Here is an 85,732-nt window from a genome sequence, read left to right as displayed (position 1 = left end):
AACGCTCGGCTGGGAAACCCCAGCCGAGCGCCTGCATAAACTCATCGCGGCCTGATCAAACCGACCACGTGTTGCAACGACCCCTAGAAACCGCCGTGTCGGTCTCCGGGGGCCTGCGTCCGTGCCGGTCCGTCAGGGGCCGTACACCTGGAACTCGGAGAGCTGGCCGGCCGGCCAGCCGGTGTTGCCGGTGAAGGTGAGCCGCAGGTGGCGGGCGGTCGTCCCGGGCACCTGGACGGTGACGGTGTTCCCGGTGGCCGGGTCGAAGCGGTACCCGGCCGAGGGCTTGACCGTGCTCCAGGAGCCGCCGTCGGTGGAGGCCTGGACGGTCAGGGTCTGGGTCCGCGCCTCCCAGCCGGGCGGCAGGGTGAGCACCAGTCGGCCGACCGCGACGGGGCTGCCGAGGTCACCCGTGATCCACTGCGGGAAGGCGTTGTTGGCGCTCTCCCAGTAGCTGGCCCGGTCGCCGTCGTCGGCCCGCTGCGGGGGGTAGACGTCGGTGTAGCTGCTCGCCGCGATCGCCCTGCCGTGCAGCAGGTCCACCGTGCCGGGCGGCGTGGTCGGGGTGGGCGTGGTCGACGGGGTGGTCGACGGGGTGGGCGTGGGGGTGGGCGTGGTCGAGGGGCTCGGGGTGCCGGACGGGCTCGGGGTGCCCGGGCCGCCGCCGCCCGGCCGGCCGCCGTAGGTGAACTGCGGGGCCGGCCAGGTGCCGCCGCAGGTGGAGCCCGCCCAGCCGGAGTTGCCGCCGCCGTCGGTGATCCGGAAGCCGGCGCCGACGCAGTTGTGGGTCGGGGTGGCGGACTGGGCGATGTTGCGGGCCTTCACACCGGTGAACCGCATCGTCGACTCGGCCTGCGCCTGGATGGCGTAGGTACCCGCGCCGTCGATGGTCACGCCGGTGAAGGCGATCCCGCTGGACGAGCCCTCGATGGTCTGGATCGCCTCGTAGGAGCTGTCCAGGATGTCGGTGTCGCCGATGGTGATCGCGGCGCCGCTGATCGGCTCGTTGAGGCCGCTGAACCAGACCGCCCCGACGCCGAAGTTCCAGTTGTAGTCGCTGTTCCCGGTCCGGATCAGGGTGTTCCGGAGCGCGTTGACGGTGCCCGCGACGGCGGTCCCCCAGCCCGAGCCGACCCCCGGGTACCGGTTGGCGATGTGCAGGCCGCCGCCGTTGCTGACGGTGTCCGCCATCACGTTGTCGGAGATCGTGAAGTCCCGGCCCCCGTACGTCACGATGTTGTTGGCCAGCACGGGGACGACCACGGTGTTGTGGGTGAAGCTGTCGCCCACGTTGGGGACGCGCTCCGGCCAGGAGGCGAGGCCGTCGTCACCGGTGTTGCGGACGAAGGTGTTGGTCACCGTCGAGTTCGTCACCCCGGTGTGGAAGTTCACGCCGTCCGCGGTCTGGTCCAGGATGCGGCTGTTCCGGATGGTGAACCGGTCCATCGGCCCGTCCATCCAGGCGCCGACCTTGGTGTGCTGAATCCACAGGTTGTCCACGGTGGAGTCGCTCATCGCCCCGCCGAGCGCGTTCACCTGGTCGTCGTCGACCCGCTCGCGGATGTCGCCGATGACGGCGAAGTCCCGGAGGGTGACGTTCCGGCTCGGTCCGTTGGCCTCCTGCGGCCGGACCGCCCCGCCGTAGCCGCCGCCCGCCACGTACTTGCCGTAGATCCCGGCGGCCCGGTTGCGGTTGACCGGGTCGCGGCCGCCGAGCACGCTGTACCAGGGCCCGGCCCCGGCCAGGGTGACGCCGTCCACCACCACGTGGTCGTACAGCGTGTAGCTGCCCGGCGGGATGTAGACCGTCCGGCCCTGGGCCCGGCCGGCGTCGACCGCGCTCTGGAACCGCGCGGTGTTGTCGCCGGCCCCGGTCGGGTCGGCGCCGAAGTCCGCCACCACGTCGATCGCCCCGGCGGGCTTGCCGATCGGCGCGCCGACCTGCTCGAAGTCGGCCAGGTCGACGGTGAAGGCGGGGGACTGCGCGGTCGAGGACACCTGCAGCCGGATCTTCGTGCCGGCGGGCAGCGAGGAGCCGAACATGGTCCGGGTCTCGTCGTAGAAGTGGTGCGGGTCGGTGTCCCCGGGGTTGTTGTTGAAGGGGTAACCCCCGTAGTACCAGCCGTACTTCGAGGTGACCGGGACGGACTTCAGCTTCGACCCGTTGACCAGGAGGTCGATCGAGGCGTCCCGGCCCCGGCCGTCCGCGTTGTCCGGCAGGCTGTAGCGGAAGCTCATCGCGTCGGCCGGGGCGGTCAGCGTGAACTCGACGTACTGGCCGGTCGCGGACAGCGTGACGGCCTGGCGGCCGGAGGCCTCCGAGGGGAGTGTGCCGTAGCGGCGCTCGGGGCCGATCACCGTGCCGTTGGTGGCCGCGAACTCGGCCTCCTGCTCCTTGAACTTCACGGCGGCGCCCCGGCCGGGGACGTCCAGCGGCGAGAGGGTCGGCACGGCCGCCGCGTGCGCGGGCTGGGTGGTGACGGTGAGCAGGGCGGCCGCGGAGAGGGCGGCGGCGGTCAGCGCGGCGAGCGGTGCGCGCAGCCGGCGGAAGGCGGGAGGTGGCATGGGCGACGTCCTCACTGGCGTGGGTGGGAGGCCGAGCGAGGGGAACACTAGGGGCGCCTCTGCATGAAGTCCATGGATATGCGCAAAATATTGACAGTCGCTCCGCAAGAAGGGAGGGGTTGGGGACCGAGCATGCCGCGGGGAGCGCCCGACCGACGATCCGGCAGGCACGCCCGGAGCAGGTCATCACCACCGCGTCGCCGGCCCCGGCCCGACGCACTCCCGCGCCGCGCCGACCAGGACGAGGTGGAGCGCCAGCAGCGCGAGCGTCACGGGGTGTCCCGCTCCTTCACCTGCTCCAGGGCCGCCAGCAGGGCCGAGGCCTCGTCCCCGCTCATCCGGTCGACGAAGTGCAGCAGGGCCCCGGCCCGGTCGGAGGTGGTCTCCAGTGCCTGGTGCATCAGTTGGGCGGTGTACGCCTCGCGGGTGCAGGTCGGCTCGTACACCCACGCCCGGCCGACCTTCTCCCGGCGCAGCCACCCCTTGGTGTGCAGGATGTCGGCCACGGTGGTGTAGGCGAGCGGCCGCCGCAGCAGCAGGTCGTCGACGATCTCGCGGGCGGTGGCCGCCCGGCCCCAGGACCAGAGCCGGTCCATGATCTCGGCCTCCAGATCGCCGAACCCGCGCAGCACCGCCCGAACGCCCCTTCCATCCGCACCCGGCCGCCCTGCCCGGCCGCCCACCGGCCCATCGTACGGGCGGCGGCCGAGGTGCCCGTCCGGCGCTCTCCCGGTGGGCGCGGTGGAGCCGTTCGGGCACCGGCGGGGGTCCGGCGTGCCCCGGGCGGGCGGACGGGCGTAGAACGGACGGAGCGCCGGAGCCGACCGGAGCGCGCGAACCGGAGGAGGTACAGCTGTGTGGAGCGACCCCCGGCACGGCCCGCTGGTGCCGATGCTGCTGTTGCTCACCGTCGTCACCGGGCTGGTGGACGCGGTGAGTTACCTCGCCCTCGGGCATGTCTTCGTCGCCAACATGACGGGCAACGTGGTCTTCCTGGGCTTCGCCCTGGCGGGCGCGGCCGGGTTCTCCGCCACCGCCTCGCTCACCGCGCTGGGCGCGTTCCTGGCGGGCGCGCTCGCCGGTGGCCGGCTCAGCGAACGCCTGCCCGGCCACCGGGGCCGGCTGCTGGTCGTCTCCGCCGCCGTCCAGGCGGTGCTGCTGGCCCTCGGCACGGCCCTGGCGGCGCTGGCCGGTCACACCGGCGAGCCCGCGCGCTACGCGCTGACCGGTCTGCTCGGGTTCGCGATGGGGCTGCAGAACGCCGTCGTCCGCTCCCTCAAGGTGCCCGACCTCACCACCACCGTGCTCACCATGACCCTGACCGGCCTGGCCGCCGACCTGGCCGGGATCCGCCGCTTCGCCTCGGCGGTCTGGATGTTCGGCGGCGCCGTCCTGGGCGCCGCGCTGGTCCTGAACGCCGATGTGCCGATCGCCCTCGCCCTGGCGCTGGCCCTCCTGGTGGCCGTCGCCGTGCTCACCCACCGGGCGTCCGCCGGCCTCCCCGCCCCGGCCTGGACCGGGTGGGATGGCGGGTCCTGAGGCGCCGACGGGCGGGCGGAGCACCCGGACCCGGACCCGGAGCCGGTCCGGGCGGCGGACTTCGGGGGCCGCCGGGCCGGCCCGGCGACCCCCGGCCGGGGTCAGTCGCCCTGCGCCCCGTCGGGGCTGTGGCTCGCGCGGCCGCTCCAGAGCGGTTCGAGCCTGCTCCAGGACCGCTGCCAGGCGAGGTCGGCCCGCCGGTCGAGGGTCCGCAGGCGCAGGGCGAGGGCGGCCACGACGCCCGCGCCGACGACGGTGAAGCCCGCGAGGCCCACGCAGACCGCCTCGATCGCCACGCCCGCCCGGGTGGTCGGGGGATCGGTCACCAGACCGGCCTCGTCCACCCAGACGGGGACGGTGGTTCCGACCACGGCGGTCCGGTGCACCTCGATGGTGCCGGTGCGCCACTGCCCGTTCGGCGCGGTCCAGGTGGCCTCGGCGGCCACCCTGCCCTGGTAGCCGCCCGCCGAGCGGCTTCCCACGGCGGCTCCGTGCCGGTCGGTGGAGAGCACGATGGCGTCGACCCGGCGCAGCCGTGCCAGGTCCGCGTCGGCGTCCCGCCCGACGGTCCGGTAGCCGAGCAGCGCGCCGACGACGGCGGCGGTCAGGGCGAGCAGGATCGCCAGCGCGGCCGTGCACCAGGCCCGGCCGCGGGACCGGTCCAGCGGTCGGACCAGGGGGGAGCGGTGGCTGCCGAGGGCCTGCCGCAGCTGCCGTCCGGCCCGCCGCGGGAGCGACGCGGGCCGGACCGGGCCGGAGGTGCTGGACACGATGCGTGCTCCTCGGGTGGTAGGTCGCAGCGGCGCTCGGGCGCCCGGCCGGGATCGTCCGCCGGGCTCCGGCTCTCAATCTGCCTCCGCTCCGGCCGCGGCACAAGAGTCGTGCGCCCTCGTACCGCGGCGCCCGCCCGCCGACCGGCCGTCAGGACCGGGGCCCGCCGCGCGACCGGGACGTTCGGCCCTCGGCGCCGGAGGGGTGCCCGGGGCAGGCTGGTGGGTGCCGCGTCCGAGAGGTGTCGGGACGCGGTCGGCCCGGCCCGCTGTGGGGGGCAGGTCGGGCCGCCGGTGTGGCGCGGGAGGCGGTGTGGGGCCGCCTCCCGCTCACCGCCCCGCCGGTTCCCGGGAGGCCGATTCCCTCCGACGGATCAGCTTCTTCGCAGCTCGGAGCCGTATTCTCGCCAGCTATACACTCGGGGTATACGTCGGGTGTATGGTCCTCTCATGAGTGTTCCCCTAACCCTTCTCGGGCTGCTGGAGCGAGAGCCGAGCCATGGCTACGACCTCAAGCGCGACTACGACACCTTCTTCGGCCGCGGCAAGCCCCTGCCCTACGGCCAGGTCTACGCCACGCTCGGCCGACTGGCCCGGGACGGCAAGGTGGTGCCCGGCGAGGCCGAGCCCGGCGACGGCCCCGAGCGCAAGCGCTACGTGATCACCGAGGCCGGTGTGACGGAGTTCGAGCACTGGCTCACCGAGCCCGTCGCGCCCGAGCCCAGCCTGCAGACGGTGCTCTTCACCAAGGTGGTGCTGGCCCTGATGCTCGGCCGCGACGCCGAGGTGTACCTCGACACCCAGCGCGCCGCCCACCTGCGGCGGATGCGCGAACTCACCGAGCTGCGCCGGGGCGGCGAGCTGGTCGACGCCCTGCTCGCCGACCACGGGCTGTTCCACCTGGAGGCCGATCTGCGCTGGATCGACCTGACCACCGCCCGCCTGGACGCGCTCGCCGAGGCGGTGCGGTCATGACGCCGCTGATCGAGGCCCGCGACATCACGCTCGCCTACGGCGAGACCCCGGCCCTGCGCGGCGCGAGCCTGGCCGTCGCCGCCGGTGAGGTGCTCGCGATCATGGGCCCCAGCGGCTCCGGCAAGTCGACGCTGCTGCACTGCCTGGCCGGCATCCTCACCCCGTCCTCCGGCGAGGTCCTGTTCGACGGGCAGCGGATCGACACCATGAACGAGGCCGGGCGCAGCGCCCTGCGGCGCGACCGGTTCGGCTTCGTCTTCCAGTTCGGCCAGCTCGTCCCCGAGTTGACCGCCGAGGAGAACGTCGCGCTGCCGCTGCTGCTGAGCGGCACCCGGCGGGCGGCGGCGCTGGCCGAGGCCCGGCCCTGGTTCGCCCGGCTGGGGCTGGACGGCCTGGGGAAGCGCCGCTCCGGTGAGCTGTCGGGCGGTCAGGCGCAGCGCGTCGCGCTCGCCCGCGGCCTGGTGGCGCGCCCCCGGGTGCTGTTCGCCGACGAGCCGACCGGCGCGCTGGACTCGCTGACCGGTGAGCAGGTGATGGAGCTGATGGTCGGCGCGGCCCGCGACCAGGGCACCACCGTCATCCTGGTCACCCACGAGCCCCGGGTCGCCGCCTACGCCGACCGCGAGGCGATCGTGCGCGACGGCCGGGCCACCTCGCTCTCGGCGGACCCGGTGGGCCGATGATCGCCTTCGCGCTGCGCCTCGCCGTCAGCGGCGGGCGGGAGGCCCTGGCCCGGCTGGCCGTCATCGCCGCCGCCGTGGCGATCGGCGTCGGTCTGCTGCTCTCCACGCTGGCGAGCATCAACGCCGTCGGCGAGGCCAACGACCGGGCCGTGTGGACCAACACCGGCGCGGCGAGCCGGACCGAGACGGCCCCCGTGGACCCGCTCTGGTGGTGGGCCCACGGGGACTACTACGACGGCGAGCAGATCCTGCGGGTCGACGTCGCCGCCACCGGGCCGACGGCGCCCGTCCCGCCGGGGCTCGACGCGGTGCCCGCGCCCGGGGAGTACTACGTCTCGCCCGCGCTGGCCGAACTGCTGCGCAGGACCCCGGCCGGCGAGCTGGGCGACCGACTCCCCGGTCGGCTGGCCGGCATCCTCGGCGACGCGGCGCTGCCCTCCCCGGACTCGCTGTTCGTGGTGGCGGGCCGGACGGCGGCGGAGATCTCGACCGTGCCGGGGGCGCGGGAGGTCACCACCATCGCCACCGCCCTGCCGCCCAGCTGCGACAACGACTGCCCGGGGCCGGGCACGCGCGGCGACGCCATGACGCTGATCCTCTCGGTCGTGGCCGGGGCGCTGATCTTCCCGGTGGTCGTCTTCATCGGCACCGCCACCCGGCTCTCCGCCGCCACCCGCGAGCAGCGCTACGCGGCGATGCGGCTGGTCGGCGCCACCCCGGGGCAGATCTCGCTGATCTCGGCGGTCGAGTCCACGGTGGCCGCCGCCGTCGGCACGGTCCTCGGGTTCGGCCTCCACCTGGCGCTGCGGCCGCTGGTGGCGACCGTCCCGTTCACCGGTGACCGGTTCTTCCTCGACGACCTGACGCTCACCCCGCTCCAGGCGGTGGCGGTGGCCGTCGGCGTTCCGGTGGCGGCGGCGGTCGCGGCCCGGCTGGCGCTGCGCCGGGTCACCGTCTCCCCGCTGGGGGTCACCCGCCGGGTCACCCCCAGGCCGCCGACCCACTGGCGGCTGGTCCCGCTGCTGGCCGGCCTCGCCGAGCTCGGCTTCTTCGTGAACCGCCGCCCGGACACCACCGACCAGCAGACGGCGGCCTATCTGACCGGCTTCCTGCTGATCATGCTCGGGCTGGTGGTCGCCGGGCCCTGGCTCACCATGGTCGCGGCCCGGGCCGTCGCCGCCCGCACCAGCCGCCCGGCCACACTGATCGCGGTGCGGCGGCTCGCGGACGACCCCAGGACCGGGTTCCGCTCGGTCGCCGGGCTCGTCCTCGCCCTCTTCGTCACCACGGCCACGGTCTGCATCATCGGCACCATCAACGAGAACCGCGGTGCGCTCAGCGGGGATCCGCAGACCCGGGTCGTGGTGGAGCACGGCGCGATGGTCGACGAGCCGCCGATGACGGACGCGCTGCCGGAGCGACTGCTGGCGGACCTCCGGGCGGTGCCGGGGTTCCGGGGCCTCACGGTGGGCCACGACAACCCGCGGGCGCTCGGCGCGGAGCCGGGCGAGCGGCCCGGCTTCTCCCCGAGCCTGGTGCTCTGCGACGACCTCGCGCAGACCCCGGTGGCCGGCCACTGCCCGGCCGGTGCGAGCGTCGCGGGTGTCCCGCAGTGGGCCTTCCTGGACCTGAGGTCCAATGCCGCGCACGAGTGGCCGGCCGCGCCGGTCTCCGCCGAGGAGGCGGCCGCGCTCCCGGTGCGCAACGTCTACGTGTCCACCGACGGCTCCGTCGCGGCCATGGAGCGGACCCGCACCCTGCTGACCGAGGCGTACCCGCAGTACCGGGCGCGGACGGTCGGCGACTGGGGCTCCAGCCAGCAGAAGCAGCTGGCCGGCTGGCGGCAACTGGCCAACGTGGTGCTGCTGACCACGCTGCCGATCGCCGGGTGCAGCCTCGCGGTCAGCGTGGTGGCGGGCCTCTCGGACCGCCGGCGCCCGTTCGCGATGCTACGGCTCACCGGGGCGCCGCTCGGCCTGCTGCGACGGGTGGTCGGGCTGGAGAGCGCGCTGCCGCTGCTGGTGGTGTCGGTGATCGCGACCGGCACCGGGTTCGGGGCGGCGGCGATGTTCCTCACGTCGCAGATGCACTACGACCTGGTGTCCCCGGGGGCGGTGTACTTCGCGCTGGTGGCGCTCGGGCTGGCGGCCTCGCTCGGGATCATCGCCTCGACGCTCCCGCTGCTGAGGCGGCTGACCGGCCCGGAGGCGGCCCGCAACGGCTGACCCGCCCTCAGCCGGCCCGCCCACGGCCCGGCCCGCCCATGGCTCGGCCCGCCCACGGCCTGACCCGCCCACCGCCGAACTGCCCACCGCCGAACCCGCCCGCGGAAGGCCCGCCCGGGCCGCGGTACCCCGTCGCCCTACCCGGCGACGGGGTACGCGTGCGTCCCGGCCCGGATCACCGGGGGGAGGTGCGGCAGCCAGCTGCCGAGGACCAGCGCCGACGGGTAGAACATCGGCTCGGGCAGGGCGTCGATCGCGACGCGCTCCCAACCCGCGCAGGCGTGCGGCTCGGTGACCAGGGCCGTGGCCAGGCTCGGCGGGGCGAGTACCGCCGCGGTCAGCCGGGGGCGGCCCAGCTCGTGGTCGAGCAGCACGGCGAGCACCCGCATCGCCGAGGCCGGCAGCACGATGCCGGTCTCCTCGGCGAGTTCGCGCGCCGCGGCCTGCTCGAAGGACTCGCCCGGGTCGTCCACCTTGCCGCCCGGCAGGCTCCAGGTGGGCGGCTCGCCGGCGGTGATCCGGTGGCCGAGCAGCACCCGGCCGTCACCGGTGGGCACGATCACGCCGGCGCCGATCAGCGGTGCGGTGGTCAACTCGGTCCTCCTCGCGGGGTCTACCGGACGGCGGGGTCCACCGGACGGTGGGGCCTACCAGGCGGCGCGGTCGAAGTCCTTCAGGAAGCAGCCGTAGAGGTCCTCGCCCTGCTCGCCGCGGACGATCGGGTCGTACACCCGGGCCGCGCCGTCGACCAGGTCGAGCGGGGCGTGGAAGCCCTCGTCGGCCAGCCGCATCTTGTCCGGGTGCGGGCGCTCGTCGGTGATCCAGCCGGTGTCGACGGCGGTCATCAGGATGCCGTCGGACTCGAACATCTCCTGCGCGCTGGTGCGGGTGAGCATGTTCAGCGCGGCCTTGGCCATGTTGGTGTGCGGGTGGCCGGCGCCCTTGTAGCCGCGGGCGAAGACGCCCTCCATCGCGGAGACGTTGACCACGTACTTGCGGCGGGACGCCGAGGCGGCCATCGCCGGGCGCAGCCGGCTGATCAGGATGAACGGCGCGGTGGAGTTGCAGAGCTGGACCTCCAGCAGCTCCACCGGGCCGACCTCGTTGACGGTCTGCACCCAGCTGTTGGTGGGCGCGAGGTCGGGCACCAGCCCGCCGGCGTCGATCGCGGTGCCGGCCTCGATCCGGGCGGGCGTGGCGGAGCCGGTGACCAGGGCGAGGGAGGTGACGTCCTCGGCGGAGATCCGCTCGCCGCCGCCGGTCGCCTGGGCGGGCAGCGCGGGCAGGTCCACGCTGCCGCTGCCGAAGCGGCCGATGGTGGTGGACTGCGGCAGCTCGCCGGCCGGCAGCGGCGCGGACTCGGCGTTGACCAGCTCGCGGTACGACTCCGGCGGACGGCGCACCGTCTGCGCGGCGTTGTTGATCAGGATGTCCAGCGGGCCGTCGGCGGCGACCTCGTCGGCCAGCGCCAGGACCTGGGCCGGGTCGCGCAGGTCGATGCCGACGATCTTCAGGCGGTGCAGCCAGTCGGCGCTGTCCGGCATCGCGGTGAAGCGGCGGATGGCGTCGTTGGGGAACCGGGTGGTGATGGTGGTGTGCGCGCCGTCGCGGAGCAGCATCAGCGCGATGTACATGCCGATCTTGGCCCGGCCGCCGGTGAGCAGCGCGCGCTTGCCGGTGAGGTCGGCGCGGGCGTCCCGGCGGGCGCGGTTCTTCACCGCGCAGGTCTGGCAGAGGTTGTGGTAGAACGCGTCCACCTCGACGTACCGCTGCTTGCAGGTGTAGCAGGACCGCGGGCGCTCCAGGATGCCGGCGATCTCGGTGGTGGTGACGGTGGTCAGGCCGAACGCGCCGGCCGTCTCGTCGTCGATCCGGCTGGGCGCGCCGGTGGCGGTGCGGGCGGTGACCTCGCGGTCGTTCGCGGTCTTGCGGGCCCGGGTCTCCTGGCGGCGGCGCTGCTTGAGCGTGCGGAATATGCCGCCGACGGCCTGGCGGACGGTGATCGCGTCCGGGTGGTCGACGTGCAGCTGGTCCAGCTCGGCGATCACGTCCAGGCAGAGCCGCAGCCGCTCGGGGTCGAGGCCGGGACCGTAGTCGATCTCCTCCTCGGTGCTGACCTCCGTGCCGCCGCCCTGCTCGATGCCCTGCTCGATGTCCACGCCCGCCGTCATGATGCCCGCTGCCGCTTTCCTGGATTGCCTCGCCGTTACCGCGTGAATGCTACGGGAGCGGCCCTGGCCGGGGCGAAAAGGCGATCACTTGGAGGAAGCTCCAAGAAGGGGCCCGCGCTGCTGATCATGTGTTGTGCACTGTGCCAGCGATCGGGGTCGAACTGGCTTTTGGCCGCCCCGTACCGGAGAATCGAACGTTGGGTGCCGGGCGCCCGAGTGCGCCCGGCGGCCTCGCCGCAACCGCACCCGAGGTGTACCTTCTCCCAGCCAGAGAGCCCTATCTTCATGCGCTTCCTGAACGACCTCAAGCCCTCGTACGACCTCACGTACGACGACGTCTTCATGGTCCCCAGCCGCTCCGCCGTGGGCTCCCGGCAGGGTGTCGACCTCTCCTCGAACGACGGCACCGGCACCACCATCCCGCTGGTGGTGGCCAACATGACCGCCATCGCCGGCCGCCGGATGGCCGAGACCGTGGCCCGCCGCGGCGGTCTGGTCGCCATCCCGCAGGACATCCCGACCGAGGTGATCGCCGACGTCATCGGCTGGGTCAAGCAGCGCCACCTGGTGCACGACACCGCCATCACGCTGGCCCCGGGCGCCACCGTCGCCGAGGCCCTCTCGCTGCTGCACAAGCGCGCCCACGGCGCGCTGGTCGTGGTCGAGGACGGCAAGCCGATCGGCGTGGTCACCGACTCCGACTGCCAGGGCGTCGACCGCTTCACCGGCCTCGCCGACGTGATGTCCCGCGACCTGCTGCTGCTGGAGGAGGGCATCGACCCGCGCGCCGCCTTCGACAAGCTCACCGAGGCGCACCGCAAGCTCGCCCCGGTGGTCGACGCCGACGGCCGCCTGGTCGGCATCCTGACCCGCAAGAACGCGCTGCGCGCCACCCTCTACACCCCGGCCGTCGACGCGCGGGGCCACCTGCGGGTCGCCGCCACCGTCGGCATCAACGGCGACGTGGCCGGCAAGGCCAAGGCGCTGATCGAGGCCGGCGCCGACGTGCTGGTGGTCGACACCGCGCACGGCCACCAGGAGTCCATGATCAGCGCGCTGCGCGCGGTGCGCGGGCTCGACCCGCGGATCCCGATCGTGGCCGGCAACGTGGTCTCCGCCGACGGTGTCCGCGACCTGGTCGAGGCGGGCGCCGACATTCTCAAGGTCGGTGTCGGCCCCGGCGCGATGTGCACCACCCGGATGATGACCGGCGTCGGCCGGCCGCAGTTCTCCGCCGTCCTGGAGTGCGCGGCCGAGGCCCGCCGGCTCGGCAAGCACGTCTGGGCCGACGGCGGCGTCCGCCACCCGCGCGACGTCGCGATGGCGCTGGCCGCCGGCGCGTCCAACGTGATGATCGGCTCCTGGTTCGCCGGGACGTACGAGTCCCCGGGCGACCTGCAGACCACCGCCGACGGCCGCCAGTACAAGGAGAGCTTCGGGATGGCCTCGGCGCGCGCGGTGAGCAACCGCACCTCGCAGGACTCCTCCTACGACCGCGCCCGCAAGGCGCTCTTCGAGGAGGGCATCTCGCACTCCCGGATGTTCGTCGACCCGGCCCGCCCGGGCGTCGAGGACCTCATCGACTCGATCGTCGCCGGGGTGCGCAGCTCCTGCACCTACGCGGGCGCCTCCAGCCTGGAGGAGTTCCACGAGAAGGCCGTGGTCGGCATCCAGAGCGCGGCCGGCTACGCCGAGGGCAAGCCGCTGCACTCCAGCTGGGCCTGATCGCGGCGGTCCGGACCGAGGAGGGACCAGGCGCCCGACGCACGGTCAACCGACGGCCGGCCGGTTCCTCGCCACGGGGAGCCGGCCGGCCGCCGGCCGCTCGGGAGCGGGCGGCCCGTCCGCCGGGGGTGCCGCGCCCCCGGCGCGGGGCCGGTCCGGGCCGAGCGGGGTGAGCAGGGCACGGCCGAGCAGGCCGACCGAGGTGTCCAGCGCGGCGGCGAGCGCCGCGGCGGCCGACGGCACGCCGCGCAGCTGCCAGAGCACGCGGACGGTCGCCCAGGCCGCCTCGCGGGCGGTGTCGACCGACCAGGTGCCCAGCAGGTGCGTCAGCGGCTCGGCCCGCTCCAGGGCGTCCGGCCCGGGCATCAGCTGCTCCCGGACGGCCGTCTCCACCCCGGCCAGCAGGTCGTTGACCCGGTGGTAGTCCCCGGCGAGCCGCTCGGGCCCGCAGCCGAGCCGCCGGCAGGTGTCGAGCACGGCGAGCGGCAGGTCGTGCTGGATGTGGGCGTTCATCCCGGCCAGCGCGAACTGCAGCGGGTGCACGCCCCGGTGCGCCCGCAGGGCGAAGAGCGGCCGCCAGCAGGCCGGTACCGGCCGCCCGGCCGCCTCGGCGTCCAGGGCCAGCAGGTAGCGCCCGGCGAAGACGACGTCCAGCTCGGCCATCCCGGCCGGGTCGGCGAAGTACGGGCGGCCGGGGCGGTCCGGGGCGCCGCGTGAGCGCTCCGGGCGCGCCAGCCGGCGGCGCACCGCGTCCGTGACGGTGAGGTACATCCGGTTGAACACCGCCACGCCGTCGTCCGGGGGCAGTCCGGCCCCGATCGCCCGCAGCCGGCCGAGCACCTCGTCGACCGTCCGCGTTGCCGGTGCCCCTGCTCCTGCTCCTGCCCCCGTCACCGAGGCCGCCGTACCGGGCATGCGTCACCCTCCGATGTCGATCGTGCACTGATCGCATCATCGTGACAGCGGCCCGGGTGAACGGTCGGGCGCCGCGCGGAGGCCGGGCCGGTGCGCGCCCGGTGCCGTCAGCCCAGCTCGTACTCCAGGGCGTAGGTGTGGCCGCCCTCGTCGTCCACCGACAGCTCGAAGGTGCCGGTGATCCCGGCCAGCTCGCCCACCCCGGTGCCCGCCACCACCCGGATGGCGAGCGGCTCGCCCTGGCTGCCCGGCGCCGCGTGCTGGAGCACGAACGAGCCCTTGCGCCCGTCCAGCTCGCCGGTGAACCGCTCCACCGCGACGTACGCGGCCGGTCCGCCCGCGCCGTCCAGCACGGAGAGCATCCGCACCACGCTGCTGCCGGTCAGGCCGCCCGTGAACTCCTTGGTGATCCGGATCCGGCCGAGCGTGGCGCCCGGCTGCTCGTCCGTCTCCTCCGGCTCGAAGGCGGTCAGCTGGAACGATCCGTGCGTGCTCCGGCCCATGGCACTGTCCCCTCGACGCCGCTGCTCGGCCGGCACCGCGCCGGTCGCGTCCACAGCCTGGCACGGGGGACCGACAACGGCCCGGACGGCGGGCGGTCACCGTACCCGGGCCGGGGCTCACCGCTCCCGGGACACCGCTCACTGCTCCCAGCGCAGGGCGAGGAGCGCCGCGTCGTCGGTCGGCCCGGCGGTGCCGACCCAGTCGCCGACCTCGGCGAGCAGCGCGTCCAGGACGTCCCCGGGGCCGGTCGCCGGCAGCGCGGCGAGCCGCTCCGCCAGCGGGTAGAACCGGTCCGCGGTGTCGCGGGCCTCCGAGACGCCGTCGGTGTAGAGGATCAGCAGGTCCCCCGGGAGTGGCTCGAAGCCGCCCGCCCGGTAGTGCCCGCCGATCAGCCCGAGCAGGCCCAGCGGCGGGGCGTGCAGCGGCGGAGCCAGCTCGGTCACCCGGCCGGCGCGGCGCAGCAGCGGGTGCGGATGCCCGCAGTTGACGAAACGGGCCGGCCCGCCGGCCGGGGCCACGTCCAGCAGGAAGGCGGTCGCGAAGCGCTCGTTGACCCGGCGCCCGGACAGCGCGGCGTCCAGCCGCTCCGCCACCCGGACCAGGTCGGGCTCGGTCCGCGCGGCCTCCCGGAACACGCCCAGCACGTCCGTGGCGGTCTCCACCGCCGGGAGCCCGTGGCCCTGGACGTCCCCCAGCAGGATCCGGATCCCGTGCGGGGTGTCCACCACCTCGTAGAGGTCCCCGCCGATCCGCGCCTCGGCCGCCGCGGCGGCGTACCGCACGGCCACCCGCAGTGGTCCGAGCCGTTCCGGCGGCGGGCGCAGCAGGGCCCGCTGCGCCGCCTCGGCCACCGTCCGGACCTGGGTGAGTTCGCGCTCCCGGGCCGCCACCAGGACGACGTTGGCGGCACTGGCCAGGGTGGCGGCCAGGACGGTGATCAGCGCGGCGAGGTGCACGGACAGCGGCAGCCCGCTGTTGCTGAGCTCCAGCAGCACCACGGCGGCGGTGGCGACCGCCCCGGCGAACAGGGGTACCCGGGCCGAGCGGGTGATCGCCCCCGCCAGCATCGGCGCCACCGCGAGCACGGGGGAGAGCGTCGTCCCCGGCCCGGTGATCAGGTCGGCCACCACGGCCGCGACCAGCAGCAGGAACGCGCAGCCGAGTAGCCGCTTGGCCCGCCGGGGCAGGCGCAACGCCGGCAGCGCGTCCTCCGGGCCGTCTCTGGTCACGCGTACACCTCCGGTGGGCGGGGCCCACTGTCCACTCTCCACCGGCCCGGCCGTCCCCGGCACCTCGGGCATCCGGCCGGGCCCCGGGAGCCGCGGCGGCCCCGGTTAGGGTGGCGGTGAGATGAGACGCAAGCGCAAGGCACCGACCGCACCCCTCCCGCAGCGCCGCGGGGTGGACCCGGTGCACCTGCGGCTGCCCGCCGAGGGGCCGTGGCCGACGGTGCGCGCCTACCTGGCCGAGCGGTTGCCGACCGTCGACCCGGCGCGGATCGACGCGCTGCTGCGCGGGCGCGAGATCGTCGGCCTGGACGGCCCGATCGGGCCGGAGGAGCCGTTCCGCCCCGCCGGTCACCTCTGGCTCTACCGGGACCTGCCCGCGGAGGTCCCCGTCCCGTTCGAGCTGGAGGTGCTGTACCGGGACGACCACCTGGTGGTGGTCGACAAGCCGCACTTCCTGGCCACCACCCCGCGCGGCCGGCACGTCGTCGAGACGGCGCTCTCCCGGCTGCGGCACGGGCTCGACCTGCCCGCGCTCAGCCCGGCGCACCGGCTGGACCGGCTGACGGCGGGCCTGGCGATGTTCGTGGTGCGGCCGGAGGACCGGGGCGCCTACCAGACGCTCTTCCGGGACCGGCTGGTGCGCAAGGAGTACCAGGCCGTCGCACCGCACGATCCGGCGCTCGCGCTGCCCCGTACGGTCCGCAGCCACATCGTCAAGGAGCGCGGCGTGATCGCGGCGCGGGAGCTGGACGCCCCGCCCAACAGCGAGAGCCGGATCGACCTGGTCGAGCACCGGGACGGTCTGGGCCGCTACCGGCTGCGGCCGCTCAGCGGGCGCACCCACCAGCTGCGGCTGCACATGAGCGGCCTCGGGGTGCCGATCCTGGGGGATCCGGTGTACCCGGTGGTGCTGCCCGAGCCGGCCCCGGACGACTTCCGCCGGCCGCTGCAACTGCTCGCCTCCGTGGTCGAGTTCACCGACCCGCTGACCGGCCGGCCGCACCGCTTCGAGACCCGCCGCACCCTGGCCGCCTGGGCCGATCCGCAGTCCTGGGAGGCCGCCGACGCGCCGGTCCCCGCACCCCGTCCGGCCCGGGACCCGGACCGGGACTCCGACGAGGACTCCGACCGGGACCACGGCCCGGGCCTCGGTCCGGCGATCTAGGCCGAACGGACCACCGGCCCCCCGGCCTGCGGTCCGATCCGCACCGGACCGCCCCGGAGCGATCGTGGTGCCATGAACGCACCTCAGCACACCGCAGGATCCGCCGCCCCCGTCGCCGTGGTCACCGGTGCCTCGCGCGGCCTCGGCCGGGCGCTGGCCCGGGCGCTCGCCGCCGACGGCTGGCAGCTGGTGATCACCGCCCGCGACGCGGCCGAACTCTCCGCCGTCGAGACCGAACTGGCCGCCGTCACCACGGTGGTCGCGCCGGCCGGCTCGGTCGTCGACGACGGCCACCGGGCCCGCCTCGCCGAGGCGGCCGCCGGTCTCGGCGGAGCACGGCTCCTGGTCAACAACGCCGGCACGCTCAACGGCTCCGACACGACCGACGTCCCGCTGCCCCGCCTCGCCGACGTCCCGCTGCCCGATCTGCTGGAGACCTTCGAGGTCAACGCCCTGGCGCCGATCGCGCTCACCCAGCTCGTGCTGCCCCAGCTGCGCCGGCACGGCGGGGCCGTCCTGAACATCAGCTCGGACGCGGCCGTCGAGGCCTACCCCGGGTGGGGCGGCTACGGCGCCAGCAAGGCGGCACTGGACCAGGCCTCCGCCGTGCTGGCCCGGGAGGAGGAGGCGGTGCGGGTCTGGGCGGTGGACCCGGGCAGCATGCGCACCCGGATGTACCAGGACGCCTGCCCGGGCGAGGACATCTCCGGCGAGCCGCTCCCGGAGACCGTGGTGCCCGCGCTGCTCGCCCTGGTGGGCGGCAGCCGGCCCTCCGGCCGCTACCGTGCCGCGCACCTCCCGGCAGGTGCGCGGGCCGCGCGATGACCGCCGCCGCGGACCCCGGGATCGACGTCACCGTCCCGCCCGAACTCTCCGCCCGGGCCCCGGCGGAGGCGCGCGGCACCGCCCGCGACGGCGTGCGGATGCTGGTCGGCCGCCGGAGCGGGCCGGCCGTCGGGCACCGCCGCTTCACCGAGCTCCCCGAGGTGCTGCGCCCCGGGGACCTCCTGGTGGTGAACAACTCGGCGACCCTGCCCGCCGCGCTGCCCGGCCGGCTGGCCGACGGCACCCCCGTGGCGCTGCACCTCTCCACGGCCCGGCCGGACCGGCGCGGGGCCTTCCTGGTCGAGCTGCGCCGCCCCGCCCCCGGCGCGGCGGCCGCCTTCTGGCCACCGGAGGAGTCCCCGGCCCGGCCGGGGCTGCGGGTGGCGCTGCCGGGCGGCGCCGCGGCCGACCTGGTCGAGGCGTTCACGCCCCGGCTCTGGCACGCCCGACTCGCCCTGCCCGAACCGCTGGTGCCCTACCTGGGCCGCCACGGCAAGGCGATCCGGTACGGCTACGTGGACCGGGACTGGCCGATCGAGGCCTACCAGACGGTCTTCGCCACCGTTCCGGGCAGCAGCGAGATGCCCAGCGCCGCGCGGCCGTTCACCGCCGGGGTGGTGGCCCGGCTGGCCGGGCGGGGCGTGCTGGTCGCGCCGATCACGCTGCACACCGGTGTCGCCTCGCCGGAGGCGCACGAGGCGCCGTACGCCGAGTGGTTCCGGGTACCGGCCGCCACGGCCCGGCTGGTCGGCCACGTCCGGGCCGGTGGCGGGCGGGTGATCGCGGTCGGCACCACCGCCGTCCGGGCCCTGGAGTCGGCGGTCGGGCCGGACGGGAGCGTCCGGGAGGCCGAGGGCTGGACCGAACTGGTGGTCACCCCCGAGCGCGGGGTGCGCGCGGTGGACGGCCTGCTCACCGGCTGGCACGAGCCCCGCGCGTCCCATCTGCTGATGCTCGCCGCGGTGGCCGGCCGGCCGCTGCTCGAACGCTGCTACGCGGCGGCCGTCCACGAGCGCTACCTGTGGCACGAGTTCGGCGACGTCAACCTGCTGCTGCCGGACTAGGCCCGGTCGGGCGGCGGCCGGCCGTCAGCCGGCCGCGGGCGCGAAGAGCGTGCGCGCCGCGTGGTCGGTGTCGAGGTACTCGCGGACGGCGGTGATCAGGCCGTTCTCGACGGAGAAGACGCCCAGGCACCGGTTGTGGTAGGCGGCGCCGTTGGCCGCCGTCCCCCGCGCGGTCCACTCGGCGACCACCTGCGGGCCGTCGGCGAGCAGACCGGTCAGCGTCACCTCCAGCGGGGTGCCGGGCGCGAACAGCGTGCCCACCGAGCCGAGGAAGTCGTCGAGGATGGCGGTCCGGCCGCGCCAGACCCCGGACAGCGGCAGGTCGCCCGGGTAGGACCAGGTGGCGTCCTCGGCGAACGAGGCAGCCGCGGTGGGCAGGTCGCCCTCGGCGACGGCGGTGACGTAGCGCTCCACGACGGTGCGGGGGTCCAGCTGGTTCACGACGGCTCGGTTCACGACGGCTCCTCGGGTTGCGGTCCGGGACGGTCGCCGGGCCCCTCGCCCGGCCGCGCCGTCCTGTGGGACCAAGCCAACCGCCCGGCCGCCGGGCGGGCCAACAACCCGGCGTGGGCGGCGACAAGGACCGGTTGTCGTACCAGGCCGGGGCGGGTGCGCGGCCGGGGAGGAGCTACCAGGGCCGGCTGCCCGGCGGCAGCTCCAGCTCGAACCAGACCACCTTGCCCTCCCGGGTGCGGCGGGTGCCCCAGCGGTGCGCGAGTTCGTTGACCAGGTGCATGCCGCGCCCGCCCTCGTCCTCCTCCTGGGCGCGGCGGATCCGCGGCGACTCGCTGTCCCGGTCGGCGACCTCCACGGTGAGCACCCGGTTGTGGAACAGCCGCAGCTGGACGGGGGATCCGGCGTGCACCAGCGCGTTGGTGATCAGCTCGCTGGTGAGCAGTTCGGTCCAGTCGGCGAGCGCGCCCAGGCCCCAGCCGGTCAGCGTCTCCCGGGTGAAGCGGCGGGAGTGCGCGACCATCGCGTGGTCGTCGCTGAGGGAGAGGGTGGCGATCCGGTCGGTGCCGGTCGGCCGGGCCTGGGCCAGGATGATCGCGATGTCGTCCTCGCTGGTGCGGCCGGTGAGTTGGGCGAGCACGGCGTCGCAGGTCTGCTCCAGCGTGCGGTGCCGGTCGCCGACGGTCCGGCAGAGCAGGTCCAGGCCCTCGTCGAGGTCGCGGCCCCGGCGCTCGACCAGGCCGTCCGTGTAGAGCGCCAGGATGCCGTCCTCCGGGAGCGTGAACTCGATGCTCTCGAAGGGGACCCCGCCGACGCCGAGCGGTGCGCCCGGGGGCAGTTCGACCAGCTGGGCCCGGCCGTCGGCGTCGGCCACCACCGGCGGCAGGTGGCCCGCGCAGGCGGCGGTGCAGCGCCGGTCCACCGGGTCGTAGATCACGCAGACGCAGGTGGCGAACTGGCCCTCGCCGATCTCCGCGGTGGCCTCGTCGAGCCGGTGCATCACCCGTTCCGGGTCGAGGTCGAGGGTAATCAACGTCCGTGCCACGGTGCGCAGCTGGCCCATCGTGGCGGCGGCCCGGATGCCGTGGCCCATCACGTCGCCGACCACCAGCGCGACCCGGCCGGAGGAGAGCGGGACGATGTCGAACCAGTCGCCGCCGACCTCGCTGACCACGCTGCTGGGCAGGTAGCGGTAGGCGATCTCCAGCCCGATCGCGCGGTGGATCTCCTGCGGCAGCAGGCTGCGCTGCAGGGTGAGCGCGGTGTCCCGTTCGCGGCGGTAGAGCCGGGCGTTGTCCATCGCGAGCGCCGTCCGCGCGGCCAGCTCCTCGGCGAGGGCGCGGTCCGCCGGCCCGTACGGCACCGGGTTCCTGGTCCGCAGGAACTCCGCGCCGCCCAGCACCATCCCGCGGGCCAGCAGCGGCACCATCAGATAGGAGTGCACCCCGGCGTCCAGGCCCGGCTGCACCCGGTCCGGCGCGGCCACGATCCCGCGCAGCGCCGTCTCGTCCACCTCCGAGACCAGGATCGACCGGCCGGTGCGCAGGCTCTGCGCGTACACCTGGGCGGACTGCGAGGTGGCGCCCACCTGGTCGGCGGCGGCCGCCATGGTGCCGTCCGGGCCGGCCTCGCCGACGGCGACCGCCCGCATCAGGACGGAACCGTCGTCCGGTACCGGGCTCGGATCCTCGCCGCCGAGCACCGCGTCGCGCAGGTCGACGGTGACGAAGTCGGCGAACCGCGGGATCACCACCTCCACCAACTCCTCGGCGGTGCGGTGCAGATCGAGCGTGGTGCCGATCCGGGTGCTCGCCTCGTTGAGCAGGGAGAGCCGCTGCTGGGCCGCCCAGGCCTCGTCCAGGGCGCGCTGGCGGGCGGCGGCCGCGTCGCGCTCCCGGGTGAACAGCAGCGCGTTGTCGATCGAGACGGCCGCCCGGACCGCCAGCTCCCCGGCGAGCGCCAGGTCGTCGTCCTCGTAGGGTCGTTCGACCACCGTCCGGTAGAAGGCGGCGACGCCGACCGGCGAGCCGCGGGCGATCAGCGGCACCACCATGAACGAGAGGACGTTCTGCTCCCGCGCGGCCGCGGTGCGGACGGGGTCGTCGGCGAACCAGGCCATCCCCTCCTCGTCCATCCGCGGCACCAGCACCGGCTTGCGGTGGGCGAGGCTCCACGCGTACGGCGAGCCGGGCGCGAACCGCTGCACCCCGCCGGAGCGGTCGATCGGCTCCAGCGTCGAGCCGTGCGCCGAGTGGAACGCCATCCGGCGCAGCACGGCTGAGCCGTCCGCCGGGGTGCGGACCTCGCGCTCGCCGCGCACCAGGTCGTCCAGCACCTCCACCACCACGGTGTCGGCCAGCCGGGGCGTCGCGACCTCGGCCAGCTCCTTCGCGGTCTGGGCCAGGTCGAGGGTGGTGCCGATCCGCGCCGAGGCGACGTTGACCAGGGCCAGCCGTTCCTGCGCGGCCTTCGCCTCGCGCAGCGCCTGCTGGCGGGCGAGCACCGTCTGGTGCTGGCGCAGGTAGAGCCGGGCGTTGTCGATGGCGACGGCGGCCCGCGAGGCCAGCTCGTCACCGAGCGTGATGTCCGCCTCGGCGAACGCCTCCCGTTCGCCGCGCCGGGAGTACACCACCATGCCGAGCGTGGTGCCGCGCGCCACCAGCGGGGTGATCCGCACCGAGCGGGGCCGGTCGCCGAGGTAGGCCTGTCGGCGGCTCTCGGTGATCGCCGAACTCAGTGGCGGCAGCTCCCAGGACGGCGTCACCACCGTCCGCCCGGTCGCCAGCGCCCTCCCGTACGGGGAGTCCGGCGACAGCTCGTACACCGAGTCCACCGGCAGCGCCTCGGCGGGGTAGAGCGGGTCGGTGGTGGCGAGCGCCAGCCGGCGGACCAGGTGCGGGACGGACGGGTCGAGCGGCTCCACGGTGCGCCCGGCGACCAGGGCCTCCAGCGCGAACACGCCGCTGATGTCGGCGACCCTGGGCACCATCGCGTCGGCCAGCTCCCGGGCGGTCTGCCGCAGGTCCAGGGTGGTGCCGATGGAGGCGGTGGCGTCGACGAGCAGCGCCAGCCGCTCCTGGGCACGGGCGGCCCGGGCGTCCGCGCGGAACCGTTCGGTGATGTCGATGAGCGTCGAGCTGACCCCGAGGACCTCGCCGCCCGGGTCCTCCAGCCGGAAGTAGGAGGCCGACCAGGCGTGGTCGTGCGTCGGGTCGCCGGGGGTGCGGCCGTGCGAGCGGGCGTCCACGACCGGATCGCCGCTCTCCAGCACCTGCCGCATCACCTCCTCGCTCTCGGTGCCGTTGATGCCGGGCAGCAGTTCGGTGAGGCGGTGGCCCAGGTGCGCCTCGACGGGCAGGCCGTTGACCCGGGCCAGTGCGTCGTTCAGCCGGACGAAGGCCAGCCGGCTGTCGTACACGGCCATGCCGACGGGGGACTGCGTGAAGAACCCGTCCAGGACGGCGAGGTCCGCCTGGATCCGGCGCAGCGTCGTGACGTCGGACGCGACGGCCAGCACCAGCGGACTGCCGCCGGGGCCGGAGATCGGGTGGGTGCGGAACTCCAGGTTCACGTAGTGGCCGTCCCGGTGCCGGACCGGGAAGACGCCCGACCAGCCGCGGCCGTCGACGATCTCCTGGAAGAGCTCCAGGACCTCGGGCCGCTGGTCGTCGGTGGCCAGCAGCTGCGCGGCCAGCGAGCCGATCGCCTCCTCGGCGCTGTAACCGAGCAGCGCCTCGGCGTCATTGCTCCAGTGCAGGATCCGCCCGTCCGCCTCGATCAGGGCGGTCGCGATCGGGACCATCAGCAGGGCGTCCTGACGCGACCCCCCGGCGCCCGGTGGCCCCGGGCGTGGCCCCTCGGAGCCGCCGGTATCACGTTGCTCGTTCACCATGGCCAGAGAACCGCCCGGAGATCGTTTCTGCCAGCCCTGCCATCTTCCCACGACCCCCGCACCCCCGCCCCGCGCACTCCGCCGGGGCACCGCCGCCCGCCCCGAGCCGCCCGCCCCGTGGCCGTCCGCCACCGCGGTCGGTCCAGCGGGTCAGTCCAGTGCCTCCAGGACGGTGGCGTTGGCCAGGCCGCCCGCCTCGCACATGGTCTGCAGGGCGTAGCGCGCGCCGCGCCGGCGCATCGCGTGCACCAGGGTGGTCATCAGCCGGGTGCCGCTCGCCCCGAGCGGGTGGCCGAGCGCGATCGCGCCGCCGTTCACGTTGACCTTGGCCGGGTCGACCCCGGTCTCCTGGAGCCAGGCCAGCACCACCGAGGCGAACGCCTCGTTCACCTCGAACAGGTCGATGTCCGCCGGCGAGAGCCCGGACCGCCGCAGCACCTTCTCGGTGGCGGGGAGCACGCCGGTGAGCATCAGCAGCGGGTCCGAACCGGTCACCGCGAAGGAGTGCAGCCGGGCCAGCGGGCGCAGGCCCAGCCGGGCGGCCGTCTCGCTGCTGGTGATCAGCACCGCCGAGGCGCCGTCGTTGATCGGGCTGCTGTTGCCGGGCGTCACCGACCACTGGATCTGCGGGTACCGCTCGGCCATGGCGGGGTCGGTGAAGGAGGGCCGCAGTCCGGCGAGCACCTCGGGCGTGCTGCCCGGACGCACCGACTCGTCCCTCGTGACGATCCCCGTGGGCGTCGGCACCGGGGCCAGCTCCGCCTCGAACCAGCCGGCGGCGTGGGCGTGCGCGGCCTTGGCGTGCGAGTCGAGGGCGAAGGCGTCCATCGCCTCCCGGGTGACGGACCACTTGGCGGCGATCAGCTCGGCGCTGACGCCCTGGGGGATGAGCCCACCGGGGTAGCGGGCGTTGATCGCGGCGCTGAACGGGTCCGCGCCGGGGGGCACGTTGGACCACATCGGCACCCGGCTCATCGACTCGACGCCGCAGGCCACCACCAGGTCGTACGCGCCCGCGATCACGCCCTGGGCGGCGAAGTGGACGGCCTGCTGGGAGGAGCCGCACTGCCGGTCCACGGTGGTCGCCGGGACGGACTCCGGCAGGCCGGCCGCCAGCCAGGCGTAGCGGGTGGTGTTCATGGCCTGCTCGCCGACCTGGTCGACACAGCCGCCGATCACGTCGTCGACCAGGGCCGGGTCGATCCCGCTGCGTCCGACCAGGGTCCGGAGGGTGTGCGCGAGCAGTTCCACCGGGTGGACGGCGGAGAGCGCGCCCCCCGGTTTGCCCTTGCCGATGGGGGTGCGGACAGCTTCGACGATTACGGCGTCACGCATGACGGCCGCCTTCCTCTGCGAGGGGCTCCGGGCGGTCGGGCCCGGGGCACGAGGGTAGTTGGAAAGTCGAATCCACCATAGGGGATTGGGTTTGGAAATCCAACCATCGAACCTCGTCCGTCCTCGGGTCCGGTCAGGCGGCGGCCTCCGGGTAATGGCTCTGCAGGGTCCGCAGCAGGGCTATGCCGCCCGGATCGACCGAGCGGCGGGTGTTGGCCAGGGCGATCACGCCCACCTGCTTCTCGGGGTCGAAGGCGACGAAGGAGCCGAAGCCGCCCGTCCCGCCGTTGTGCCAGATCTGCAGGTGGCCGCCCTGGCGGGGGTGCAGCCGGTGGCCGAGCCAGCCGAGGTGCACCCAGGCGAACGGGTTGACCCGGTGCTCCACCTCCCGGGTGAGGGCGATCGCCGGCGCCAGGGGCTCGCCGCCGTCCGTGCCGCAGGCCAGCTGGGCCCGGAGCAGTACCGCCAGGTCGGCGGCGGTCGAGCGGAGCCCGCCGGCGCCGGCGAGGTCGGCCAGCTGCCAGCCGGGCACCGGTCGGCGCCCGGGCGTGTGGCCCTGGGCGAGCCGGCCGGCCCGCTCCCCGTCGACGCGGATCACCGTGTCGGTGAGCCCGAGCGGTTCGCAGACCTCCCGGGTCACCAGTTCCTCGTACCCGGTGCCGGCCCGGTGGGCCAGCGCCAGGCCGAGCAGCCCGGCGCCGAGGTTGGAGTAGCGGAAGCCCCGCCCGGGAGCGGCCCGGGGTCTGGTCCGGGCGAGCCCGGTGAGCAGCATGTCGGAGGTGCAGTCGCGGTACGGGTCCGGCTTGTTCGGGCGGAGCAGTGCGGGCAGCAGCATCCCGGCGGGCAGCCGGGGCAGGCCGGAGGTGTGGGTGGCGAGGTGCCGCAGCGCGATCGGCCTGCCGCGCCTGGCCGGCACCCTCACCCCGGCCGGCAGGGCGCCCGCCAGGACGTCCGCCAGCGGTTCGTCGAGCGCCGTCGAGCCGTCGAGCGCCATTCGGGCCAGCGCGAGCGAGGTGAACACCTTGGTCACCGAACCGATTTCGAAGACCGTCCGCGGGCCGGGCACGTCACCGGGCCGGCCGGCGGCGGTGCTCCCGGCGCCCCGGATCTCCACCGCGCCGCCGGCCAGGCCGGCGACCACCACGCCGACCTGCTGGGTCGCGAGCCGGTCGGCGGTCTGTTGGACAAGGCTGCCAAGGTCGTTCATGGCTTCGAGCCTAGGTGTCCGGCGAAGCCCGGTCGTCCGCCCGGACGACGATTCCCGCCCCCGCCGGTCCTCCGTCAGGAGTACGCCCCGCTGCTCCCCCTGACGTGCGGGGGGAGCAGCGGGGCGTAGCGGGGCGGAGTCGCCCCTGGCGCGGCGTCAGCAGCCCAGGTTCGGGCCCGGGACGGTGCCGAGGATCTGGGTGAAGGACTGGTAGGCGTTGATCCGGCTCTGCACCTGCGCCGGGTTGCCGCCGTTGCACTCCAGCGAGCCGTTGATGCTGCGGATCGTCTCGCCGAAGCCGGCCCCGTTGACCATGGCGTTGTGCGGGGTCATGGTGCCCGGGCCGGTCTGGGTGTTCCAGTACCAGAGGGCGGTCTTCCAGGCCACCGCCGGGTCGGTCTGCACCAGGCCGGGGTTGTGCAGCAGGTCGATGCCCAGGGCGTCGCCGGCGGCCTTGTAGTTGAAGTTCCAGCTCAGCTGGATCGGACCGCGCCCGTAGTACGCGGCCTGCCCGGCCGGGCACCCGTACGGCTGCGAGCTGTCGCAGTAGTGGGGGTAGTTGGCCGTGTTCTGCTCGACCACGTAGACCAGCCCGCCGGTCTCGTGGTTCACGTTGGCGAGGAAGGCCGCGGCCTCCTGCTTGCGGACGGTGTCGCCGCCGGTGTTCGCGAAGGCCGGGTAGGCGCTGAGCGCGTCGAGCAGCCCCTGGTAGGTGTAGAAGGAGTTCCGGTTCGGGAACATCTGGTTGAACTGCGCCTGGCTGACCGGGAACCCGCCGGGGTTCGGGGTGGTGGGGGTGGTCGGGCCGCAGCTGTACGGCTCCCAGTACCAGGTGCTGATCACCGGGTCGTAGCCCGGGTTGTCGTGGGTGGCCCGGTAGTACCCGCCGTTGGTGTAGCGGACGACCGCGCCGGTGGTGTACGCGCGTCCGGCGACCCAGTCCGGGTAGACGCAGCCGCCGGGGGTCGGCGTCGGGTCGGTCGAGCCGCCGCAGGAGCCCTGGTCGGCCCAGACGCCGGTGCCGGCGGTGCTCGGGGTCTCGTTCTGGGTCCACCACTTGGCGGACCAGTTGTGCCCGTTGTAGGAGACGGCCGCGCCGCCGGTGTACGCGGTGGACGCGTTCCACGGCGTGGCGCAGGCGGCCGCGTTGGCCGCCGAGGCGGGCAGCAGCAGGAACACGGCCAGCGCCGTGACCAGCGCGGACAGCAGTGCGAGCAGGCGTTTCGTTGACACTTGATCACCCCTTGTGCGGTGGGGGCCGCACGGTCGTGGAGGGAGGTGGGTCGTGACAGGGAGCGCGCGGCCCCGTGGTGTGCGGCGCGTCGTGGGGGACGGGCCGCCCGAGGTGCGGCCGACCGGGATGCGGCCGGGCGAGGTGCGGGCCGGCCGGGGGTACGGGCCGGTGCGGGCCGTGCGGGGTTAACCCCAGACTCAAGCGGAATGGTCTATACCTGTCAAGAGCATGACGGGGGTTCGGGGCGAATTCGGCCGGAACCGGACGGTGCCGCGGAGTCTGCGAGGATGGCGCCATGGAAGAGACTCCCGGGCCGGCCGCCCCGGCCGGTCCCGGCGCGCCGATCAGGTCGGGCATCCCCGACCACGGTCGGGTGCCCAAGTACTACGCCGTCAAGGGCCGGCTGGAGGAGTTGCTGGACGAGCTCGGCGAGGGCGGTGTGCTGCCGACCGAGCGCGATCTCGCGGCCCGCTTCGAGGTGGCCCGGGAGACCCTCCGCCAGGCACTGCGCGATCTGCTGATCCAGGGCCGGGTCCGCCGCCGAGGCCGCAGCACCGTGGTCGCCGGGCCGAAGCTGGAGCAGCCGCTCTCGCTGGCCAGCTACACCGAGGGCGTCCGCCGCCAGGGGCGGCTGCCCGGCCGCAACCTGATCGGGCTGGAGCGGTTCGCCGCCGATCCGCTGCTCGCCGGGCAACTGGCCATCGCGGTGGGCGAGCGGGTCTGGCACCTGGAGCGGGTGCTGCTCGCGGACGGCGAGCGGGTCGGCCTGGAGAGCACCTACCTGGCGGTGGCCCGGGTGCCCGCGCTGGACCGGGAGTTCGACCCCGGGGCGTCCTTCTACGCCTTCCTCCGGGAGAAGGCCGGCATCGAGTTCGGCGGGGCCGACGAGCGGATCGAGACGGTGCTCGCCTCCCCGCGCGAGGCGCTGCTGATCGGCACCCCGCCCGCCCTGCCGATGCTGCTGCTCCACCGGCTCACCAGGGACGCGGACGGCGTGCCGCTGGAGCGGGTCCGCTCGCTCTACCGGGGCGACCGGTTCAGCTTCACCACCCGGCTGGAAGCCGGCTGACGCCCGGTCCGGCGCCGGACACCTCGCACGCGGCCGCGCCGCACCCGGCCGCACCGCGCCGGGGCCCCCGGCCGGCCCGGCGGACCCGACGCCCGGGCCGTCCGGCTACCCGGGCCCGGCGAGCGCGGCCCGCAGCCGCTCGGCGACCGCCGCCGCGGCCGCCTCGTCCGGGTACTTCCCCCGTGGCCAGAAGAAGCCGCGCAACCCGTCCTTCGGATTGCGCGGCACGACGTGCACGTGCAGGTGCGGCACCGACTGGCTGATCCGGTTGTTCGCCGCGACGAAGCTGCCCGCCGCCCCCAGCCCCGCCTCCACGGCGGCGGCCACCCGCCGCACCCGCAGGAAGAACGGCCCCACCTCCGCCGCCGGCAGGTCCGCCAGCGTGCGGTGGTGGGCGCGCGGCACGACCAGGACGTGGCCGGGGAAGAGCGGACGCCGGTCCAGGAAGGCCACCGCCGCCTCGTCGTCCAGCACCCGGTGGGCCGGCTCCTCGCCCGCCACCACCGCACAGAAGACGCAGTCCATCCGTCCATTCAAGCCACCACCCGCCGGCCGGGCACGCCCGCGGACCACGCATCCGCGCCGCTTCACCCGTCCGGCCGCCGACGCGAGCGTGGTGGACGTCGGGGCCGCGGCCTGAGCCCGGCACGAGTGGGCGGGCCGGCGCCGCGCGGTGCGGGCCCGCCCGGCCGGGACCGCCTACTCGTACCGGTAGAGCAGCGACTGCCGCTCGGTCTCCTCGATCATCTCGATGGTCAGGCCGGGATCGCGCAGGTGGGACAGGGTGACCTCGGCGGAGCTGGGCTGCTCGTCCTTGCCGAGCCAGTTGTCCGGCTTCCAGGCCGAGCCGCGCAGGAACGCCTTCGGGCAGTGCGCGTACACCTCCTCGACCGCCACCACGACGGCGCTGCGCGGCGGCTTGCCGACCGCCGTCAGCTGCTCCAGCAGCCGGGGGTCGGTGGAGACGCAGGCGCGCCCGTTGACCCGGAGCGTGGTGTCCCGGCCCGGCACCACGAAGAGCAGCCCGACCCGGCCGGTCTCGATGATGTTGTGCAGGGTGTCCAGCCGCTTGTTCCCGGTGGCGTCGGGGATGGCCAGGGTGTGCTCGTCCAGCACCGACACCAGCCCGGGCGGCCCGCCGCGCGGCGAGACGTCGCACCGTCCGGCCGCGTCCGCGCTCGCCACGAGGACCAGCGAGGAGCAGGCGATCAACTGCCGCGCCGGCTCGTGGATGTGGTCCACCTGCTTGCGCCGCGCGTGGTCGCCGGGCTGCTCGTAGACCTCCCGGAGGTCCGCCGCGGTGCGCAGCGCCTGGGCGCCGAGGGCGGCGAACAGGCTCTCCGGCGCCTCGGGCGGGGTGCTGGACGGAACGGCGGTCTCCGGTGTGGTGGTCATACCGGGAATTTAGCGAAGCTCGTCCGGCGGCCGGCGCCCTGGTCCTGTCCGGGGAGTCGCCGGACCCTCCCCACCAGCGGCTCCGCGCCGATAATGGGGCCAAGGACTTTCGCGGGAGGTGGTGGACGTGATCGTCAGGATCTGGGCCGGGCAGGTCATGGCCGGACACGTCGAGGAGTTCTGCGCGGTGCTCGCCACGCAGGTGATCCCCCAGCTCGGCCGGACCGACGGCTGTCTGGGCGGCGAACTGCTGCGCTCGGTGACGGAGGACGGCCACCGGGTGCTGGTGCTCAGCCGGTGGCGCGACGAGGAGGCGCTGCGCGGGTACGCGGGGCCGATGTGGCGGATCCGGCCGGTCTGGTCGGAGGGCGAGCTGCGCTACCTCGCGCACCCGCCCGAGGTCAGCCACTTCACCCTGGTACCGGCCACCTGAAACGCCGCCCCGCCCCGGAGCGCAGGTGACCGGCCGGGCGAGGGCCGTCAGACCACGAGCGGCACCGGGTGGATCTCGTCCGCCGGGTGGCCGGTGCGCTCGTGGACGCGCTGCACGGCCTCCTTCGACGGCGCCTCGGAGAGGCAGTAGACGGTGCCGGACTCCGGGTCGGCCCAGGCCTGCTCGAACTGCACGCCCTCGTTCTCCTGGACCGCCAGGTCCGCCTGGTGGGCCATCCGCAGTTCCTCGCCGGTGATTCCGGTCATGCCGTGGTGGACGTCCATGAACTTGGCCATCGTCCTCGCACCTCCAGGAGTCCCGGCCGGTCGGCGCCGACCGTGTACCACCAGCCTGCGCCCGTCGCACCCCGGGCCGCCACCGGAGGCGGCCCGGCCGGCCCGGCACCCCTACGCGGGCCGCCCCACCGGGCCCGCGCCGCCCCGCGCATTCCCGCCGCCCGCGTGAAACAGACCACAGCGGAAGCCTCTCCCTGGGCCTGCGCGGGCCATGGCACAATGACGTCAGTAGTAGCAGTGACGTTCAGCGCACTCCGGGGTCGGTGAAAATCCGAACCGGCGGTTACAGTCCGCGACCCGTCCGCAGCCAGCGGCCGGTTGACCAGGTGAAATTCCTGGACCGACGGTTAAAGTCCGGATGGGAGGCGTGCGCGGCGGACGATGAGCAGTACCCGTGGTCCCCCGGTGGACCGCGGGCAGGTGTGCGACGGGAGAGCTCTCTCCCGGCGGTTGCGCGACAGCCCGGCGACGGGTCCTGTCCGGTGGCCCGCGCACCCGTGCCCGTCCGTGTCCTCTCCCATGCCCGCCCCGGAGTCCGCGCCCCCAAGCGCGAGGAGAACCCGGGTGTTCACCGGCATCATCGAAGAGCTCGGCGAGGTCGTGTCGATCGAGGAGATCGGCGACTCCTCGCGAATCCGCCTGCGCGGACCGGTGGTCTGTCAGGACGCGCACCACGGCGACTCCATCGCGGTCAACGGCGTCTGCCTGACCGTCGTCGACACTCCCGAGGAACTGGCCGGCCAGTCCGGTGAGTTCAGCGCCGATGTGATGGCCGAGACGCTCCACCGCTCCAGTCTGGGCGAGCTCGCCCCCGGCTCCCGGGTCAACCTGGAACGCGCGATGGCCCTCGGCGCACGGCTCGGCGGGCACCTCGTCCAGGGCCATGTCGACGCCACCGGCGCCCTGTTGGGCCGCGAGCCCGGCGAGCGCGACGCCGACGGCAAGCTCCGCTGGGAGGTGCTGCGCTTCTCGCTGCCCGCCACCATCTCCCGCTACCTGGTGGAGAAGGGCTCGATCACCGTGGACGGCGTCAGCCTGACCGTGGTCGAGGCCGCCCGCGACAGCTTCACCGTCAGCCTCATCCCGGCCACCCTCGCGCTGACCACGCTCGGCACCAAGGCCGTCGGCGAGAGCGTCAACCTGGAGGTCGACGTCCTCGCCAAGTACGTGGAGCGGCTGCTCGACTCCCGCACCCTGCCCTCGACGATCACCGGAGAAGCCCAGTGAACTGGCTGAGCGGAGAAGCGTTCACCGTATTCGGTGAGCACGTGAAGTGGGCCGACATGATCGGCAACCTGCTCGGCCTGGGCGGCCTCGCGCTCGGCTGGCGCCGCTCGGTGTGGAGCTGGCCGGTGCAGCTGCTCTCCGGCGCCGTGCTGATCACGGCCTACCTGAACGGCCACGTCCCGGGCCTGATCGGCAAGCAGCTGATCGTGGTCGCCACGGCCGCCTGGGGCTGGACGCAGTGGCGGCGCGGCCGCCGCGGGGCGGACGGCATCGCCGTCCGGTTCGCGAGCTGGCCCGAGCGGGCCGCCCTGGTGGCCGGCACCGCGCTCGGCACCGGTGCGCTGGCCTGGCTCTTCCTGGCCAACCCCAGCCTCTCCTGGAGCCCCTGGTCGGACGCCTACATCTTCGTCGGCACGCTGGCGGCGATGGTCGCCCAGGCCCGCGGCTGGGTGGAGTTCTGGTTCGCCTGGATCGCCGTCGACGTGGTCGGCGTCCCGCTCGCCTTCAACAGCGGCTACTCCTTCTCCGGCCTCACCTACTCGATCTACTTCGTCCTGGTACTGCTCGGCCTGCGTTCCTGGTGGCTGAGCACCCGTGAGCCGCGCACCACGTCCGCCACCGTCCCGCAGGGAGCCACGGCATGACCGCCAACCAGACCGCCGACCTCGACCTCGCGCTCGACCCGGTCGAGCGGGCCGTCGCCGACATCGCGCTCGGCCGAGCCGTGATCGTGGTCGACGACGAGGACCGCGAGAACGAGGGCGACATCGTCTTCGCCGCCTCCGCCGCCACCCCCGAGCTGATGGCCTTCACCATCCGCTACAGCTCCGGCGTGATCTGCGTCCCGATGACCGGCCCGGAGCTGGACCGGCTCAAGCTGCCCCCGATGACCCAGGTCAACGAGGACCGCAAGGGCACCGCCTACGCCGTCTCGGTCGACGCCCGCGACGGGGTCGACACCGGCATCTCGGCCGCCGACCGCGCCCGGACCGTCCGGCTGCTCTCCTCCACCGGGACGGAGCCCGGCGACCTCACCCGCCCCGGGCACGTCTTCCCGCTGCGGGCCGTCGAGGGCGGCGTGCTCGTGCGCCCCGGCCACACCGAGGCCGCCGTCGACCTGGCCCGGCTGGCCGGGCTGGCACCGGCCGGCGCCATCGCCGAGGTGGTCAACGACGACGGCACGATGGCCCGGCTGCCCGAGCTGGTCGCCTTCGCCCGCGAGCACGGCCTGGCGATCATCTCCATCGAGGACCTGATCGCCTACCGCCGCCGCACCGAACTCCACGTGGACCGGGCCGCCGTCACCGCGCTGCCCACCGCGTACGGGGAGTTCACCGCCGTCGGCTACCGCGGCACCATCGACGGCGTCGAGCACCTCGCCCTGGTGGCCGGCGGCCTGGACGCCGACGGCCAACTCCCCGACGGCGAGGACGTGCTGGTGCGGGTCCACTCCGAGTGCCTCACCGGTGACGTGTTCGGCTCGCTGCGCTGCGACTGCGGCCCGCAGCTGGAGGCCTCGCTGCGCAGGGTGACCGAGGCCGGCCGGGGCGTCGTCCTCTACCTGCGCGGCCACGAGGGCCGGGGCATCGGCCTCGCCCACAAGCTGCGCGCCTACGAGCTCCAGGAGCAGGGCCGCGACACCGTCGACGCCAACCTGGACCTCGGCCTGCCCGCCGACGCCCGCGACTACAGCATCGGCGCCCAGATGCTCGGCGACCTCGGCGTCCGCTCGCTCACCCTGCTCACCAACAACCCCGAGAAGCTCGCCGCGCTCACCGAGCACGGCCTGAAGGTCAAGGGCCGCGAGCCGGTCGAGACCCCGGCGGGCGAGCACAACCTGCGCTACCTGCGGACCAAGCGCGACCGGCTGGGCCACGACCTGCCCGGTCTCGGCTCCTGAAGCACCCCCGTCACGACCCCCGAAAGAGGAACAGCACATGAGCGGCCACGGAGCCCCCGAGCTGACCATCGACAACGCCGCCGGCCTCAAGGTCGCCGTGATCGCGGCCCAGTGGCACGAGCAGGTGATGAACGGCCTGCTGGACGGCGCCCACCGCGCCCTCAAGGAGCTCGGCATCGACGAGCCGACCGTGCTGCGGGTGCCCGGCACCTTCGAACTGCCGGTCGCCGCCAAGCGCCTCGCCGACCGCGGCTACGACGCGGTGATCGCGCTCGGCGTGGTCATCCGCGGCGGCACCCCGCACTTCGACTACGTCTGCCAGGCCGCCACCGCCGGCCTCACCCAGGTCAGCGTCGACACCGGCGTCCCGATCGGCTTCGGCGTCCTGACCTGCGACAACGAGCAGCAGGCGGTGGACCGCGCGGGCCTGCCCGGCTCCTCCGAGGACAAGGGGCACGAGGCCGTCACGGCGGCCGTCGCCACCGCCGCCGTCCTCAAGTCGCTCGCCTGACGCGCCGCACCGGCCGACGGCACGGTCCCGGACCGTGGACGTCCACCGGACTGTCCACGGTCCGGGACCGTTTACCGCCTGTAAGCCCGCACGCCGTAAGGTGAGTCCATCATGGCTTCGAAGACATTCGAGGAGCTCTTCACCGAGCTCCAGCAGAAGGCCGCCACCGGCGACCCCTCGTCCTCCCGTACCGCGCAGCTCGTCCAGCAGGGCGTCCATGCGATCGGCAAGAAGGTCGTCGAGGAGGCCGCCGAGGTCTGGATGGCCGCCGAGTTCCAGTCGGACGAGCAGACCGCCGAGGAGATCTCCCAGCTCCTGTACCACCTTCAGGTGATGATGGTCGCCCGTGGGCTGACGCTCGACGACGTCTACAAGTACCTCTGAACCGGTCCGAACAGCACACCCCACCCCCCACCAGGTAAGGAACCGACTTCCATGCTGCGCATCGCCGTCCCCAACAAGGGTTCGCTCTCGGGTCCCGCGGCGGAGATGCTCCATGAGGCCGGCTACCGCCAGCGCAAGGACCCCAAGGAGCTCGTGCTCGTCGACCCGAACAACGAGGTCGAGTTCTTCTTCCTGCGCCCGCGCGACATCGCGGTGTACGTCGGCTCCGGCCGGCTGGACGTCGGCATCACCGGCCGCGACCTGCTGCTGGACTCGCACTCCAACGCGGAGGAGGTGCTGGCCCTCGGGTTCGGCGGCTCCACCTTCCGCTTCGCCCGCCCGGAGGGCGTGGACGTGAAGGACGTGCAGGGCCTGGAGGGGCTGCGGATCGCCACCTCGTACACCGGTCTGGTCGAGCAGCACCTGGCCGACCACGGGGTCAAGGCCACCGTGACCAAGCTGGACGGCGCGGTCGAGACCGCGGTGCAGCTGGGCGTGGCCGATGTGATCGCCGACGTGGTGGAGACCGGCACCAGCCTGCGCAACGCCGGGCTGGAGGTCTTCGGCGAGCCGATCCTGGTCTCGGACGCCGTGGTGATCCGCCCGAAGGGCGCGGGGGAGGACGCGGGCGTCGACCAGTTCCTGCGCCGCCTCCAGGGCGTGCTGGTGGCCCGTCGCTACGTGCTGATGGACTACGACATCCGTGCCGAGAACGTGGGCGCCGCCGTCGCGCTGACCCCCGGCCTGGAGTCGCCGACCGTCTCCCCGCTGCACACCGAGGGCTGGGTGGCCGTCCGTTCGATGGTGCTCCGCAAGGAGGCCCAGCGGATCATGGACGACCTCTGGGGCATCGGCGCCCGGGCCATCCTGGTGACCAACATCCACGCCTGCCGCCTCTGACACCCCCGCGCGTGAAGCAGCGGAGTTAAACAGCGGTTCAATGGGGCGGGGGCGCCGGTCGGCGCCCCCGCCCTTTCGTCGACGGCCGGCACCCGGCCGCCGGTGCCGCCCCGCCTGGACCCCCCGGAGACCGCACGTGACCAGCCCCGCCGAGTTCCCCGTCACCTGGGCCCCGCGCCGCACCCGGGCCGTGCTGCTGCCGGTCTGCGTGCTGCTGGTCGTGATGTTCGTCGCGATCGCCCTCGCGCTCCCGGCGAGCTGGCAGTTCAACGACCGGCTCATGATGGTGCTCAGCGGCGTGCTGTTCGCCGGCGTCGGCCTGATGCTGGCCCGGCCCCGGGTGAGCGCCGACACCGAGGGCATCACCGTGGTGAACTTCGTCCGCCGCCGCCGGCTGGCCTGGGCCGAGATCGTCCGGGTCAACTTCCGCCAGGGGGACCCGTGGGCGACCCTCGACCTGGCCGACGGCACCTCGCTGGCCGTGGTCGGCATCCAGTCCGGGCTCGGCAAGGCGCAGGCGATCGCGGACGCCCGGGCGCTGCGCGACCTGGTCGAGCGCCGCGGCCGCTGATCCGCCGCCCCGACCACCCCCGGCTCGCCCGCCCCCTACCCGCCCCCTACGCCGCCCGGGCCGACCCCTGTCCGCCCGGCGCCGCCCCCTGGCGGGTCCGAACGGGGGGCCGACAGTCGCACGGGTATCGTCTACGCTGGTAAAAAGCAGGGCAAAGCCATGCCATTTGACCGGCGCCGCCCGACAGCGGGCCCTGCGCGGAAACGACTTGAGGAGTGACTCCCCCCGTCCATGGACGATCCGTCCGGTAGTACCCGCGCCGCCCGGCTTCCCGGTATCGGAAGGCAGGCGGCACTGTGATCACCGCCTGGCTGCTGCTGTTCGCGGCGTTCCTGCTGATCCTCGCCAACGGCCTGTTCGTGGCCGCCGAGTTCGCCTTCGTGACCGTGGAGCGGGGTGCGGTGGAGCGCTCCGCCGAAGCCGGCGACGCCCGGTCAGCCCGGGTCGTCCGCGCCGTGCGGCACCTCTCGTTCGAACTCTCCGGCGCGCAGCTCGGCATCACCGTCACCTCGCTGGTGGTCGGCATGCTCGCCGAGCCGGCCCTCTCCGTCCTGCTGAAGCCGGTGTTCACCACCGTCGGCCTGCCCGACGGGGCCGCCCGGGGCGTCGCGGTGATCGTCGGCATGCTGCTGGCCACCGTGGTGCAGATGGTGATCGGCGAGCTCGTCCCGAAGAACTGGGCGATCTCCCGGCCGCTCCAGGTGGCCCGCTCGGTGGCCGCCCCCCACATGGCCTTCTCGCACGCCTGCCGCCCGCTGATCAGCTTCCTGAACGGCTCGGCGGACCGCACCGTCCGCGCCCTCGGCGTCGAGCCGCAGGAGGAGCTGGGCCATGCCCGGACCCCCGCCGAGCTGGGCTCACTCGCCCGGCACTCGGCCCGGGCCGGGGTGATGGACGAGGAGTCCGCCACCCTGTTCGTGCGCACCCTCGGCCTCGGCGACCTCACCGCCGAGTCGGTGATGACGCCGCGGATCGACGTCGCCGCCCTCCAGCGCGACGCCAGCGCCGCCGACGTGCTCAACCTCACCCGGGCCACCGGCCTCTCCCGCTTCCCCGTCTACACCGACAGCCTGGACGAGGTCACCGGCACCGTCACGCTCAAGGACGCCCTCGCGGTGCCGCCCGCCCGGCGCGCCCTGGTCAGGGTCGGCGATCTGGCGGTGCCGCCGCTGCTGGTGCCCGAGACGCTCCCCGCCGAACGCCTGCTGGACCAGCTGCGCCGGCTCCAGCCGATGGCCATCGTGGTCGACGAGTACGGCGGCACCGCCGGCGTGGTCACCGTCGAGGACATCGTCGAGGAGCTGGTCGGCGAGGTGCAGGACGAGCACGACCCCGCCGACACCCCCGAACTGATCCCGCTGCCGCCGCTGCACGGGCTGCCGGTCTGGGCCGCCGACGGCCGGGCCCGGATCGACCACCTGGAGTCGATCGGCCTGCACGCGCCCGACGGCCCCTACGAGACCCTGGCCGGCCTGGTCTCGGACCTCCTCGGCCGGCTGCCCGTCCCGGGCGAGCAGGCCGAGCTGCCCGGCTGGCGGTTCACCGTCGAGGCCGTGGACCGCCACCGCACCAGCCGGGTGCGGGTGGAGCGCACGAGCGGGCGCCCGCGCCCCGGTGACGACGAGGGCGGCGCCCGATGACCGTGCTCCAACTGGCCCTCGCCGTCCTGCTCCTGCTGGGCAACGCGTTCTTCGTCGGCGCCGAGTTCGCGGTGGTCTCCGTCCGGCGCAGCCAGATCGAACCGCTCGCCGAGGCGGGCGACAAGCGCGCCCGCACCGTGCTGCACGCGCTCTCCAACGTCTCCGCCATGCTCGCCGCCGCCCAGCTCGGCATCACCGTCTGCTCGCTGGGCCTGGGCGCGCTCGCCGAGCCGACCATCGCCCACCTGCTGGAGGGCCCGTTCCACGCCCTCGGCGTGCCGGCCGGCCTGATGCACCCGCTCTCCTACGGGATCTCGCTGGCCGTGGTGGTCTTCCTGCACATGGTGATGGGCGAGATGGTGCCGAAGAACCTCGCGCTGGCGGGGCCGGAGAAGGCCGCGCTCCGGCTCGGCCCGCCGCTGGACCGGCTGGCCCGCTGGCTCGCGCCGGTGATCTTCTTCCTGAACGCCTTCGCCAACGCCGTGCTGAGGCTGTTCAAGGTCGAGTCCAAGGACGAGGTCGAGTCGGTCTTCACCACCGAGCAGCTGATGTACCTGCTGGTCGACTCCCGGGACGCCGGCCTGCTCGACGAGGGCCGCCAGGAGCGCCTGGAGGACGCCCTGGAGCTGGGCCGCCGCCCGGTCACCGAGGTGCTGCTCAAGCCCGAGCAGCTTGTCACCGTGGACACCAAGGTGACCGCCGCCCAGGTCGAGGAGCTGGCGCTGCGCACCGGCTTCTCGCGCTTCCCGGTCACCGAGGGCGACCCGGCCGGCCCCGGCTACCTGGGCTACCTGCACCTCAAGGACATCCTGGACGTCGACGACCAGGCGGCGCCGGTGCCGGCCCGCCTCTGGCGCCCGATCACCGTGGTGCGCGGCACGCTCCCGCTAGACGACGCGCTCGGCGCGATGCGCCGGGCCGCCTGCCACCTGGCCGCGGTGGTCGACCAGGACGGGCGCACGCTCGGCGTGGTGACGCTGGAGGACGTGGTGGAGGAGCTGGTCGGCGAGGTGCACGACCCGGACCACCGCTCCGCCGCCTGACGGCCCGTCCCGGCGGCCGCCCTCCCGGGCCGCCGGGTTCCGCTGTGGGCGATTCTGCTCTGAGCATGCGGCCGTTCCCAGAACGCCGTCCGCTCGGCAGGGTGGTCGGTATGAGACTGCTGCTGCTGGGTGGGACGGAGTTCGTCGGTCGGGCCGTGACCGAGGAGGCGCTGGAGCGCGGATGGGAGGTGACGGTCTTCCACCGGGGGACGCACGCGCCGCCGGCCGGTGTGCGGGCGCTGCACGGCGACCGGCGGGCCGAGGACGGCCTGGCCGCGCTGGCCGAGGGGGAGTGGGACGCGGTGGTGGACACCTGGTCCGGCGCGCCCTCGGCGGTGCGCGACAGCGCCCGCCTGCTGGCCGGCCGGGTCGGCCGCTACGCCTACGTGTCGAGCCGGTCGGTGTACGCGCACCCGACCCCGGCCGGGGCGGACGAGAGCGCCGCGCTGGTCGAGGGCTCGCCGGACGCCGGTGAGGTCGCCTACCCGCAGGCCAAGCGCGGCGGCGAGCTGGCGCTGCTGGACGCCTTCGGCGACCGGGCGCTGCTGGCCCGGGCCGGGCTGATCATCGGTCCGTACGAGAACATCGGCCGGCTGCCCTGGTGGCTGGGCCGGATCGCCCGCGGCGGCCCGGTGCTCGCCCCCGGCCCGCGCGACCTGCCGGTGCAGTACATCGACGCCCGGGACATCGCGGTCTGGACCCTGGGCGCCCTGGTGGCCGGCCGCGGCGGGGCGTACGACCTGGTCAGCCCGCAGGGGCACGCCACCATGGGCGAGCTGCTGGAGGCCTGCGTCCGGGCCACCGGCTCGGACGCGGAGCTGCGCTGGACGGAGCCCGACCGGATCCTGGCGGCCGGCATCGAACCGTGGAGCGACCTGCCGGTCTGGGTCCCGCCGGGCGAGCTGCACGACACCGTGCACGGCTCCGACGTGGCCAAGGCGGTCGCCGCCGGGCTGCGCTGCCGCCCGGTCGCGGAGACGGTCGCCGACACCTGGGCCTGGCTGCGGTCCATCGGCGGAACCGCCCCGCAGCGCCCGGACCGGCCGGTGGTCGGCCTGGACGCGGAGCGGGAGGCGAAGGTGCTCGGGAGCTGAGCGGCGGAGCCGGCGGGCCCGCTCCGCCGGCTCAGCCCCGGCCGTCGATCAGCTCGCCGTACGCCTGCACGAGGTCCGGCAGCCGCAGGGTCGCCAGGTCCTCGCGCCCGGGCGGCTCGCGCAGCAGCGAGAGCCGCAGGTCCCGGTAGGCGCAGGACTTCTCGTACAGGGTGCGGATGAACCGTCCGTTGCCCAGGTCGTCGATCCAGCCCTCGCGGACCACGTGGATGCAGATGCTGGCCAGTTCCTCGGCGGCGTCCTCGTCCCAGCCGTCGCCGTCCCGGTCGGCCAGCGCGGCGCCGATCGCGGTGAGTTCGCCGGGGCGGTAGCTGGGGAAGTCGACCCGGGTGGTGAAGCGGGAGTTGAGGCCGGGGTTGGTGGCGAGCAGCCGGTTCATGCCCTCCGGGTAGCCGGCCAGGATCACCACCAGCCGGTCGCGGTTGTCCTCGGCCCGCTTCAGCAGCACCTGCAGCGCCTCGTCTCCGTAGGCGTCGCCCTTGCTGTAGCCGGAGTTGGAGAGGCTGTAGGCCTCGTCGATGAAGAGCACGCCGTCCAGCGCGGAGTCGATCAGCTCATTCGCCTTGACGGCCGTCTGGCCGAGGAACTCGCCCACCAGGTCAGCCCGCTGGGCCTCCACCAGGTGGTCCCCCGAGAGCAGCCCGAGGGCGTGGAAGACCCGCCCGAGGATGCGCGCCACGGTGGTCTTGCCGGTGCCGGAGGGGCCGGAGAAGACGAAGTGGCGCTTGGGCGGCTGCACCGGCAGGCCCTGCGCCGCCCGTAGCCGGGACATCCGCAACTGCGCGGAGAGCGCCCGGACCTGGCGCTTGACCGGCTCCAGGCCGACCATCCGGGAGAGTTCGGCCAGCGCCGCGTCCAGCTCCCGTTCGTCGCCGTCGCGTCCGGCGGCCGGGTAGCCGCCCGCGGGTCTGGGCGGCGCCTCGCCGCGGACCGGCACGGCGGGCCCGGAGCCGGCGGGGGGCAGCGGCGCGCCGGAGCGTTCACCGGCGGGCAGCGCCGGTCCGGCCTCCCGGTCGGTGGCCGTGCCCGCCCCCGGCGGCTCCTGCGCGCCCGGCCCACCGGTCCCGGCGGGGAAGGCCCCGGCGGGGTACGCCTCGCTCTGTCCGGGCTCGGTCCGGTACGGCTCGCCGGAACAGGGCGCGGCCTGGTAGGGCTCACCGGGGTAGGTCTCGCCGGAGAGGGCCTCACCGGGGTAGGCCTCGCCCGGGTACCCGGCGGCTTCGAGGCCCGGGGCCTCGCACCCCGAGGCCTCCAGCGCCGCGTCGTCCAGCCCGGCCTCCTCGGCGCCCACCGTGTCCAGGCCCAGCGACAGCGCGTCGAACGCCTCGTCGCCGCCCGAGGGCTTCCCGCCCTCACGGCCGAGGCCGCCCACCGCGTCCAGCAGCGCGTCGACCACGCCGTCCTCGGCGGAGATCGCGGCGAGCCGGGTCGCGGTGTCCATGAAGGCCGGATCGGCCCGGTGTACCGCCCGGTAGAGCGGCAGCGCGGCGGCGCTGCGCCCGGCGCCCTCGTAGGCCCGGGCGAGCCAGTACCGCAGCTCCTTGCGCTGCGGCTGCTCGGAGCGGCAGCGGGCCAGCGAGGCGGCGAGCGGGGCCTGCGCCTGGGCGCACATGTCCAGCCGGACCCGTGCCATGCCCGCGAAGAGCCCGGCTTCGATGCCCAGCAGCTGGTCGTCCAGCAGCCGGTCGGTGTCCCGGATCAGCTGTTCCCAGTCCTTGAGGAGGTAGGACCGGCACGCGTGCAGGAAGCGCGCGGACGGGTCCTCCTCCGGGACCGGGCACTGCTCCAACGCCCTGTCCAGTTCGGCGAGATGGCGGCCGTCCAGCCAGTGCGAGGCGTGCGCGAGCGCCAGGTCGCGGCTGTCCTCCAGGACGGGCTGCACCCACCAGCCCAGCCAGTACCAGGAACTGAGCGGGCGCCGGTGGAGCCGGCGCTGCTCGCCGAACCGGGTCCGGTGGCGGTACATCGCGAGCAGCGCCCCGGAGGTGTCGCTGCGCAGGGCGTGCAGGCCGAGCCAGGCGTCGGCCATCCCCGGATCGAGCCGCACGGCCGCGCGGAACTCCTCCTCCGCGCGGGCGTACGCGCCCGCCGTGTAGGCGTCCATGGCACGCAGCCAGGCGCGGTCGGCGAGCCGGTTCGGAGCCGGGCCGCCCGTGTTGTTGCCGTCGGAACTGTCCACCGTCGTCACTCACGCCCCCCGCGGTGTGCCTGGGGCTCGGTCGGCGATTCGAGGTGCGGAGAAGCCGGCCGGTCGTCGATAGCCCCCGGGGCGCATATGCGCCTCCAGGAATCGTACCGGCGCGGCGCTGATCCGGAAGAGTGCCGTGCGGAGTCAAATACGATCGCGCGCGCGGGGATTGGGCGCCGGTGCGATCCGGCCGGGCCTCGGCCCCGGTCGGGCGGGGTGCGGGCGGCGGGAGGGGGGACGGCACCCCCGGCTCACGGGGGAACAAGCCGGGGATGCCGAGTCCGATGTTGCGCGATCAACAACCTCGGCAACTGAGGAGAACCTAAGTCCTGGTGACACCGCAGGTCAAGGGCTTGTTGAAGGTTCACCGACGGTGCTCGGTGCGATCCGCCCGGTCACTCCGTCGACGATGGTGGCCGCGTACGGGCGGCTGGGGTCGGCGGCGAAGTGCGCCGACTCCGCCCGCGCCCAGCCCGCCCAGAACTCCGCCAGGGCCGGACCGTCCCGCTCCTCCCCGCGCCGCCGGGCGTCCTCGGCGGCCAGCTCCATCCAGATCAGCCGCGCCAGCCGTGGCCGCACCGCCCGCCGGCCGGCGCCGACGCCCTCGATCAGCACCACCGGGGCGAGCGGCACCGCCGCGGTGCCGGCGAAGCGCCCCAGCGTCCAGTCGTACACCCGGTACGCCGCGTCCCGGCCGGCGGCCAGCGGGTCGAGCACCTGGGTGCGCAACCGCTCCGTCCAGCCGAAGGGCTCGGCATGGGTGGCCAGGTCGTCCAGGTGGACCACCGGCGCACCCCCGAGCGCGGCGGCCAGCCGGCCGGTGAAGGTGGTCTTGCCGGAGCCGGCGTGCCCGTCCACCGCGACCAGCCGGACCGGGCCGCAGGAGGGCGCCAGCGCGCGCAGCCCGGCGGCGAGGCCGGCGAGGTCGGGGAGGCCCTCGGACGCGGGGGGCGATCCGGGTCCGCCGGGCGCGTCCGGCGCCCCGCCGACCGCGGGGGCGGCCGGGCCGCCGGGAGGGGTGCTGGACGTTTCGGAAGAGGCCACATCGGCAACCCTACGGGGGCCCGTACGCCAGGACGGACAGTGATTCCGTGCAGGTCGTGACGGCAGCGCCGGGATCGGGCATACTCACTTCGCCACGCATGTGAACGGCCGTTCACCGTAACCCGGTGCCGGTCGGCCCGACGTGCCACACCCGCGTCGGGCCCGCCACACCAGGGCCCGGTGCCCGAACGAGGAGGCGACCAGCCGCCATGACCCCGTCCCCAGCGAACGCCGTGGAACGCCAGCTGCCGACCGACGAGGCCCGCGAACTGCTGAGCCTCACCCGGGAGCTGGTCCAGCGCGAGATCCAGCCGCGCGCGGCGGAGGACGAGGCCGCCGGCCGCTTCCCGCGCGAGGTGTTCCGCACCCTCGGCGAGGCCGGTCTGCTCTCCCTCCCCTACGAGGAGAAGTACGGCGGCGGCGACCAGCCCTACGAGGTCTACCTCCAGGTCCTGGAGGAGCTCGCGGGCGGCTGGCTGGCGGTCGGCCTCGGGGTCAGCGTGCACACCCTCTCCTGTCACGCCCTGGCCGGTTTCGGCAGCGACGAGCAGCGCGCCGCCTGGCTGCCCGGCATGCTCTCCGGTGAGCAGCTCGGCGCCTACTGCCTCTCCGAGCCGCAGTCCGGCTCGGACGCCGCCGCGCTGCGCACCCGCGCCGACCTGGACGGCGAGGAGTACGTGGTCAGCGGCACCAAGGCGTGGATCACCCACGGCGGGGAGGCCGACTTCTACAGCGCGCTGGTGCGCACCGGCGAGCCGGGCGCGCGCGGCATCAGCTGCCTGCTGGTGCCCGCCGGGGTGGCCGGTCTGTCGGCCGCGCCGCCGGAGCACAAGATGGGCATGCGGTCCTCGCCGACCGCGCAGCTGCACTTCGACGGCGCCCGGGTCGAGCGCGGCCGGCTGATCGGCAGCGAGGGCCAGGGCTTCCAGATCGCGCTCGCCGCCCTGGACTCCGGCCGGCTCGGCATCGCCGCCTGCGCGATCGGCGTCGCCCAGGCCGCGCTCGACCTCGCGGTCGAGTACGCCGGTACCCGCCGCCAGTTCGGCCGGCCGATCGCCGAGTTCCAGGGCCTGTCCTTCATGCTCGCGGACATGGCCACCCAGATCGAGGCCGGGCGCTCGCTCTACCTGGCCGCCGCCCGGCTGCGCGACGCCGGCCGGCCGTTCTCCAAGCAGGCGGCGATGGCCAAGCTGTTCTGCACCGACGCGGCGATGCGGGTCACCACCGACGCCGTCCAGGTCCTCGGCGGCTACGGCTACACCCAGGACTTCCCGGCCGAGCGCTACATGCGCGAGGCCAAGGTGCTGCAGATCGTCGAGGGCACCAACCAGATCCAGCGCCTGGTGATCGGCCGCCACCTCACCTCCGGCTGACGGCTCCCGAAACGGCCTCCGGGCGTCACTCCAGGGTGCGGAGTGGCGCCCGGAGGCGTCTCCCGCCCCGGTGGTCGGGACCGGCCATCGGCTGACGGCCGGTCAACCCCCGGGACGGGAGCGGCCGTCAGTGCCGGACGAGCCGGCTGCGCTGCTGCGGGATGGCCGGCGCGGGCGCCGTCCGCACCGGGCGGTGCGCCACGGCGTGGGAGAACGGCTGGGTGCGCCAGTCGAGTTCGGACGGGAGGGCGAGCAGCGCCTCCAGGCCGGCGGTCTCGGCGTCCTCCGCCGACTCCACCTCCGCCAGGTCGTCCGTCGGCGCTCCCGAGCCCGGGCAGAGCGCGGGCGAGAAGGGGTGCCAGGCGGTCGGCAGCACGGCGTGCTGCGGCAGCCGCTCCTCGTCGCCCACCAGGGCGATCGGACGGCGGCACTCCGGGCAGTGCACCCGGACGATGTCCCAGGTCTCGCCCTCGCCCGGATCCACCCCCGCCGACGGCTCGTGGGGGACCGCGAGATCCTCGCGGCCGGTCATATCGTGGGTGTCGTCGGCGCTCAGCGAGTGCCGGTCAGTTGCACGCATGGTGATCCCCCTCGGATCGGGCCCGGCGTGGTCGCCCGGGGCCACAACCAGCACTTCCCGCCGACGCGGACTCATAATCCTGCAGGCCGGTGCACTGTGATGCACCGGGTGTGTCCTTCGCCACATTCGCCCGGCATGTGCCCGCCCGGCACCCGGCGCGGCCGCGAGTGACACCGTGCGCGCCCGCTGTGGCGCCGCGCGCGCCCCCGACCGGGTAGGTTTGCGCTTTGTGGAGGATCTCGACCAACGCATCGTTCAGCTGCTCCTGGAGGACGGCCGGATGAGCTACACGGACCTGGGCAAGGCCACCGGCCTGTCCACCTCGGCGGTGCACCAGCGGGTGCGCCGTCTGGAGCAGCGCGGTGTGATCCGCGGCTACACCGCCATCGTCGACCCCGACGCGGTCGAGCTGGCGCTGACCGCCTTCATCTCGGTCAAGCCCTTCGACCCCAGCGCCCCGGACGACACCCCGGAGAGGCTCGCCGGGCTGCCCGAGATCGAGGCCTGCCACAGCGTCGCCGGGGACGAGAACTACATCCTCAAGGTCCGCGTCGGCGCCCCCGGCGACCTGGAGGACCTGCTGGCCCGGATCCGCAGCGCGGCCGGCGTCTCCACCCGCACCACCGTCGTGCTCTCGACGCCCTACGAGGCGAGGCCCCCGAAGCTCTGACCGCCCCTCCGGGAGGTGCAGACTTGGCGTCATGACCGAACGCACCCTCCCTCCCGGCCCGCCCTCGGGCCAGAGGGGCCCACGAACCGTCCTGCTGCGCGGCGGCGCCGTCTACAGCCCCGCCGACCCCTTCGCCACCGCGATGCTCGTCGAGGGCGAGCACGTCGCCTGGGTCGGCAGCGACGGCGCGGCCGAGGCGTACGCCGACGCCGCGGACGAGATCGTCGAGCTCGACGGCGCCCTGGTCACCCCCGCCTTCGTCGACGCCCACGTGCACGCCACCGCCACCGGTCTGGCGCTCACCGGTCTGGACCTCACCGGACTGCCCTCGCTCGCCGCCGCGCTGGAGGCCCTCGCCGCCTTCGCGGCCGACCGCCCCGAGCCGGGCGGCGTGCTCATCGGGCACGGCTGGGACGAGACCGGCTGGCCCGAGGGCCGACCGCCGACGCTCGCCGAGCTGGACGCGGCCGCCGGCGGCGCCGCGCTCTACCTCTCCCGCACCGACGTGCACTCCGCGCTGGCCACCACCGCGCTGCGCGCGCTCACCGCCGGCCTCGGCGCCCGGCCCGGCTTCTCCGCCGACGGCCCGCTCACCCGCGACGCCCACCACGCCGTGCGCCGGACCGCGCTCGCGCACCTCACCCCCGAGCAGCGCCGGCGTGCCCAGCGTGCGACGCTGGCCCGGGCCGCCGAGCTCGGCATCGGCGCGCTGCACGAGTGCGCCGGCCCGGAGATCTCCTCGGAGCAGGACCTCGCCGCGCTGCTGGACCTCGCCGCCGACGGCGAGGGGCCCGAGGTGTTCGGCTACTGGGGCGAGCTGGGCGGCGTCGAGACGGCCCGCCGGCTCGGCGCGGTGGGCGCCGGCGGCGACCTCTTCGTCGACGGCGCGATCGGCTCGCACACCGCCTGCCTGCACAGCCCCTACGCCGACGCCGACCACACCGGCACCTCCTACCTGAGCGCCGAGCAGGTCGCCGACCACGTCGCCGCCTGCACCGAGGCCGGGCTGCAGGCCGGCTTCCACGCCATCGGCGACGCCGCCGTGGGCGCCGTCCTCGCGGGCGTCCGGGCGGCCGGCGAGCGGGTCGGCGCCGACCGCGTCAGGGCGCTGCGCCACCGCGTGGAGCACGCGGAGGCACTGGACGGGGCGTCCGTCGCGGCCTTCGCCGAACTCGGCCTCACCGCCTCCGTGCAGCCCGCCTTCGACGCCGCCTGGGGCGGCCCGGACGGCATGTACGTCCAGCGGCTCGGCGCCGAGCGCGCCGCCGCGCTCAACCCGTTCGCCGCGCTGCTGCGGGCCGGCGTCCCGCTGGCCTTCGGCTCGGACGCCCCGGTCACCCCGCTCGATCCCTGGGGCACCGTCCGCGCGGCGGCCTTCCACCGGACCCTCGACCACCGGATCTCGGCCCGCGCCGCCTTCACCGCCCACACCCGGGGCGGCTGGCGGGCGATCGGCCGCGACCAGGACGGCGTGCTCGTCCCCGGCGCGATCGCCAGCTACGCGGTCTGGGCCGCCGACGAGCTCGTGGTCCAGGCCCCCGACTCCCGGGTGGCCGGCTGGTCCACCGACCCGCGCTCCGGCACCCCCGGGCTGCCCGACCTCACCCCGGGCCGTCCGCTGCCGGTCTGCCTGCGCACCGTGGTCCGGGGCCGGACCGTCCACCGGGCGGTGGCGGAGCGGGCGGCCGCGCGGTAGGTCCGGGTGACCGGGGCGGCCCGCGCTGCGTAGGTTGACCGGCATGAGCGATCATCCGCTGGTACCCGCCGGCTTCGTCGTCCCCCGCACCCTCGCCGCCGAGGGGTTCCGCCTGGAGCCCCTCGGCGAGCAGCACAACGACTCCGACCTCGCGGCCTGGACGTCGAGCATCGACCACATCCACGCCACCCCGGGCTGGACCGGCAGCTGGCCGCCCGCCGAGGGCATGACGCCGGAGCGCAACCTGGCCGACCTGCGCCGGCACGCCGCCGACTTCGAGCACCGCCGCGGCTTCACCTACACCGTGCTGGCGAACCCCGGCGGCGACGTCGTCGGCTGCGTGTACATCTACCCGGACCACGAGGACCCGGCCACCACGACGGTCAGCTCCTGGGTCCGCGCCGACCGCGCCGAGCTGGACGCCCCGCTGTACCGCGCGGTGGCCGCCTGGCTCGCCGCCGACTGGCCGCTGCGCACGGTTCGCTACAGCCCGCGCTGACACCGCCCCACCAGGGCCGGGAACCCGCTGCTCGGCGGGCCACCCGGCCTCACGCGCGGGGCCGGTTCCGGGGTACCGTCTTTCGCACAGCGTCCGAACTCAACGGGCGGTGAAGAACGCGCCAACGGACAGCCAAGCGCGGACAGCCCGACCAGGAAGATGGTGCGCCGGTGGCACTCCACGTCACACAGGAGCGGTCGGACGCCCTCCCCGAGGCGTCCGCGACGTCCGACGCCCCCGCCCCCGGCCGGGCCGCCCGCGCCGTCGCCAAGGTGCGTGCCGGACTGCCCCGCACCGGCCTGGCCGTCCTCGCCGGGCTGCTCCTCGCGCTGGCCTTCCCGCCGTTCGACCTCTGGCCGCTCTCGCTGGTGGGCGTCGCCGCGCTCTCGCTGCTCACCCTCGGCCGCACCGTCCGGCAGGCCGCCTGGACGGGCTTCGCCTTCGGGCTGCCGTTCTTCCTGCTGCTGCTCAGCTGGCTGCGGGTGGTCGGCTGGGACGCCACCGTCGGCCTCTCGGTGATCGAGGCGCTCTTCCTGGCGGCCCTCGGCTCCGGTCTGGCGCTCACCTCCCGGCTGCCCGGCTGGCCGCTCTGGGCGGCCTGCCTCTGGATCACCCAGGAGTGGGCCCGTGACCGGCTGCCGCTCGGCGGCTTCCCCTGGGGCCGCCTCGCGTTCGCCAACACCGCCACCCCGTTCACCCCGCTCGCCGCGATCGGCGGCGCCCCGCTGGTGACCTTCGCCGTCGCGCTGGCCGGTGCCCTGCTGGCCTGGGCGGCGCTGCGGCTGCGCGGGCCCCGCCGGGCGCCCCGGGCCGCCGCGCTGGCCGCGCTGGGCGCCGTCGCGGCCCTGCTGGCCGGTTATCTGGTCCCGGTGCCCACCGCGGCCGCCGACACCGTCAAGGTCGCCCTGATCCAGGGCAACGTGCCCAACCCGGGGATGGACTTCCTCGGCCGGCCGATGATGGTGCTGAACAACCACGCCGCCGCCACCGAGAAGCTCGCCGCCGACATCGAGGCCGGCCGGGTGGAGAAGCCGGACGTGGTGATCTGGCCGGAGAACTCCTCCGACCTCGACCCGTTCAGCGACCCGCTGGCCTACCGGCGCATCGACGACGCCGTGAAGGCGGTCGGCGTACCCACCCTGGTCGGCACCCTGGTGGACGGGCCGGACGAGCGGCACGTCCAGAACGAGGGCATCGTCTGGGACCCGAAGACCGGCCCGGGCGCCTCCTACACCAAGCAGCACCCCGTCCCGTTCGGCGAGTACGTGCCGTTCCGCGACCAGCTGATGAAGGTGATCACCCGGCTGCAGCGGGTCGCCCGCGACTTCTACCCCGGCGACCACAACGGCGTCATGCAGCTGGGCCCGGCGAAGATCGGCGACGTCATCTGCTTCGAGGTGGCGTACGACGAGATCGTCCGCGACACCGTGGACAAGGGCGCCCGGGTGCTCGTCGTCCAGACCAACAACGCGACCTACGCGAAGACCGGCCAGCCCGAGCAGCAGCTCGCGATGTCCCGGCTGCGTGCCGTCGAGCACGGCCGGGCCGTGCTGATCGCCGCCACCAGCGGGATCAGCGCGGTGATCGCCCCCGACGGCTCGGTGCAGCAGCGCACCGAGGAGCTGACCGCCGCCGAGCTGTCCGCCGTCGTCCCGCTGCGCGACGGCACCACGGTGGCGGACCGGGTGGGCGTCGCGCCCGAGTGGACGCTGGCCGTCGTGGGCCTGCTGGCCTGCGGGGCGGCCCTGCTGATCGGCCGCCGCCGGGTGACCCGCCCGGCCGCCTCCGAGCCCTCCGGCCCGACGGCCTCCTGACCCCGGCGCGGCCGGTCGGCGGGCCCGTCGGCCCGGGCGGGGGTGGAACACCGGCCGGCGGCTGGTCGTTGGACCAGGTGGTGCCGTAGCCGGCCCGGATCTCCCGTGCGGCGCGCAGAGCACCGCTATGGAGTGGATTCGTACCGTGACCCAGCAAGCTACCCCTGCCCCTCAGGCCCGGCGCGGAAAGCTCCGCCGGGTGCTGCCGTTGGTGGTCACCGCCTGGCTGGTGCTGGAGATCTGGCTGCTGGTCCAGGTGGGCTCGTGGCTGGGCGGCGTCACCGTCGTGCTGCTGCTGATCGCCGGGGCCCTGATCGGCGGCTCGCTGATCAAGCGCGCGGGGCTGAAGGCGCTGTCCGCGGCGATCGACCAGAGCCGGGACCCGAAGTCGCAGCAGCCGCAGACCGGCACCAGCCTCACCGTGCTGGCCGGCCTGCTGCTGATGCTGCCGGGCTTCCTCTCGGACGCGCTGGCGCTGACCCTGCTCCTCCCGCCGACCCGGGCGCTCTGGCGGGCCGCCGGGCGCCGCTTCGCGGACAAGGCGCTGCGCAGCACCGCCGGCCTCGGGGCCGATCCGCTCGCGGACGCGGTGCGGCTGCAGGAGCAGCTGCGCATCCACCGCCCGGACGGCAAGGTGATCCAGGGCGAGGTGGTCGAGCCGGGCGCCGGCCCGCGGGGCCCGGACACCACCTACCGTCCGCCGCTGAAGGGCTGACTGGCGACGGCGGCCCGCCCCGGGGCGCTGATGCCCCGGGGCGGGCCGCCGTCGAAGGACCCGGACATGCGAAAGGGACCCTGGGGGCCAGGGTCCCTTTTCGCGTGCTCCCGCCGGGGCGGGAAACGGGTCAGGCGCTCTTGCGGGTGTCCCGCGGGTGTACCGCGAGGTTCATCCCTCCGGAGCGGAGTACGGCCAGCCGCTCGGCCAGCACCTCCTCCAGCTCCTCGCGCGTGCGGCGCTCCATCAGCATGTCCCAATGGGTACGCGTGGGCTTGGTCTTCTTCTCCTCAGGCTCGTCACCGTCGAGGAGTACTGCCTCCTGGCCGCAGAAGCGGCATTCCCAGGCCGAGGGGATCTCCGCCTCGACCGAGAAAGGAACCTCGAATCGGTGTCCGTTCTGACATGCGTACTCGACGGTCTGGCGGGGAGCCAGATCGATACCACGGTCGGTCTCGTAGCTAGTGGCCCCGAGTCGCGTGCCGCGGAGAGCTCGCTCGCTCATGAATCGTGCCTCCCGGGCTTATGGCCCACAGGACTAGTGGTCGCTGTTCTTCGTCGTTCGGTCAACGCTCGGCTTCCGACGAAGATTCCCGTCCCGGGACATGCGTCGTCTGTCGTGCCGCCCCTGTTTGTACCCACCGGCGCCCGATTTGTCACATCTGGCCGTGGATATCACCCCAGGTGTCACCTATTTCACATCTGGTGATCGGTCGGCCTTTCCACCACGAGCGTACCGGGACGGGATCCGCCGCCCTACGCCGCCCCGCCCCGGCGGGCCCCTTTCAGGCCAGTGGACGGAACCGCAGGGGCGCGTGCTCCTTGCCCAGGTCGACCGCCTGCGGCTGTTGGACCGGCTCGGCCACCGGTACCGGCGGCGGGCCGGCCGGGCGCGGCGGGACGTCGACCGGCGCGGCCGCCTCGGTCCGGGTGTCGCGGTGCGGGAGCAGGGCGATCACCGCCTCGCGCAGCTGGGCCGGTGCCTCCTCGTCCAGCGGGTCGACGGTGGCCGGCACCTGGAGGCGGACCGGTGTGCCGGTGCCGATCCGGGCGTAGCCGCGGCCGGCCGGGGCGTGCGCGGCGGGCACGATGTCCAGCGGCGCGCCGAGCGTGCCGTAGGACTCCTCGGGGCCGGTCGGGCCGAGCAGGACGCGAGCCCGGGTGGTGGCCCGCACGGTCGGGGTGATCCGGTCCCGGGCCTCGATGTCGTCGGCGAACACGACGGTGACCCGGGCGGCCCGGCCGTGCCGCAGCGGGAGCTCCAGCAGGTCCTGCGGGTCCGGCCGGCCCTCGGCGTGGGCCAGCTCGCTCAGCTCGGTCGGGTGGTCGAGCAGCAGCCAGAGCGGCCGGGTGACGTCCTCGGGCGCGGCCGCCCCCGCGCGCCGGGCGGCGTTCAGCGCGGTCAGCCGGCGCTCGGTCTCCTGGGCGACCCACTCCAGCGCGGCCAGCGCGCCGTGCAGGCTGGTCTCCACGGTGTGCACGCCGGGCCGGCTGACCAGGCAGGCGTGCTCGCCGGTGCCGGCACCGTCGATCACCACCAGGTCGCCGTGGGGCAGCGCCTGGAGCGCGATCGACCGGATCAGGCTGGAGGTGCCGTAGCGGGTCACGCCGAGCGCCAGCAGGTGCGGCTCGCCCGAGCGGGGGCCGGTGCGCCAGACCACCGGCGGCTGCTGGGTGACGGCGCCGCCCTGGCCCACCGGGATGGTCCGGGCGCTGCCGGCCTCGTCGGTGAAGCCCAGCACGATCTCGCCGGGGGTGGTCACGAAGCGCTGGGCCGCGATGTCCGTGGGCAGCGGGGCCAGGGCGGCGATCCGCAGCCGGTTGGACTCCTCGTCCCAGTCGAAGCGGTACTCCCGGGCGCGGCCGGCCTTGCCCTGCACGACCTGCTCGATCCGGGCCCGGGCGGCGGGCTCGGTGTCGGTGAAGTAGGCCGGGTAGACCAGCTCCAGCCGGGAGAGCCGCCCCTCGGCGTCGAACTCCCAGGAGCCGAAGACGTCCTTGTAGCCGCCCTCGTGGTGGTAGAGCGGGCTGAGGTCGTCCGGTGAGGCCAGGTACGGGGTCAGCGCGGCGTACAGGGCGGTGAGCTTGACGTCGACGACGTCCGGCTCGGGCGGGCCCGCCGGGGCCTTGGGGGAGCGGCCGTTCCAGGCGGCGCTGGCCATCAGGGCCACCAGGGCGAACAGCAGCCCGTGCGGCAGCAGGTAGATGCCGAGCAGCATGGCGGCGACCAGGAAGACCGTCGGTCCGCGCCGGTCCTTCGGGGTCGCCTGCCAGCGGCTCTTGGCCCAGGCGACGTGGTGGCGCATCCCGCGCCCGATGACGGTCAGCGGCGCGAACATGTCGGAGGCGTGGTCGCCGGCCGTGCGGGCGAGGTCGCGGCCCTTGCTGAAGTGGCGGTTGAGCGGCATTCCTTGGCTCCCCGGGCGAGTGGGACGGTCGGGTTCAGGGGGTCGGCGTCGGGTGTACGACGGGGCCCGGGGGCGGTGGGATCCGCGCCCGGGCCCGTACGGGGGAGTGGCCGCGCTAGAACTTGAGGCCGCCGAGCAGGCTGGCCAGGCTGGCGCCGCCCGCGGTGATGCTCGGAGCGATCGAGGAACCGGCGATGTAGAAGCCGAGCAGGGCGCAGACGATCGCGTGGGAGACCTTTAGTCCGTCCCTGCGGAAGAAGAGAAAGGCGATGGTGCCGAACAGGACGATGCCGGAAATCGAGAGGATCACGCTCTGCTCCTCGGGGAGGGGGACAGGGACAGTGTCACGGAATGTGCCTTAATCGTGACAAAAAGTAATAGATGATGGAACGGTGCAAATGGGTGGTCTTCTCGGCCAATACCCGGATGGGCGCCGGGGGGAGGTATGCGAACCGCCCGGAACGGGGCCCGGCGGCCCCGTGTACCGGCGCGGCGAGGCATTCCCGGCGGGTGGCCGGGAAGGCACCGCGGGGACCGGGAAGTTCGCTCGAACGGCGGCGAAACCTTCCCGCCCGTGTGTCGTGTGGGGGAATGCCGCGGTCCGGCCGGCGTCCGAAGTCCGGACGCGCGCTGGATCGTCCGCGCACCGGGCCGCTACGGTGCGGTACGCGCGACCGACAGACCGAGAAGCTCCCGGGCGAGGCCCGGGGTGCCCGAGAACGCCCAGGAGAGGCCCGCCATGACCGACGCCGCCAGCCAGCAGCCCGCCGACGCCCCGGACTCCGAGGTGATCGAGCTGGCCGGGAAGCTCTTCGACGCGGCCCGGGCCGGTGACACCGACACCCTCGCCGCCTACGTCGACGCCGGCGCGCCCGCCAATCTGACCAACGACCGCGGCGACACCCTGCTGATGCTCGCCGCGTACCACGGGCACGCCGCCACCGTCACCGCCCTGGTGGAGCGCGGCGCCGACCCGAACCGGGCCAACGACCGCGGCCAGACCCCGCTGGCCGGCGCCGTCTTCAAGGGCGCCGAGGACGTGCTGACCGCCCTGCTGGCGGGCGGCGCCGACCCGACGGCCGGTACGCCGTCCGCCGTCGACACCGCCCGGATGTTCGGCAAGGAGGAGCTGGTCGCCCGGTTCGAGGGCCGCTGACCCGAGGTCGTAGTCTTTTCAACCATGGAGAGCATCGCGGGGACCGCCGAGCTGCGGGACGGCAAGGGCGACATCATCGAGATCCGCGTCACCGGCTACGGCCACCCGGACGCCCAGCGCCTCTCGGCGGAGGTGCAGGAGGAGTACGTCCGCCGCTACGGCGAGGGCGACCTCACCGAGCTGCACCCCGACGACTTCGAGGCGCCGGTTGGTCTGTTCCTGATCGCCTACCTCGACGGCCAGCCGGTGGCCTGCGGCGGCTGGCGCGCCAAGCAGGCCGGCCCGCACGGCCTGCGCGACGGCGACGCCGAGCTGAAGCGGATGTTCGTCGTCCCCCGGGCCCGCGGGCGGGGCCTCGCGCGGACGGTGCTGCGCCGCCTGGAGCAGACCGCCGCCGAGGCCGGCCGGACCAGGTTCGTGCTGGAGACCGGCACCGAGCAGCCCGAGGCGGTCGCGCTCTACGGATCCGAGGGCTACGACCCGATCCAGAAGTTCGGCATCTACCGCGACCACCCGCAGAGCATCTGCCTCGGCAAGGAGTTCGGCGGCGTGCCCGCCGTCTGACCGCCCGCCCGCTGGGTAGGCTCCGGGCGGACCGGTGGCCGAGCGGGCGGGGGCAGGCGTGGACGAGCAGCCGGTACGGGCCGCGGCCCCCGACCCGTCGGCCGTGCTCGGCGCCCCCGGTGGGGAGTTGGAGCGATTGGTGGAGGCGGGGCTGCGCCGGGTCGGCACGGGCGGCGTCTGGGCCGTCGGTGACGCCGCCGGCGGGCGGGGCCGGGGCTCCGTCGGGGTGCTCGGCCAAGGCCCGTACGAGGGGCTGGAGATGGGGCCCGACACGCTCTTCGACCTCGCCAGCCTGACGAAGATCGTCGCCCTCTGGCCGTGCGCGGGCGCGCTCCGGCAGGCCGGCCGGCTCCCGCTCGACCGCCCGCTCGGCGACTACTGGCCGCCGGCCGCCGGGCAGCCGACGGGTCGGGTGACGGCCCGTCAACTCCTTGCCCACACGGCGGGACTGCCGCTGCGCACGGAGTTCGAGCAGCGCTACGGCCGGGACCGGGCGGCGATCCGGGCCGGCGTCGTCGCCGCCCCGCTGCACCGCCCGCCGGGGACCGCCGTCGAGTACACCGACCGTGCCGCCGTGCTGCTGGGCCACCTGGTCGAGGACCTGGCCGGCGCCCCGCTCGACACGCTCGCCGAACGGCAGGTCTGGCGCCCGCTCGGCATGACCGACACCCGCTTCGGCCCGCTCGGCCCGGCGTCGGCCGCCCGCACCGCACCCACCGAGTACGACCGGGCCGTCGGCGCCCCGCTGCGCGGGGTGGTGCACGACCCCTCGGCCCGGCTGCTCGGCGGCGTCTGCGGCAACGCGGGCGCCTTCTCCACCGCCCGCGACCTCGAACGCTTCCTCACCGCCCTGCTCGACCCGCCGGCCGCGCTGCCCTGGGCCGGGCCCTGGACCGCCGAGTCGCTGCGCGAACAGACCGGCGGACTCGCCCCCGCGCGCGGCCTGTCCTGGCTCTGCGCCCCCGGCACCGACCCCGCCGACGGCACCTTCGTCCACTACGGCTTCACCGGCACCGGGATCTGGGTCTCCCGCCGGCTCGGCCGCTGGGCGCTGCTGCTCACCAACAAGGTGCACTACAGCCGCGAGACCCAGCCCCTCACCGACCTGCGCAACGCCTTCCGCCGGGCGGTCTTCGGCTAGCCGTCCGCAGGAGCGCCACACAGCACAAAGTCGGCCTCCGGGACCGTTGGCGGGTCCCGGAGGCCGACGTCATGGACCGGCCCAGCGGGTCGGACGAGCTGGGTCAGACGAGCTGGGTCAGCACGGGCTGCTCCGAGTCGAGCGAGGCGACGGCAGCCGGGGAGAGCGCGCTGGTCCAGGTCTGGACGTCGCTGATCCGGCCGGGGAAGCTGTTCCCGTTCTTGGCCGAGCCGATGGTCAGGGGGCCGGTGGAGGCCCACGGAGTGGAGTTGACGGCGGTGGCCGCGAGCTTGCCGTTGACGTACAGGCTCATGGTCTGGCCGGGCGCGTCGTAGGTGGCGACCAGGTGGGTCCAGGTGTTGAGGGCCGGCGGCGTGCTCGCGAACGCGGCCGGGTAGGAGGCCGGTCCGGTCGAGTCGCCGGACGGCGAGACGAACGTCCAGGCGTTGAAGGCCTTCGAGTACTGCAGGTAGAAGGCGCTCACGCTGGTGCCCGACTGGGCCGCCACGGTCGCGTAGTCGTTCGTCCCGGTCAGGTAGGCCCAGGCCGAGACGGAGTAGCTCCTGGCGGTGTCGACGACCGGGCCGCCGGTGGTGGCCAGCGCGTCGGCGGCGCCGGACAGGCCGAGGACGGTGCCGCGGGTGGTGTCGTTGACGAACGAGGCCGAGCCCGAGACGGTGAGGCTGTTGGCCGGCCGGATCTCGTCGGCGGAGTTCGTGAGCCTCCACCGGTCGGTGGGCCGGTGGACGTCGCCGAGCAGCACCGGGGCGTCGAACTGGGCGGTGTCGGTGGCCAGCGCCGCGGCGGCGGTGGCAGGCAGCGCGGACGGGACGACCACGACGTCGCCGACCGCGCCGGTCGCGTACTGGGCGTACCCGCCGGCCAGGACCCGCCGGCCGATCTGGACCGGCCCGGTGGCGTTCCACTCGGTGCCGGCGTAGGTCGCGGCACCGGCCGCGGCGCCGTTGACGAAGAGCTGGAGCTGCTTGGTGCCGGCGTCGTAGACCCCGGTCAGGTGGGTCCAGGTGTTGAGCCTGGGGCTGAGGCCGCCGGTGGTCGGGCCGTAGACGGCGTTGAAGGTGTCGACGGCCGAGTCGTCGACGTTGCGGCCGAACGCGAAGGCGTGCGCCCAGGCGGAGTAGTACAGCTGGAGGCCGACGTTGTTGGTGCCGCCCTGGCTGACGAACACGGAGGTGTTGGCCAGGTCGCCGGGCTTGACCCAGGCGGAGACGGTGTAGCTCTTGCGCGTGTCGACGGAGCCGGTGGCACTGACCGCGTAGCCGGTGCCGCCGGGCAGGTTCAGGACCGTGCCCCGGGTGGCGTCGGGGCCGACGGCCGCTCCGCCGGCCACGGTCAGGTCGTTGGCCCGCCGGCTGTCGGTGGTGTCGGTCAGCCTCCAGCGGTCGGCCGCCTGGGCGGCCGGCGTCCGGGCGCCCGGGAGCCGGGTGACGGTGCCGGTGGCGGACGTCCCGTACAGGTCGGGGTTGCCGTCGCCGTCGACGTCACCGGGGGAGGCCACGGTCGGGGCCAGCCGGTCGCCGAGGCCGGTCGGGAGGACCGGCTGGGCCGGCGGCAGGGCCTTGCCCGTGGTGGTCGCGGCCCAGACCTGCTCGGCGTGGTCGGTCAGGCAGTCCCAGAGGATCAGCTGGGTCTTGGGCGTGTTGGACGCCGCGGGGTCGGCCAGGCACCGGCCGGACTGCGGGTTGAGCAGCGAGCCGGCGAACGGACCGGGGACCCACTTCTGGGCGCCGGTGCCGTTGCAGTCCCAGAGCTGGACCGGGCTGCCGTTGTCGAGGCCGCCGCGGCTCACGTCGAGGCACTTGCCCAGCAGGTGGACGCTGCTGTCGGTGCCGAGGGCGGCGCTCTGCGCGTCGGTGGCGTTGCAGCTGTACATCTGCGCCGGCGTGCCGTTGGCGGTGTTCGAGCCGTTGATGTCCAGGCACATGTTCTTACCGGCGGTGTCGAGCACGCCGGAGGTCAGCGGGGCCCTGGTCGGAGCGGTGATCCGGGTGGTCGGGACGCCGTTGCCGTCGAAGGTCAGCGGGAAGCTGCTGACGGCGCCGGTGGCGTTCTCGCGGGCCCACAGGGTGGGGACGCCGTTCACCGTGCCCGGTGCGAGCAGGGTGGTGCGGGACCAGTCACCGGTGCCGATCTTCACGCCCGCGGCGAGGTTGCAGCCCGCCTGGTAGGTGCCCGGGAAGTACCAGAGCTCCGCGTTGTCGACCGTCACCAGGTCCGGTACGTCGGCCATCTGGGAGAGCTTGCCGGGTGCCAGGATCTGGGTGACCTTGTTCCAGGTGCCGTCCGAGCCCTTGGCGGGGCAGCCCGCGGAGTTGTTGAGGGGGACGACGTTCTGGGTCAGCGTGAAGTGGCCCGTGGTGCCGCCCGCCGTGTTGGCGTCGTTCTGGTACAGGTACAGCTTGTGGGTCGTCTTCTGATAGGCGAACAGGTCGTCGGCCATGGCCGCGGTGAGGGTGCCGCGGTGGGCGACCAGGTAGTTGTTCCAGCCGGTGCCGTCCGGGCTGGTCGCCGGGGTGGAGATGGTTTCGAGGTCCTCGGTGGAGCCGCCGCCCGGGACGCGCACCAGGTCGCCGGCGGTCGTGGTGGCGGCGAGGTCCGGGACCCCGTCGCCGTTCAGGTCGCCCGGGGCCACCTTGGCGCTGGGGTCGAACGGGGCGAAGAAGCTGTACTGGGCGACGGTGCCCTGGGTGTTGCCGGCCTTGTCGACGGCCCGCACGAACAGCGTGTGGGTGCCCCACTGGGCGCTGCTCACACTGATCGGGACGTCCGCGGTCGCGGTGCCGCCGGCCGCCTGGACGGCGGGGACGGACGGGCCGCCGCCGGGGATGTTGGCGTCCAGCGAGTACTCGAACCGGTCGATCCCGCTGCTGACGCAGCTGCCGCGGGTGCAGCCGCCCGGCACCGGGTCGTTGGCGGTGACCCGCACCTTGGCCCCGGTGGCGCCGGCGTGGCCGGTGGGCGTCCTGTCGCTGCCGAGCGGCGGGAAGGCCGCGTTGTCGGCGACCGTCGGGATGCTCGGCGGGGTCAGGTCGACGTTGAAGTAGCAGTAGGGGGAGCTGGGGCCGGTCAGGGTGCCGTCGCTGGCGATCATGTTCCAGCCGTACTGGTGGCCGTCCTCGACGGTGAAGCCGACGTTGTCGTAGACGGTGCCCCAGTTGCTCACCGACGCGCTCCACGGCCAGGACTTGCTGGCCGGGTTGCCACCGCCGTCGTTGGACATGTTGTCCCAGACGTGCGCCATGGCCTGGAGGTTGACACCGCTCATCTTGGTGGAGAGCCGGGCGTTCAGGGTGATGTTGGAGGCGCTGCCGGTGGTGCCGGAGTTGCCGATCCAGCCGATGTTCACGCCGTCGCAGCCGTTGCTGTCCGGGCTGTGCGGCTGCGGACTGACGCTGATCATGTCGGGGGCGTTGGGCGCGATGTCGAACACCGTGACCACGTACGGATTGGTGTTGAACCGCATGAAGTCGTTGTTGCCCGACGACTTGGTCTCGTTGCCGAAGATGCCGACGGTCCAGTTGGAGTTGTGGCCGACGAGCTTCTGCATCTGGCCGGTGACGTTGAACACGGCCTCGTGGTTGCCGCAGTGGTTCGAGATGTTGGAGCTCTTCGGGTACTGCGCGCCGCCGAGCCACCCGTCGCCGGTCACCCAGGGCTGCTTGGACCACTTGGTGTCGGTCGCGAGCTCGCTGACGGTGGCCAGGGACACCGGCGCGGTGTGGTTGCAGTCGAAGGACGCACCGTAGGTCTCGGTGATGTGGAACTCCGACCGGGAGACCACCATGTCACCGGTCAGGTTGCTGGTGTCGATCTGGTAGAAGGACCGGTACAGGCCCTGGCAGTCGTTCCAGTGCTGGTAGCCGGCGCCCTGGCCGTTGTCCTGCGGCTCGTCGTAGGCGACGATGCCGGGGCAGCCCTCCCGGACCGTGGCGTAGTGGCTGGTGCCGTTGGTCACCGGGCTGACCGAGGGGTCGATGTACAGCGGCCACACGGTGTCCGGGCCGGTCAGCAGCCCGGCGTCGGGTACCAGGGTCAGTGCGCCGGGCTCGGCCGTCACGGCGATCCGCTTGAGCTGCGCGCCGGTGCCGGGCTCGCGTTCGGTGGAGCGGGTGGGGGCGGGCGCGGCGGGCGGCGCCTCGTCGACGCGGGCCGACCTGAGCTCGCCCTTGCGCGCCGCCGGCGCGGGTGCCTGGGCGGGCCGCGCCGCGACCGTGCCGGCGGTGGTCGAGGAGTCCCACATGACCGGAGTCGGCGCGGTGAACGCCGTCGTCCCGTCGGTGGTCCGCGCGGTGACGGAGCCGTTCTCGTCGGCCGCCACGGTCAACCCGTCGCTGGTGGCGACCGCGAGCTTCAGGGACTTCAGCGCCGGGTCGGCGGCGGCCGTGGCGTCGTGGACGACCAGGACCTCGCGCAGGCCGCCCTGGTCGTTGGCGATGACCCGCAGGTCGACGCCGGGCAGGACGTTGCCGTAGGTCGCGCTGTCACCCGTGACGGCCGGAGCGGGCAGGGCGACCGGGAAGGTGACGGAGAGCCGGCGGCCCCTGGCGTCGGTGAGCGTGGCCAGCGGGCCGGAGCCGCCGCCGGAGAGGGCCAGCCCGGCCGGGGTGGCCTTCGGCGAGAAGGTGCCGTCGCCGTTCCTCCCCAGGGTCGCGTCCACGGCCGACCAGGAGCCGTCGCGCTTCACCCGGACCGGCTGGACGTGGTCGGTCAGCGTGAAGGTGCCGTCCGCGTTGGCCACCGTCTGGGTCGTCTCGGAGGTCAACTCCTCGACCGCGACCGGCTTCCGCTCCTTCTTCGCGCGTTCGGAGGCCGCCCTCATCGGTGAGTCGGAGACGGCGGGCCGGTCCGCCGGCCGGTCGTCGGCCAGGGCCGGGCCGGCGGTGCCGAGTATCAGGCCGGCGAGCGCCGCCGTCAGCGCGAGCCGACGTCCTGGCGATCGCGTCCCACCGCGTGGGACGCGGGTGTTTTCCCCCACGAAAGATCCTTCGAATGTGTCTGGTGCCCGCGACCGTTTCGCGGGGGGATTCACAACCCCCCTGGCGGGCAGTGGATTTGGCCACATCGCAGGCATCGGACACCTGACCCGTCGAAACCCCTGGGTCGGGTGTGATTGTTGTGAGCGATGTGACTGCCGGGGAAGGGTATTGCCGGTGATGCGTGTGTGGCAATACGGTTCGCCCTGGCCAGGGGCGGGATCGCGTGATGGTGCATCAGCCCCGGGGCCGTCCAAAACTGTTAATAGGGGGATGATTCACGATGCGCGCGAAAGTGCGATGGTCTCGTGCTGCCCGGGGGAGGGGATGGGCGAGACGGGGGACGGTCGCGATGGCGACGGTTGCCGCGTTCTCGCTGGCGACGCCGCTGGCGGTGGCCACCGACGTCCTCGTAGGCCCCTACCGCTACACCGGCGAGATATGGTCCGCCGACCCGCTCCCCCAGCAACCGAAGGTGCCCGGGGGGCCGGTGGGCGCGGCGCGCCCCGCCCCGAAGCCGGCCGTTCCGAAGGGCGCCCGGGAGCTCCGGACGCACACCCCGGAGGCGGTCCGCTGGCCCGGCGGCTCCACCGCCACCGTCGACCTCGGCGGTTCGCCGGCCACCGGGCGCCTGAAGGCGGGCGGTACCCCGGTCTCGGTGTCCGCCGTCCCGACCTCGGCGCTCGGCCCGCGGTCCGGGCGCCTGATCGCCCCGGTCGCCCCGGTCGCGCCGCTCTCCTCGGTCGAGGTCCGGCTGGCCGACCGGAGCGGCGCCAAGGCCGCCGGCGTCGACGGGCTCCTGGTCGGACTGGCCCGCGGTGACGGCAGGCCGGGGGTGGGCGGCGTCTCGGTGTCGCTCGACTACAGCTCCATCGAGCAGGCGTACGGCGGCGGTTGGGCCTCCCGGCTGCGGCTGGTCGCGCTGCCGGGCTGTGCACTGACGACGCCGCAGCGCGCGGAGTGCCGCCGGCAGACGCCGATCGAGTTCACCAACGACCCGCGGGCCCGGACGCTGTCGGGTACGGTCGCGGTCGCCTCCGACGTGCGGACCGGTACGAGCGGCTTCGCCGCCGCGTCGTCGGCCGCGCGCTCGGCCGGCGCCACCATGGCGGTCGCGGCGGTCGCCGGCTCCGGCGGCTCGCAGGGCGACTACGGGGCGACCTCGCTGTCCGCCTCGGGTGCCTGGACGGCCTCCGCCTCCGGCGCGTTCACTTACGCCTACCCGATCACCGTGCCGCCGTCGCTCGGCGGCGCCGCGCCCGCGGTCACCCTCGCCTACGACTCGCAGTCGGTGGACGGCGAGACCTCGGCCCGCAACTCGCAGTCCTCGTGGATCGGTGACGGCTGGGGCTACAGCCCGGGCTTCATCGAGCGCTCCTACAAGGCGTGCAAGGACCAGGGCATCGAGGACTCCGGGGACGAGTGCTGGGGCGGCTGGAACGCCACGATCTCGCTCGGCTCGCACACCGGCGAGCTGCTCCGGGACTCCTCGGGCGGCTACCGGCTGCAGAACGACGACGGCACGAGGATCGAGCGGCTGACCGGGGCCACCAACGGCCTCTGGCAGGGTGAGTACTTCAAGGTCACCACCACCGACGGCACCGCGTACTACCTGGGCCTGAACCACGCGCCGGGCACCACGTCGGACACGGCGACCAACAGCGCCTGGGGCGTGCCGGTCTACCACCCGAAGGCGGAGGACCCGTGCCACGACTCCGCCGACGGCAATGACTCGCGGTGCGACCAGCCGGTCGGCTACCGGTTCAACCTCGACTTCGCCGTGGACCCGCACGGCAACGTCCAGCGCTACGACTGGTCGACCGAGTCCAACTACTACAACATGGGCTACGGCCAGGTCGCCAAGGACGACAAGGGCGGCACCCTCACCCAGTACACCCGGGGCGGCCGCCTCACCCAGATCTCCTACGGCTACCAGCTGACGGACGCGCAGGCCGGCCGCGAGCCCGCCGCCAAGGTCGTGTTCAACGCGGCGCAGCGCTGCACGACCTCCGACAGCGTCTGCACCCTCGACAACCTGTCGCGGGACACCGCGACCAACTGGCCGGACACGCCGTACGACCTGACCTGCCTCGCCACCGACAAGAACAAGGTCGAGGACGACGACACCGACGGGGTCTGCCTCACCGGCGGACCGACCTTCTGGTCGACCTTCCGGCTGAAGTCGGTGGACACCAGGGTCCGTACCGGCTCCGGCTGGCAGGACGTCGACAGCTTCGAGCTGAAGCAGGTCTTCTCCGACGCCGGCGGCACCTACGACCCGGTCACCGGCAAGACCCAGGACCCGACGAACGCCGGCGCCCTGCAGTCCGTGATGTGGCTCTCCGAGATCGTCCACACCGGCCGGGACACCTCCGCCGGCGGCGGCGGCCCGCTCACCCTCGACCCGGTCACCTTCACCGGCATCGAGATGGACAACCGGGTCGACGGCCTCTCCCCGGCCGCCCCGCCGCTGTTCCACCCGCGCGTCTCCAGCATCCAGACCGAGACCGGCGAATCCGTCGCGGTCACCTACCGGGCGCCGGAGTGCTCGCGCGAGAAGAACACCATGCCGGCCTCGGCCGACGCCAACACCATGGCCTGCTACCCGGTCTGGTGGACGACGCCCGGCGGGAAGGACCCGATCGAGGACTGGTTCCACAAGACCCTGGTCGCCCAGGTCACCGACAGCGACCGGACCAAGGCCGGCTCGCCGGCCAAGGTGACCAACTACGCCTACAGCGACGGCGCCGCCTGGCACCGTGACGACTCCGACCTGACCGACGACCAGCACCGCACCTGGAACCAGTTCCGGGGCTACCGCACCGTCACCACGACCACCGGCGCCGCGCCGGACCCGATCACCCAGAGCGTCGTCTCCTACCTCCAGGGCATGGACGGCGACTACAAGGCGGACGGGACCAGGCGCACCGCCAAGGTGCGGAACTCGCTCAACGAGGAGATCACCGACAACCCCTGGTCGGCCGGTGCCCCCTACGAGACGCAGACCTTCACCAAGGCCGGCGGCAGCGTCGTCGCCAAGACGCTGGCCGACCCGCCGACGGTCGCCGAGACCGCCAGCGCCGCCCGGACGGCCTGGACCTCGGAGGACCCCGCACCCGCGAAGCTGTCCACGCTCCCCGACCTGAAGGCCCACCAGGTCCGTTCGACCTCGGCCCGTTCGCTGGGCCTGCTGTCCGACGGCTCGTGGCGGACCGTGCAGACCGTGACCACCATGGACGACCTCGGCCGGGTCCACCAGGTCGACGAGAAGGGCGACCTGGCGGCCTCGGGGCAGCAGACCTGCACCACCACCGGCTACGCCCCGGCGCCCGCCGCCAATCCGATGATGCTGATCTACCCGAGCGAGGTCCTCACCGTCGCCGGGCCGTGCGGCACCACACCCGGCGGGACCACCACGCTCTACGGCAAGCGCTTCTTCTACGACGGCGCCGCCGGAGTGCCGGACCCGGCCGCCTACGGCGTGCTCGGCCGCAACGGCAGCTCGCTCGGGCTGGTGACCGGCACCCAGTCCATCAAGTCGTACACCGCCCCCGGGCAGCCGTCCTACCAGTCGCTCGGCGGGCTGGAGTACGACAAGTACGGCCGCGTCACCAAGACGGTGGACGCGGTGGGTGCCGCGACCACGACCGCCTACCTCCCGGCCGACGGGGTCCTCCCGGACTCGCTGTCGACCAGGAACCCGTTGGGCTGGGTGGCCACCAGCACGATCTCGGTGGCGCGCGGCGCCGTCACGCACGCCGTCGACGTCAACGGCCGGATCACCGACGTCGAGTTCGACGCGCTCGGCCGCCGCACCAAGGTGTGGACGCCGGGCCGCAGCAAGGCGACCCAGAGCCCCGACCGCAAGTTCGGCTACGACGTGCACGGTGCCGGCGACAAGCCGGACCCCTCCGCCGTCACCACCGAGACCCTGCGCGAGAACGGCTCGTACAACAAGTCCGTCACCTACTACGACGGGCTGCTGAGGCCGCGGCAGAGCCAGACCACGACCGCGGACAACTCCGCCGGGCGCCTCGTGTCGTCGAGCTTCTACGACTCGCACGGCTGGGCCGTCTCCAACATCGCCCCCTACACCGACGCCGCGCACGAGGCGGGCACCGGCATGTGGGCGGAGACCAACAACACCGGCCCGTCGGTGACCAGGACCGCCTACGACGGACAGGGCAGGCCGGTCTCGGTCCAGCAGGTCTCGTTCGCCAGCACCCTGTGGCAGTCCGGCACGTCCTACCCGGGTGCCGACCGCGTCGACACCACGGTCGGTGCGGCGCGCACGACGACCTACACCGACGGCCTCGGCCGCACCACCTCGACCGTCGTGCACGACGACACTCCCGACCGGAAGCTGACCGCCGGCACGGTGATCGCCTCGGGCACGTCGGTGGTGTCCAAGAGCGTCCGGCTGGCGATGCGGGCGGACGGGAACCTGGTGCTGACCGGGCTCGCCGACGGCCGGACGCTCTGGTCCTCGGGCACGTCCGGCAACCCGGGCGCCGTGGCGGTCATGCAGGCCGACGGCGACTTCGTGGTCCAGAACGCGACCAGGACGGCGCGGCTCTGGAGGAGCGGCACGACCGGTGCCACCGGCGCCTACCTCATGGTCCGGGGCGACGGCGTGGTCGCGGTGTCCAACGCGTCCAACGCGGTCGTCTGGTCCACCGGGCCCGCCGGCGCCGTCGGCAGCGCCGACGTCACCACCAGCTACACCTTCGACGCCAGGGGCGACGTCGCGTCGGTCAAGGACACCGCCGGCAACGTCTGGAGCTACACCTACGACCTGCGCGGTCAGCTGGTGTCGCAGACCGACCCCGACAGCGGCACCTCGGTCAAGGAGTACGACGACCTCGGCCGGCTCGCCAGGGCGCGGGACGGCCGGGGCCAGTGGCTGTCGTACGTCTACGACGGCATGGGCCGCACCACCGCGAAGTACGCGGGGACCAGCACCACCGACCAGACGAAGCTGCTCGCCGAGTGGAGCTTCGACGCCAAGGCCAAGGGCTACCCCGACGCCACGACGCGGTACGTCAACGGCCGCGCCGGCGACGCCTACGTCACCCGGATCGACGGGTACACGACCGCGTACCAGCCGACCGGCAGCACGGTGACCGTCCCGGTGGGCGAGGGCAAGCTCGCCGGCACGTACACCACGGCCGCGAGCTACACCGACACCGTCGGCCTGCTCGGCTCGACGACCTTCGGGGCCGCCGGCGGTCTGGCCGAGGAGACCGTCGGCTTCGGCTACAACCTCCAGGGCGGCCTGGTCTCCATGGGCTCGCCGACCACCCCCTACGTCAACACCACCAGCTACAGCCCGCTCGGCCAGGTCCTGCAGACCACCATCGGCACCCCGACCAAGCAGCTGCGCACCGCGCAGACCTACGACCAGGTCACCGGCCGGCTGGCCACCAACCGGGTCACCCTGCAGAACAACACCGTCAACCCGATCTCCGACACCACCTACGGCTACGACCAGGTGGGCAACCTCACCACCGTCTCCGAGACCCAGTCCTCGGGCGGTGCCGACCGGGTCACCGACACCCAGTGCTTCAGCTACGACGCACTGCGCCGGCTGACCACCGCCTGGACCGACACGAAGGGGATCACCAGCCCGACGGCCGGGCAGCTCGCCGCCTGCAAGACCAGTACGCCCGGTCCCTCGACCATCGGCGGCCCCGCCCCGTACTGGACCGACTGGCAGTACGACCTGCTCGGTGACCGCACGCTCCAGGTCAAGCACGACGTGACCGGCAACGCCGCCAAGGACACCACGCAGTCCAGCAGCTACCCGGTGGCCGGCGCGACGCCGACCACCCGGCCGAACGCGGCGACCGGGATCGTCACCTCGAACCCGACGACCGGCACCAGCACGCTCACCCCGACGTACGACAACGCGGGCAACACCACCAGGCGGGTCGGCACCGGAGCGGCGCCGCTCGACCAGGTCATCAGCTACGACGCCGAGGGCGCGACCTCCGGCATCACCACCGACGGGAAGGAGACCACCTACCTCTACGACGCCGACGGCGCGCTGCTCCTCCAGCGCGGGCCCACCAGCACCACGCTCTACCTGTTCGGCGGCACGGAGCAGCTCACCCTCGACAAGGCCACCAAGGCCGTCAGCGCCCTGCGGTACTACAGCTGCCCCGACGGCACGACCATCGTCCGGGCGAGCAACGGCACCATCAGCTACCAGCCGACCAATCCGCAGGGCACCGCCCAGCTCCAGGTCGACGCCAAGACGCTGGCGATCACCCGCCGGGCCTACGACCCGTACGGCAACCAGCGCGGTCCCGCCCCGGCCTCCTGGGCGGACAACCACGGCTTCCTGGGCAAGCCGGCCGATCCGACGACCGGCCTGGACCTCCTCGGCGCCCGCCAGTACGACCCGGTGCTCGGCCGCTTCCTGTCGGTGGACCCGGTCTTCGAGGCCGGCGATCCCAACCAGATGGGCGGCTACACCTACGCCGCGAACAACCCGGTCTCGGGCAGCGACCCGACCGGTCTGTGGTGGAGCCTCGACGACGTCGGGGGCTTCTTCACCGGCGTCGGCGACTCCGTCGTCGGCGACCCGTGGCAGTGGAGCGTCAACACCCTCTCGGACGGGTGGAACGCCGCCGCGGACTGCTACAACGGGGACAACGAGGTCTTCAACGAGATCTTCGACTACGAGAACGACACCCCGTACAAGCTGGGCCACACCGGTTACGTCGACGACGACCCGCTGGCCGAGCTGTTCGACACCGACTCCAGCTCCACCGCCTACGTCGCCGGTCAGTGGACCGGCACCATCGGCTCGCTGGCCATCGACGGCGTCGGCCTCGTCAAGGGCACCATCTGGGGCTTCAAGAGCGCCAAGGCCATCAAGCTCGCGATGTCGGAGGGCGACGGCTTCATCAGCGCGGTCCGGAAGTTCGTGGACGGCGACCTGCCGACCACGACCGCCCCGCAGGCGGAACCCGCGCCCACCACACCGAAGACGGAGGGCCCCAGCAACCCGAAGTCGGGCACCGGCAAGGAGCCCGGCGAACCCGGCGGCGGGGGCAAGGCCGACAAGGCGCCCGAGGGCGGGAAGGGCTCCGGCGACGGCGGTGGCGGCGAGCCCGCCGCGACCGGAGACACGCCCACCGGCACCGGCGGCACGCCGGGCGGAGGCGGCACCTCCGCCGCCGCGACCGGCGGCGGGTCCGAGGCGGCGGCCCGGACCGGCGTCAGCATCAAGTCGGTGCGCATCGCCCTCGGCCGGGCCGGGATGAGCGTCAAGGGGTACGACATCGTCCACGTCCCGAAGATCGAGCACCCCAACTCCGTCGCCCTCGGCAGCAGCCCCTTCACCGGGAAGGGCAACGGGAACGCGCTGCGGGTCGCCGTCGTCGGGCCGAACAAGCTCCCGCTGATCGAGATCAGTACGGAGGGGCTGCGGGACATGGAGACGGCCCTCAGGACGATCCTCCACGAGCTCTACCATCACAAGAACGGCCACCTGCCCGACATGGAGGCCCAGGCCGAGGCCTACGCGGACAAGCGCTACGCCGAGTACCTCCGCCGGACGAAGGGGAGGAAGTAGGAGAGCAGTGGGAGCACCGGAATGAAGTCCTACATCGACAGTGAGATCCGTCAGCTGGCGACCCAGCCGAACTTCGTCGACGACCAGTCGGAGAAGGAGTGCCCGGTCTGCCGGAAGGTCGCGGTGCGCAGCTACGTCTACGAGGGCAGCAGGGCGGGCCGCCCGGTGCTGTTCTGGCGGACGTGGTGCCACGCGTGCCGCCGGATGTGCAGCTCCGTCGGCGCCAAGCCGAAGAAGCTCGCGTTCGACGACCCGTTCGCCCGGATGACCGCGGACGAGCGGCGCGTGGTCTCCGCCGATTCCGACGGCTTCTTCGAGCGCCTCGACCAGCTGTGGCGCAAGGGGACGCTTCCCCAGCGGTTCCACCGCGCCTCCTGAGCGCGGGCCCCCGCCCGGGGGCCGGTACCCGACGTCGGCCTCCAGGACCCCCCACGGGTCCTGGAGGCCGACGTCGTTCTCGGGGCGGGGGCGTTCTCCGGGGGGCGTCAGAGCAGGGTGCTCCAGTAGGACCAGAACCGGTTGAGGACCAGCAGGGCGATCACCGCGGCCCACAGCGCCGGCAGGGCCCAGTGGTAGCGGGCGGCCTCGCGGACCACCGGTCGCAGCCGGGGGCCGACGGGTACCACCCCGGAGCGCAGGTTGTGCAGCGTGGTGTACCAGCAGAGCGGCACCACCGTGGCCCAGACCACCACGCAGTACGGGCAGAGCGCGCCGATGTCGTACAGCGCCTGGTCGATCAGCCAGTGCACGAAGACCACGCCGGCCAGGGTGCCGGCCTGCAGGGCCAGCCAGAACCAGCGCCGGTAGGCGGCGCCGGCCAGCAGCCCGGCGCCGACCGCGGCGACGGCACCGAAGGCGGCCAGGCCGAGCAGCGGGTTCGGGAAGCCGAAGACCTCCGCCTGCTCGGTGCGCATCACCGACCCGCAGCTGATCACCGGGTTGATGTTGCAACTGGGGACGTAGGACGGGTTCTCCAGGATGCGGAGCTTGTCGAAGGTCAGGACGGCCGAGGCGGCGAGGCCGAGGAGTCCGCCGAGGAACACGAACAGGGCGAACGCCCGGCCGGCGCCGATCGGCGTGCCGTGCGGCGGGGAGGAGGCGGCGGAGCGGGAGCGGGGCGGGTTCACGGCAGTCGGGGCGGTCATCGCGGAGCACTCCGGTGGGTGTGAAGGGCCGGCCCGGCCGGGTGGTCGGCCGGGCCGGTGGTGCTCACTGCAAGCCCGCGGCCTGCTTCACCTGGGCGGTGAACTGCTCCGGCGTGGTGGCGCGGTTCCCGCTGAACAGGGTGATCGGCTTGCCGTCCAGCTTGACCGTCGGCGTGCCCGTCACCCCGCTGTCGTTGAAGGCGTCCGCGACCTTCTTCGCCCACGGGGCGTAGGTGCGGTCGGTCACCGCCTTGACGAAGGCGTCCGTCTTCAGACCGGGCACCTGGCCGGCCAGGTCCAGCAGGTGGTTGACGTCGCCGAAGCCGTCCTCGCGCTCGTCGGGCTGGTTGGCGTACAGCACGTCGTGGAACTGCTTGAACTTGTCGACGCCCTCGTTGAGCGCCGCGCCGACGGCGGCGAGCGCGGTGCGCGAGCCCTTGCCGCCGAGGTTCTTGTCGAGGAACGCCGCCAGGTGGTACTCCACCCTGACGGTGCCGTCGTCCGCCAGCTTCCTGACGGTGTCGCCGTTGGTCGCCTCGAAGCTCTTGCAGACCGGGCAGCGGAAGTCCTCGAACACCTGGAGGGTGTGGGCGGCGTCCGGCTTGCCGTACACGATCACGGTGCCGTCGGGGCCGGTGGTGTTGGCCGGGACGACCAGCGCGGTCGGGTCGGCGGCGGCGGACGCGCTGGACGGGTCGTCGCCGCCGGCCGCGTTGATCGCCAGCGCGGTACCGCCGGCCAGGGCGAGGACGGCGACGATCGAGACGCCGACGACGATCCGCTGCCGGCGCTTGGCGGCGGCGCGCTCGCGCAGCTGCGCCTCCTGGATCCGCTCGCGGGCGCTGACGCGCTGGGACTGCTTACGGGCGGGCTGTTCGGTGGGCTGGGCCATGGTGGGTCAACTCCTGGACACGGCGCGCGACATGCGCTTCTTCCTGGGTGGCCGCCTCGGCGCGGCACGGAAGGCCGCGGGCACGAGGGGGCCGGGTCGGTGGGCTCGGGAGTCGGCGCGCTGCCTGCGGGCGCCGGGCGGTGGCCCGGGGCCGGCCCGGCCGGCGGGGGCCGCGGGCCGGGAGCCCTACGGACCGGCGTGAAGCCGGACGGGGGTGTCAGCAGGCAGGCGCGAAGGCCGGCGGACCGCGTCGCGGCGCCGGGCTGAGCACCACGGCCTCGCGGAGCGGCCGGGGGCGGTCCGAGACCGGCAGCGGCACCCGCCGCACCGGCCGCAGCGGTACCGGCGCCAGCAGCAGGAGCAGCGCCCGCAGCGGGGCCGCGACCGCGTGGCGCAGAGCGCGCAGCGCCCGGGCCAGACCGGACAGGGCGGCGTCGCCCAGCCGCAGCCAGACGGCGGCGGCCAGCGCGACCAGCAGATGGGCCAGCAGGACCAGCAGCTGGGTGGCGGCGGGCGCGACCGGCCCGGTGTGCCCCAGGGGCCCCGAGAACAGCGAGCCGTCCACCGAACCGCCGCCGCAGACCAGCAGGTTCATCCCGCGGGCGGGGGCGTGTCCGGCGCCCAGGACCGGGCCGCAGCCGGCCTGGCCCAGGTTGAAGGTGGTGTTGAGCAGCAGCTCGACCGGGACCAGCACAGCGGAGATGTGCAGCAGCCGCCGCTCCTGGCCGGCCAGCGCGGTCGCGACCAGGAAGACGACGACGGTCGCGGCGGCGACCAGGGCGAGCGGCAGCGGACGACCGGTGATGACGACCTGGCCCAGCGCGGACAGCGGCACGGCGAGCGCGGTGAACACCGCGGCCCGCAGGGCCCTGGTCGCAGGGGTGGAAGTCGTCATGCCCCGGAGTATGCCACGACGCTTACACGCCGCACGAGGGTGCGTCGGCGGATGAGCGGTGACCGGCGAACAGATGGCCCGTCATCGGTCGTTCGTTTGCGGTACGGGGGTGGTGGGTTCACCGGTGGGATGGGTTTGGGCGCCCGAGCCGGGGTGAGCGGGCGTCAGGGGCTGCCGCCGGAGGGGGCGGCGCTCCGACAATCGGGCGATGGACCACGCCACCGGCGCGGCGCACCCGCGTCCGCCCGCCGCCGAGGCGCACCCTCCGGTGCAGGGGCCGCCCCGGCCGTCGGCGCCGGTGCCGGCCCCTCCCGCCCTCGTGCCCGCTCCGCTGCCCTGGCCTCCTTCGCTCCCTTCGCCCCCTTCGCCGCCATCGTTCTGGCCTCCGGTGCTTCCCGTGCCGCCCGTGCCGCCCGAGCCGCCGGTGCCGCCCGAGCCGCCGTTCAGCCACCTGCCGCCGATCCACTGTTCGGGACCGGGGCACCCGCCTTCCCCCACGCCTTCGCCCGCGCCGTCGGCTCCGGGATCCGCCCAGCCCGTGCCGCCGGTCCCGATGGCGGCCACCCCGGTGTCGGCCGCCCCGACGCCGCCCGCCCCGACCCGGTCCGCCGTGCCCGGACCGGCGGCCGCGGAGACCGCCGCCGCGCGGCACCCGGCGGTCGCCCCGGCGACCGTGGCCACCGTCACCCCGACCCCGCGGCCGGTTCCCACCCCGGCTCCCACCCCGCCTCCCGCTCCGGTCCTCGCCCCGCCCCCGAGCCCGTCCGCGACGGTCGCGGTCGTCGCCGCGCCCCCGCCCCCGGCCGGCGGGCTCGCGCCGCCCGCCCTCGAACCGACCGTCTGGGCCACCGTCATGATCCTCGCCGTGCTGGTCCCGGCCGCGCTGGCCGCGGTCCTCGGCCACCACCCCCCGACCTCCAGGAGCCGCAGGTGAACCCTGGCCCCCTGCTCAGCGCCGTCGCGGCCGTGACGGTCGCGATGACCGCACTCGCCGTCGCCCACCGGCTGCGCCCCGCCCTCCCCGAGGGCGAGGATCCGCCCGAGCCGCACCCCGCCCTGGCCAGCATCGGCTCCGGGCTGCTCTCGGGGTTCATCCTGCTCACCGGCTTCCTGGTGGCCACCGGCTGGGCCGCCCGTTCCACCGGGGTGGTCCCGCCCGGCGGCCTCTACATCGCCGACCTGGCCGCGGGCACCGCCGTCCTGCTCTTCCCCTCGCTGTCCGGGCTGCCCTTCACCGCGCGGCACGCCACCGCGGTCTGCTTCTTCGCCGCGCTCGTCGGCTACACGATGTCGCTGGCGGTCCAACTGAGGCCCTGAGTCCGGTTCGGCCGGTTCCCGCCCCCGGCGGGCCAGCCTGGAAGGCGTCCCGCCGCCCCGACGTGAAAGGGTGAACGCGCATGGCCGCACACGACACCACCGCGGGTGCGGTGGTGCTCCACCGGATCGGGGTGCAGGCCGCGGTGCTCGCCGGGCTGGACGGCGCCGTCCGGGCGGCCGGGCCGGACGCGGTGGTGGCCGCGGCGGCGCTCCGGGAGCGGGCGGCCGGGTCCGGCGACGTGTTCGGGTACGGCGTGCTGTACGGGCCGGAGTTGGCGGCCGCGGAGGCGGCGCGCGCGGCGCTCCGCCCAGCGGGTGGGCGGTGTGGGCGCGGGCGTCCGGCCGGGAGCCGGCGCGGTTCGGCTGACGGGCCGCTAGGTAGCGGGTGCTCGACCGGGTTCCCGTCGCCGTCCGGGCAACCGCCCTTGACCGGGTTCCCGTCGCCGTCCGGGCAACCGCCCTTGACCGGGTTCCCGTCGCCGTCCGGGCAACCGCCCTTGACCGGGTCCCCCCACCGACCGGTCGACCGTCCGGTAGGGGCCGGAGCGTCCGGCGCGGCGGTCACTGGAGCCCCGGCCCGCCGCGCCGGTCGGTCACTTCTGACGGTGGGTCAACTGCGCCATCAGGGTGAGGACGGCGAAGCCGAGGATGACCGCGAGACCGGGGTAGAACATCGACAGCTCGGTGCCGGGCATGATGACCGCGGTCACGACGGCGAGGCCGAAGGCGCCGCCGACCTGCAGCGAACTGTTGAGCAGCCCGGCGGCGAGCCCCTGCTCCTCGTCCGCGACGCCGTTGGTGCCCGCGACCATGAGCGTCGCGATGCTGAGTGCGAAGCCCACGCCCCACAGCACGGAGGCGGGCAACAGCACGCGCCAGAGGTCGGGTTCGGGGCCGATGAAGAGCATCAGCAGGTAGCAGGGGAGGAAGGCGACCAGCCCGACCATCAGGATCTTGGTCACGCCGAACCGCTCCATCAGCGCGCCGAGCTTGGGACCGATGATGACCACCATGAGGCCGGCCGGCAGCAGGACCAGGGCCATCTGCCACGGCCGCCAGCCCTGGAGGTCCTGGAGGTAGAGGGCGAGCAGGAACTGGAAGCCCATCGCGCCGCCGTACAGCAGGGCGATGCTGACGTTGGCGCTCACCAGGCTGCGGTTGCGGAAGATGGCGAGCCGGATCAGCGGCTCCTTCACACTGCGCTCGATCACCAGGAAGGCGGCCAACAGGGCGGCGGACAGGGCGAATCCGCCGATCGTCCGCACCGAGCCCCAGCCGGCCTCGGCGGCGGAGACCACGGTGAAGACCAGCAGGAGGGTGCCGGCGAGCAGGGTCGCGGCGCCGCCGATGTCGAGTCGCGGCCGTTCGGTGCGCGGCGGGTCCGGCGGCAGGAAGCGCAGAGCGCCGATCAGCAGCAGCACGGAGAGCGGGATCGGCAGGATGAAGATGGACCGCCAGCTCAGGCCCGCGAGCAGGCCGCCGACCAGCAGGCCGGAGGAGTAGCCGGACGCCTCGAAGACGTTGAAGATGCCGAACGCCTTGTTGCGCTGGGGCCCTTCGGGGAACGTCGTGGTCAGCAGCGACATCGCGGCCGGGGCGGCGAAGCCCGCCGCCATGCCCTTGACGAAGCGCGAGACGATCAGCAGGACCGAGCTGTCGGCGAGCGCGCCGAACAGCGAGACGACCGCGAACGCGGCCATCGCGATCACCAGCACCCGGCGTCGGCCGAACAGGTCGGCGACCCGCCCGCCCAGCAGCAGGAAGCTGCCGAAGGCCAGGATGTAGGCGCCGACCAGCCACTGGGCGGTGGCCGCGGTCATCCCGAGCTCGTTCTGGATCTCGGGGATGGTCACCACGATCATCGAGATGTCGAGCCCGTCGAGCAGGATCACGCCGCTGAAGATCAGCAGCGACACCCATAACCGTGCCGACCAGCGCAGGGAGTCCTGCTGGACCTCCGGTGCTGCCGTCTCGGACGGCGCCTCGGGTGCTGCCAAGGCGTCGCCTCCCGTCCGGTGTTCACTCGGAGCCGAGCTGCCTGACATGGGCACATCCCTCCCACTAGAATGATCTTGAGCGCGCTCAACCCGCGTCCGCGATAATTGTCTACGCGCTATATTGCATAAGCTTGATGCTGCCCTAAGTAACCAGACCTGCGCAAGGCGAACACGGCAAGCGTGTCAACTACGGCTCTCCGGGCCCGGTCGGCGGCCATGGACGGCGGTCATCGACGGCGGCGCGCGGCCGGCTCGTTCGACCGCGTCGCATGCGCCCGCTCCGCGGTGCGGTGCGCCGGCAGTTCCCGCCGGCCGACCCGGTCCGACGGCAACAAGACCGCAGGCGAAGGACTTTGTGCGGGCCCGGGAGAACTCGGCGTACGGGGCCCGGCAAAACGGCCGACCTGACAGATCGTCGTTCGTTTGTTCAGGAACCCGGTTCGGCTCTGGTTAGCATCGGGGCACGAACTCGGAGCAATGGACGGAGCATCCGGGAGACGAGTGTGCCGTCGTCGGCGTGCAGGCCGACCAGCACCGGTCCTTCGAATAACAGCCACGGCAGTCTGCCGGCGATGCGATGCGGAGACCCAGAATGCGGCTTGCGCAAACGTTAGCAAAAGTCATGCAGCGCCACACGGACCGGCCCGCAATCGGTGAACGCGCGAAGGAGTTCGTGCGGGACGCCGACACCGGCCGCGTTTCGCTCCGCCTCCTGGCGCACTACGAAACGACCAGTTACAGCGAACTCTGGGGGCGGGTCCGCGCGGTGGCCGCGGAATGGCACCGGCACCCGGAGCATCCGCTGGAGCCGGGCGAGCGGATCGCCCTGCTCGGCTTCGCCAGCGGCGACTACGCGGTGGTCGACCTCGCCTGCAACTACCTCGGCGTGGTCAGCGTCCCGCTGCAGACCAGCGCCCCGCTGGCGCAACTCGCCTCGATCGTCGAGGAGACCGAGCCCTTCGTCGTCGCGGCGAGCATCGAGCGGCTGCACGTCGCGGTCGAACTCCTGCTGGCGAACCCGTCGGCCCGCCGGCTGGTGGTCTTCGACTACCACCCGGACGTCACCGATCAGTTCGAGAAGTTCACCGCCGCGCGCGAGCGCCTGGCAGAGGCCGGCCGCGAGGTGGCGATCGACACCCTGGCGGACGTCGTCGGCCGCGGATCCGCGCTGCCCGACGCGCCGTTGTTCGTCCCCGAGGACGGCGACGACCCGCTGGCCATGCTGATCTACACCTCGGGCAGCACCGGAACGCCCAAGGGCGCGATGTACACCGACACGCTGCTGAGCGCGATGTGGGGCGGGGCCTGGTCGAAGCTGTTCTCCGACCTCCTCGCGATCAACATCAACTACATGCCGATGAGCCATGTCGCCGGCCACTCGTCGCTGAAGAACACCCTCGCCCGCAGTGGGATCAGCTACTTCACGGCCAGCAGCGACATGTCGACCTTCTTCGAGGACATCGCACTGGTCCGGCCCACCGAACTGTCGCTGGTGCCAAGGGTCTGCGAGATGCTCTACCAGAAGTACCAGAGCGAGCTGGACCGGCGGGAGCTCGCCGGCGCCGACCGGCGGGCGGTCGAGGCCGAGGTCCTGGCCGAGCTGCGGGAGAACCTCCTGGGCGGCCGGCTCGCCTGGGCCAGTTGCGGCTCCGCCCCGCTCTCGGCCGAACTACGGGTCTTCGTCGAGGCCTTGCTGGGCTTCGAGCTGACCATCATCTACGGCTCCACCGAGGCCGCCGCCGTCTCCGTCGACGACAAGCTGCTCCGCCCGCCGGTGATCGACTACAAGCTGGCCGACGTGCCCGAACTCGGCTACTACCGGACCGACTCCCCTTACCCACGGGGGGAGTTGCTGCTGAAGTCCGAGGCCGTCGTGCCCGGCTACTACAAGCAGCCCGAGCTGTCGGCGGAGATCATCGACGAGGACGGCTACTACCGGACCGGCGACATCGTCGCGGAGCTCGGGCCGGACCGGTTCACCATCCTGGACCGCCGCAAGAGCGTGCTGAAGCTCTCCCAGGGCGAGTTCGTGGCGACCGCGCGACTGGAGTCCGAGTTCGCGGCGAGCCCGCTGGTCCGGCAGATCTTCGTGTACGGCAACAGCGAGCGGTCCTATCTGCTGGCCGTGGTCGTGCCCACGCCGGCCGCCCTCGACCAGTTCGGCGACGACCGGGAACACCTCCGCCAGCTGCTGAGCGAATCGTTTCAGCAGATCGCCCGCGAGGCCGGACTGAACTCCTACGAGATCCCGCGCGACGTCCTGATCGAGGCCGAGCCCTTCGACCAGGCGAACGGCCTGCTCTCGGACCACCGCAAGCTGCTGCGGCCCCGGCTCCAGGAACGCTACGGCCGCGAACTGGAGGAGCTGTACGCCGACATAGCCGCCCGGGAGAGCCGGGAGCTGCTGGAGCTGCGCCGTACGGGCGCCGACCGGCCGGTGCTGGAGACGGTCCAGCGGGCCACCCGGGCGCTGCTCGCGGGCTCCACCGTCGAGGTCGGCCCCGCCGCGCGCTTCCGGGACGTCGGCGGGGACTCGCTGACCGCCGTCTCCTTCTCCAACCTGCTCCACGACATCTTCGGCGTACGGGTCCCCGTCGACACTGTCATCAGCCCCGCCTACGACCTGCGTCAACTGGCCGGCTACATCGAGACCAAGCGCGCGACGGGCCTGCGGGGGGTCACCTTCGCCTCGGTGCACGGCGAGGACGGCACGCGGGTCCGCGCCGGGGACCTCACGCTGGACAAGTTCCTCGACGACCGGACCATCGCCGACGCCCGGACCCTGCCGCAGCCCTCGGGCGAGCCCCGGACGGTGCTGCTGACCGGCGCGAGCGGCTACCTCGGCCACTTCCTCTGCCTGGAGTGGCTGGAGCGGCTGGCCCCGGTCGGCGGGACGGTGATCTGCGTGGTGCGCGGACGGGACGCGGACGCGGCCCGCGGGCGCCTCGACGAGGCCTTCGTCAGCGGCGACGACGAACTGGTGCGCCGCTACCGAGAGCTGGCCGACGGGCACCTGGAAGTCCTGGCGGGCGACATCGCGGAGCCGCGGCTGGGCCTGGACGACACGACCTGGAAGCGGCTCTCCGAGGAGGTCGACGTGATCGTCCACGCCGGCGCCCTGGTGAACCACGTCCTCCCGTACCACCACCTGTTCGAGGCCAACGTCGTCGGCACGGCCGAGCTGATCCGGCTGGGGCTCACCGGCCGGATCAAGCCCTTCACCTACATCTCCAGCGTGGCCGTCGCCACCTCCCGGGCCGGCGGGGCGCTGGACGAGGACTCGGACGTCAGGACCGCCCTCCCGGTGCAGCAGACCGACGAGGGCTACGCGGGCGGCTACGCGACCAGCAAGTGGGCCGGCGAGGTCCTGCTGCGCGAGGCGCACGACCGGTGCGGACTCCCGGTCACCACGTTCCGGTCCAACATGATCCTCGCGCACAGCCGTTACGCCGGGCAGCTGAACGTCCCGGACCAGTTCACCCGGCTGCTGCTCAGCGTGATCGCCACCGGCATCGCGCCGCACTCCTTCTACCGCACCGACGACCGGGGGAACCGCCGGCGGGCGCACTACGACGGCCTGCCGGTGGACTTCACCGCCGCCGCGGTGGTGGCCCTGGGCGGCCAGGGCACCGAGGGCTACCGGACCTTCAGCCTGGTCAACCCGAACGACGACGGGGTGTCGCTCGACAGCTTCGTGGACTGGCTGGCCGAGGCCGGGCACCGGATCGAGCGGGTGGCCGACTACGACGACTGGTTCGTCCGGTTCGAGGCCGCGATGCGGGCCCTGCCCGAGGGGCAGCGACAGCACTCGGCGCTGCCGCTGGTCCACGCGTTCAAGCGGCCGGAGGAGGCGGTGCCCGGGTCGGTCATCCCCTCCGACCGGTTCCGGGCCGCCGTCCGGGCCGCCGGGATCGGACCGGCGCGGGACATCCCGCAGCTCTCGCCCGCCTTCATCGCCAAGTACGCCGCCGACCTGAAGCTGCTCGGCGAGCGCCTCGGCTGGTGAGACCCGCGGCCGTCGCGGCACCCCCCCCGGCGGTGCCGGACGGCCCGCCGCGCGAACGACCCACCGCCCATCGGACATCGACCCCTGGAGCAGAGAACCATGGAACAGACATCCGCGAAGTTCGAGGAGCGCTACGATCTCGGGCGCCGTCTCGTCGAGCAGCTGGGCCCGGTCGAGACCGAGCCGACCACCTTCGAACTCCTCGGCCTGGAATGGGACTTGATCCCCGGCACCTACGAGCCGCGGCCGGGCACCGGCACCGAGTGGTACACCGGCGCGATCCCCTACCCGGCCGGTGGCAGCTTCCTGGAGATCGGCTGCGGGGCCGGCGTCACCGCGGTCTGGGCGGCCCTGCACGGCTGTGCGCGGGTGACCGCCACCGACATCACCGACACCGCCGTCGACAGCGCCGCCCGCAATGCCGCACGGCACGCCGTCGCCGACCGGGTCCGGGTGCTGCGCAGCGACGTGTTCGACGCGCTCGGCCCCGAGGAGCGCTTCGACACCGTCTTCTGGAACTGCAGCGTCTTCGAGGCGCCGAAGGACTTCGAGTTCAAGCAGGACGTCGAGTGGGCGATCTTCGACCGCGGCTACAGCGCCCTCGGCCGCTACCTCGCCCAGGTGCACGACCGGGTGCTGCCCGGCGGCCGGGCCCTGGTCACCTTCAACAGCTTCGGTGACGCCACCCGGATCGCCCAGCTCGCCGCCGAGGCGGGGAGCTCGCTGACGATGCTGGGCAGCGCCGACCGGCAGCTGGCGGGCGTGGACGTCACCTACAAGCTCTTCGAGATCCGCCCGCTGGAGCGCTGACCGCAGGAGCGCGCACACCGCCCGCGGCGCAACCCGTACACCCGGTCGCCCGGAGGGCCGGCCCGCATTCGTCGGGCCGGCCCTCCGGGCGGTTTCGCATGCGGCCCGGGGCGGTCGGGGGTGGCCCAGGGGGCCGGAATATTCCAGCGGCATGCGAATGCCGGGTGGACGCCGGAGCGGTCGAACGAAAGGGCGAGCAATTCGAGCCGCGATAGCGCTCCGGGCCATTACGTTCTGTACATGGAGGGTTGCCGGGGTGATAGAATCCGACCCGGTGCGTGTGAATGCGCGCATGCCGATCAGGCCGGGGGCGGCGGCCCCGGCGGTAATCTCCGGGTGCCGATCGAGGTCGATCCGGACCGGGCGCGATCCACCCCGGCGCGACTGCTGTCGGGCACGATCCGGCCGGGCCGCGTGACGGCTACCGGAATCGACGCCTCCCTTGTCGCCCCGCGGCATGCTTCCGCGCGTTTCACCCGTCGCTCACCCCATTTCCGGAGCGCTCCCATGGCCAAGCAGAATCGTGCCGTCCGCACCCGGCAGGAACTGATCCGTTCTGCCGCGGAGACCTTCGCCCGATCGGGATTCGCGGAATCCTCCATCACCCAGATCTGTGTCCGGGCCGGTCTCAGCCACGGTGCGCTGCATTTCCACTTCGGGAACAAGCGGGCGCTCGGCGAGGCGGTCGAATCGGCCGCCGCGGAAACCCTGCTGCACATCACCGGGAACGTTCCACTGCGGCACCCCGTACCGCTCCAGCTGCTCGTCGACACCTCGCACCTGCTGGCCCGGCGGCTCTCCACCGACGCGGTGCTGCGGGCCGGGTTCTGCCTCGGCAGCGACGCCACCTGGCCGGGCGGCGCCGACCTGTGGCAGCAGTGGCAGGACTGGGTCCAGCTGATGCTGACCGTCGCCAGGGCCCAGGGCAGCCTGGCCGCCGACATCGTGCTCGACGACGCCGTGGCCGCGATCACCGCCGTCGTCGCCGGGCTGGAGGTGCTCGGGCGGCGCGACCCCCAGTGGCACTCGCGTCAGGCGGTCACGCCGTTCTGGCGGTTGATGCTGCCGCAGCTCGCGACGGCGCAGGCGCGGGCCGGGATCGCCCCGGAGGGCAGCTGTGCGGAGCCGCCGGAGGGCGGCGAGCGGGCGGCCGGCGCGGAGTGGGGCGAGGCCGGCGGGCGGCGGGCGGCGCAGCCCTGCGACGCGCTGTCCTGCTGCTGACGGCCGGGGCCGGCGCCGCCCCCGCCACTCGCCAGCCCGGCCGCCCCCGGCCGGTGGTGGCTCGCTCAGGCGGGCCGCTCGCGCCGGTCGGCGAGGGCGACGACCGCGTGGGCGGCCGAGGCCAGCGTGACGTGCCGGTGCCAGCCGCTGAAGGAGCGCCCGGTGAAGTCGCGGATGCCCACCCGGTCCGCGATCTCCGTGAAGTCCCGGTCGACCTTTCCGGTGAGCCGGCTGAGCCGGACCAGGGTGGCCGGTGGCACGGCGGTGAGATTGGTCAGCCAGAGCTCCGCGGGCCAGTGCCCGCCCTCCTCACCGATGCCCAGCAGCAGGAGTTCACCACTCGGAGCGCCCGGAGTGCCGGGAGCACCCGGTGCGGTGGGTGTGCCCGGTGCGGACGGCGCGGGCAGGCCGACCCGGACGGTGGCGGCCGGCACCGCCCGGGGAGCCGTCTGCGGACCGTGCTCCCGAGCGTGCTCCCGGCCGGGGACGAGCCGGCGCAGGTCCTTGGCCAGGCTCATGATGCGCAGGGCCGGCTGCGGCCTGCTCCCCGAGGCGGGCAGGGCCTGGTCCAGTACGGAGAGCCGGAGGTCGCCGCCGACCCGGGCGAGCAGCGGCACCCCGTGGGCGTGCAGCTTCCCGAAGATCGTCATGGCCTGTGACTCACCGATGTCGAGCACCACGGGCCGGACCGGCAGCCCCCAGCCCGTGCTGGTCTCCAGGCAGGCCTCGGTCACGCACTCGCCGAGGGTCTCCACCCCGGCCTCGTCCGGGATCGACACCTGACTGCGCCGCAGATCGTCCTTGAGCCAGGCCTCGGGCAGGTGCAGGCGCCAGTTGACCGGGGTGCTCAGCTCCTCCGAGGCCGCCCAGACGCCGATGGCGTGCTGGGCGTTCAGCACCTGCCCGAGGGTCGGGAAGAAGTGCCGTTCGACGCCGACCGAGTGCTGCCCCGTCTTGGGGATGATCATCGGCTGCACCACCCACGCCTGTGGGGCCGCCGCGCCGGCCAGGTAGTGGGCCAGCGCCCGGCGGATGGGGATCCAGTCCCAGGTCGAACTGCAGATGAAGTGGTGCAGGTTCTGCTCCGAGGCCGGCTTGCCGAGCAGCGCCGCGATGTTGCGGATCGACTTGCGCCCCTCGGTCTCCAGCAGTCCGCGCAGGTACTGCATGCCCTTGCGGCACTGGTCGCTGCGGGACAGCGAGGTGAACAGGATCGAGCAGAGCTCGGTGAGCAGGACGTCGTGGGCGCCGGGCGGGAACGGTGTGCGGGGGTGGCGGGCCGGGCCCGGTCCGGACGGCTCGGCCGCCGCGGACGGCCCTCCGGGCGCGAGCCGGGCCGGAGAGGCGGCCGCAGGCGGGATGGGGGCCGGAACGGAAGAGGGGAATCCGGTGGGGCGCAGGGGGCGGGCGGAGGGCTTCGACCGGTCGTTGTCGCCGACCGGAGCCTGGGTGCGCCGTCGCTGTGCCAGCGTCTGAGAGGTCAAGTCGTCTCCGTGGTCGTGGTGTTCGGGGGGAGGCGCCGGACGGCGGCGGCGGGGCCGGCCTCGCGGTGGCCGGGTGGATCGGGAGCGTCGGTCGGGTCGGGTCGGGGCGGGTCGGGTCGGGTCAGGGTGGGTCGGGTCGGGTCGGCGCGGGTCAGGGCGGAGCGGGTCGGGTCGGGGCGGGGGTCGGAAGCGGGACCGGCCGTCGCCGGGCCCTGCCGCGAGTGGGGGAGCGGCTTCGTGGCGGTGCGGCGCCCCTGTCCTCAGTGCGGGAGCCGACCGGTCCGCGCTCGATCAGGGGTGGGAGGCAAAACGGCTGAGCGGACGCCCATCCTGTCCTGCGGACACGGCCCGTGCCGGGCCCCTTCCGGAGCGCCGCCAGGGAAGTCCGGCAAAGGTGAACTCCACGTGCGCACACTCCTGTTCGGTCTCCCGTGGCGGTCATGAACGTGCTCGGGCGCTGCTCCAGACAGTAAGGAGCGATCGGAGGCGATGCCATGGTACGAGGAGTGAGAGTGTCACATTACCGGACAGTAGTCCTGTGAAGCCGGAGCCGGTGGGTCAGCGTCCGGCCCGGCCGCCGGGCAGCAGCGGCCGCCGGTTCTCCAGGGTGGCGATCAGGTGGGCGACCGACGCCAGCGTGATGTGCCGGTGCCAGCCCGGGAACGACCGCCCGCCGAAGTCCCGTACCCCCACCCGCTCGGAGATCGCGGTGAAGTCCCGCAGAACGACGCCCGGCAGCCGGGTGAGCCGCAGCGCGGTGAGGACGGAGGGCGCGTCGGCGTTGGTGAGCCAGAGCCGCCGGCGCGGGCGCCCGGCCGGCCGCCACTCGCCGAGCAGCAGCATCCGCTCCCCGCGGGCCGGCGAGGTCACCACCGGGATCGCCACCGCGGTCGTCGGGCCGTCGCCCGGATTCACCTGCCGGCGCAGCCGAGGGAGCGACTCGGCGAGCTCGCCCACGGTGTGCTCCCGGCCGCTGTAGCTGGGCAGTTCGGTCCGGTCGAGCCAGAGCTGGGCCTGCGGGCCGACCCGCACCACGAACGCGACGCCCAGGGCCGCCAGGTGCCGGGCGACCGCCACGGCGTCCACCTCCCCGACGTCCACCACGACCGGCCCGCGCAGCACCCCGCCGATTTCCCGGATGTCGGCCACCGCGGCCCGGACGCAGTCCTCGATGGTGGCGACCGCGGCGTCGGCGGGGACGCTCGCCCGTTGCCGCAGCGGATCGGTCAGCCAGCGGTCGGAGAGCCGCAGCTGCCAGTCGACGGGGACGGCGCAGTGTCCGGAGGCCAGCCAGGCCCCCACCGCGTGCTGGCCGTTGACGATCCGTCCGAGCGGCAGTAGTTGCTGGTCGATGCCGACCGAATGGGAGCCGGCCTTGGGTATCAGGATCGGTCTGATCACCCAGGCCTGCGGTGCCAGGGCCCGCTGCACCTCGCGGGCCAGGGCGTGCCGCACCGGCATCCAGTCCCAGGGCGACGCGCTGATGAAGTGGTGGACGCTCTGCTGCGCCGCGGCGCCGTCGAACTGCGCCGCGATGCCGCGCAGGGTCTTGCGCCCCTCCAGCGCGAGCAGGCCGCGGACGTACTGCTCGGCCTTGAGCCGCTGGCCGCTGCGCCGCAGCGAGCCGAACAAGTGGGCGCTGAGCTCGGGGTCGAGCGCCGTGTCGGCGGCCGGTTCGCCGTCCGTCGCGCCGACGGATCCGTGCAGGTGCCGCATGGTTGATCCCCCCGTGGTCCGCCACCCCAGCCGACCGGACGGACCGCCGCCCCGCATCGGCGTCGTCCGGGTCGGACTCCCAAAAGAGGACTGCTGTCCTGTTCTCATTTATACAGGCCGGCGCGGACGGTGGCTGCCCCGTCGTGCCGCGTGGACACGGGAATCGCAGGTGCGAATTCCGTGCCGGCCGGCCGGCACGGTCGCTGGGGCGAGGCTGGTCGGGCGGTGGTCCGGACGGTCGGTCAGTCAACGGGGGACGGAGCCCCGGCCCGGCCGGCCTCCTCCAGGAGGCGCTTCGCGCGGTAGGGGGAGGAGTCCAGCCTGGCCAGCACGCCGGCGCTGGCGACATTGGGGAGGACGAGTGCGAACAGGTTCGAGATCTCCTGGGAGAGGGTCCGCTCCGGCAGGGTCTCGGTGATCAGCTGGACCCCGGTCCACGCCCCCACGAACAGCCGGGCGGTCTCGGCCGGGTCGACGTGCGCGAGCAGTTCGCCGCGCTCCTTCGCCTCCGTCAGCAGTCCCTGCCCCACCTCGATCCAGTCGGGCCAGCGGGTGCCGAACAGGCCGCGGGACTTGACGTCCACGGACAGCCGGATCGCGGCGCTCAGCATCGGCTCCCGGGGCAGCCGGTGGGCGAGCAGCAGGGCGAGGTCCACCCACTCCTGCAGCTTGAAGGCCTGCGGGGCCAGCCCCTCCATGGTCACCGCCTCGGCCAGCACGCCGCGGGCGAGCTGCTCCTTGGTGGTGAAGTGGAAGTAGAGGCCACCGCGGGTGAGTTGGATGCGCTCGATGAGGCCGCCGATGGTGGTGGCGTCGTATCCGAGCTCGTTGAACATCTCGGCCGCGGCCTCCAGGATCAGCCGGCGGGTATGGATCGCGCGCTCCTGCCTTGACACTTTATGCCTCCACTGCATTCTCTTTACCATTGCTTGAACTAGACTTGCTCATGGTTCGAAACCGACCGGAGAGCCGGTACTTGAATAGCACAGTCCACTGAGCTGTGCCGACCCGTCAGACCAAGGGGGGGCCTTGCAAGACGTCACGCTCGCACCACGTTCATCCACTCCTTCGCCCGCTCTCGTAGGCGCCTACGCGCACCTGCGGCGGGGCACGTCCGTCCTGGTCACCGGCTGGGAGCGGCTGGGGGCCGACGAGTTCGGGGTCGGCGTCCGGTGGCCGGCCGTGCAGGTGGGCCTGCCGTACGACCCGCGGATACTCGCCCAGACCATCCGGCAGAGCGGCCTGGTCGTCGCGCACGCCGAGTACGGCGTCCCGCTGACCCATCAGACCGTGTTGAGCACCCTGGACTACACGATCGACCCGGACTTCCGCGTGCCACGCGGCCGGAGCGCGAGGCTGGACGTACGGGTCACCGTGGCGAGCGCCGTGCGAAACCGACGGTCCGTCAGTTCTCTGCGGATGGGCATTCTGATCCGCTGTGACGGCGTCGTGGCGGCCCGGGCGGACTCCGAGTTCGGCTGGATCTCGCCCGCCGCCTACCGGCGGGTGCGGGGAGACGGCCTCGGGGTCGGCTGGGGCGCCTGGCCGTTACCGGAGCCGATAGCCGCCGACCTCGTGGCCCGGCCGCGCGCCACCGACGTCGCCCTCGCGCCGGGCGACCGGCCGCACCGCTGGCTGCTGCGCAACGACATCGACAACCACCTGCTCTTCGACCACCCCGTGGACCACGTCCCGGGGCTGGCCCTGCTGGAGGCCGCGGCCCAGGCCGCGCAGGCCCTCCGGGGCCGGTCGTCCTTCCTGCCCCTGCGGGTCGCCACCAGCTTCCGGCGGTACGTGGAGTTCGACCGGCCGTGCTGGATCGAGGCGGAGGAGACACCGGCCGGCCACCCCGCCCGGTGCGCCGTCCGGGTCACGGGCACGCAGGGCGGGGAGCCGGCCTTCCGGGTCGAGTTCAACGGTCTGCGGCGGTGACGGTGCCACCACCGGGCGGCCGGGGGCGGCTCACCGGTTGACGAAGCCGCCGTCCACCGGCAGGACGGTGCCGGTCAGGAACGGGCAGCGGTCGCTCAGCAGCCAGGCCGCCGCCTCCGCGATCTCCTCCGGAGCCGCCGTACGCCCCTGCGGCGTCAGCGAGTTGGCCAGATCCTCCAGGCCGGGATTGCGGCCGAACCAATCGGCCGTGATCTCGCTGCGGGTGGTTCCGGGGGCGACCGCGTTCACCCGGATGCCCTGCTTGGCGTACTCGTCGGCGGCGGCCCTGGTGAAGCCGATGACCGCGTGCTTCGAGGCGATGTAGGGGGCGGCGGCGGGGATCGACACCAGGCCGCCCACACTGCTGTTGTTGACGATGGTGCCCCCGCCGGATTGTTCCAGCATCGCCGTTATCTCGTAACGCAGGCAGTTGAAGACGCCGCGCACATTGGTGTCCATGACGGTGTCGTAGACGTCGTCCGACATCAGGTGCAGCGGGGTGCGGTCGCCGCCGATCCCCGCATTGTTGAAGGCCGAGTCGAGCCGCCCGTATTCGGCCACGGCGAACTCGACCGCCCTCGCGGCATCTCGGGCGACGGATACGTCACCGACCACGTACGCGGCGCGGGCTCCCTTTTCGCGTAGTTCGGCGGTCAGTGCGGCCAGGCGTTCTTCCCGGCGGGCGGTGAGCACCACGGTGGCGCCCTCCCGGGCGAACACGTGGGCCGCCGCGGCGCCGATGCCGCTGCTCGCGCCGGTGATGAGGACGATTCTGCCGGAGAGGAGGTCGCTGTTCATGGCCCGAAGTCTCGCAGGCCCCCGTCCGGACGTCACCAGGTCGGCCTGCCCTCCTGCTGTCACCATGATTTGACGGCGATTCAGTTCGTCGAGCCGGCATCGGAGCCCCGTCGAACCGGTGCGGCCGCCGGCGGTGCT

67 protein-coding genes, 1 pseudogene and 1 riboswitch are annotated in these 85,732 nt (G+C 73.9%); of the genes and pseudogenes, 37 read left to right on the top strand and 31 right to left on the bottom strand.

Translation table 11 applies throughout. The features are described from left to right. Nucleotides 1–132: 132 nt before the first annotated feature. The gene (locus ABZ495_RS01430) at nt 133–2,565 is read right to left on the bottom strand and encodes a discoidin domain-containing protein (protein WP_359833884.1); all 2,433 of its coding nucleotides are present in this window, start codon (nt 2,563–2,565) and stop codon (nt 133–135) included. Between the two features lie 269 nt (nt 2,566–2,834). After that, the gene (locus tag ABZ495_RS01425; protein ID WP_359833895.1) at nt 2,835–3,194 is read right to left on the bottom strand and encodes a BlaI/MecI/CopY family transcriptional regulator; all 360 of its coding nucleotides are present in this window, start codon (nt 3,192–3,194) and stop codon (nt 2,835–2,837) included. Nucleotides 3,195–3,456: 262 nt separating this feature from the next. Here ABZ495_RS01425 and ABZ495_RS01420 point away from each other — a divergent pair, with 262 nt between their 5' ends. Continuing rightward, entirely contained in the window at nt 3,457–4,104 is a 648-nt protein-coding gene (locus tag ABZ495_RS01420; protein ID WP_359833894.1) for a YoaK family protein, read from the top strand. Nucleotides 4,105–4,205: 101 nt separating this feature from the next. Here the strand turns inward: ABZ495_RS01420 and ABZ495_RS01415 are convergent, their stop codons facing one another. Continuing rightward, complete coding sequence (locus ABZ495_RS01415; RefSeq protein ID WP_359808111.1) at nt 4,206–4,874, bottom strand: hypothetical protein; 669 nt, start codon at nt 4,872–4,874, stop codon at nt 4,206–4,208. A gap of 450 nt (nt 4,875–5,324) precedes the next feature. Between ABZ495_RS01415 and ABZ495_RS01410 the strand changes: the two genes are divergently transcribed. The 3 genes from ABZ495_RS01410 to ABZ495_RS01400 are packed head-to-tail and all read left to right on the top strand — an operon-like array spanning nt 5,325 to nt 8,757. Next, on the top strand, nt 5,325–5,849 hold the full coding sequence (locus ABZ495_RS01410) for a PadR family transcriptional regulator (RefSeq protein WP_329486549.1): 525 nt from the start codon (nt 5,325–5,327) through the stop codon (nt 5,847–5,849). Further along, nucleotides 5,846–6,532 carry an ABC transporter ATP-binding protein gene (locus ABZ495_RS01405; protein WP_359833882.1) on the top strand — a complete coding sequence of 229 codons (687 nt, stop codon included), beginning with the start codon at nt 5,846–5,848 and terminating at the stop codon, nt 6,530–6,532. The genes ABZ495_RS01410 and ABZ495_RS01405 overlap by 4 nt, the downstream gene beginning before the upstream one ends. Continuing rightward, nucleotides 6,529–8,757 (top strand): FtsX-like permease family protein, encoded by a 2,229-nt coding sequence (locus ABZ495_RS01400; protein ID WP_359833879.1) that lies wholly within the window; start codon nt 6,529–6,531, stop codon nt 8,755–8,757. The genes ABZ495_RS01405 and ABZ495_RS01400 overlap by 4 nt, the downstream gene beginning before the upstream one ends. Nucleotides 8,758–8,894: 137 nt before the next feature. Here the strand turns inward: ABZ495_RS01400 and ABZ495_RS01395 are convergent, their stop codons facing one another. Beyond that, on the bottom strand, nt 8,895–9,350 hold the full coding sequence (locus tag ABZ495_RS01395) for an NUDIX domain-containing protein (protein ID WP_352288668.1): 456 nt from the start codon (nt 9,348–9,350) through the stop codon (nt 8,895–8,897). A 54-nt stretch (nt 9,351–9,404) separates the two neighbouring features. Next, on the bottom strand, nt 9,405–10,898 hold the full coding sequence (locus tag ABZ495_RS01390) for an SDR family NAD(P)-dependent oxidoreductase (protein ID WP_329492036.1): 1,494 nt from the start codon (nt 10,896–10,898) through the stop codon (nt 9,405–9,407). Nucleotides 10,899–11,213: 315 nt separating this feature from the next. Between ABZ495_RS01390 and ABZ495_RS01385 the strand changes: the two genes are divergently transcribed. After that, the gene (locus ABZ495_RS01385; RefSeq protein WP_329486545.1) at nt 11,214–12,653 is read left to right on the top strand and encodes a GuaB1 family IMP dehydrogenase-related protein; all 1,440 of its coding nucleotides are present in this window, start codon (nt 11,214–11,216) and stop codon (nt 12,651–12,653) included. Between the two features lie 45 nt (nt 12,654–12,698). On the opposite strand, the gene ABZ495_RS01380 is transcribed toward ABZ495_RS01385, so the two are convergent. From ABZ495_RS01380 to ABZ495_RS01370, 3 genes are all read right to left on the bottom strand, one after another. Then, the gene (locus ABZ495_RS01380) at nt 12,699–13,568 is read right to left on the bottom strand and encodes a DUF5995 family protein (protein ID WP_359808107.1); all 870 of its coding nucleotides are present in this window, start codon (nt 13,566–13,568) and stop codon (nt 12,699–12,701) included. Between the two features lie 107 nt (nt 13,569–13,675). Continuing rightward, a complete protein-coding gene (locus ABZ495_RS01375; RefSeq protein WP_359808106.1) occupies nt 13,676–14,071 on the bottom strand; it encodes a DUF3224 domain-containing protein in 396 nt (131 codons plus the stop codon). A gap of 138 nt (nt 14,072–14,209) precedes the next feature. After that, nucleotides 14,210–15,301: a PP2C family protein-serine/threonine phosphatase gene (locus ABZ495_RS01370; RefSeq protein ID WP_359833877.1), complete on the bottom strand. Its 1,092-nt coding sequence runs from the start codon at nt 15,299–15,301 to the stop codon at nt 14,210–14,212. 121 nt (nt 15,302–15,422) lie between these two features. Here ABZ495_RS01370 and ABZ495_RS01365 point away from each other — a divergent pair, with 121 nt between their 5' ends. From ABZ495_RS01365 to ABZ495_RS01355, 3 genes are all read left to right on the top strand, one after another. After that, nucleotides 15,423–16,466 carry a pseudouridine synthase gene (locus tag ABZ495_RS01365; RefSeq protein ID WP_359833875.1) on the top strand — a complete coding sequence of 348 codons (1,044 nt, stop codon included), beginning with the start codon at nt 15,423–15,425 and terminating at the stop codon, nt 16,464–16,466. A gap of 72 nt (nt 16,467–16,538) precedes the next feature. Next, on the top strand, nt 16,539–17,291 hold the full coding sequence (locus ABZ495_RS01360; RefSeq protein ID WP_359808101.1) for an SDR family NAD(P)-dependent oxidoreductase: 753 nt from the start codon (nt 16,539–16,541) through the stop codon (nt 17,289–17,291). Beyond that, on the top strand, nt 17,288–18,355 hold the full coding sequence (locus tag ABZ495_RS01355) for an S-adenosylmethionine:tRNA ribosyltransferase-isomerase (RefSeq protein ID WP_359833872.1): 1,068 nt from the start codon (nt 17,288–17,290) through the stop codon (nt 18,353–18,355). Before ABZ495_RS01360 ends, ABZ495_RS01355 begins: the two co-directional genes overlap by 4 nt. A gap of 24 nt (nt 18,356–18,379) precedes the next feature. Here the strand turns inward: ABZ495_RS01355 and ABZ495_RS01350 are convergent, their stop codons facing one another. The 5 genes from ABZ495_RS01350 to ABZ495_RS01330 all read right to left on the bottom strand — a co-directional run bounded on the left by ABZ495_RS01350 (nt 18,380) and on the right by ABZ495_RS01330 (nt 26,475). Then, nucleotides 18,380–18,811 carry a nuclear transport factor 2 family protein gene (locus ABZ495_RS01350; protein ID WP_359833870.1) on the bottom strand — a complete coding sequence of 144 codons (432 nt, stop codon included), beginning with the start codon at nt 18,809–18,811 and terminating at the stop codon, nt 18,380–18,382. Nucleotides 18,812–18,983: 172 nt separating this feature from the next. Beyond that, complete coding sequence (locus tag ABZ495_RS01345; RefSeq protein ID WP_359833867.1) at nt 18,984–22,610, bottom strand: SpoIIE family protein phosphatase; 3,627 nt, start codon at nt 22,608–22,610, stop codon at nt 18,984–18,986. Between the two features lie 240 nt (nt 22,611–22,850). Beyond that, complete coding sequence (locus ABZ495_RS01340) at nt 22,851–24,035, bottom strand: thiolase family protein (protein WP_359833865.1); 1,185 nt, start codon at nt 24,033–24,035, stop codon at nt 22,851–22,853. Between the two features lie 133 nt (nt 24,036–24,168). Next, on the bottom strand, nt 24,169–25,242 hold the full coding sequence (locus ABZ495_RS01335) for a serine hydrolase domain-containing protein (RefSeq protein WP_359833863.1): 1,074 nt from the start codon (nt 25,240–25,242) through the stop codon (nt 24,169–24,171). A 156-nt stretch (nt 25,243–25,398) separates the two neighbouring features. Next, nucleotides 25,399–26,475: a glycoside hydrolase family 19 protein gene (locus ABZ495_RS01330; protein ID WP_359833861.1), complete on the bottom strand. Its 1,077-nt coding sequence runs from the start codon at nt 26,473–26,475 to the stop codon at nt 25,399–25,401. 296 nt (nt 26,476–26,771) lie between these two features. Between ABZ495_RS01330 and ABZ495_RS01325 the strand changes: the two genes are divergently transcribed. Next, entirely contained in the window at nt 26,772–27,545 is a 774-nt protein-coding gene (locus ABZ495_RS01325) for a GntR family transcriptional regulator (RefSeq protein WP_352288705.1), read from the top strand. 105 nt (nt 27,546–27,650) lie between these two features. Here the strand turns inward: ABZ495_RS01325 and ABZ495_RS01320 are convergent, their stop codons facing one another. Together ABZ495_RS01320 and ABZ495_RS01315 are read right to left on the bottom strand one after the other, a co-directional pair. Continuing rightward, complete coding sequence (locus ABZ495_RS01320; RefSeq protein WP_359833859.1) at nt 27,651–28,070, bottom strand: HIT family protein; 420 nt, start codon at nt 28,068–28,070, stop codon at nt 27,651–27,653. A 174-nt stretch (nt 28,071–28,244) separates the two neighbouring features. Further along, complete coding sequence (locus ABZ495_RS01315) at nt 28,245–28,940, bottom strand: MSMEG_1061 family FMN-dependent PPOX-type flavoprotein (RefSeq protein ID WP_359833857.1); 696 nt, start codon at nt 28,938–28,940, stop codon at nt 28,245–28,247. Between the two features lie 127 nt (nt 28,941–29,067). Between ABZ495_RS01315 and ABZ495_RS01310 the strand changes: the two genes are divergently transcribed. Further along, a complete protein-coding gene (locus ABZ495_RS01310; protein ID WP_329486530.1) occupies nt 29,068–29,373 on the top strand; it encodes an antibiotic biosynthesis monooxygenase family protein in 306 nt (101 codons plus the stop codon). 47 nt (nt 29,374–29,420) lie between these two features. Here ABZ495_RS01310 and ABZ495_RS01305 read toward each other — a convergent pair whose 3' ends face one another. After that, nucleotides 29,421–29,669 carry an SCO4226 family nickel-binding protein gene (locus tag ABZ495_RS01305; protein WP_329486529.1) on the bottom strand — a complete coding sequence of 83 codons (249 nt, stop codon included), beginning with the start codon at nt 29,667–29,669 and terminating at the stop codon, nt 29,421–29,423. Between the two features lie 246 nt (nt 29,670–29,915). Next, a riboswitch (FMN riboswitch) is annotated at nt 29,916–30,043 on the top strand. 190 nt (nt 30,044–30,233) lie between these two features. On the opposite strand from ABZ495_RS01305, the gene ABZ495_RS01300 reads away from it, so the two are divergent. The 10 genes from ABZ495_RS01300 (at nt 30,234) to ABZ495_RS01255 (ending at nt 38,939) form a co-directional block, all read left to right on the top strand. Beyond that, nucleotides 30,234–30,896: a riboflavin synthase gene (locus ABZ495_RS01300; RefSeq protein ID WP_359833855.1), complete on the top strand. Its 663-nt coding sequence runs from the start codon at nt 30,234–30,236 to the stop codon at nt 30,894–30,896. Then, nucleotides 30,893–31,540, top strand: a complete 648-nt coding sequence (locus ABZ495_RS01295) for a nicotinamide mononucleotide transporter family protein (protein WP_329486527.1) — start codon at nt 30,893–30,895, stop codon at nt 31,538–31,540. The genes ABZ495_RS01300 and ABZ495_RS01295 overlap by 4 nt, the downstream gene beginning before the upstream one ends. Continuing rightward, entirely contained in the window at nt 31,537–32,796 is a 1,260-nt protein-coding gene (locus ABZ495_RS01290; protein WP_359833853.1) for a bifunctional 3,4-dihydroxy-2-butanone-4-phosphate synthase/GTP cyclohydrolase II, read from the top strand. Before ABZ495_RS01295 ends, ABZ495_RS01290 begins: the two co-directional genes overlap by 4 nt. Nucleotides 32,797–32,833: 37 nt before the next feature. Beyond that, complete coding sequence (ribH, locus tag ABZ495_RS01285) at nt 32,834–33,307, top strand: 6,7-dimethyl-8-ribityllumazine synthase (protein ID WP_329486525.1); 474 nt, start codon at nt 32,834–32,836, stop codon at nt 33,305–33,307. A 111-nt stretch (nt 33,308–33,418) separates the two neighbouring features. Beyond that, nucleotides 33,419–33,691: a phosphoribosyl-ATP diphosphatase gene (locus ABZ495_RS01280; RefSeq protein WP_030306151.1), complete on the top strand. Its 273-nt coding sequence runs from the start codon at nt 33,419–33,421 to the stop codon at nt 33,689–33,691. A gap of 51 nt (nt 33,692–33,742) precedes the next feature. Next, nucleotides 33,743–34,591 carry an ATP phosphoribosyltransferase gene (hisG, locus tag ABZ495_RS01275; RefSeq protein ID WP_329486523.1) on the top strand — a complete coding sequence of 283 codons (849 nt, stop codon included), beginning with the start codon at nt 33,743–33,745 and terminating at the stop codon, nt 34,589–34,591. Between the two features lie 136 nt (nt 34,592–34,727). Further along, the gene (locus ABZ495_RS01270; protein WP_329486522.1) at nt 34,728–35,162 is read left to right on the top strand and encodes a PH domain-containing protein; all 435 of its coding nucleotides are present in this window, start codon (nt 34,728–34,730) and stop codon (nt 35,160–35,162) included. A gap of 296 nt (nt 35,163–35,458) precedes the next feature. After that, nucleotides 35,459–36,802, top strand: a complete 1,344-nt coding sequence (locus tag ABZ495_RS01265) for a hemolysin family protein (protein WP_352288724.1) — start codon at nt 35,459–35,461, stop codon at nt 36,800–36,802. Next, nucleotides 36,799–37,845 (top strand): hemolysin family protein, encoded by a 1,047-nt coding sequence (locus ABZ495_RS01260; protein ID WP_359833851.1) that lies wholly within the window; start codon nt 36,799–36,801, stop codon nt 37,843–37,845. The genes ABZ495_RS01265 and ABZ495_RS01260 overlap by 4 nt, the downstream gene beginning before the upstream one ends. A gap of 110 nt (nt 37,846–37,955) precedes the next feature. Beyond that, nucleotides 37,956–38,939, top strand: coding sequence for an NAD-dependent epimerase/dehydratase family protein (locus tag ABZ495_RS01255; RefSeq protein WP_359833849.1), 984 nt, complete (start codon nt 37,956–37,958; stop codon nt 38,937–38,939). 31 nt (nt 38,940–38,970) lie between these two features. On the opposite strand, the gene ABZ495_RS01250 is transcribed toward ABZ495_RS01255, so the two are convergent. Together ABZ495_RS01250 and ABZ495_RS01245 are read right to left on the bottom strand one after the other, a co-directional pair. After that, nucleotides 38,971–41,061, bottom strand: a complete 2,091-nt coding sequence (locus ABZ495_RS01250) for an AAA family ATPase (RefSeq protein ID WP_359833892.1) — start codon at nt 41,059–41,061, stop codon at nt 38,971–38,973. A gap of 429 nt (nt 41,062–41,490) precedes the next feature. Next, nucleotides 41,491–42,048, bottom strand: coding sequence for a hypothetical protein (locus tag ABZ495_RS01245; RefSeq protein ID WP_352289002.1), 558 nt, complete (start codon nt 42,046–42,048; stop codon nt 41,491–41,493). 350 nt (nt 42,049–42,398) lie between these two features. Between ABZ495_RS01245 and ABZ495_RS01240 the strand changes: the two genes are divergently transcribed. Then, nucleotides 42,399–43,562 (top strand): acyl-CoA dehydrogenase family protein, encoded by a 1,164-nt coding sequence (locus ABZ495_RS01240; RefSeq protein ID WP_329486518.1) that lies wholly within the window; start codon nt 42,399–42,401, stop codon nt 43,560–43,562. A gap of 127 nt (nt 43,563–43,689) precedes the next feature. Here ABZ495_RS01240 and ABZ495_RS01235 read toward each other — a convergent pair whose 3' ends face one another. Beyond that, the gene (locus tag ABZ495_RS01235; protein ID WP_359808075.1) at nt 43,690–44,142 is read right to left on the bottom strand and encodes a hypothetical protein; all 453 of its coding nucleotides are present in this window, start codon (nt 44,140–44,142) and stop codon (nt 43,690–43,692) included. A 229-nt stretch (nt 44,143–44,371) separates the two neighbouring features. Here ABZ495_RS01235 and ABZ495_RS01230 point away from each other — a divergent pair, with 229 nt between their 5' ends. The 5 genes from ABZ495_RS01230 to fxsA all read left to right on the top strand — a co-directional run bounded on the left by ABZ495_RS01230 (nt 44,372) and on the right by fxsA (nt 49,536). Next, nucleotides 44,372–44,812, top strand: coding sequence for an Lrp/AsnC family transcriptional regulator (locus ABZ495_RS01230; protein WP_329486516.1), 441 nt, complete (start codon nt 44,372–44,374; stop codon nt 44,810–44,812). 31 nt (nt 44,813–44,843) lie between these two features. Further along, the gene (locus ABZ495_RS01225) at nt 44,844–46,508 is read left to right on the top strand and encodes an amidohydrolase family protein (protein WP_359808073.1); all 1,665 of its coding nucleotides are present in this window, start codon (nt 44,844–44,846) and stop codon (nt 46,506–46,508) included. A gap of 43 nt (nt 46,509–46,551) precedes the next feature. Beyond that, nucleotides 46,552–47,007: an N-acetyltransferase gene (locus ABZ495_RS01220; protein WP_329486514.1), complete on the top strand. Its 456-nt coding sequence runs from the start codon at nt 46,552–46,554 to the stop codon at nt 47,005–47,007. 170 nt (nt 47,008–47,177) lie between these two features. Beyond that, nucleotides 47,178–48,821: an apolipoprotein N-acyltransferase gene (lnt, locus tag ABZ495_RS01215; RefSeq protein WP_359833847.1), complete on the top strand. Its 1,644-nt coding sequence runs from the start codon at nt 47,178–47,180 to the stop codon at nt 48,819–48,821. 145 nt (nt 48,822–48,966) lie between these two features. Then, on the top strand, nt 48,967–49,536 hold the full coding sequence (gene fxsA / locus ABZ495_RS01210; RefSeq protein WP_359833845.1) for an FxsA family membrane protein: 570 nt from the start codon (nt 48,967–48,969) through the stop codon (nt 49,534–49,536). Nucleotides 49,537–49,666: 130 nt separating this feature from the next. Here the strand turns inward: fxsA and ABZ495_RS01205 are convergent, their stop codons facing one another. The 3 genes from ABZ495_RS01205 to ABZ495_RS01195 all read right to left on the bottom strand — a co-directional run bounded on the left by ABZ495_RS01205 (nt 49,667) and on the right by ABZ495_RS01195 (nt 52,254). After that, nucleotides 49,667–50,041, bottom strand: coding sequence for an RNA polymerase-binding protein RbpA (locus tag ABZ495_RS01205; RefSeq protein WP_030396357.1), 375 nt, complete (start codon nt 50,039–50,041; stop codon nt 49,667–49,669). A 280-nt stretch (nt 50,042–50,321) separates the two neighbouring features. Then, nucleotides 50,322–51,944, bottom strand: coding sequence for a hypothetical protein (locus tag ABZ495_RS01200; protein ID WP_359833843.1), 1,623 nt, complete (start codon nt 51,942–51,944; stop codon nt 50,322–50,324). Nucleotides 51,945–52,059: 115 nt separating this feature from the next. Continuing rightward, complete coding sequence (locus tag ABZ495_RS01195) at nt 52,060–52,254, bottom strand: hypothetical protein (protein WP_327674940.1); 195 nt, start codon at nt 52,252–52,254, stop codon at nt 52,060–52,062. A 429-nt stretch (nt 52,255–52,683) separates the two neighbouring features. On the opposite strand from ABZ495_RS01195, the gene ABZ495_RS01190 reads away from it, so the two are divergent. From ABZ495_RS01190 to ABZ495_RS01180, 3 genes are read left to right on the top strand one after another with little or no spacing between them, the layout of a single operon-like run. Then, nucleotides 52,684–53,100 (top strand): ankyrin repeat domain-containing protein, encoded by a 417-nt coding sequence (locus ABZ495_RS01190; RefSeq protein WP_359809680.1) that lies wholly within the window; start codon nt 52,684–52,686, stop codon nt 53,098–53,100. A 24-nt stretch (nt 53,101–53,124) separates the two neighbouring features. Then, nucleotides 53,125–53,664, top strand: coding sequence for a GNAT family N-acetyltransferase (locus tag ABZ495_RS01185; RefSeq protein ID WP_359809681.1), 540 nt, complete (start codon nt 53,125–53,127; stop codon nt 53,662–53,664). Nucleotides 53,665–53,722: 58 nt separating this feature from the next. Continuing rightward, nucleotides 53,723–54,805, top strand: a complete 1,083-nt coding sequence (locus ABZ495_RS01180) for a serine hydrolase domain-containing protein (RefSeq protein WP_359809683.1) — start codon at nt 53,723–53,725, stop codon at nt 54,803–54,805. A gap of 103 nt (nt 54,806–54,908) precedes the next feature. Here ABZ495_RS01180 and ABZ495_RS01175 read toward each other — a convergent pair whose 3' ends face one another. After that, complete coding sequence (locus ABZ495_RS01175) at nt 54,909–59,645, bottom strand: LamG-like jellyroll fold domain-containing protein (RefSeq protein WP_359833841.1); 4,737 nt, start codon at nt 59,643–59,645, stop codon at nt 54,909–54,911. Nucleotides 59,646–60,151: 506 nt separating this feature from the next. Between ABZ495_RS01175 and ABZ495_RS01170 the strand changes: the two genes are divergently transcribed. Both ABZ495_RS01170 and ABZ495_RS01165 read left to right on the top strand, forming a co-directional pair. After that, complete coding sequence (locus ABZ495_RS01170; RefSeq protein WP_359833840.1) at nt 60,152–67,381, top strand: RHS repeat-associated core domain-containing protein; 7,230 nt, start codon at nt 60,152–60,154, stop codon at nt 67,379–67,381. 21 nt (nt 67,382–67,402) lie between these two features. Beyond that, nucleotides 67,403–67,759 (top strand): hypothetical protein, encoded by a 357-nt coding sequence (locus ABZ495_RS01165; RefSeq protein ID WP_359833838.1) that lies wholly within the window; start codon nt 67,403–67,405, stop codon nt 67,757–67,759. A gap of 107 nt (nt 67,760–67,866) precedes the next feature. Here ABZ495_RS01165 and ABZ495_RS01160 read toward each other — a convergent pair whose 3' ends face one another. The 3 genes from ABZ495_RS01160 to ABZ495_RS01150 all read right to left on the bottom strand — a co-directional run bounded on the left by ABZ495_RS01160 (nt 67,867) and on the right by ABZ495_RS01150 (nt 70,313). Then, nucleotides 67,867–68,526, bottom strand: a complete 660-nt coding sequence (locus ABZ495_RS01160) for a vitamin K epoxide reductase family protein (RefSeq protein WP_359833837.1) — start codon at nt 68,524–68,526, stop codon at nt 67,867–67,869. A 64-nt stretch (nt 68,527–68,590) separates the two neighbouring features. Further along, entirely contained in the window at nt 68,591–69,418 is an 828-nt protein-coding gene (locus ABZ495_RS01155) for a thioredoxin domain-containing protein (protein WP_329486501.1), read from the bottom strand. Between the two features lie 217 nt (nt 69,419–69,635). Beyond that, the gene (locus tag ABZ495_RS01150; RefSeq protein ID WP_359809691.1) at nt 69,636–70,313 is read right to left on the bottom strand and encodes a hypothetical protein; all 678 of its coding nucleotides are present in this window, start codon (nt 70,311–70,313) and stop codon (nt 69,636–69,638) included. A 538-nt stretch (nt 70,314–70,851) separates the two neighbouring features. On the opposite strand from ABZ495_RS01150, the gene ABZ495_RS01145 reads away from it, so the two are divergent. Then, entirely contained in the window at nt 70,852–71,247 is a 396-nt protein-coding gene (locus tag ABZ495_RS01145) for a hypothetical protein (protein WP_359833835.1), read from the top strand. Continuing rightward, entirely contained in the window at nt 71,244–71,630 is a 387-nt protein-coding gene (locus ABZ495_RS01140) for a hypothetical protein (RefSeq protein WP_329486498.1), read from the top strand. The genes ABZ495_RS01145 and ABZ495_RS01140 overlap by 4 nt, the downstream gene beginning before the upstream one ends. Nucleotides 71,631–72,223: 593 nt before the next feature. Here the strand turns inward: ABZ495_RS01140 and ABZ495_RS01135 are convergent. Beyond that, nucleotides 72,224–73,627 (bottom strand): MFS transporter, encoded by a 1,404-nt coding sequence (locus tag ABZ495_RS01135; RefSeq protein ID WP_359833833.1) that lies wholly within the window; start codon nt 73,625–73,627, stop codon nt 72,224–72,226. A 565-nt stretch (nt 73,628–74,192) separates the two neighbouring features. Between ABZ495_RS01135 and car the strand changes: the two are divergent. The 3 genes and pseudogenes from car to ABZ495_RS01120 form a co-directional block, all read left to right on the top strand. Then, nucleotides 74,193–77,633, top strand: a pseudogene (gene car / locus ABZ495_RS01130) (carboxylic acid reductase); the annotation flags it as partial. Between the two features lie 99 nt (nt 77,634–77,732). Next, nucleotides 77,733–78,443 (top strand): methyltransferase domain-containing protein, encoded by a 711-nt coding sequence (locus ABZ495_RS01125; protein ID WP_329486495.1) that lies wholly within the window; start codon nt 77,733–77,735, stop codon nt 78,441–78,443. 507 nt (nt 78,444–78,950) lie between these two features. Further along, nucleotides 78,951–79,664: a ScbR family autoregulator-binding transcription factor gene (locus tag ABZ495_RS01120; protein ID WP_359833831.1), complete on the top strand. Its 714-nt coding sequence runs from the start codon at nt 78,951–78,953 to the stop codon at nt 79,662–79,664. Between the two features lie 65 nt (nt 79,665–79,729). On the opposite strand, the gene ABZ495_RS01115 is transcribed toward ABZ495_RS01120, so the two are convergent. From ABZ495_RS01115 to ABZ495_RS01105, 3 genes are all read right to left on the bottom strand, one after another. Beyond that, the gene (locus ABZ495_RS01115; RefSeq protein ID WP_359833829.1) at nt 79,730–81,148 is read right to left on the bottom strand and encodes a transposase; all 1,419 of its coding nucleotides are present in this window, start codon (nt 81,146–81,148) and stop codon (nt 79,730–79,732) included. Nucleotides 81,149–81,706: 558 nt separating this feature from the next. Next, the gene (locus tag ABZ495_RS01110; protein ID WP_359833827.1) at nt 81,707–82,864 is read right to left on the bottom strand and encodes a transposase; all 1,158 of its coding nucleotides are present in this window, start codon (nt 82,862–82,864) and stop codon (nt 81,707–81,709) included. A gap of 242 nt (nt 82,865–83,106) precedes the next feature. Then, nucleotides 83,107–83,760: a ScbR family autoregulator-binding transcription factor gene (locus ABZ495_RS01105; RefSeq protein WP_352288776.1), complete on the bottom strand. Its 654-nt coding sequence runs from the start codon at nt 83,758–83,760 to the stop codon at nt 83,107–83,109. A 133-nt stretch (nt 83,761–83,893) separates the two neighbouring features. Between ABZ495_RS01105 and ABZ495_RS01100 the strand changes: the two genes are divergently transcribed. Continuing rightward, entirely contained in the window at nt 83,894–84,796 is a 903-nt protein-coding gene (locus ABZ495_RS01100; RefSeq protein WP_359833825.1) for a ScbA/BarX family gamma-butyrolactone biosynthesis protein, read from the top strand. Nucleotides 84,797–84,826: 30 nt separating this feature from the next. On the opposite strand, the gene ABZ495_RS01095 is transcribed toward ABZ495_RS01100, so the two are convergent. Continuing rightward, nucleotides 84,827–85,594 carry a glucose 1-dehydrogenase gene (locus tag ABZ495_RS01095; protein WP_329486488.1) on the bottom strand — a complete coding sequence of 256 codons (768 nt, stop codon included), beginning with the start codon at nt 85,592–85,594 and terminating at the stop codon, nt 84,827–84,829. Nucleotides 85,595–85,732 lie beyond the last annotated feature (138 nt).

It is taken from the genome of Kitasatospora sp. NPDC005748 (assembly GCF_040630735.1).
Taxonomy (GTDB): domain Bacteria; phylum Actinomycetota; class Actinomycetes; order Streptomycetales; family Streptomycetaceae; genus Kitasatospora.
Note: the sequence above shows the minus strand (reverse complement) of the source record. Positions and strands in the feature narration are given on the sequence as shown.

Bases quoted from the DNA above. Each gene is read 5' to 3' on its own strand.
- ABZ495_RS01430 (WP_359833884.1), bottom strand. From the start codon at position 2,565: ATGCCACCTCCCGCCTTCCGCCGGCTGCGCGCACCGCTCGCCGCGCTG.
- ABZ495_RS01420 (WP_359833894.1), top strand. From the start codon at position 3,457: ATGCTGCTGTTGCTCACCGTCGTCACCGGGCTGGTGGACGCGGTGAGT.
- ABZ495_RS01410 (WP_329486549.1), top strand. From the start codon at position 5,325: ATGAGTGTTCCCCTAACCCTTCTCGGGCTGCTGGAGCGAGAGCCGAGC.
- ABZ495_RS01405 (WP_359833882.1), top strand. From the start codon at position 5,846: ATGACGCCGCTGATCGAGGCCCGCGACATCACGCTCGCCTACGGCGAG.
- ABZ495_RS01400 (WP_359833879.1), top strand. From the start codon at position 6,529: ATGATCGCCTTCGCGCTGCGCCTCGCCGTCAGCGGCGGGCGGGAGGCC.
- ABZ495_RS01385 (WP_329486545.1), top strand. From the start codon at position 11,214: ATGCGCTTCCTGAACGACCTCAAGCCCTCGTACGACCTCACGTACGAC.
- ABZ495_RS01380 (WP_359808107.1), bottom strand. From the start codon at position 13,568: ATGCCCGGTACGGCGGCCTCGGTGACGGGGGCAGGAGCAGGAGCAGGG.
- ABZ495_RS01375 (WP_359808106.1), bottom strand. From the start codon at position 14,071: ATGGGCCGGAGCACGCACGGATCGTTCCAGCTGACCGCCTTCGAGCCG.
- ABZ495_RS01365 (WP_359833875.1), top strand. From the start codon at position 15,423: ATGAGACGCAAGCGCAAGGCACCGACCGCACCCCTCCCGCAGCGCCGC.
- ABZ495_RS01360 (WP_359808101.1), top strand. From the start codon at position 16,539: ATGAACGCACCTCAGCACACCGCAGGATCCGCCGCCCCCGTCGCCGTG.
- ABZ495_RS01355 (WP_359833872.1), top strand. From the start codon at position 17,288: ATGACCGCCGCCGCGGACCCCGGGATCGACGTCACCGTCCCGCCCGAA.
- ABZ495_RS01345 (WP_359833867.1), bottom strand. From the start codon at position 22,610: ATGGTCCCGATCGCGACCGCCCTGATCGAGGCGGACGGGCGGATCCTG.
- ABZ495_RS01340 (WP_359833865.1), bottom strand. From the start codon at position 24,035: ATGCGTGACGCCGTAATCGTCGAAGCTGTCCGCACCCCCATCGGCAAG.
- ABZ495_RS01335 (WP_359833863.1), bottom strand. From the start codon at position 25,242: ATGAACGACCTTGGCAGCCTTGTCCAACAGACCGCCGACCGGCTCGCG.
- ABZ495_RS01325 (WP_352288705.1), top strand. From the start codon at position 26,772: ATGGAAGAGACTCCCGGGCCGGCCGCCCCGGCCGGTCCCGGCGCGCCG.
- ABZ495_RS01320 (WP_359833859.1), bottom strand. From the start codon at position 28,070: ATGGACTGCGTCTTCTGTGCGGTGGTGGCGGGCGAGGAGCCGGCCCAC.
- ABZ495_RS01315 (WP_359833857.1), bottom strand. From the start codon at position 28,940: ATGACCACCACACCGGAGACCGCCGTTCCGTCCAGCACCCCGCCCGAG.
- ABZ495_RS01305 (WP_329486529.1), bottom strand. From the start codon at position 29,669: ATGGCCAAGTTCATGGACGTCCACCACGGCATGACCGGAATCACCGGC.
- ABZ495_RS01290 (WP_359833853.1), top strand. From the start codon at position 31,537: ATGACCGCCAACCAGACCGCCGACCTCGACCTCGCGCTCGACCCGGTC.
- ribH (WP_329486525.1), top strand. From the start codon at position 32,834: ATGAGCGGCCACGGAGCCCCCGAGCTGACCATCGACAACGCCGCCGGC.
- ABZ495_RS01280 (WP_030306151.1), top strand. From the start codon at position 33,419: ATGGCTTCGAAGACATTCGAGGAGCTCTTCACCGAGCTCCAGCAGAAG.
- hisG (WP_329486523.1), top strand. From the start codon at position 33,743: ATGCTGCGCATCGCCGTCCCCAACAAGGGTTCGCTCTCGGGTCCCGCG.
- ABZ495_RS01260 (WP_359833851.1), top strand. From the start codon at position 36,799: ATGACCGTGCTCCAACTGGCCCTCGCCGTCCTGCTCCTGCTGGGCAAC.
- ABZ495_RS01255 (WP_359833849.1), top strand. From the start codon at position 37,956: ATGAGACTGCTGCTGCTGGGTGGGACGGAGTTCGTCGGTCGGGCCGTG.
- ABZ495_RS01250 (WP_359833892.1), bottom strand. From the start codon at position 41,061: ATGGACGCCTACACGGCGGGCGCGTACGCCCGCGCGGAGGAGGAGTTC.
- ABZ495_RS01240 (WP_329486518.1), top strand. From the start codon at position 42,399: ATGACCCCGTCCCCAGCGAACGCCGTGGAACGCCAGCTGCCGACCGAC.
- ABZ495_RS01235 (WP_359808075.1), bottom strand. From the start codon at position 44,142: ATGCGTGCAACTGACCGGCACTCGCTGAGCGCCGACGACACCCACGAT.
- ABZ495_RS01225 (WP_359808073.1), top strand. From the start codon at position 44,844: ATGACCGAACGCACCCTCCCTCCCGGCCCGCCCTCGGGCCAGAGGGGC.
- ABZ495_RS01220 (WP_329486514.1), top strand. From the start codon at position 46,552: ATGAGCGATCATCCGCTGGTACCCGCCGGCTTCGTCGTCCCCCGCACC.
- ABZ495_RS01205 (WP_030396357.1), bottom strand. From the start codon at position 50,041: ATGAGCGAGCGAGCTCTCCGCGGCACGCGACTCGGGGCCACTAGCTAC.
- ABZ495_RS01200 (WP_359833843.1), bottom strand. From the start codon at position 51,944: ATGCCGCTCAACCGCCACTTCAGCAAGGGCCGCGACCTCGCCCGCACG.
- ABZ495_RS01190 (WP_359809680.1), top strand. From the start codon at position 52,684: ATGACCGACGCCGCCAGCCAGCAGCCCGCCGACGCCCCGGACTCCGAG.
- ABZ495_RS01185 (WP_359809681.1), top strand. From the start codon at position 53,125: ATGGAGAGCATCGCGGGGACCGCCGAGCTGCGGGACGGCAAGGGCGAC.
- ABZ495_RS01175 (WP_359833841.1), bottom strand. From the start codon at position 59,645: ATGAGGGCGGCCTCCGAACGCGCGAAGAAGGAGCGGAAGCCGGTCGCG.
- ABZ495_RS01170 (WP_359833840.1), top strand. From the start codon at position 60,152: ATGGCGACGGTTGCCGCGTTCTCGCTGGCGACGCCGCTGGCGGTGGCC.
- ABZ495_RS01165 (WP_359833838.1), top strand. From the start codon at position 67,403: ATGAAGTCCTACATCGACAGTGAGATCCGTCAGCTGGCGACCCAGCCG.
- ABZ495_RS01160 (WP_359833837.1), bottom strand. From the start codon at position 68,526: ATGACCGCCCCGACTGCCGTGAACCCGCCCCGCTCCCGCTCCGCCGCC.
- ABZ495_RS01155 (WP_329486501.1), bottom strand. From the start codon at position 69,418: ATGGCCCAGCCCACCGAACAGCCCGCCCGTAAGCAGTCCCAGCGCGTC.
- ABZ495_RS01150 (WP_359809691.1), bottom strand. From the start codon at position 70,313: ATGACGACTTCCACCCCTGCGACCAGGGCCCTGCGGGCCGCGGTGTTC.
- ABZ495_RS01125 (WP_329486495.1), top strand. From the start codon at position 77,733: ATGGAACAGACATCCGCGAAGTTCGAGGAGCGCTACGATCTCGGGCGC.
- ABZ495_RS01120 (WP_359833831.1), top strand. From the start codon at position 78,951: ATGGCCAAGCAGAATCGTGCCGTCCGCACCCGGCAGGAACTGATCCGT.
- ABZ495_RS01110 (WP_359833827.1), bottom strand. From the start codon at position 82,864: ATGCGGCACCTGCACGGATCCGTCGGCGCGACGGACGGCGAACCGGCC.
- ABZ495_RS01095 (WP_329486488.1), bottom strand. From the start codon at position 85,594: ATGAACAGCGACCTCCTCTCCGGCAGAATCGTCCTCATCACCGGCGCG.